This is a genomic window from Sorangium sp. So ce145, assembly GCF_051525985.1.
GTDB lineage: Bacteria > Myxococcota_A > Polyangia > Polyangiales > Polyangiaceae > Sorangium > Sorangium cellulosum_B.
Genome location: NZ_CP150315.1, coordinates 8,704,727 through 8,820,069 on the forward strand (window position 1 = coordinate 8,704,727; position 115,343 = coordinate 8,820,069).

83 protein-coding genes, 1 tRNA gene and 3 pseudogenes (2 of these 87 running past the window's edge) are annotated in these 115,343 nt (G+C 69.6%); 42 read left to right on the forward strand and 45 right to left on the reverse strand.

The window, feature by feature from the left end; all coding sequences use genetic code 11:
* Nucleotides 1-459, forward strand: partial view of a hypothetical protein gene (locus WMF34_RS32215; RefSeq protein WP_437990212.1) — the final stretch only. It extends 1,551 nt beyond the left edge of the window; 459 of the gene's 2,010 nt are visible here — the last part of the coding sequence; its start codon lies off the left edge, out of view; the stop codon is at nt 457-459.
* Nucleotides 460-603: 144 nt separating this feature from the next.
* Here the strand turns inward: WMF34_RS32215 and WMF34_RS32220 are convergent, their stop codons facing one another.
* The 3 genes and pseudogenes from WMF34_RS32220 to WMF34_RS32230 all read right to left on the reverse strand — a co-directional run.
* Nucleotides 604-1,074: a hypothetical protein gene (locus WMF34_RS32220; protein ID WP_437990213.1), complete on the reverse strand. Its 471-nt coding sequence runs from the start codon at nt 1,072-1,074 to the stop codon at nt 604-606.
* 151 nt (nt 1,075-1,225) lie between these two features.
* Nucleotides 1,226-1,522, reverse strand: a complete 297-nt coding sequence (locus WMF34_RS32225) for a hypothetical protein (protein ID WP_437836020.1) — start codon at nt 1,520-1,522, stop codon at nt 1,226-1,228.
* 165 nt (nt 1,523-1,687) lie between these two features.
* Nucleotides 1,688-1,951 (reverse strand): annotated as a pseudogene (locus tag WMF34_RS32230) (transposase); the annotation flags it as partial.
* A gap of 582 nt (nt 1,952-2,533) precedes the next feature.
* On the opposite strand from WMF34_RS32230, the gene WMF34_RS32235 reads away from it, so the two are divergent.
* Nucleotides 2,534-2,914 carry a hypothetical protein gene (locus WMF34_RS32235; protein ID WP_437990214.1) on the forward strand — a complete coding sequence of 127 codons (381 nt, stop codon included), beginning with the start codon at nt 2,534-2,536 and terminating at the stop codon, nt 2,912-2,914.
* 149 nt (nt 2,915-3,063) lie between these two features.
* Here WMF34_RS32235 and WMF34_RS32240 read toward each other — a convergent pair whose 3' ends face one another.
* The 3 genes from WMF34_RS32240 to WMF34_RS32250 form a co-directional block, all read right to left on the reverse strand.
* Nucleotides 3,064-3,591 carry a hypothetical protein gene (locus WMF34_RS32240; RefSeq protein WP_157907049.1) on the reverse strand — a complete coding sequence of 176 codons (528 nt, stop codon included), beginning with the start codon at nt 3,589-3,591 and terminating at the stop codon, nt 3,064-3,066.
* Nucleotides 3,592-3,796: 205 nt separating this feature from the next.
* A complete protein-coding gene (locus tag WMF34_RS32245; protein ID WP_044966290.1) occupies nt 3,797-5,008 on the reverse strand; it encodes an IS91 family transposase in 1,212 nt (403 codons plus the stop codon).
* Between the two features lie 478 nt (nt 5,009-5,486).
* Nucleotides 5,487-5,654, reverse strand: coding sequence for a hypothetical protein (locus WMF34_RS32250; protein ID WP_437990215.1), 168 nt, complete (start codon nt 5,652-5,654; stop codon nt 5,487-5,489).
* 997 nt (nt 5,655-6,651) lie between these two features.
* Between WMF34_RS32250 and WMF34_RS32255 the strand changes: the two genes are divergently transcribed.
* Together WMF34_RS32255 and WMF34_RS32260 are read left to right on the forward strand one after the other, a co-directional pair.
* Nucleotides 6,652-8,187 carry a tetratricopeptide repeat protein gene (locus tag WMF34_RS32255; RefSeq protein ID WP_012238916.1) on the forward strand — a complete coding sequence of 512 codons (1,536 nt, stop codon included), beginning with the start codon at nt 6,652-6,654 and terminating at the stop codon, nt 8,185-8,187.
* A gap of 2,466 nt (nt 8,188-10,653) precedes the next feature.
* Nucleotides 10,654-11,811: a hypothetical protein gene (locus tag WMF34_RS32260; protein WP_437990216.1), complete on the forward strand. Its 1,158-nt coding sequence runs from the start codon at nt 10,654-10,656 to the stop codon at nt 11,809-11,811.
* 135 nt (nt 11,812-11,946) lie between these two features.
* On the opposite strand, the gene WMF34_RS32265 is transcribed toward WMF34_RS32260, so the two are convergent.
* Entirely contained in the window at nt 11,947-12,939 is a 993-nt protein-coding gene (locus tag WMF34_RS32265) for a GlxA family transcriptional regulator (protein ID WP_044969606.1), read from the reverse strand.
* A 301-nt stretch (nt 12,940-13,240) separates the two neighbouring features.
* Here WMF34_RS32265 and WMF34_RS32270 point away from each other — a divergent pair, with 301 nt between their 5' ends.
* From WMF34_RS32270 to WMF34_RS32280, 3 genes are all read left to right on the forward strand, one after another.
* The gene (locus WMF34_RS32270; RefSeq protein ID WP_437990217.1) at nt 13,241-13,609 is read left to right on the forward strand and encodes a hypothetical protein; all 369 of its coding nucleotides are present in this window, start codon (nt 13,241-13,243) and stop codon (nt 13,607-13,609) included.
* Nucleotides 13,606-13,920, forward strand: a complete 315-nt coding sequence (locus WMF34_RS32275) for a DUF3817 domain-containing protein (protein WP_012238921.1) — start codon at nt 13,606-13,608, stop codon at nt 13,918-13,920. The genes WMF34_RS32270 and WMF34_RS32275 overlap by 4 nt, the downstream gene beginning before the upstream one ends.
* Before the next feature lie 255 nt (nt 13,921-14,175).
* A complete protein-coding gene (locus tag WMF34_RS32280) occupies nt 14,176-15,051 on the forward strand; it encodes a hypothetical protein (RefSeq protein ID WP_437990218.1) in 876 nt (291 codons plus the stop codon).
* A 96-nt stretch (nt 15,052-15,147) separates the two neighbouring features.
* On the opposite strand, the gene WMF34_RS32285 is transcribed toward WMF34_RS32280, so the two are convergent.
* The 3 genes from WMF34_RS32285 to WMF34_RS32295 all read right to left on the reverse strand — a co-directional run bounded on the left by WMF34_RS32285 (nt 15,148) and on the right by WMF34_RS32295 (nt 16,771).
* Nucleotides 15,148-15,552, reverse strand: a complete 405-nt coding sequence (locus WMF34_RS32285; RefSeq protein WP_437990219.1) for a RidA family protein — start codon at nt 15,550-15,552, stop codon at nt 15,148-15,150.
* 210 nt (nt 15,553-15,762) lie between these two features.
* Nucleotides 15,763-15,990, reverse strand: a complete 228-nt coding sequence (locus WMF34_RS32290) for a hypothetical protein (RefSeq protein ID WP_437990220.1) — start codon at nt 15,988-15,990, stop codon at nt 15,763-15,765.
* A gap of 133 nt (nt 15,991-16,123) precedes the next feature.
* Entirely contained in the window at nt 16,124-16,771 is a 648-nt protein-coding gene (locus WMF34_RS32295; RefSeq protein ID WP_437990221.1) for an acyl-CoA-like ligand-binding transcription factor, read from the reverse strand.
* Between the two features lie 243 nt (nt 16,772-17,014).
* Between WMF34_RS32295 and WMF34_RS32300 the strand changes: the two are divergent.
* From WMF34_RS32300 to WMF34_RS32330, 7 genes and pseudogenes are all read left to right on the forward strand, one after another.
* Nucleotides 17,015-17,154 (forward strand): annotated as a pseudogene (locus WMF34_RS32300) (serine hydrolase); the annotation flags it as partial.
* Nucleotides 17,155-17,199: 45 nt separating this feature from the next.
* Nucleotides 17,200-17,823, forward strand: a complete 624-nt coding sequence (locus WMF34_RS32305; RefSeq protein ID WP_437994678.1) for a serine hydrolase — start codon at nt 17,200-17,202, stop codon at nt 17,821-17,823.
* A 130-nt stretch (nt 17,824-17,953) separates the two neighbouring features.
* Nucleotides 17,954-18,355 carry a VOC family protein gene (locus tag WMF34_RS32310; RefSeq protein WP_437990222.1) on the forward strand — a complete coding sequence of 134 codons (402 nt, stop codon included), beginning with the start codon at nt 17,954-17,956 and terminating at the stop codon, nt 18,353-18,355.
* Between the two features lie 166 nt (nt 18,356-18,521).
* On the forward strand, nt 18,522-18,851 hold the full coding sequence (locus WMF34_RS32315) for an ArsR/SmtB family transcription factor (protein ID WP_044966304.1): 330 nt from the start codon (nt 18,522-18,524) through the stop codon (nt 18,849-18,851).
* Nucleotides 18,848-19,288 (forward strand): SRPBCC family protein, encoded by a 441-nt coding sequence (locus WMF34_RS32320; protein WP_012238930.1) that lies wholly within the window; start codon nt 18,848-18,850, stop codon nt 19,286-19,288. The genes WMF34_RS32315 and WMF34_RS32320 overlap by 4 nt, the downstream gene beginning before the upstream one ends.
* Nucleotides 19,285-19,704: a DoxX family protein gene (locus WMF34_RS32325; RefSeq protein WP_437990223.1), complete on the forward strand. Its 420-nt coding sequence runs from the start codon at nt 19,285-19,287 to the stop codon at nt 19,702-19,704. Before WMF34_RS32320 ends, WMF34_RS32325 begins: the two co-directional genes overlap by 4 nt.
* 8 nt (nt 19,705-19,712) lie before the next feature.
* Entirely contained in the window at nt 19,713-22,130 is a 2,418-nt protein-coding gene (locus WMF34_RS32330; protein WP_437990224.1) for an ATP-binding cassette domain-containing protein, read from the forward strand.
* Between the two features lie 75 nt (nt 22,131-22,205).
* Here the strand turns inward: WMF34_RS32330 and WMF34_RS32335 are convergent, their stop codons facing one another.
* Complete coding sequence (locus tag WMF34_RS32335) at nt 22,206-22,691, reverse strand: hypothetical protein (RefSeq protein WP_012238933.1); 486 nt, start codon at nt 22,689-22,691, stop codon at nt 22,206-22,208.
* Complete coding sequence (locus tag WMF34_RS32340; RefSeq protein WP_437990225.1) at nt 22,655-24,844, reverse strand: serine/threonine-protein kinase; 2,190 nt, start codon at nt 24,842-24,844, stop codon at nt 22,655-22,657. The genes WMF34_RS32335 and WMF34_RS32340 overlap by 37 nt, the downstream gene beginning before the upstream one ends.
* 349 nt (nt 24,845-25,193) lie before the next feature.
* On the opposite strand from WMF34_RS32340, the gene WMF34_RS32345 reads away from it, so the two are divergent.
* The gene (locus WMF34_RS32345) at nt 25,194-26,246 is read left to right on the forward strand and encodes a M20/M25/M40 family metallo-hydrolase (RefSeq protein ID WP_437990226.1); all 1,053 of its coding nucleotides are present in this window, start codon (nt 25,194-25,196) and stop codon (nt 26,244-26,246) included.
* Nucleotides 26,247-26,402: 156 nt separating this feature from the next.
* Here the strand turns inward: WMF34_RS32345 and WMF34_RS32350 are convergent, their stop codons facing one another.
* From WMF34_RS32350 to WMF34_RS32365, 4 genes are all read right to left on the reverse strand, one after another.
* Nucleotides 26,403-27,191 carry an ATP-grasp domain-containing protein gene (locus tag WMF34_RS32350; protein WP_437990227.1) on the reverse strand — a complete coding sequence of 263 codons (789 nt, stop codon included), beginning with the start codon at nt 27,189-27,191 and terminating at the stop codon, nt 26,403-26,405.
* A gap of 75 nt (nt 27,192-27,266) precedes the next feature.
* Nucleotides 27,267-28,286 (reverse strand): STAS domain-containing protein, encoded by a 1,020-nt coding sequence (locus WMF34_RS32355; RefSeq protein ID WP_437990228.1) that lies wholly within the window; start codon nt 28,284-28,286, stop codon nt 27,267-27,269.
* A gap of 371 nt (nt 28,287-28,657) precedes the next feature.
* Nucleotides 28,658-29,911: a hypothetical protein gene (locus tag WMF34_RS32360; protein WP_437990229.1), complete on the reverse strand. Its 1,254-nt coding sequence runs from the start codon at nt 29,909-29,911 to the stop codon at nt 28,658-28,660.
* 54 nt (nt 29,912-29,965) lie between these two features.
* Nucleotides 29,966-31,138: a cytochrome P450 gene (locus tag WMF34_RS32365; RefSeq protein WP_437990230.1), complete on the reverse strand. Its 1,173-nt coding sequence runs from the start codon at nt 31,136-31,138 to the stop codon at nt 29,966-29,968.
* Between the two features lie 151 nt (nt 31,139-31,289).
* Between WMF34_RS32365 and WMF34_RS32370 the strand changes: the two genes are divergently transcribed.
* Together WMF34_RS32370 and WMF34_RS32375 are read left to right on the forward strand one after the other, a co-directional pair.
* Nucleotides 31,290-32,927, forward strand: a complete 1,638-nt coding sequence (locus WMF34_RS32370) for a sigma 54-interacting transcriptional regulator (protein WP_437990231.1) — start codon at nt 31,290-31,292, stop codon at nt 32,925-32,927.
* 251 nt (nt 32,928-33,178) lie between these two features.
* A tRNA-Gly gene (locus WMF34_RS32375) sits at nt 33,179-33,253 on the forward strand.
* Between the two features lie 187 nt (nt 33,254-33,440).
* Here WMF34_RS32375 and WMF34_RS32380 read toward each other — a convergent pair.
* Genes WMF34_RS32380 through WMF34_RS32390 form a run of 3 tightly spaced genes read right to left on the reverse strand, consistent with a single transcriptional unit; the run spans nt 33,441 to nt 36,118 of the window.
* Nucleotides 33,441-34,460, reverse strand: coding sequence for a DUF2891 domain-containing protein (locus WMF34_RS32380; protein WP_437990232.1), 1,020 nt, complete (start codon nt 34,458-34,460; stop codon nt 33,441-33,443).
* Nucleotides 34,461-34,472: 12 nt separating this feature from the next.
* Nucleotides 34,473-35,429 (reverse strand): DUF979 domain-containing protein, encoded by a 957-nt coding sequence (locus tag WMF34_RS32385; RefSeq protein WP_012238942.1) that lies wholly within the window; start codon nt 35,427-35,429, stop codon nt 34,473-34,475.
* Nucleotides 35,426-36,118, reverse strand: coding sequence for a DUF969 domain-containing protein (locus tag WMF34_RS32390; RefSeq protein ID WP_012238944.1), 693 nt, complete (start codon nt 36,116-36,118; stop codon nt 35,426-35,428). Before WMF34_RS32390 ends, WMF34_RS32385 begins: the two co-directional genes overlap by 4 nt.
* 205 nt (nt 36,119-36,323) lie before the next feature.
* Between WMF34_RS32390 and WMF34_RS32395 the strand changes: the two genes are divergently transcribed.
* Nucleotides 36,324-36,761 (forward strand): GNAT family N-acetyltransferase, encoded by a 438-nt coding sequence (locus tag WMF34_RS32395; RefSeq protein WP_044966307.1) that lies wholly within the window; start codon nt 36,324-36,326, stop codon nt 36,759-36,761.
* A gap of 52 nt (nt 36,762-36,813) precedes the next feature.
* On the opposite strand, the gene WMF34_RS32400 is transcribed toward WMF34_RS32395, so the two are convergent.
* Together WMF34_RS32400 and WMF34_RS32405 are read right to left on the reverse strand one after the other, a co-directional pair.
* A complete protein-coding gene (locus WMF34_RS32400) occupies nt 36,814-36,948 on the reverse strand; it encodes a hypothetical protein (protein ID WP_275935414.1) in 135 nt (44 codons plus the stop codon).
* 50 nt (nt 36,949-36,998) lie between these two features.
* A pseudogene (locus WMF34_RS32405) lies at nt 36,999-37,640 on the reverse strand (molybdopterin cofactor-binding domain-containing protein); the annotation flags it as partial.
* Between the two features lie 1,934 nt (nt 37,641-39,574).
* On the opposite strand from WMF34_RS32405, the gene WMF34_RS32410 reads away from it, so the two are divergent.
* Nucleotides 39,575-40,054: a hypothetical protein gene (locus WMF34_RS32410; RefSeq protein ID WP_157907053.1), complete on the forward strand. Its 480-nt coding sequence runs from the start codon at nt 39,575-39,577 to the stop codon at nt 40,052-40,054.
* A gap of 974 nt (nt 40,055-41,028) precedes the next feature.
* Here WMF34_RS32410 and WMF34_RS32415 read toward each other — a convergent pair.
* From WMF34_RS32415 to WMF34_RS32425, 3 genes are read right to left on the reverse strand one after another with little or no spacing between them, the layout of a single operon-like run.
* Nucleotides 41,029-43,317 (reverse strand): molybdopterin cofactor-binding domain-containing protein, encoded by a 2,289-nt coding sequence (locus WMF34_RS32415; RefSeq protein ID WP_437990233.1) that lies wholly within the window; start codon nt 43,315-43,317, stop codon nt 41,029-41,031.
* Nucleotides 43,318-43,319: 2 nt separating this feature from the next.
* Entirely contained in the window at nt 43,320-43,778 is a 459-nt protein-coding gene (locus tag WMF34_RS32420) for a (2Fe-2S)-binding protein (protein WP_012238950.1), read from the reverse strand.
* Nucleotides 43,775-44,425: a hypothetical protein gene (locus WMF34_RS32425; RefSeq protein ID WP_012238951.1), complete on the reverse strand. Its 651-nt coding sequence runs from the start codon at nt 44,423-44,425 to the stop codon at nt 43,775-43,777. The genes WMF34_RS32420 and WMF34_RS32425 overlap by 4 nt, the downstream gene beginning before the upstream one ends.
* A 445-nt stretch (nt 44,426-44,870) precedes the next feature.
* Between WMF34_RS32425 and WMF34_RS32430 the strand changes: the two genes are divergently transcribed.
* The 3 genes from WMF34_RS32430 to WMF34_RS32440 are packed head-to-tail and all read left to right on the forward strand — an operon-like array spanning nt 44,871 to nt 47,950.
* Nucleotides 44,871-46,325, forward strand: coding sequence for a serine/threonine-protein kinase (locus tag WMF34_RS32430; RefSeq protein ID WP_437990234.1), 1,455 nt, complete (start codon nt 44,871-44,873; stop codon nt 46,323-46,325).
* Nucleotides 46,326-46,340: 15 nt separating this feature from the next.
* A complete protein-coding gene (locus WMF34_RS32435) occupies nt 46,341-47,276 on the forward strand; it encodes a PEGA domain-containing protein (RefSeq protein WP_437990235.1) in 936 nt (311 codons plus the stop codon).
* Nucleotides 47,277-47,299: 23 nt separating this feature from the next.
* Nucleotides 47,300-47,950 (forward strand): hypothetical protein, encoded by a 651-nt coding sequence (locus tag WMF34_RS32440; RefSeq protein ID WP_437990236.1) that lies wholly within the window; start codon nt 47,300-47,302, stop codon nt 47,948-47,950.
* Nucleotides 47,951-48,182: 232 nt separating this feature from the next.
* Here WMF34_RS32440 and WMF34_RS32445 read toward each other — a convergent pair whose 3' ends face one another.
* From WMF34_RS32445 to WMF34_RS32460, 4 genes are all read right to left on the reverse strand, one after another.
* Nucleotides 48,183-48,563 (reverse strand): hypothetical protein, encoded by a 381-nt coding sequence (locus WMF34_RS32445; RefSeq protein WP_437990237.1) that lies wholly within the window; start codon nt 48,561-48,563, stop codon nt 48,183-48,185.
* Between the two features lie 1,192 nt (nt 48,564-49,755).
* Nucleotides 49,756-51,303 (reverse strand): DUF4041 domain-containing protein, encoded by a 1,548-nt coding sequence (locus tag WMF34_RS32450; RefSeq protein WP_437990238.1) that lies wholly within the window; start codon nt 51,301-51,303, stop codon nt 49,756-49,758.
* Nucleotides 51,304-51,649: 346 nt separating this feature from the next.
* Nucleotides 51,650-52,621: a hypothetical protein gene (locus WMF34_RS32455; protein WP_437990239.1), complete on the reverse strand. Its 972-nt coding sequence runs from the start codon at nt 52,619-52,621 to the stop codon at nt 51,650-51,652.
* A 999-nt stretch (nt 52,622-53,620) separates the two neighbouring features.
* Nucleotides 53,621-54,733 (reverse strand): RNA polymerase sigma factor, encoded by a 1,113-nt coding sequence (locus WMF34_RS32460; protein WP_437990240.1) that lies wholly within the window; start codon nt 54,731-54,733, stop codon nt 53,621-53,623.
* 215 nt (nt 54,734-54,948) lie between these two features.
* Here WMF34_RS32460 and WMF34_RS32465 point away from each other — a divergent pair, with 215 nt between their 5' ends.
* The 5 genes from WMF34_RS32465 to WMF34_RS32485 all read left to right on the forward strand — a co-directional run bounded on the left by WMF34_RS32465 (nt 54,949) and on the right by WMF34_RS32485 (nt 63,113).
* A complete protein-coding gene (locus WMF34_RS32465; RefSeq protein WP_437990241.1) occupies nt 54,949-56,025 on the forward strand; it encodes a PEGA domain-containing protein in 1,077 nt (358 codons plus the stop codon).
* Between the two features lie 17 nt (nt 56,026-56,042).
* The gene (locus tag WMF34_RS32470) at nt 56,043-57,632 is read left to right on the forward strand and encodes a hypothetical protein (RefSeq protein WP_437990242.1); all 1,590 of its coding nucleotides are present in this window, start codon (nt 56,043-56,045) and stop codon (nt 57,630-57,632) included.
* Nucleotides 57,633-57,670: 38 nt separating this feature from the next.
* A complete protein-coding gene (locus WMF34_RS32475; RefSeq protein WP_012238961.1) occupies nt 57,671-59,230 on the forward strand; it encodes a hypothetical protein in 1,560 nt (519 codons plus the stop codon).
* A gap of 659 nt (nt 59,231-59,889) precedes the next feature.
* Nucleotides 59,890-60,954, forward strand: coding sequence for a DUF1835 domain-containing protein (locus WMF34_RS32480; protein WP_437990243.1), 1,065 nt, complete (start codon nt 59,890-59,892; stop codon nt 60,952-60,954).
* 518 nt (nt 60,955-61,472) lie between these two features.
* Complete coding sequence (locus WMF34_RS32485) at nt 61,473-63,113, forward strand: mechanosensitive ion channel family protein (RefSeq protein WP_049876438.1); 1,641 nt, start codon at nt 61,473-61,475, stop codon at nt 63,111-63,113.
* A 201-nt stretch (nt 63,114-63,314) separates the two neighbouring features.
* On the opposite strand, the gene WMF34_RS32490 is transcribed toward WMF34_RS32485, so the two are convergent.
* Nucleotides 63,315-63,914, reverse strand: coding sequence for a hypothetical protein (locus WMF34_RS32490; protein ID WP_012238964.1), 600 nt, complete (start codon nt 63,912-63,914; stop codon nt 63,315-63,317).
* Nucleotides 63,915-64,405: 491 nt separating this feature from the next.
* On the opposite strand from WMF34_RS32490, the gene WMF34_RS32495 reads away from it, so the two are divergent.
* Entirely contained in the window at nt 64,406-64,537 is a 132-nt protein-coding gene (locus tag WMF34_RS32495; RefSeq protein ID WP_269454200.1) for a hypothetical protein, read from the forward strand.
* A 222-nt stretch (nt 64,538-64,759) separates the two neighbouring features.
* The gene (locus WMF34_RS32500; RefSeq protein WP_437990244.1) at nt 64,760-65,500 is read left to right on the forward strand and encodes a hypothetical protein; all 741 of its coding nucleotides are present in this window, start codon (nt 64,760-64,762) and stop codon (nt 65,498-65,500) included.
* 104 nt (nt 65,501-65,604) lie between these two features.
* On the opposite strand, the gene WMF34_RS32505 is transcribed toward WMF34_RS32500, so the two are convergent.
* The 3 genes from WMF34_RS32505 to WMF34_RS32515 form a co-directional block, all read right to left on the reverse strand.
* Entirely contained in the window at nt 65,605-70,632 is a 5,028-nt protein-coding gene (locus tag WMF34_RS32505) for an AAA family ATPase (protein ID WP_437990245.1), read from the reverse strand.
* A gap of 360 nt (nt 70,633-70,992) precedes the next feature.
* Nucleotides 70,993-71,565: a CAP domain-containing protein gene (locus tag WMF34_RS32510; protein ID WP_437990246.1), complete on the reverse strand. Its 573-nt coding sequence runs from the start codon at nt 71,563-71,565 to the stop codon at nt 70,993-70,995.
* A gap of 251 nt (nt 71,566-71,816) precedes the next feature.
* The gene (locus tag WMF34_RS32515) at nt 71,817-72,800 is read right to left on the reverse strand and encodes an AraC family transcriptional regulator (RefSeq protein WP_437990247.1); all 984 of its coding nucleotides are present in this window, start codon (nt 72,798-72,800) and stop codon (nt 71,817-71,819) included.
* 138 nt (nt 72,801-72,938) lie between these two features.
* Between WMF34_RS32515 and WMF34_RS32520 the strand changes: the two genes are divergently transcribed.
* On the forward strand, nt 72,939-73,706 hold the full coding sequence (locus WMF34_RS32520; RefSeq protein WP_437990248.1) for an SDR family oxidoreductase: 768 nt from the start codon (nt 72,939-72,941) through the stop codon (nt 73,704-73,706).
* Between the two features lie 191 nt (nt 73,707-73,897).
* Here WMF34_RS32520 and WMF34_RS32525 read toward each other — a convergent pair whose 3' ends face one another.
* The gene (locus WMF34_RS32525; RefSeq protein ID WP_437990249.1) at nt 73,898-77,023 is read right to left on the reverse strand and encodes a CARDB domain-containing protein; all 3,126 of its coding nucleotides are present in this window, start codon (nt 77,021-77,023) and stop codon (nt 73,898-73,900) included.
* A gap of 691 nt (nt 77,024-77,714) precedes the next feature.
* Between WMF34_RS32525 and WMF34_RS32530 the strand changes: the two genes are divergently transcribed.
* A complete protein-coding gene (locus tag WMF34_RS32530) occupies nt 77,715-79,916 on the forward strand; it encodes a hypothetical protein (RefSeq protein WP_437990250.1) in 2,202 nt (733 codons plus the stop codon).
* A 61-nt stretch (nt 79,917-79,977) separates the two neighbouring features.
* Here WMF34_RS32530 and WMF34_RS32535 read toward each other — a convergent pair whose 3' ends face one another.
* Complete coding sequence (locus WMF34_RS32535; RefSeq protein WP_437990251.1) at nt 79,978-80,763, reverse strand: hypothetical protein; 786 nt, start codon at nt 80,761-80,763, stop codon at nt 79,978-79,980.
* 595 nt (nt 80,764-81,358) lie between these two features.
* Here WMF34_RS32535 and WMF34_RS32540 point away from each other — a divergent pair.
* The 3 genes from WMF34_RS32540 (at nt 81,359) to WMF34_RS32550 (ending at nt 85,332) form a co-directional block, all read left to right on the forward strand.
* Entirely contained in the window at nt 81,359-82,381 is a 1,023-nt protein-coding gene (locus tag WMF34_RS32540; protein WP_437990252.1) for an alpha/beta hydrolase family protein, read from the forward strand.
* A 532-nt stretch (nt 82,382-82,913) separates the two neighbouring features.
* The gene (locus WMF34_RS32545; RefSeq protein ID WP_157907060.1) at nt 82,914-83,942 is read left to right on the forward strand and encodes a terpene synthase family protein; all 1,029 of its coding nucleotides are present in this window, start codon (nt 82,914-82,916) and stop codon (nt 83,940-83,942) included.
* 334 nt (nt 83,943-84,276) lie between these two features.
* Nucleotides 84,277-85,332, forward strand: coding sequence for a Kelch repeat-containing protein (locus tag WMF34_RS32550; RefSeq protein WP_437990253.1), 1,056 nt, complete (start codon nt 84,277-84,279; stop codon nt 85,330-85,332).
* Here WMF34_RS32550 and WMF34_RS32555 read toward each other — a convergent pair.
* Nucleotides 85,268-85,861: a helix-turn-helix transcriptional regulator gene (locus WMF34_RS32555; RefSeq protein WP_012238987.1), complete on the reverse strand. Its 594-nt coding sequence runs from the start codon at nt 85,859-85,861 to the stop codon at nt 85,268-85,270. The genes WMF34_RS32550 and WMF34_RS32555 overlap by 65 nt on opposite strands.
* Before the next feature lie 883 nt (nt 85,862-86,744).
* Here WMF34_RS32555 and WMF34_RS32560 point away from each other — a divergent pair.
* Together WMF34_RS32560 and WMF34_RS32565 are read left to right on the forward strand one after the other, a co-directional pair.
* Nucleotides 86,745-87,761, forward strand: coding sequence for a GlxA family transcriptional regulator (locus tag WMF34_RS32560; protein ID WP_012238988.1), 1,017 nt, complete (start codon nt 86,745-86,747; stop codon nt 87,759-87,761).
* Between the two features lie 149 nt (nt 87,762-87,910).
* Nucleotides 87,911-89,677 (forward strand): enoyl-CoA hydratase-related protein, encoded by a 1,767-nt coding sequence (locus WMF34_RS32565; protein ID WP_437990254.1) that lies wholly within the window; start codon nt 87,911-87,913, stop codon nt 89,675-89,677.
* 243 nt (nt 89,678-89,920) lie between these two features.
* Here the strand turns inward: WMF34_RS32565 and WMF34_RS32570 are convergent, their stop codons facing one another.
* Nucleotides 89,921-90,829, reverse strand: coding sequence for an alpha/beta hydrolase (locus WMF34_RS32570; protein ID WP_231864363.1), 909 nt, complete (start codon nt 90,827-90,829; stop codon nt 89,921-89,923).
* Nucleotides 90,830-91,215: 386 nt separating this feature from the next.
* Here WMF34_RS32570 and WMF34_RS32575 point away from each other — a divergent pair, with 386 nt between their 5' ends.
* The 3 genes from WMF34_RS32575 (at nt 91,216) to WMF34_RS32585 (ending at nt 95,586) form a co-directional block, all read left to right on the forward strand.
* Complete coding sequence (locus WMF34_RS32575; protein WP_437990255.1) at nt 91,216-92,271, forward strand: Kelch repeat-containing protein; 1,056 nt, start codon at nt 91,216-91,218, stop codon at nt 92,269-92,271.
* 606 nt (nt 92,272-92,877) lie between these two features.
* Nucleotides 92,878-94,686: a glycoside hydrolase family 28 protein gene (locus WMF34_RS32580; RefSeq protein WP_437990256.1), complete on the forward strand. Its 1,809-nt coding sequence runs from the start codon at nt 92,878-92,880 to the stop codon at nt 94,684-94,686.
* Between the two features lie 372 nt (nt 94,687-95,058).
* On the forward strand, nt 95,059-95,586 hold the full coding sequence (locus tag WMF34_RS32585; RefSeq protein ID WP_437990257.1) for a hypothetical protein: 528 nt from the start codon (nt 95,059-95,061) through the stop codon (nt 95,584-95,586).
* A gap of 144 nt (nt 95,587-95,730) precedes the next feature.
* Here WMF34_RS32585 and WMF34_RS32590 read toward each other — a convergent pair whose 3' ends face one another.
* From WMF34_RS32590 to WMF34_RS32605, 4 genes are all read right to left on the reverse strand, one after another.
* Nucleotides 95,731-96,288 carry a hypothetical protein gene (locus WMF34_RS32590; protein ID WP_157907062.1) on the reverse strand — a complete coding sequence of 186 codons (558 nt, stop codon included), beginning with the start codon at nt 96,286-96,288 and terminating at the stop codon, nt 95,731-95,733.
* 174 nt (nt 96,289-96,462) lie between these two features.
* Entirely contained in the window at nt 96,463-98,031 is a 1,569-nt protein-coding gene (locus WMF34_RS32595; protein WP_437990258.1) for a hypothetical protein, read from the reverse strand.
* A gap of 900 nt (nt 98,032-98,931) precedes the next feature.
* A complete protein-coding gene (locus WMF34_RS32600; RefSeq protein ID WP_437990259.1) occupies nt 98,932-100,023 on the reverse strand; it encodes a DUF1566 domain-containing protein in 1,092 nt (363 codons plus the stop codon).
* A 562-nt stretch (nt 100,024-100,585) separates the two neighbouring features.
* Nucleotides 100,586-101,548, reverse strand: a complete 963-nt coding sequence (locus tag WMF34_RS32605; RefSeq protein WP_437990260.1) for an NAD(P)H-binding protein — start codon at nt 101,546-101,548, stop codon at nt 100,586-100,588.
* An 85-nt stretch (nt 101,549-101,633) separates the two neighbouring features.
* Here WMF34_RS32605 and WMF34_RS32610 point away from each other — a divergent pair, with 85 nt between their 5' ends.
* Nucleotides 101,634-102,551 (forward strand): LysR family transcriptional regulator, encoded by a 918-nt coding sequence (locus WMF34_RS32610; RefSeq protein WP_437990261.1) that lies wholly within the window; start codon nt 101,634-101,636, stop codon nt 102,549-102,551.
* Nucleotides 102,552-102,609: 58 nt separating this feature from the next.
* Nucleotides 102,610-106,389, forward strand: a complete 3,780-nt coding sequence (hrpA, locus tag WMF34_RS32615) for an ATP-dependent RNA helicase HrpA (RefSeq protein WP_437990262.1) — start codon at nt 102,610-102,612, stop codon at nt 106,387-106,389.
* A gap of 146 nt (nt 106,390-106,535) precedes the next feature.
* On the opposite strand, the gene WMF34_RS32620 is transcribed toward hrpA, so the two are convergent.
* A complete protein-coding gene (locus WMF34_RS32620) occupies nt 106,536-106,868 on the reverse strand; it encodes an AraC family transcriptional regulator (RefSeq protein WP_044966347.1) in 333 nt (110 codons plus the stop codon).
* A 568-nt stretch (nt 106,869-107,436) separates the two neighbouring features.
* Here WMF34_RS32620 and WMF34_RS32625 point away from each other — a divergent pair.
* On the forward strand, nt 107,437-110,838 hold the full coding sequence (locus tag WMF34_RS32625; RefSeq protein WP_162144026.1) for a M4 family metallopeptidase: 3,402 nt from the start codon (nt 107,437-107,439) through the stop codon (nt 110,836-110,838).
* Here WMF34_RS32625 and WMF34_RS32630 read toward each other — a convergent pair.
* The 4 genes from WMF34_RS32630 to WMF34_RS32645 all read right to left on the reverse strand — a co-directional run.
* Nucleotides 110,800-111,510 (reverse strand): hypothetical protein, encoded by a 711-nt coding sequence (locus WMF34_RS32630; protein ID WP_437990263.1) that lies wholly within the window; start codon nt 111,508-111,510, stop codon nt 110,800-110,802. The genes WMF34_RS32625 and WMF34_RS32630 overlap by 39 nt on opposite strands.
* A gap of 279 nt (nt 111,511-111,789) precedes the next feature.
* Nucleotides 111,790-112,986: a TIGR03118 family protein gene (locus WMF34_RS32635; protein ID WP_437990264.1), complete on the reverse strand. Its 1,197-nt coding sequence runs from the start codon at nt 112,984-112,986 to the stop codon at nt 111,790-111,792.
* Nucleotides 112,987-113,375: 389 nt separating this feature from the next.
* On the reverse strand, nt 113,376-113,957 hold the full coding sequence (locus WMF34_RS32640; RefSeq protein ID WP_437990265.1) for a metallophosphoesterase family protein: 582 nt from the start codon (nt 113,955-113,957) through the stop codon (nt 113,376-113,378).
* A gap of 77 nt (nt 113,958-114,034) precedes the next feature.
* Nucleotides 114,035-115,343, reverse strand: the 3' portion of a protein-coding gene (locus tag WMF34_RS32645) for an FAD-dependent oxidoreductase (RefSeq protein ID WP_012239005.1). The gene runs 206 nt beyond the window's last position; 1,309 of the gene's 1,515 nt are visible here — the last part of the coding sequence; its start codon lies off the right edge, out of view; it ends in the stop codon at nt 114,035-114,037.

Below are 115,343 nucleotides of genomic sequence, written 5' to 3' on the forward strand. Positions count from 1 at the left end.
CTCGAGCGGATGCGGCACGCGAGCGCCCCGCAGCGCGAGCCGCTGCAGGCGCTCGTGCGCAGCCCGCTGCCGCTGGGCGCGCCGCAGGCGTGGCGGCGCGTCGTGGTGCCGGACGGCGTCGCGGCGATGCCGGCTCCGGGCGGCGCGGCGCTCCTCGCGAGCTCGCCCGCGGCCTCGGCGGGCGGGCGCCTCGATGTGTCGCTGGATCGCCCGGGTCACCCGGTGCTCGCCCTGGCGCGCGGGGTCGAGGTGTCCCAGAATCTGATGCGGATCGAGGTGCACGACGGTCGCGTGCGGGTCGGCGTGCGTCCGAAGCCTGCGCCAGAGCTCCGGGGCGAGCCCTGGTACACGCGGGACGAGCGCTGGCATGTGCTGACCCACGGCGGCGAGCTCGTCCCGGAGGCGCCGCCGCCGGGGACGCCGGCCGACGCGCGCCGGTTCGGCCCCGCGGGGCGGTAGGGAGGGCGCGCGTCCCCGCGGTCTCGCTCGGGGCGCCGCGGGCCTACGGCGCGTTGACGAACGGGTCGATGAAGTCGACGTAGCGGTCGACCGGTGTGTGCCAGCCGCTCGTGCACGGGTATCCCTCGCTCCCGCCGTACGACGTCACACCGACGATCGCTGCTTGGCGATATCGATGATCGCGGCGCGCACGAAGGCGCACGCGTCGTCTCCGTCGAGCGCGGCGGGCCAGAGCAGGTCCATGCCGCCGGCGGGGTGCGCGAAGGGAAAGAGCGCGCTGCGAAGGTGCGGCCGCTGCCGCACGAGCTGCGCCGCGAAGACGTCGGGCAAGGTCGCCACGAGCTGGCTGCCGTCGACGATGGCGCCGATCGCACTGAAGCTCGCGACCGAGCAGCGGACACGTCGCTCGACGCCGAGCCTGTCCTCGACCGTGCCGCGGAGGTCGCCGTTGTACGAGACGATGACGTGCTCCTGCGCGAGGTACGTGCGCTTGCTGGGGCGCGCGCCGAGGCGCACGTGGCGCGGGTCGAACAGGCAGACGAAGTGGCCGCGGTTGAGCGGCGTGCGCAGGATGCCCCGGCGGATAGGAAACCATAGAGCTCTCGCCCGTGTCAAGCCCCGCGGGAACGGCGCCGGGCGAGCCGTCTATCGCGCATCAAACACCCGCTCGCCCCGTCGCAGGGCCCGCGCGCCGTGCATTGGGTGCAGCTCTGGCTCGACGACCGCGACGTGCGTTCGCCATGACGGGCTCGGGCCGGGTGCCCACCTACGCCGCGTCGAACCCGAACGCCATCGGTTCCCACGTTGGATCGCGCGCGGGTGCTGCCGTTCGGGGCTGCGAGGGCAAGTTCAGATGATCGAGGATGCGGCGCACCACCGCTGAGTCGGTGATCGTGGAAAGCACGCGCATCCTCCGTTCGCATCTCGGGCAGCGAAGCGCATCGAAGCCGAACGAACGCTTCATGAGCACGGCCCACTCGACGTAGCGCGACGTTGCGAACAACTCCCCTTCGAGCAGCCGCCCCCAGTGCAAGACCGAGATCAGGGTCGGCTCAACTCGCACCGTGGGCTCGGCATGCGCGAGCGACCTCGCTGAGAGCGCCGGCGGAGCGCACGGCGACGCGGGCGCGGCGGGCAGAGGCGCGTGCCCCGCGCACCGCTCAGACTTCGCGGCGCGGGCCGGAGGTTTGGGTGTCACGAGAGAGCGCCACGACGAGCGAGGCGCGACCACGCCATGGTATCGCACAAGCGGGATCTTCGGCGGAGGAATCAAAGCCGCGAGCCGGGCCATGAACTCCATTGGACTCATGACGCGGTGAGTGCGTCCCCGCCGAGGTGTCTTCAGCAAGTACGCTATACGCCCATCGGGCAGGAGCTCGATTCGATCGAGTGCGAAGGCCGGGCGGGAGCAGTACCGCACGAGCCTCTCGCGCGCGGGTCGTCGACCGCCGTCATCCGCTGCGATGCGGCTCGCGCGCCGCCGCCGGTCCATGAGCCGGCCAGCACGCCACGCTCGGGGTAGGTGATCGCTGCGATTGCCTTCTCCCCTGCCCCGCCACCCGCGGGCAGCGGGGCAGGCGGCGTCCTCTCGGGCAAGGCGCCCTCTGCCAGCGCGAACCTCGTCCGGCGGCGCAGGCAGAGGCCGCCTCGCCGGGCCATGAGGGCCCCCGCGGAGCGCTCCCCACCAGCCGGCGTGCTGAGCGCCGACGCGCTTTGAAAGCGTACGACCGGACACGTGATGCCGGCACGACGAGGTCGCCCCGCGTCTGATCCCGATCGTGACATCACGACGTCCGCCGGCGTCTCAGCAGGCCGGAGTGAGCGTTGCGCGATCGTGTCTGTCCTCATGTCACCGCCACCCGCCGATTCACCTCTCACCTCGGCACGATGTTTGCTGAAACCGCGACGACCCGGCCGGGCGGCTGGGGTACCGGCCAGCCCGGACGTGACGCCCGAGAGGGACAGTGGGTCCGCCGTAAAGCAGAGAGGCGATCGAGGTGGCGAGATGAAACACGTTGACACGAGACGACGAGTCGGCCGCCGGATAGCGCTCACGCTCGGTCTCCTCGCGAGCATGGCGTTCGCCGGCTGTGGCGGCCCGAGCGAGCAAACCGCCGAGGGCACGCGGCTCGCGCCCGGCGCCGATGCGCGCATCACCGCCGATGTCGACGCCGACGCCGTGACCACGCGGCTGGCCGTGGACGTCGTGCACCTCGCACCGCCCGAGCGGATCGAGGCCGGCAGCCAGCAGTTCGTCGTTTGGCAGCGTCCAAGCTCCGCGTCCGCGTGGCGGCGGGTCGGAGTGCTCGACTACCATGCTGGCAACCGAAGAGGCAGGCTGACCGAGACGACCGTGCCACATGCCAACTTCGAGCTGCTCATCACCGTCGAGAAGCAGAGCAACCCTCCGTCGCCGTCGTCTGCCGCCATCATCGGGCCGACGTCTGTCGGGTAAGATCGCCCATCCTCCCTGCGCGCTCCTCCAGCGGCGGCGATCGCGGAGGCGGCTGGCTCGGGCGTGACGTTGCGCCCGCTCACGCTGGGGCTGAACGGTCGCGCCCCGCGCGATCTCACCGGCGCCTTTCCGCGCCCGTTCTACAGCGCCTAATATGTTGTCTCGCGCACCGAGCTCGCATCGGGCAGCGGACCGCAGCGAGCTGACATTTCCGAGTATACCGAGTTGAGCGTCAGACGAATACGGTCCAGTCTGGCGGGCGGATACTGTGCGCCTGGATCTCCCGGAGCGGACAGCGTCGAGTCGAACGTAATTAGAGGCGATTGCGTCCCAACACCAGGGTGCAGGTACACTTTGCCACCGGAGTCTCCGCACTCATACGCTATGACGTCGTATGCCGGAAACTCGATACGTCCGGACGTGGGGCGCCACATGGCATCCGATGGCACTATCGTGTGTTGCGTGGCAGTGATGCCCTGCGTCGCCTGCAGAGCCGTCAAGACGCATGCAACAGAGGGCAGGCTGGTGACGCTGACCCGCCGGGAGATGCCAGCCTTCTTCTCATGTCCGTATTCGGCCACCTTGATGTAGACCACAAAATAGACAACCAGGGCAAGGGCACTGAGCGCGACAGTTACGACGTTCCGCCACTTGAGATTTACTGGTTTCGACATCATGCCTGAATTATCGATTTGGCGGATAGGAAACCATAGAGCTCTCGCCCGTGTCAAGCCCCGCGGGAACGGCGCCGGGCGAGCCGTCTATCGCGCATCAAACACCCGCTCGCCCCGTCGCAGGGCCCGCGCGCCGTGCATTGGGTGCAGCTCTGGCTCGACGACCGCGACGTGCGTTCGCCATGACGGGCTCGGGCCGGGTGCCCACCTACGCCGCGTCGAACCCGAACGCCATCGGTTCCCACGTTGGATCGCGCGCGGGTGCTGCCGTTCGGGGCTGCGAGGGCAAGTTCAGATGATCGAGGATGCGGCGCACCACCGCTGAGTCGGTGATCGTGGAAAGCACGCGCATCCTCCGTTCGCATCTCGGGCAGCGGAGCGCATCGAAGCCGAACGAACGCTTCATGAGCACGGCCCACTCGACGTAGCGCGACGTTGCGAACAACTCCCCTTCGAGCAGCCGCCCCCAGTGCAAGACCGAGATCAGGGTCGGCTCAACTCGCACCGTGGGCTCGGCATGCGCGAGCGACCTCGCTGAGAGCGCCGGCGGAGCGCACGGCGACGCGGGCGCGGGCGACGCGGGCGCGGGCGATGCGGGCGCGGGCGCGGGCGCGGCGGGCAGAGGCGCGAACACGCCATGGTATCTCACAAGCGGGATCTTCGGCGGAGGAATCAAAGCCGCGAGCCGGGCCATGAACTCCATTGGACTCATGACGCGGTGAGTGCGTCCCCGCCGAGGTGTCTTCAGCAAGTACGCTATACGCCCATCGGGCAGGAGCTCGATTCGATCGAGTGCGAAGGTCGGGCGGGAGCAGTACCGCACGAGCCTCTCGCGCCCCTGATCGTCATCCGCTGCGATGCGCACCGCGCAATGCACGTCGAACCCGTCGCACGCCGCGGAGAAGCGTCGCTCTCGGCGCTCGAAAGCCGCGTCGGGACTGTCCTTGTGCTCGAAAGGCCGCGCAAGATACGCTCCACCTGCGAGCGCGAGCTGGGTACACGCATCGAGCGCGGAGGGCTCGATGGTCTCGTTGCTGCGCTCCTCGGCCGCGCGCTCGTCGAGGTAGCCGCGGCGCCGTAGCCAAAGAAGCGCACGCTCGCGCACCCGTCGCGCCACCTCGCTGACATCGTCCTTTGAAGGCGGCGGCGCATCGTGGAAGCGCACGCCCATGGCGGTCTTCTCGAAAACGCCGTCGATTGCCAGCGAGTGAAAATGGACGTGAACATTCAAGCTCGAGCCGAATCTCTGAGGGAACCCGACCGAGCCCGTCCGTGCGCCGGCGATGCTCGCGAGCCGCGTGGTCACGCGGGCGATCTCCTCCGCGAAGATGCGCTCCATCGCCGCGAGGACGTCGGACCTTTTGGCCGCAAGCGCACGCAGCTCAAACGGAAGCCGCGAGGTGCTCCTGAACAAGGCCATACAACACGGTCTGATGCGGTTCGCGAGGCGCGTAGGCGTGCGGCGCTGGCCGCGAGGTCCTTGGACGCGCCGACAGCGGCCGAGACTCCGCTTGGGTGAGCATCCCGGCGGCTGCGAGCGAAACACGGGCCGCTCGTGCTCCGCGGGGAATTCAGCGGGACGAAAGCCGGCGGGACCTGGCGGCGCCATGGCGGAGAGGTACGGCGCGACCACGACCGCTGCTGCGGCGAGCGGCGGCTCTCAGCCCGGCAAGAGGCGGCTCTGGGATGTCTGATCCCATGATGCGCGACCAGGCACCGCTTAACACAGAATTGGACCTGACGGCGCTTCGCGCCGCAGGTCAATTCAACGTTAGGCCGCTTACGCGCCGGAGTGCTCGACCTCCTTGTCTCTGCTGCAGCGAGCAGCCGCCCGATGGTCTCGTGGGCGATGCGAGCCGCCTCGATGTCGCCCGCGGGTAGCGCCGCTCTGGCCGGCGCTACCCGCCGCGGCGAACGCGCTCGGCGGCGAGGTCAATGACGCCGGCAGCATCGGCTCCCGGCGCGCCGAGCAGCCGCCCGATGGTCTCGTGGGCGATGCGAGCCGCCTCGACGTCGCCCGCGGCGAGCGCCGCCCCCATGCCTTCCGCGAGCTGGCCGAGCAGCACCGTCCGCGGGTCGGCCGGTTTCGTCCGCGATTCGTCTGCCTGACGCGGTTTCGCGCACTTAGCTGCCATCGACGGCACGGTTGCCGCTCCCGTCGCATGCGGAAACCTACGCGATCCCTGCGGATCCCTACCCTCGGCAGGCGTTTCGATTCCCGGCGCCTCCACCAAGAAGACACGGCGAGAGCCGTGTCTTCTTGCTTTTGTGGGATCTGCGTGTGACCTGAAAGATTTCGGTAAGGGTCTGGGCCGGGCTGGACGGTGTGAGGCAGGGAACCGGCAGCGGGTAGAGCCATAGCCAACAGGCGGAACGGAACGGGGCGGGATGGCCGACTGGGGGGGCCGCGACCGGATCCCGGGTCCGCCCTGCTGGAAACCGGGACCAGTGGAGCAGGACCGGATGTAGGTGGACCTGCGGCGACCCCGATCTCCCTACCCACCCGAGACGAGTCTGCCGAGCGGGCTCTTCTTGACACGGGACGGTATCTCCGCTGACCTCGCAGAGGGAGTTGGCCAAGGGGTGGATCGAGCGGCAAAGCGGACCGGAGAGACGCTCTCTCGGCGCGGACCGCATCCGTCGGCGCGTAGGGTTGTGCCATCGGTTCTTCTGTCAACGAGATGCTCGTCGTCTCGTTGTCAATCTTCGCGAACGTTCTGGACTCCAAGCATGACGACGCCGCCCTCGCCCCAGGTAGCAGGATCTGCGGGGTTGCCGATGCCCCGCCCTCTCCGGGTCTCCGCAGCGGCGGCCTATCTTCGGAGATGCGCAGATAGGTCGCAGAAATCGCTGCCTATTCACGGAAATACGCAGATATGCCATGGAGCGTCGCGACCTATTCGCGGGAATACGGAGGTTGGCCGCGGCGCCTCGCCGCCTACATGCTATAAACCGCCGCTAGGCCCTGCGACGCAACTGATTGCGACGTTAGGCGGGCTGCACCTCGTACACCGCAATGATTCCTATGCATGAACCCACTTCGACCTGACGTGAGAACACCAAATGGCCCGTAGCATTCACGACACCTGGGGGGTCCTGGAGCGGGCGCAGCGAGCCGACTGGTCCGACCCCAAGATCCCGCAGGCGATCGAAGCGGAGATGACGAAGAATTGGCTCCGTCAGCAGGCGATCCGCGAGAGCGAGCGGCGCTTGCGTCGAGGAGGCGCGCTGCCGCCGCAGCCGGTTCACCCCGATCATGTCCCCATCTTCATCGACGAGGCTCCGTATGTCTTTCATCCGGCCGGCGAGGAAGACGTGCGGGCCGTCCTGCACCGCCTCCCGCCGGGCTCGCTCGACGGTCTCCAGGCGATAAGGCTGTGCGTCGACCACTCGAACGCGCGCCGCGAGCCGCGGGTACGCGACCCGTTCACCGGCCGCCTCCGGCACGAGCTCATCCCCGGCGTGTTCGTGTCGTCCACGGCCGGCGATTATGACCGGCAGACCGCGATCATCCGGCTGTTCGCGTTCCTGTGCGACCCTGCCACGCTCGGGCCGATCGCGCTATATCTCAAGATGGATGTGCTCCGGACCCTCGTGCACGAGGCGGCGCACCACTTCGACGCCACCTTCCGCAAGAAGCGCAGCCGCTGGGATCTCCGCGACAAGAACGAGCTCTGGGCAAAGCGGATCGAGGCCGAGCAGGCAAGCCAAATCGTGGCATCCTATGTCGGCGAGCGATATTCATCGGAGTGCAGGGAGCTCCGATCCTGGATCAAGGATCATGGCGGCGCGGCGCTGTCACCGCTCGTCCTCCTCCGCGACGATGATGACCTTCATTGCACGTCGCGGGACGCATTCCTCGCGCTGGTGCGAGCGGTGCTTGGGGGCCGCGATCACGACGAGGCGCGGATCGAGTTCGCCCGCGATCTGCATCGCAGCGGCGAGAACGACGGTGCGCGACAGGCGGTGAAGAGGGTGCTCACCAAACGTCCGGACGCGCCCGCCGCGCTCGCGGTGAGCGCGTGCATCTCCCAGTGCGCCGAGGAGGATTACAAGACTGCAGAGGCGCTCTGTCGGCGAGCGATCGCCTCCGATCCGATGTGCCTGGATGCGTGGAACGTCCTGGCGCGCTGCTACGTGATCCAGAAGAGGTGGCAGGACGCCGCGCCCACCTGCGAGGGCGCCCTCTCGCGCGCACGGGCGGGAGACGAAGGGAGCTGGTACTTCGTCAAGACCCTCGCGGAGTCGCACCTCCACCTGGGCGACTGGTCCGCCGTGGATTCGGACGTCGCGCGGATGCGGGCCTGGGGTACGGAGCACGGTGTCCGGTGCTCTGACGTCTACCTTGCCATCGCGCGCTGCTGGAGCGAGCGATGGGAGGAGGCCCTCCTCCTCGCCTCTCGGCTGCTCTTGGCCGGAGAGTACGAGCCCTGGCAGCTCTGGCTCGCGGCTGTGCGGTTCGAGTCTGCTCATCGGCTCGGCCGGCCACACCAAGGCGGAGCCTTCCACAGCGCCGACATGATCGAGCTGGAGGGCAGCGAGTTCGCCAAGGCCTGGGCCAGACGAATTCGAGAACACATCGAGATGGATGCGCGATGATCGATACGCTCCCGTCCGCGTGTTGCTGCGGAGACTCCCGATACCCTGCGTTCCGGAGCGCTGCTGCCCAACTCGTCGCTGCACCCGGCGGGCCGCCCAGCCTCGCTCCGCTCTGCAGGGCGCCCGCGGGTGAGCGCTAGATCGTTGGGCCGCTTACGCGCCGGAGCGCTCGACCTCCTCGTCTCTGCTGCAGCGACCCCCCGGGTCCGCGCCTGTGATGCCGGACCCTCCAACGAGGCTGAGCAAACGGACGCCGATCGTTGTCCGTCCAGGTTTAAATGCGCTGAGTAGCCTTCGGCTCGCCGGACCGACCGCTAAATCGCCCGCCCAGACCACTGCGCCAGGTAGGATGGCGACATGACACAGCGCGACATCGCGCATGCACTCAGCCTCGCCCTCGGCGGGGAGGTCCTTGTCTGCCGGCCACGCCCTAATACCTCTGCAAGGCCGAGGTGGGTGAGGAGCTCTCGATCGCCGCTGATGCCGGCGGCCTGGTGGCTCCAGTGGTTCAGCTCGGTGAGGTTCGAGGTTGGTGCTCGCAAGGACGCGCTCCCGCGCTGCCGCGGGCCCGCGGAGATCCCCAACCCCAGGCGACGCGACGCAGGCCGGTCCCCTGCCGAAGGCTAGCCCTCACAGCCGATCGAGCCGGCCGCCTTCGAGCAGCACCCAGGGAGCCGAAGCCGAGTACGCCTCGGTCCCGGCTATGGGCAGGCGTGGCGCACCTGTGAGTCGATTATTGGCCCTCCTTCATCCGCGGCTCGATAGGCGGATCGAGCGCATCACCATGGACCCCGCGCAATACGATCGCGGCGTGCTGGGCTCCGTTTTCAACCGCATCGAGAGGGTCTACCCCGTATGTAGTAGATGGGCGCCCATCGATGTCAACAGTGACAGCCCAAGGCCACTTTTTCCCCGGAGGGTTTCGCGTCGGCTCGTGGATGCGAACCACGATGTCGCGCGGCTCGCCCTCTTCTGGGGTCAGCTTAAAGGTCAGCTCGAGCATCACTTACATCTCCTGTCGCAGTCTTTGAGGCATCGACTATATTCATCAGTACACCGTTTTAGGCAGGTCGTGTCGCCCCTTGGGCAAAGGCGCGGCCGCCTGGTGCAACCCCCACCACGCAGTTACAGATCACGATATTGCATACCGGCATCGAGTAGATCGCCAGGGACGGCCCGAGGCTGACGGTCGTTGTCTTCGTGGCGTACCCAAGGGTGACGGCCGTTCGGTCGTAGAACCCGACACCATCGCCTGGAACGATGCTGAGCATGTTATGGGCTTCGAGCCTGAAGTCCCCCCTCGCTGCGCCAGAGCCACCCGGCGAAGGGGCTCACGGCCAGCCTGGGCTCGATCCCGATCTGGATCCCGCCCACGCTGACGCCGCCGCTGAACTCGAGTGCGTGTGCCGGCACCGGAACACTACTGGCGAGCGCGCAGGCACAGCCGCACAGCACGAGCACGCGCCTTTGCCTTCAGCCCGTGCCCCATGCCCTCCCCCGATCCCGGATACTTCTCCTAACGGAAGGCGGCGTCAACAGGTGACCTAGGCCACATTACATCCAAACGGTCCTTGCTGACGAGGGTCAGAGCGCCATCGGCAACGTGGATGGTCAAGGTGTGCGTCAGCGAGTTCGGCACCGTCCCGTTCACCCGCGCGTTCACTACGTCTGAGGCCGATTGCTCGACGGCTCTCCGTCCCGTTACTGGCGTCGGCTGGGCTTGTTTGCCGCCCCTCAAAAAATGCGCTCAGGATGGCGCCCGGGGGCCACCATCTTCTTGGCGCTGCTCACCGACGCGGGTCGGCGCCGGCGCGGAAAGGACACGCGCCTGGCTCGGCCGCTCCGGACGCGACCCGCCGCTGGATCAATCGGGGAGTGCGGCGGTCAGGTCCAGCTCGACCAGCTGACCGGGCGGGTTGATCTTAACCAGGCGCATTGAGCGGGGGGCGAGCGGGCGCGAGAGGGACCTGATCCTCCAGGCGCGCAAGGCCATCGAAGCCTACAACGCCAGGGCTGACGTCGAGGCGCGACGCCTGCTCGACATGCACGCCATGGAGTTCCCTCGGGGTCAGCTGGCCCGGGAGCGCGAGGCGCTGCTGCTGCAACTTCGCTGAATCGGCGGCGGCCCTGGCGACAGATAGCCAGGGGTGGAGACGGCGGCGTCCTTGAGCGACGCCAGGCCGAGATCCGCCCTGCACCAGGCCAGGAGAACGAGCACGTTTATGACACGCAAGGAAGCCGTGGCGGAGCAGAGGCACACGTCACGGGTATCGCCGGCGGTCACCCCGCGGGGCGGCGCCGGGAGCGGCCTTCTCGGGTGCCTCGATCGCCCGGGAGCGAGCGCGACGCACGGCGTCGAATGAATCGCTCTCGCGACCGTCGAACGCCGCGCCAGCGCGACCCCCGGCGACGAAAACGTGCGCCGGCGGGCGCGTACAGGTCGGCAGATCGGAACAGGAGAGTTGTATGCGGCTGAATTGGTTCGGGAGCACCGTCGTGGTGATGTCGATGATCGTTGGTTGTGGAGGCGACGACAAGGGCGCTGGGGGGCAAGCGCAAGGGGCTGGGGGGCAGGCGCAAGGGGGCGAGGGCGGGGCCGGCGGGAGCACGGGCAGCGGGGCCGGCGGGAGCGCGGGCAGCGAGACCGGCGGGGGCGGACAGGGGCCCGCCGACTGCCCAGAAGCGCAGGTGTCCTGCAATGGCGCGTGCCTCCCCGTGGGCGTGTCGGCCGGCGGCTGCACGGTGCTCGCGCACGCCGGGAAGCACGTGTCCATCGATCACGGCATCGCGGTCGACGCGTCGCACGTGTACTGGGTCGAGCAGCTCACACACACCGCCGTCGCGCGCGTGGCGAAGGCGGGGGGAGGGCGCGAGGAGATCTACGATTCACCCTATGTCCCCCTGTCCGTCGCGGTGGACGAGAAGAACGTGTATTGGGCCGAAAACTCGGTCTCGCACTGGCTCCGCGCGATGCCGAAATCGGGCGGTGCCGTGTTCGATCTGGTGACGTTGGTCGACGACTTTGGCGGCATCGAGGATGTCGTGACCGATGGCGAGCGCGTGTTCTTCACCCAGCAAGTGCGCTCGGGGCCGCTCGACGTCAGGAGCGTCGGGCTCGACGCCGGGGACGAGGTCGTGCATGGTCCAGCCGGCGACATCTTCAGCACGACGCTGGCCCTGGATTCCGGGTTCGTCTACTGGAAATCCGTCGAGTCCTTCGACAAGGACGAGATCCTGCGCTCCCCCCGGACCGGCGGCGAGCCGCAGGTGACCGTGACCGTGGGCGGTGGCACCCTCCAGGGCTTCGCGATCAGCGGCGAGTTCATTTATTACATGAGCCCCGGCGCGATCTGGCGCGTGCCCGTATCCGGCGGCGATCCGACCGAGGTGCTCTCGTCCCCCGACGTGGAGGGCACCTTCTTCGTCGCCCACGCACAGGCGCTCTACTGGGCCTCGTCCGGAGCGCTGTGGCGCGTCGGCGTGGACGGCAAGAATCCCACCCAGCTCGTCAAGACCGACGATTCCATTTCCCACATCGCGGCCGACACGAGCGGCGTCTACCTGGCCATCAACAAACGACCGGGATCGACGTCGGACGGGTTCATCGTCAGGGCCGAAGACTGAGGGCGGATCGCGCCGATCGTGCCGCCGGGAGACGCGACGATCGTCGGGGTGAAGGGGGCGAGAGAGCGGCTGCAGCGGCTCGGGTGGAAGGGCGCCTGACCGGGACGGCGCGGGGCGCCTCGCCCGATCCAGCGCTCACGAAGCGCTCGACTTCACGCTCGCCCCCCGGCGTCCGTTCGCCTTGATCGGCGCGGCGCGGAAGGCGCGGCGGTACGCCTGCGGGCTCGTGGTCACGAGCCGCTGGAAGTGCTCGCGAAAGGCGGTCGGCGAGCCGAACCCGACCCTCGCCGCGATCGACTCCACCGAGTGCCCCGTCGTTTCGAGCAGCTGCTGCGCGCGGCGCACGCGGGCCCGGAGCAGCCACTGGAGCGGCGTGGTGCCGGTCTGCTCGCGGAAGCGGCGGCTCAGCGTGCGCACGCTGAGGGCCGCGCGCCGCGCGATGTCCTCGAGCGTGAGCGGCTTGTCGAGGCTCTCCTCGATCCACCGCAGCAGCGGCTCGAGCGACGAGCCGTCCGGCGCGGGCGGCTCGTGGAGGATGAACTGCGACTGCCCCCCATCGCGCTCGAGCGGCATCACCGAGAGCCGCGCCGTGTCCGCGGCCACGGCCGAGCCGTAGTCGAGCCGCACCATGTGGAGGCAGAGGTCGAGCGCCGCCGCGGCGCCCGCCGACGTCAGAAACTGCCCCTCATCCACGTAGAGCACCTTCGGGTCGACACGAATGGCCGGGTGGCGGCGCGCGAGCTCGTCCGTCGCGAGCCAGTGGGTCGTGGCGCGGCGCCCGTCGAGCAGCCCGGTCGCGGCGAGGATGAACGCCCCGGTGCAGATGGAGGCGACGCGGGCGCCCGAGGCCGCCGCGGCGCGGACCGCGTGCAAGAGCGCCTCCGGGACCACGGCGCTCGCCTCGGCGACGCCCGGAAGGATGATGGTGTCCGCTCGCGTCAGCTCGTCGAGGCCGCAGCGCACCCGGAGATCGAACGCTCCGGCGCTCACCTCGCGCGTCACCCCGCAAACACGGACTTGATACCCGGCCCGACCCCCGGGCAGCCGGACATGCCCGAACACCTCGCAGGGCGTCGACAGGTCGAAGGGGATGACCCCGTCCATCACGACCACAGCCACGACGTGCATGGCCGAAAGATGCTTGATGTTCCACTTCATGCCAACGGTTTTATGATCCGGCGCCGGTCCGGGACGTCGGACTGGCCAGAAGCCGTCGAAGATTGGCACGAACGCCCCTCGTGGGACCGTCCCGGCTGTGCCATATCCCGGCTGTGTCAACTGCCGAGCGATGACGGCTCGATGCCACGGGCATCCGGGGCACCGCCTCGTTTGCGAGCCCCTCCGACCGCCTCACGTCGAGGAGCTGTCGAGGTCATCCCGAGAAGGCGAACCGTGAAGAGCGCCTCGCACCGCGCCGTGGAGCCCCCTCATGCCCGCTTACCAGATTCTACGGTTGATCAAGTTCTTGGGCGTCATCCTGTACGCGGGCGGCCTCATTGGCAGCTTCGTCGCCACGGTGCACGCCGATCGCAAGCGCGCCGTCCACGCCGTGGCCTCCCCAGGGCTGGTCGTCACGTGGATCGCGGGATACCTGATGACCACGCAGCAGCAGATTCCTTTGATGGAGCTCTGGGTCATCGCAGGGCTCGTCCTGTCGCTGATCTCGCAGCTCGCCCTCGTTCACAGCGTCGCGCGCGACCGGCGCACGCTCGGCGCGTTCGTCTCGACCTTTGCCCCTCTCTTCGTGGTGCTGCTGATGATGGTCTTTCGGCCCACCTGGTCTGACGTCCGATCATGAGCGCGCTTCGCACTCTGCGCGTCGTCGGCTTCCTGGAAGGGCTGTCGTTCCTGGTCCTCCTCACCGTCGCGATGCCGCTCAAATACATCTTCGGCCTGCCGATCGCGGTCCGGATCGCCGGCAGCGCCCACGGGCTCTTCTTTCTCCTCTTCATCTCCGCGCTGTTTCGCGCGGCCACCGAGCGCGACTGGCCGCGTCGCCGTTCGCTCATGGCGCTCCTCGCGTCGCTCGTACCGGGCGGGACCTTCGCGCTGGATCGGACGTTGAAGCGCGAGATCGAGGGCGACGCGGGGACCGCGCCCCATGGCTGACGCCACGGCATCGGGCCTTTCGACGATGGCCACGGCAGCGCGCTCTCCTCGACGAGCGCCCGCCGCGAAGGCGGCCTTGGCGCTAGCTTGAGCTCACGCCGGTCTACCGGACCGTGGTAAGCGGCCGAGGTGTGACGCCCCGTTCACGCGTCGCGTCTCGCGCTGCGATTTGGACGGAAAATCCGCATGGATCGGGGAGGTACGAGCTTTGCTCCTGCCGCCGTCATGAGGAACTGCTTTCGTTCGCTGGTTCTCGTGGGGGCTCCTTTCATCTTCGTCGCGGGCTGCGGCGGATCGGACGGCGACATCGCCGAGCCCACCGAGGCGCCGGCAACCCCGTCGACCCCGGCGGAGGTAGACACCACCTATGAACAGATCGGGCGCGGCTGCGGCGACGACGGCTTTCTCGTTCGCTCGCTGGCGCACGTCCCCGCGCTCACAACCAACAACCTCTGGATCGCCCCAGACAACGACGCCGCCGGCCTGGCCGCGTCCAAGAACGACAATGGCTGGGGAGCGAGCGTGGGCGTCTACGAGCTCGGGTTCGAGTCGATCGGGGACGACATGGAGAGCCACTCCGCCGAGCAGGCCGCACGATGCGACGCGGTCCGCGAGATCTTCAACCCCGCCGGGGACGGCGCGCGGGACCGCTTCCTCAACATCCTCGTCTACGCCGGCGATCACCCGCACGCCGAGGCGATGCCCGCCGAGGGTCTCCCCGCCGCGATCGAGGCGCCGGTCCGCCTGAAGGGCTATCTGAACGTGGCCGAGGGCACGCGCGAGGAGATCAGCGATGGCGTCGTGTACCGGGACGCGCAGCACCAGTACCTGCCCATCTACGTTCGCTGCGAGAAGCCCATGAAGATCACCTACGAGGAGCGCCTGTTTTCGCGCGAGGAGGTCGAGGCGCTGAAGATCGACCCCCGCATCTGTCGCCCCGTCGCCGAGGACGGCTACGGCTGCCTCTCCGAGCGCCCGCAGCCGATCGAGGGGGCGTGCACGTTCGTGGCGGCCGACGCGAAGTACGTGGCCACGAGCGGCGAGGAGCACAACATATCGCTCGGTGGCCGCATCGAGCGCGGCGAACAACTCAGCTACAAGATCACGGTCGACCGCTTCGCCTTCCGTTGAACGAGGGACCTCGGTCGGGGAGCGTGACGTCGGAGCGCGTGCACGTGCACCGGAATGCGCTCGAGGGAGCACCGAGCAGCCTCGGCCGCCGCTGGATCAATCGGGGAGTGCGGCGGTCAGGTCCAGCTCGACCAGCTGACCGGGGAAGCCGAGCGAAGCGACCCCGAGCAGGGTGCTGGCCGCTTCGAAGGCCGGGCCGAGCGCCGAGTCGTTCAGTCGCTGCCACACCGCACCCAGCACCTGGTCGTCGTCGCTGACCACGTAAATCACCGAGCGCACCACGTCGGCGGGCTGCGCCCCGGCCGCGTTCAGGACGGTCAGCGCGTTCGCTGCCACCTGGTCGGCCTGCGCGAGGTAGTCGCCCGCGCCGACCACATTGCCGTCGATGTCGAGTGGGCACTGGCCGGCGAGGAAGGCCAGCCTGCCGGCCTCGACGATCGTGACGTGGTGATAACCGGGAGTTCGGTGGACGTCGGGCGGGTTGATCTTCACCAGGCGCATTGAGGGGGAAGGAAGAGCAAACCAATTCGAGGATGTCAAGGGCCGTGCGCGCTATTGGCTGTGAAGGCGCACGAGGAGCTCGGGGTAACCGATCACGCAGGTTCCACGTCGAGCCCCAGATCGCCGAGCGGCATACGCGGCCGCGGAGAGGAGGAGAAGGACGCCGAGGACGACGGCAGCGCGTGTCGGAGGCGATGCATTTCGCGCGATCTACGACGCTGACCCGAGCCCGAGCGTCTGCTGGATCATCGCTTCGACGGCCTCGAATGGCTGCGCGCGGCGAGCGGCCGCCACGGCCTGCGCGTCGGCGCCGACAGGCTGCTGGAACGGCGTCTCCGGTTCGTGCACCGCGCGCCAGATGGCCTCGACCACGAGATTGGCATCCGGGACCGGTGCGGCCTTCTGGAACGAGCTCATCGCCGACGCGAAGGCGTCCATGTGGACTTGGTAAGGAGATCCGAAGTGACGCGCCGATCCCAGAGCCTTGCGCAAGATCTCCGTCGTTGGAAAGGCGCCGGGCTCCACGACCCGCACGCGGGCGCGCCTCAGGCGGGAACGACCGAGCCGGCGCTCATTGCGGCGAGGTGCCGCTCCCACCGCGGCCGAACTCGCGCGCGAGCGTCCGGAAGGCCTCGTCCACGAGCTCCGGCAGGTCCTCGGTGGCCCCGCGCGCGATCCACGCGTCCATCGCGGATTGCACGACCGCCATCGCGCAGCTCGCCAGCACGCGCGGCGCGAGATCGTCCCGCGCGTCCAGGCCCATGCGCTCGGCCAGCGGCTCGCAGATCTCCTCCCCGCAGTGTCCCAGCCGCTCGCGCTGCCTCGCGCGGATCGCCGGCGTCCGCGCGACGAACTGCTGGATCAGGGCGAAGCGGGGCAGATCCCCCTCGTGGAACTTCACGATCGTCTTGACGGCGTTCCGCAGCGCCACGACGGGCGGCTCGCTCCGCGGGCGCGCCCGCACCGCCTCGCGCGCCGCCTCGATGAACTGGTCCATCCACGCGATCACGAGGTCTTCCTTCGACTCGAAGTAGCGGAAGAACGTCCTCCGGGAGACCTCGACCACCCCGAGCACGTCATCGAGGGTCGTCTGCTCGTAGCCGTTCTTCAGGAAGAGCTCGATCGCGGTCTCGATGATCTGCGCGCGCGTGCGCTCCTTCTTGCGTTCCCTGAGCCCCGAGGGGCCGGCCTCCTTCATGCGGGCCAAGGTACCACGCACACGCTCCGGGTGCTCCTCCCTGAAGGCCACGGAGCGTCGCAACCGTGGTCGCGGGAATACGGAGGCTGGCCGCGGTGCGTCGCCGTCCACATGCTATAACCCGCCGCCAGGCCCTGCGACGCAGCTGATCGCGACGTCGACCGGACATGGAACGAATCGAGGGGACGAATGAACGAAAGAGACCCGATCGCGCGGGCCGTCGGAGCGATCGTGGACTCCGGCGCGCTCGCCAACGCAGCAACGATGGTCTGGCGGCACGGCGAGGTGGTTCAGCGCGCGTCTGTCGGGTGGCGAGACCTGGAGGCCAGGCTGCCCCTCGAGCATGACAGCCTGTTTCGCATCGCGTCGATGACGAAGCCGATCACCTCCACGGCGGCGCGCATGCTGTTCGAGGAGGGGCGCTTCACGCTGACCGATCCGATCTCCCGCTGGGCACCGGAGTTCAGCGACATGCGCGTCCTGCGCTCTCCCACGGGCCCGCTCGACGAGACCGACCCGGCAGAAAGAACTACGGGTTCGATGGTTCGGGCCGCCTCTCCGCGCGCCTCACCTGTCCAGGCGACTCGACGGTCCCCGAACGGCCCGATGACATGGACTATGTCTCCGGCGGCCAGGGGCTGTGGTCGACGCTGGACGACTATCTCGCGTTCGCGCGCATCTTCCTGGGAGCAGGCGCCGTGGATGGCGTGCGAATCTTGCGGCCCGAAACCCTCGCCTCGATGACCTCCAATTGTCTCACGGAGCAGCAGCTCGCCACGGCTGAAGTGGGAGGCATGCCGCTCTTCCGGGGCGGTCACGGGTTCGGGATGGGCGTCGCCGTGGTGCTCGATCCGAAGAAGGCCGAGCCCACGGTGTGCGGGGGCCGCGAGGGCGCGGTCGGCTGGCCAGGCGGCTTCGGAGGCTGGTGGCGCGCGGACGCCGACGACGACTCGGTGCTGATCTTTCTGGCACACAACATGGTCGAGCGGGACCAGCTCAGCAGAGGCATCGGCCTGGGAGTCTACGAGGCCATCACCCGGTTCCAGGCCCTGGCGTCGGCCGACGACCGCTGACGACCTTGCTCGGCGAGCGGCGCAAGGCCTCGCCCCTGGAGCGGCCGGAGCAGGGCGCGAAGAATTTTTCCGAGCGACCGATGATTTCTCCGCGGGCCGGGGGTCCATGGAGCCGAAGGAGGACCATTTCATGTCCCACAAGCTCTTCGTCAGCCTGCCCAGCAAGAACCTCGATCGCACCGTGGCGTTCTTCAAGGCCCTCGGCTTCACCTTCAACCCGAAGGTCACGGGCGAGCAGGCCGCCTGCATGTTCATCGGCGAGCACGCCTACGCGATGCTGCTCGTCGAGCCGTTCTTCAAGACGTTCACCAAGAAGGAGCTCTGCGACACCGCCACGCACGTGGAGGGGGCCTTCGGGCTCTCGTGCGAGAGCCGTGCCGAGGTAGACGCGATGGTGGCGAAGGCGCTCGCCGGCGGCGGCAAGGAGGCGGGGCCGCCGGAGGACCACGGGTTCATGTACAGCCGGAGCTTCGAGGATCTCGACGGGCACCACTGGGAGGTGGTGTGGATGGATCCGAAGGCCGGGCAGTAAGCCGCACGGATCTCGGCGGAGGAGAAGACTCTCCCCGCGTTCGTGCGCCCCTTCACGTACCAGGAGAGCTGGCTGCTTCGCAGAACCATGCCTCACCGCTCCGACGCGCCCAGACAACCGGATCCGCGCGCTTGACAATCAATAAGCCGCGACTTATAAGTCGTGGATGCAGAGCGCGGCCGTGATCGAAGACAAGATCTTCCAGGCGCTGGCGGACCCCAGCCGCCGGGCGATCTTCGAGTCGCTCACGCGCGGCGAAGCGGCCGTGAAAGACCTCACGGCGCGCTTCGACATCTCGCAGCCGGCGATCTCGCAGCACCTCGCCACGTTGAAAGACGCCGGCCTGGTGAGCGGCCGGCGCGAGGGGCGCTGTGTCTACTACCGGGTGGAGCCGCGCGGGCTGAAGCCGCTCGTCGACTGGATCGCGCACTACCGCGCCTTCTGGACGGAGCGCGTCGATCGCCTCGAACAACTGCTGGAGAAAATGGACGAATGAACCCCACCGACACGACCGCACAATCGCAAACCGAATCCATTTCGTTCGAGTTCGATCTGAAGCACTCGCCGGAGAAGGTGTGGCGCGCGCTCACCGAACCGGCGCTGCTCGCGGAGTGGCTCCTGCCCACCATCGGCCTCCAGCTCGAGCCGGGGGCGGCGTTCACGCTCAAGACGCAGCCGTACCCCGGCTGGGACGGCACCGTGAATTGCCGGTTCGTGGAGATCGAAGCGCATCGGAAGCTCAGCTACACGTGGAGCGTCCCCTTCCTGGAGACCGTCGTGACCTTCACGCTCACGCCCACGGCGTCGGGCACGCGCCTGTCCCTCGTGCAGTCGGGCTTCAAGCCGGACCAGAAGCAGAACTTCGGCGGCGCGCGCTACGGCTGGAAGATGATGGGAGGGAAGCTCGTCGACCTGCTCGAGAGGATCTCATGAGCCGGGCGAGGCTCGTGGCCTACTGGGTGACCACCGGTTGGGTCGCGTTGGGCATGGTCTCGGGCGGCGTGGCCCACGTCCTCCACGCGCCAGCGAGCGTCGACGGCTTCGTGCGCCTCGGCTATCCGCTGCACTTCGTCACGCTCCTCGGCATCTGGAAGATCCTCGGCGCGCTCGCGCTGATGGCGCCGAGATTCCCGCGCTTGAAGGAGTGGGCGTACGCGGGCATCGTGTTCGACCTGACCGGCGCGGCCTTCGCCTGGGCCGTCGTCGGCGCCAGCGACTCCGTCAGCAACGCCGGCCACATCCTCGCGCCGCTCGTGGGCCTCGCGCTGGCGGTGACCTCGTGGGCGCTGCGGCCGGACTCGCGCAGGTTGCCGGAACCTCTTCACAGACCGTCGGTGTTGATGACATGATCGCGAACATGGCCTCCTCCAAGCAGCAAGCCGCAGACAGACAGCATGCCGCAGACAGCCACGATTGGATCCGGGTCCAGGGCGCCCGGGAGAACAACCTCAAGGACGTCAGCGTCGAGATCCCCAAGCGGCGGCTGACGGTGTTCACCGGCGTCTCGGGATCGGGCAAGTCGTCGCTGGTGTTCGGCACCATCGCGGCCGAGTCGCAGCGGCTGATCAACGAGACCTACAGCGCGTTCGTGCAGGGGTTCATGCCGACGCTGGCCCGGCCCGAGGTCGACGTGCTGGAAGGGCTGACGACCGCGATCATCGTCGACCAGGAGCGGATGGGTGCCAACTCCCGCTCGACGGTCGGCACCGCGACCGACGCCAACGCGATGCTGCGGGTGCTGTGGAGCCGCCTCGGCAAGCCGCACATCGGCTCATCCAACGCCTTCTCCTTCAACGTCCCGTCGGTCCGCGGGGTCGGGGCGATCTCGATCGAGAAGGCCGGCGGGAAGAAGACCGAGAAGCGGGAGTTCGTGGTCAACGGAGGCATGTGCCCGAAATGCGAGGGCATGGGCTCCGTCTCCGACTTCGACCTGTCCCAGCTCTACGATGACAGCAAGTCGCTCAACGAGGGTGCGCTCACCATCCCCGGTTACTCGATGGATGGATGGTATGGGCGCATCTTCAACGGGTGCGGCTTCTTCGACGCGAACAAGCCGATCCGCAAGTTCACGAAGAAGGAGCTCCACGACCTGCTCCACAAGGAGCCGACCAAGATCAAGGTCGAGGGCATCAACCTGACCTACGAAGGGCTGATCCCGAAGATCCAGAAGTCGATGCTGTCCAAGGACGTCGACGCGATGCAGCCGCACATCCGGGCGTTCGTGGAGCGCGCTATCAAGTTCTCCACCTGTCCCGAGTGCGGCGGCACGCGGCTCAGCGAGGCTGCCCGGTCCTCCAAGATCAAGGGGATCAACATCGCCGACGCCTGCGCGATGCAGATCAACGACCTGGCCAAGTGGGTGCGTGATCTGAACGAGCCGTCCGTCAAGCCGCTGCTGGCGACGCTGCGGCACACGCTCGACTCGTTCGTCGAGATCGGGCTGGGCTACCTCAGCCTCGACCGGCCGTCGGGCACGCTGTCGGGCGGCGAGGCGCAGCGCACCAAGATGATCGGCCACCTCGGGTCGTCGCTCACCGACGTCACCTACGTCTTCGACGAGCCGACGGTCGGGCTGCACCCCCACGACATCCAGCGGATGAACGAGCTGCTGCTGCGGCTGCGCGACAAGGGGAATACCGTCCTCGTGGTCGAGCACAAGCCGGAGACGATCGCGATCGCCGACCATGTCGTCGACCTGGGCCCCGGCGCCGGCACCGCCGGCGGCGAGGTGGTCTTCACGGGCACCGTCGAGGGGCTGCGGGCGAGCGGCACGCTCACCGGGCGTCACCTGAGCGACCGGGCCTCCCTGAAGCGGTCGGTGCGGAAGCCGTCGGGTGTGATGAAGGTGCGCGGCGCGCGCGCGCACAACCTGAAGAACGTCGACGTCGACATCCCGCTCGGCGTGCTGGTGGTGGTGACCGGCGTGGCGGGGTCGGGCAAGAGCTCGCTGATCCACGGCTCGGTGTCCGGCCGTGACGGGGTGGTGTCGGTCGACCAGACGCCGATCCGCGGCTCGCGGCGGAGCAACCCGGCGACGTACACCGATCTGCTGGAGCCGATCCGTAAGGCGTTCGCGAAGGCCAACGGCGTGAAGCCCGCGCTGTTCAGCGCCAACTCCGAGGGTGCCTGTCCGACCTGCAACGGCGCCGGGGTGATCTACACCGATCTCGCGATGATGGCCGGCGTCACCACGGTGTGCGAGGACTGCGAGGGCCGGCGGTTCCAGGCATCTGTCCTGGAGTACCGCCTCGGCAAGCTCAACATCGCCGAGGTGCTCGATCTGTCGGTCGCGGAGGCGGTCGGCTTCTTCGGCGCTGGCAAGGGGCACACGCCGGCCGCGCACGCGATCCTGCAGCGCATGGCCGACGTGGGGCTCGGCTACCTGCGGCTCGGCCAGCCGCTCACCACGCTGTCGGGCGGCGAGCGGCAGCGGCTCAAGCTCGCGACGCACATGGGCGCCGACGGCGGCGTCTACGTGCTCGACGAGCCGACCACCGGGCTGCACCTGGCCGACCTCGAGCAGCTGCTCGGGCTGCTGGACCGGCTCGTCGACTCCGGCAAGTCGGTCATCGTGATCGAGCACCACCAGGCGGTGATGGCGCACGCCGACTGGATCATCGACCTCGGGCCGGGCGCGGGCCACGACGGCGGGCGGATCGTGTTCGAAGGCACCCCGGCCGACCTGGTGGCCGCGAAGTCGACGCTGACCGGCGAGCACCTGGCGGCGTTCGTCGGAAGCCAGCCGAAGGCTGCCGCGTCTCGCCAGGCTCGCTGAGCGAGCCGCTCGCGGCGTCCGCGAAGGCCTGCTGGTGCACGATACGCAGGAGCTCGTCCACCAGGTGATGGTGGCCTAATAGCGCTGGCGCAGCAGCGCGGCCTCGGCCTCCGCCTTGGCCCTTTGCGCCTCCTCGGTGGCCTTCATCTCAGCCTGGCGTGCTTCCGCCTCGGACCTCCGCGCCATGTCTCGCGCCCGCCGAGCCTCGCCCGCCGCGATGCGGGCCCTCTCCGCCTCGGCCTCGGCGCGATTCCGGGCCTCGTCAGCCTCCCGCTGCAGCCGTTCGGCACGCCCCCGCTGCGCCTCGCTGTCTTGCCGCGCCGCCTCGCTGTCCTGCCGCGCCGCCTCGCTGTCTTGCCGCGCCGCCTCGCTGTCTTGCCGCGCCTTCTCCGCCGCGCTCCGGGCCGCTTCCTCGCTCGCGAGCGCCTTCTTCAGCGTATCCTCGGCGCTCTGGATCTCGTGGAGCTGCGCCGTGATGACCCGGTTTTGACGGACCACCTTCACGATCCCCGCGCCCGCCGCGATCACCAGGACCGACAGCGCCGCGATGATCCCGGACACCAGGCGTCGCCTCCCGCGCTGCTGCTGATCGGCGAACCGGAGCACCTCGTCCAGATAGAGCCTCTCCCGCTCTGGCAGCTCCCTGCCAGCACCGTATCGGCGTGGCTCGCCAGCGCGCCCGCCACGCCCCCGAGCGCCTCGTAGCTCGCCCGCGTGAGCAGCCGGCGCCCCCGATCGCGCATCTCCCACAGCCGGGCCGCGGTGAACTGCAAGAGCGGCAGCGCGCCGCGCGTCGTCGCCAGCGCGTCGAGGAAGCCCTCGATGATCGCGGGATCCTCGATCTCGTGCCGCGCCGCCTCGATCGGCCGCATCAGCGCCTCACGAAGCCCCTCGCGCCCCATCGGCCGGAGGAACACGAGGCCGCGCGTCATGATGGCCACGAACCGCTCGTGCTCGGCCAGCCGCTCCAGGAAGTCCGCTCGCACGGCCAGGACCACCCGGAGCGGTGAGGAGGCGTCGTCGGCGACCCCCGCGAGGCACGCGAGGAACGCCTCACGCTCGCCAGCCGGCGTGCCGAGCGTGAAGAGCTCCTCGAACTGATCGATGAACAGCAAGAGGCGTCGCTGCGCGCCGTCCGACCACGCGCGCAGCGACGCTCCGAGGAGCCCCGGCTCAGCGCGCAGCCGCCGCTCGACCAGGGCCGTGTCTGCCCCCGCGCTGCCCTGCGGAGCAGCCGCCAGCGGGGCTGCGCTCGGCGTCGCCGCAGCGCGGTTGAACAGGTGCGCGAGCGCTTCCATCGGCTCGCGCCCCGGACGCAGGACGAGCGCCTCCCAGCCCTCCCCGGAGCGCTTGAGCGCGGGGATCACCCCGGCCCGCACGAACGACGACTTCCCCACGCCCGACGCGCCCGCGATCGCGAGCAGCGGCTGGCTCCGGAGGCGCGCCGCCACGCCCGCGAGATCCTGCGCGCGGCCGAAGAAGCGGTCGGCGTCGGCCTCCTGGAACGACGACAGGCCAGCGAACGGGCTGTCGTCGCTGCCGAGGAGGATCTCCCGGCGCCCAGGCAGGAGGGGCAAGAGCTCGGTCAAGAGCTCCTGCGCGGAGGCGAACCGCTCGGATTTCCGCTTGCAGAGGCAGCGATCGATGATCGCGCCAATCGCGCCGAGCTCGGGGTGGTGCGCACCGACAGAGGGCATCGGCTCGTCGAGGAGCGCCACGCCAAAGAGCTTCGCATGGTTCAACGGCGCGAGCGGGTGCGCGCCGATCACGAGCTCGTGGAGCATGATGCCGACCGCCCAGATATCGCTGGACTGGTCGATGTCCTTTCCCTTCCACTGCTCAGGGGACATATAAGGCATCGTGCCGACGACCGCGCCTTCGCCGGTCACGCGCGGCTCCCCGGCGGCCGAGCGCTCCATCGCGAGGGCGAGGCTCGTCTCATCCTCGCGCAGCTTGGCGATGCCGAAATCGACCACCTTGATCGCCCCCGACGCCTCCAGCATGATGTTCTCGGGCTTGAGGTCGCGGTGGATGATGCCGGACGCATGTGCGCCCGAGAGCGCGCGCACGACGGGAACCATCATGTCGACGGCCAGGCTGGGCGGCACCGGCGCCGTCGACGCCTCCTCGCCGGCATTCGCGGGCCTGCGCTGGTTCATCCATGCGCGGAGGCTCTGCCCCTCGATGTACTCGAGCACCATGTACGGATATCCGTCATGCTCGTTCACGTCGTGGATCGTCACGATATGCTCGTGCTTGCAGCGCGCGGTGGCTTGCGCCTCGATCAGGAAGCGCTGTAGACCGCGCCTGCTCAGCCTCGTGAGGAGCTTGATCGCGACGAGACGAGCGAGGCGGGTGTCGCGCGCCAGAAAGACGGTGCCCATGCCGCCCCGTCCGAGCTCGCGCAAGAGCTCGTAGTGGCCGATGCATGCGCCCGCCGAAGGCAGCGGGTCGACCCGGGAGAGCGAGGACGGAGCGCTCGCGCTCATCACCGTGTCGCGGATCATCCCGTGAACGCCGGCCGAAGGGACCTCAACCTTCTCCGAGGCGGCGGCCAGCGCGGCTGCCGGGAGCGCTGCGCCAGCGAGGTCCGTGCTGCCGCGGGCCGTGTCCGCGAACGTGTCGATGCTGGTGCCGGAGCGTCCCGCAGGATCGAGCGGCGCCGCGTCGGACGCTGGACCGATCGCCGCCGGGGAGCTCAGCTCGGTCGACAACTTCCACCGTCCTCACAAAAATGACATTACCATCGGAATATGACGACCACGGCGGCGACCGCACGGACGAGAGCATAGGCGTCCAAGGCGGCCGTGTACATGCGGACCTGTCATGAGATCACTTCCCAGAGGACATGTGCGAGCATACCCTCGTAACCGGCGCCGCACGGACCATCACGATGCCTTCGGCCAGGCGGTCACGTACTTCTTGCGCGCGCGCGAGGTGTGCTGCACGGTTCGCGGCCAGCGGGTCGACGCTGAGCGACTCGACCTCTGGCGCACACGCTGCGTCCAGACCGAGGAGCGCCGAGGGGCCAGCGCGCATCGTTTCTTCTGATCGGAGGTCTACGTGGAGCTGCTCGAGAATTTGCTGTGGCTGTGCAAGATCCCCTCGCCGTCGGGTGAGGAGCGCAACTTGGCCGACGAGCTGGCTCAACGTCTCGCGGCGCTCCCCTCGGCCTCACCGCCGCGCCGTTACGGGGACTCCTTGGTCGCGCCGCTGACGCGAGGGTCGGGAGGCCCCAAGATTCTGCTCGTCGGGCAGCTCGACGTGGCGAACGCAGGGCAACGGGGCGAAGCGCGGACCGAGAACAACCGCGCGCTCGGCGCTGGAGCCGCGGAGAAGAGCGGCCTCTGCCTGATGCTCGATCTGGCCGAGCGCCGGCCGCAGGTGCACGCCGATATCACCCTCGTGTTTCACGCGCGCGGAGCGTGCGGCTTCGACGCGAGCGAGCTCAGGGTGGTCATGAAGCAGGACGCCGAGCTCCGGGGGGCCGACTTCGCCCTGGTGCTCAGGCCCACGGACAACAAGCTCCAGCTCGGCTCGGGAGGCTCGACGCACGCGACGCTGGCGTTTGCAGGCCGCATGGGGCACAGCGGGCTGCCCGGCGCCGGCGTGAACGCGATTCACAAGTTCGCGCGCGTGCTCTCTCAGCTGGCCGCGTTCGAGCCCGTACCCGACGTCGTCGACGGCCTCACCTGGTACGAGATGATGAACGCCACCTCGGCGCACGGGGGCCGCTCCGGCAGCGTCGTGCCGGACCACCTGGAAGTGAACGTGCACCACACGTACGGTCCGAGCACGAGCTCCCATACCTCGCAAGAGCGGCTGATGGCGCTCGTTGACCGCGTGGGGGCCGTCCGGTTCGAGGAGCTCTCCCGTCCGGCGCCGCCGAACCGGAACCACGCGCTCATCGCAGCTCTCGAACAAAGCGGAGTTCAAGGCGTCGAGGCCCGGCAAACCTGGTCGGAAGTGGCAAGCTTCACGACGCTCGGGATCCCGGCGGCGAATTTCGGACCGGGCGCGGAGCGGACGATGCACGCTCTCAACGAGGTGACGGAGCTTTCGGAGCTCGCGCGGGCGCAAACCATCCTCGAGCGCTGGTTCGCCAAGATGACGTGAATTTCGCTGACAGTGTTAGCAAAAAAAAGATTGAACAGGGAGGCGGGGAGGCGGGGAGGAAGAAGAAATGAATTTCTCCCTCTTGCCGTCTCTCGCTCCCCGCCTCCCCGCCTCCCTGTGAACTTCCCGGAAATTCGAGGGGACGCTTCAGATCCCTCACCCGACGCGCCGCAGCCAGCGCAGCTCTTCCTCCGAGACCATCCTGCGCGGCACGGTTGCCCGCTGCAGCACGGGGAGCACCCTTGCCGGGTCGCACCCGCAGATCCCCGAGGCCCAAGCGGGATTCGCCTCGACGACACCCCAGCCCCGCCCTGCCATGCGCCCGACGTCCACGACCACCGCGGGAGGGAGCTCCACGTCGGCGTCGGCGAGCACCGCGCGGATGGACGCGGACGCCGCCTCGACCTCCTCTGAATCCGCCTCCCAGTCGCCCGCCGCGGTGCGCGCGATCTCCCCGCCGCGGATGTAGGGCGAGAGCGCCGCCACCTCGCGCTCCAGCACGAAGCATCGGAACTCCACCTCGAACACCACAGGCTCGCTCACGAGGACGGGCAGATCCAGCGGCAGCCGCGGGTCCGGATCCATCGCGGCGCCGTCCGCGTACACGCGCGCGGGGAACAGCTTCTCATCCGTTGGCTTGATGAACGCAGGCTCACGGAGCGCCAGCGCATCCTCGAGGGTCGTGAGGCGCACGTCGCGAAGGCGGTGGCGCTGGGGCAGGCGGGGCAGCCAGTCGGCGGTCGGCTCGAGCAGCGCGACCTCGAGGTCGTCCATGATGGCGTCGGCGAGAATGGTCTCGCCGTAGAACACCGGGTCGCGCGCCGCGAGGCCCTCGGGGCAGCGGAACGAACGAAGTCGCTCGATGTCCCAGCCGACCGCGAGGGCAGCGCCGAACAGCGCGTTCGAGTCAGGGCTATAGCGCTGCGAGAGGACGAGCGTCGGCACGCGCTCGGATGTAGCACGATCCCCGGCAGCGCGAGCATCGAACGCCCGCTGCCGCTCCTCCGGGCCGGCTGAACTTCAGCGCTCTCGCGGCTCGTCGCGGGGCGCGGGATCCCGCCTCTGGGCGCCGGCGGCGACGGCGCCAGCAACGCTCATGGCGCGATCGCCGTTGCGGCTGGACAACAAGCGCCGGAGCCCGTCCTGGAGACTCGCGACGATGGGGACGCCATCGAAGCCGAGATCGCAGTCGATCAGCAATCTCGCCATGGCCGGCGAGATGCCCGCGATGACACACTGCGCCCCGAGCAACGAGGAAGCGCGCACCGTGTCGCGGAGGTGGCGTGCCCCTTCCGCGTCCATGAACGGCACGCCAGTGACGTCGATGATCACATGCTCCGCCTGGGTGTCCACGATGGCCTGCAGCAGCACCTCGAGGATGCGGGCGGCGCGCTCGGCGTCGATCTGGCCGATGAGCGGCAGCGCGAGGATGCCGTCCCAGAGCCTGAGCACGGGCGTGGACAGCACGGCAATGGCGCGCTTCTGCTCCTCGCTCACGCGGAGCTGCTCCTCGAGCCGCTGGGTCCGCTCGGCGATCGCGGCCTCGAGCTGCGCCGTCTGAGCCCGCAGCTCGTCCTCCGACTGCTTGAGCTCGCCGACGTCCACGTGAATCTGCAGCACTTCGGCCACGTTGCCCTCAGCGTCGCTGATGGGATGGAGCGAGGAGGCGACCCAGCGGGCCATTCCCTTCTGGAGCGTGTCTGCCTGGACCGGATCGTAGCGAATGGTGGGCAACGCCGTGGCCTCGCCCCGCAAGAACGCCCGCTCGACGAGGGGCATCGACCCATTCGCGGATACCTGCTCGTCCTTCAGCAACCGCCACCCGGCGACATCCCGGAGACTCAAGCTCCAGAGCTGCTCCCACCGACGATTCACCTCGAGCACGCGGCTCTCGCCATCGTAGATCATCATGCTCACGATGCCCCCGTCGAGCAGGGCCTTGTAGCGGCGCGCAGGGGCCTCCAGCTCGGCGACGCGTCGGCGCAGCGCATCGATCTCACGCTCGAGCTCGGTGATCGTCGGAGTTGTCTTCTGTTCCATGTTCTTTCGGTCCGCGTGCTCCGTGACGAGCATCCTCCCCGGAAAAGACGGCCTCGGTGTGGGCTGGGTCGCGTCCGACGAGCGCGCCGCGGGCGCGCGTTGATGACGTGACGGCCCACGCCGACAGGAGGCCCGCTGCGTTGTATCTCCGGTCGCGGCGAGCTTCAACCCGGCGGACGTCTGCTGGATGAGGAGCTCACTTGCATCGCTGATCACGACGGCGCGGCGGATCCAACTGTCCAGCTCGGCAAAGTCCGGCCAGGTTCCCGGGCTCGTCACACCATGGGATTACCGAGGATGCCTCAACCCGCGTCGGGTTGTCGGTTGTCGCCTCAACCCGCGTCGAGCTCACAGACCCGATCGGGTCCGGCTCAGGGCGACCCCTGCTTCGCGCACGGGTCTGCCGCCGCGGCCGCGCTGCGGCCCTCCCAGAGACGAGCGAGCGGGCTCCTCGGTTCGAGCGCGCCCGCGCCGGCGAGCGCGGCCCACGTCAGGATGGGGCCGTCGCCCTCGAGCACCCGCAGCGGCGGCGGATATCCGGTCGCGGCGAGCTTCAGCCCGGCGGGCGTCGGCAGGAGGAGCAGATCCGGGTTGTCGAGGCTCACGCGCTCCCGCAGCAGCTCGAGCACGAACGCGTCGCCGTCGGCAAACGGCGCGAGGCAGCGCTCCAGCAAGGGCCGCAGGGCCTTCTTCGACGCGGCGGACCGGTCGAGCAGCTGGGTCACGGGCGCGCCCGTGCGCACGTCGAGCACCTGCCAGCGCTCGGGCCCTGGATCCCAGGGGTGCGTGCTGCCCTCGTACCGCATCGCATCGTGGGAGCGGACCGCGAGCAGCCCCTTCTCGTTGAGGGAGATCTCGAAGGTGCGCGATGCGGCCATTCGCTCGCCCGTCTTGCACGCGCGCAAACTCGCCTCGTCCCCCTGCCCGAACACCCACGCGCCGCTCTCGAGCGCGCGGTTGAGGGCCGCCTCGCTCTTCGCCGTCGCGGCGCCGAAGATCTCGGGCCAGGCGAGCTCCTCGCCGCACGCCTCGCCGGGCTCGAAGGGGATCCCGAGCCCGTCGGATGGGCCATCGGGGTTCGGCCGCGGCGGGAAGCGGCGCGCCCTCTTCTTCGTGGCCACGAGCAGCACATCGCGCGCGCCGACCGAGGCGAGGTCGAACGGCAGCGAGGCGCCCCGCGGGCTCGTCCACGTCCCGATGAGGTGGCCGTCTGCCCGGCAGGTGCCCGCGAACTGGCCCGTCGGGCGCGCCGGGTTGCCCTCGACGAGCGCGAGCTCACCGGCGTCGGTGACAGACCCGGCCAGCGGGATGTCGACGCCGACGTGGGCATAGAAGTAACGGCCCCGCACGGTACCTCCGTCGCGCTCGATCCGCGCAAAGACCTCGAGCTTCGGCCCGATCGTGCCGTGGAAGCCGCGCTCCAGCGCACAGGCGCTCTGCGGCGCCGGCGCGGCGCTCGCGGCAGGCGCTGGCGCGACGCCCACGGCCGGCGCCGGCGGAGACGGCGCCGCGGGGGCCGCCGCCTTGGCCACGGCGGGAGAAGCGTTCGCGGCAGGCGAGGGCGCGGCCGCCGGGCCGCACGCCGGGAGAGCGAACACCAGCGGCAGGAACGCTCGATATCGCATGGACAGCCATTGTGCAGAACAGGACCTGACAAGTCCCCTCATTTCGTTGGCATGTCAGGCCGGCCTGAAGCGGAGCGGGAGCGACACGGGGCCACGCACGGTGAGCGTGCGGTTGTAGGGGATCTCGCCGGGCGCGCGGGTCACCTCGCCGATCCTCGGGACCAGGACCTCGAGCGCGACCTTCGCTTCCATCCGCGCCAGCGCCGCGCCAAGGCAGAAGTGCGCGCCGTGCCCGAAGGTCAGGCTCGGCTGCCCGCGGTGCAGATCGAACCGATCGGGATCCGTGAAGCGCAGCTCGTCGCGGTTCGCCGAGCCGACAAGGGCCAGCACGAGCGAGCCCGCGGGGATCGTCACGCCGGCCAGCGCGACGTCCGACGTCGTGAGCCGGGGGACGGACTGGGTCGGGCCGTCATAACGCATCATCTCCTCGATGAACCTCGGGATGAGCTGCGGCGAGGCGCGCAGCCGCTCGAGCTCCGCGGGGCGCTCCGCGAGCAGGAGCATCGAGCTGCCGAGGAAGTGGGTCGTGGTCTCGAGGCCGCCGCCGAGGATGCTGACGAGCAGATCGATGATCTCGCGGTCCCCGAGGAGCTCGCCGGCGCGGGCGAGCTCGCTCACGAGGTCGTCGGAGGGCGATCGCCTGCGGGCCGCGATGACGTCGGCCATGTACCGGTCGAGCTCCGCGATCGTGGCGCGGACGCGGGCGGCGTGCTCGGCGCTCGCCGGCTCGGGCGTCACGGACAGGAGGTCGTCCATCCACCGCTTGAAGTGCGGCTCGAGCGCGTGATCCAGGCCGAGCAGCTCGCTGATCACGAACGCCGGCAGCGGCGCCGCGGCCGCGGCGATGAAGTCGACCTCGCCGTCGAGGCGGCCCGCGAGCCGCTCGCACAGATCCCGGGCCCGCTGCTCGATGCGCGCGATCGCCGGCGCCCCGAACGCCCGGCTCACCAGGCCGCGGAGCCGCGCGTGATCCGGGCCATCCATCGCCAGGATCGAGCTCGCGAGCGGGTTGTGCCCCACCCACGCCGGCTGCCAGGCGGCCCGGAACCCCTGGGACGAGAACCGCTCCGGGCTCCGGAGGACCGTGGCGACATCGGCGTACCGGCTCACAGCCCACATCCCGCCAGGATCCACCTGGCAGACCGGCGCCTCGCGGCGCATCGCCGCGTACGGCGTATAAGGATCCGCCCGGAAGGCGGGTGTCATGATGTCCACGCGTTCGCTCATGCGAAGAGACCTCCCGCGACGGCCCCGAGCACACGCCGGGCCCGCGCGGGAGAGGCCGCTTTCCACGGGAGATCCGCGGCTCGTCCGTGGCGCTTCGCGAGCCCGCCGGTCAGGGTGACCGGTCACTCCTGTCGCCTTGAAAGGTCGTCCCATGCGCGCAGCCGATCTCGACATCCGGAAGCTGCTCGACGTCGACGCGCGTGGCGGCGTCGTCCGCTTCGCCGGGGAGCGCGCGGTCATCCTCGACGCCGGGGCGCTCGGGACGCTGCGCGAGGAGCTCGTCCGGCTCGCGGGGTACGCGGGGGCGCGCGCCGTGCTCACGCGCTTCGGCGTCGAGCACGGCGCCCGGATGGCGGAGGCGATGGTGTCCCGGCTCCCCTGGGACAGCGAGGCCGAGCTGCACGGCGCGGGGGCCCTGCTCCACACGCTGCAGGGCTTCATCCGGCTCGCGCCCGGGGACACGACGCCCCTCGCCTCGCGCGGCGCCACGCTGCTCTCGTCGTACGAGGCCGAACAGCACCTCCTGCACCTCGGCCGCGCGGATGAGCCGGTCTGCTGGATGCTCGCCGGCATCGCGAGCGGCTACATGACCCGGGCGACGGGCGAGGCGGTCTACGTCATCGAGGATCGGTGCATCGGCCGGGGCGACGACGTCTGCCACTTCCAGGGCCGGACGCGCGCCGCGTGGGGCGCCGCGCTCGCGGAGCACCTGCCGTTCTTCCGCGAGAGCGCGCTCGACCCGTGGCTCGGCCAGCCCACGCAGCCCGCGCCGCCCCGGAGGGTGACGGGGCGCGCGCTCGGCGCGAAGGCGAGCGCCCTGCCCTTCGCCGCGCCGCGGGGCGAGCCGCCGACCCCGCTCGTCGCGGAGAGCCCGGCGATGCGGCGGGCCCTCGACCGCGCGCGGCGGGTCGCGCCGGTGGACTCGACGATCCTGCTCACGGGCGAGAGCGGCGCCGGGAAAGAGCGGGTGGCGCGGCTCATCCACGGCGCGTCGGCGCGCGCCGCGGGCCCGTTCGTCGCCGTCAACTGCGCGGCGATCACCGAGACGCTGCTGGAGAGCGAGCTCTTCGGGCACGCGCGCGGCTCGTTCACCGGCGCGACCCACGACCGCGCCGGGCTGTTCGAGGCGGCGCGCGGGGGCACGCTGCTGCTCGACGAGGTCGGCGAGGCCCCGCCCGGGGTGCAGGCGAAGCTCCTCCGCGCGCTCCAGGAGCGGCAGGTGCGCCGCGTCGGCGAGAACACGAGCCGCCCCGTCGACGCCCGGATCCTCGCGGCGACGAACCGCGATCTCGCGGCCGACGCCGCGGCGGGCCGCTTCCGGCGGGACCTCTACTACCGGCTGCGGGTCATCGAGATACGCCTTCCGCCGCTCCGCGAGCGCCGGGAGGACGTCCTGCCGCTCGCGCGGGCGCTGCTCGGGGCGGCGGCACGCAGGCTCGACCGGCCTGTCGCGCGCTTCACGCCGGAGGCCGAAGGCGCGCTGGAGCGCCACGGGTGGCCCGGCAACGTGCGCGAGCTGGAGAACGCCGTGGAGCACGCGGTCGCCCTGGCGCGGGGCGGCTCCGCCGATCTGGAGGACCTTCCGGACGACGTCCGCGGCGCCGCGCCGACCGGCGGCGAGGCGGGCGAGGCGCCGGCCGCGTGGACGCTGGAGGGCGTCGAGCGGCGCGCGATCCTCGCGGCGCTCGAGCGGCACGGCGGCAACCAGGCCCGCGCCGCCGCGGAGCTCGGGATCGGCGCGTCGACGCTCTACCGGAAGCTCAGGAGGTACGCCCGCGGCGCGGGGTAGAGGCGTGCGAGGTGTCCCCTCGACGACAACCGGGCCCCGCCGGTGCCGGAACCCGGAAAACCATGGGGCCCAGCTCCCCGTTCCCGAGAAGCTCCACGACCACGCACATCGGTGCTTGACTAGGGCGACGTCGGTTGGTACTCCTCCGCGCCCATCGACGGAAACGACCTCCTCGGAGGTCCCGGCGCGCTCAGCCTCATCGCTGTTCACGCCGCACGAGAGTGGTTTCCTGAGCGTTGGGATCTCCGTTTGCGGGAGTAACTCAGTGGTAGAGTGCAACCTTGCCAAGGTTGACGTCGCGGGTTCAAATCCCGTCTCCCGCTCCACGACATAGACGCTGCAACACCGGCCGCCGCTGAGCACCGCTCCGCGTCCTTGTAGCGGGGTGCAGATTCGTGTGATACGCGCTCAGCCGCTAGGCAGGCGAGTGAGGCGTACGAAAGTACGCCGCAGCGAGCCGAACGACGCGGATGAGCCCGTAGCGCACGAAGATGCGCCCCGCTTCGCGGCGCGTCAATCGACGCCCTCGCCCAGCGCGAGGAGGGCGAAGGTCGCCAGCCAGTGCTCGCCCATGTAATCGCCGGCGAGGTGCGGCAGGCTGGCGTCGAGGTGCCGCTCCGCCGCGTCGAGGGCGCGGGCGCGGACCGCGTCCCCTTCGGGCAGCGCCGCGGCGAGCGAGCGCCAGCACCAGGCGCGGCTCAGGTTGAGCCCGTCGAGGTGGGCGATCTTGCCGTCGCTGCGATCGCTGACCGTCGCGGGCTCGAACAGGGTCGCGGGCTCGCCGCGCGCGGCCCGCGGCAGGAACCGCGCGAACCAGCCGCGGAACTCCGGTCCGGGCAGGGCCCGGCGCATGCACTCGGCCTCCACGAGGGCGGGCGAGAGGAAGTCGTCCTGCGAGGGCTCCCACGCCTGGCAGTCCGCGTCGCGGCCGTACCAGGCGCGGGCGGCCTCGGCGCAGCGCAGCGACAGCCGCTCGTCGCCCTTCACGGCGGCGTACTCCTGCGCGAGCGCGAGCGCGAAGGCGCTGTTCGTGTGCGCGCCGGCGCGGACCGGATACGTGGCCCTGGGCAGGTACTCGAGGAGCCGCCGGGCGAACGCGTCGCCGAGCGGGGCCAGCGCGGCCGACCAGCGCCGCCCCTCCTCGGTCTCGTACCGCGAGAGCTCTGCCGCCAGCATCAGCAGCCACGCCCACCCATAAGGCCTCTCGAAGCCGCGGCTCGACGGCCGCTGCAGATAGGCCAGCTCGCCGGCGACCTTCTCGCCCGTGAGCTGCGCGTCGAGCAGCCCGCGGACCGGCGCGGCGCCGGGCACGCCGGGGAAGAGGCGGTGGATCCGCGCGAGGAGCCAGTGGCCGTGAACGCACGAGTGCCAGTCGAAGCTGCCGTAGAAGATGGGATGCAGATCGCGCGGGCCCTTCACGTCCTCGGGGCCGGCCATGACGTGATCGAGCTTGTTCGGATACTCCCGCGTCACGTGCCCGAGCGCGATGGCGGCGAGACGCGAGGCGATGTCCGGTGTCAGGGCGTGCGTCATGCGATGGCGACCTCAGCGCCGGAAGGCGAGCAGGTACATGAGGAGCGTGTTCCCGATCAGCAGGAGCAGCGCGGTGGGGAGCTGGACCTTGATCACGCCGTCGCGATCGGGCAATCCGAGCAGGGCCGCCGGGACGATGTTGAAGTTCGCGGCCATGGGGGTCATCAGCGTCCCGCAGAAGCCGGACAGCATGCCGATGGCGCTCATGATCGCCGGGTCGCCGCCGAGCCGGCGCACGATCAGAGGGAGCCCCACGGCCGCCGTCATGACGGGAAACGCCGCGAAGGCGTTCCCCATGATCACCGTGAACATCGCCATGCCCACGGTATACGCCGCTACCGCGGCGAGGCGGTCGCCGCTCGGGAGCGCGCTCCCGGCCAGCTCGCCGACCACGTCCCCCACGCCCGCGGCCGCGAACACGACCCCGAGCGCGGCCAAGAGCTGGGGCAAGATCGCCGCCCAGCCCACGATGTCGAGCAGGCGCCGGCCTTCCTGCAGAGGCGCGAGCGGCGGCGGGCGCAACCAGGCCACGGAGACCACGAGCGCCAGCACCACGCCGAGGGCGAGCGAGATCAGCGTCGCCTGCTTCGGGTCGAGCAAGTGCGCTCCGCGGATCTCGACCCGCTTGAGGACCAGCGCGCCCAGGAGGGCGGTCGTCGGGATGATCAGCGCCGGGACGAAAAGAAGATCGCCGCGCCGCTCGGCGCTGGCGCGCCGCTCCTCGGGTGTCGTGGTGGCGGGGCGCCCCTGGCCCAGGCCCCGGACGCCCGCGAGGAGCACGAGCGAGATCACGAGCGCCCCGTTGCCGAGATCCCCGAGGCGCGAGCCGAAGAGGAAGCTCATCGCCAGGAGACCCCAGAACAGGGTGTTCTTCCATCGCCTCGAGTTCTCGCGGTCGACCGCGCTCAGGACGGCCGACGCCGCGAAGAACAGCCCTCCCACGACGTAGACGACATCGAGCGTGATCATTCGGCCGCCTTCCCCGCGCCCGCGCGGGCGAGTTCGCGGTGGAGCCGCCGGTCGAGCAGGAGGAGCCGGGTCCCGTGGATCAGGAGCGCCAGCACGGCCGTGGGGATGGCCCAGACCGACAGCTGGAGCGGCTCCACGAAGATGCCGTTTTGCTCGAGGAATGCCTTGATCAGCAGGATGGACGCGATGGCGAGGAAGATGTCCTCTCCGAAGAACAGCGCCACGTTGTCGGCCGCCGCCGCCGAGGCGCGGATCAGCCAGCGCGTCCTGTCCGGCAGCGGTCCGTACCGGTTCTCCGCCACCGCCTCGGCCATGGGCGCGATCAGCGGGCGGACCATCTGCGCGTGGCCGCCGAGCGAGGTCAGGCCGAGCGCCGCGCTGAGCTGCCGCACCGCGAAGTACACGAGCAGGATGCGCCCGGTCGTGGCCGTCTTCACCCGCGAGATCAGCGCGCGCGCTCGCTCCTGGAGGCCCGATCGCTCGAGGAGGCCGATGACCGGCAGGACGAGCCAGACGAGGCTCACATAGCGGTTGTCGTTGAACGCCTTGCCCAGGACGGAGATCCCCGCGACGAGTCCCATCCCCGCGGAGAGGCTGGTCACGATGGCGGCCGCCGCGACGACCAGGAGCGGATGGATCCGGGCGATAAAGCCGACGACCACGACCGCGACCCCGAGGAACGTGAGCATGCTTCTTCCCCCGTGTTCGCAGCCACCCTGGCACGCCGGCGACGGCATCGCCCATGAGCGCGCGCAGCGCAGCGCGGCCGGCCGCCTCTCCTTGACGCCGGCCGGCGCCTCGGATGGCCTGCCTCGAGGCGACGGACACAGCGGTCGCCGGCAAGGCCACGAGGGCTCGGCCCCGCAGCCTGCAGCTCAATGGAGGATCGCCAGCGTGGACCACCAGACCAACGAAGAACTCGTCATCTCGTCGGACAAATCGCGTCTCGACCTCGATCTGATCCACACCGTCCTCGCCTCTGCCTACTGGAGCAAGGGCATTCCTCGGGCGGTGGTCGAGAGGGCGATCGAGGCATCGCTCTGCTTCGGCGTCTACAAGGCGGGCGCGCAGATCGGGTTCGCCCGGGTGATCACCGACCAGGCGACGTTCGCGTACCTGGACGACGTGTTCATCGTCCAGGCGGAGCAACGAAAGGGGTACGGGAAAGCGCTGATCGCCCACGTCACCGAGGCGCTCGGCCGGCTCCGGTTGCGGCGGACGTTGCTCGCCACCGCGGACGCGCACGGGCTCTACCGGCAGTTCGGCTTCACGCCCCTCGCGAAGCCGGACAACTTCATGGAGATCAACATCAAGGACATCTATCAACAGTAGGGCAAAAGGGGGACATCGTGAGCAGCGGCGCGCTGCCCGGCCCGAAGCTCCGTCACAACCCCAGGCGCCGCAGCGGGAGCTCCCGGGCGCGCGTCTTCGTCAAGGCGAACACCGCTTTCGCGATCGCGGGCGCCACCGGCGGCACCCCGGGCTCCCCGACACCCCCGGGCGGGGCGTCGCTCTTCACGATCTCCACATGGATCCGCGCCGGCACCTCCGTGCTCCGCACCACCCCCGCAGCTCGGCGGGCGTGGCCTTGCGGGCAGGGCCGAGCACCTCGAGCAGCACCTCGCGCGGATCCGCCTGCCGCGCGTGCGCGATCTCGTCGATGAAGCTCTGCACCGCGAAGGCGTGGAAGATGTTGCAGACCGACCTGAGCCACCCGATCCGCACGTGCGCCGGCGCGTCGCACGCCTCGGCGCGGACGTTCGGGGCCGAGAGCGCGAGATCGAACACGCCGAGGCCGAGCGCGTTCTCGCTCGGGGTCTTCACCTTCGCGTCGAACGTCGACGGGATCGGCGGGAACGCCGTCCGGTGCAGCCACGCCGTCACCTTGCCGCTCGCGTCGAGCCCCGCCGTGAGGTGCTGCGCGCTGACGGCATGGAAGTAGCCGTTTTGCACGTCGTCCTCGCGGGTCCACTGCACGCGCACCGGCGCGCCCAGCTCGCGCGCGAGCAGCGCCGCCTCGGCGTCGTAGTCCGGCTTGGACTTCCGGCCGAAGCCGCCGCCGAGGAACGTCACGTGCACGGTGACCTTGCCCTCGTCGACGCCGAGCGCCCGCGCCACCTCGGTCCGCGCCGCCTGCGGGTTCTGCGTCGGCGCCCACACCTCGCAGCCGCCCGCGTCGACCTTCGCCACCGCCGAGGGCGGCTCCATGGCCGGCGGATAGGACAAGCAATCGCGTTCCGCAAAGTCAAGATTCTCGGAGCCGCTCCTGACGCGTGCAGTCCGACGGTACGAGCTCATTGACAGAACGGACCTTGCGATCAGGCAGGTCTTCCACGCCTGAAACGCCTGGGATTACCGCGACGTAGCACCAAGCGGAAGGCATCCTACCGTATAGCTGTACCCTACTGGCGCCCGGGACGGCCTTCTTATCGACGAGCCAAAATTCTCAACTTTTCTTTGACGCCCGAATCACACCCGGAAAAACTGTTAGCGACCCCACGCGGCGCGTGTCGGGGCTCGGTCGGGGGACCTTCACCACCATGTCGATGCGCTCACAAGGCAACGTCTGCCTGCTTTGCGCATGTGCGCTCGTCCTTGTTCCGGCGTCGGCGCAGGCACTCGAGTTCAGCAGTGGTGTGAGCGTGGGCGGGATCCAGATCGGGACCGAACCCAAGCTGGCCGTGAGCCCCTTCGCCGGCTGGCTCTGGCGAAAAGAGAGGGACTTCCGGATCGAAGTTCACAACATGCTCAGCGTCATTCCGGGGACACGCGTAGGGGTCTACGATCGAACGGCGGTTACCGTTGGGTACGTCACAAAAACGGGCAACGTCAGCCTTGGTCCATCCCTGTCGCTCTACTCGATGCCTGTATGCGGTGCCGTGATCTGTGACCGCGTGATGGGGCTTGCTCCAGGCGGGCGCGCACAGTCCGACTGGTACTTCGCTGGGCGCCTGGGGGCATCTACGAGCCTCAACGTGGACTGGGCTGGCGGGAGCAGTCGTGTTCTTCCTGGCAGCGTGGTCGTGATGGTAACTGCTGGGCCTATCTGGAGATTCGGGGGAGATTCTAAATGAGCAAGCTGTTGGCTGTTCTATGCTTCGGTCTAGCTGGGTGCAACTTTGATGTCGGTGATTGCTACCTCAGGAGTGAGGGAGAAAGCGGCGCCGGCGGCATCATCATCACCGCAACAGGGGCCGGCGGTTACGGGTTCGGCCCGACAGGGTCGGGAGGCTTCGGGCCTGTATTGGAGCCGCAGGGCATCGAACCACCTCCTCCAGAGTGCAACATCGCGACCCAGAGCCCATGCCACGAGAAGTGCCAGGCGGACCACGATGCGGCTTCTGTTGCGTGTGGCAAATCTGACAGCGAAGCCCAGCGAAGTGCATGCAGTGATAGCGCTTACGCGAATTATCGTAGCTGTCGGGAGAGCTGTCAGCGCGCGGAAAACAAGGATTGTGACGATAAGTACCAGGATTGTGTCGATAACGGGCCGACGTCATGCCGAAGGAAGAGCGCCGGCAAGACGGTGTGTCAGCGTTGTTGGGAGCGGTGTAACGCCGGAGATTCTCCATCGGACGTATGCCGCGGCTGCAAATTCTGAGGTTCCGAAGATGATTCATATTGCTACATCTGCGGAAATTGGGAAGGCGGTCCGGCGCGGGCTTCGCGTCCCTGTGGCGTTCGTGCCCGACAACTTGCTGGTAGGGCCATGCGCCTCGGATCCCGAGGTCCACTGTCAGCGGCGCTATGATTTCTGGGGATTTCGTGGGCGGGAAGGAACGCGATTTCGTGCATCGTTTCGTGAGATGCTCGGGGCGGTCCAGTCGCGCAAGCGGGTAGTCGCTTGGACGTCGCGGTTGTGGAGCGACGCGGTGGCGCTGTGGGGTCTCTGCGCGTGGAGACTTCACCAACGGCCCGGGCAACCGGATATAGAGATCGTCATCCTGGGCGACGCGACGGAGGCCGGGTTTGGGTGTGGAAGCATCCGCCTGACGCCGGCCGACGCGCGCCGATGTCAGGACGACGCGCGCGCGCTCTCTCTGACGCGCGCCCAGGAGATGGCGCGCTGTTGGCGAAAGGTGTCCGGTCGATCTCCTGTTCTGTCGGCCGTGGGGGGGCGCGCCGGTCGATGGAGTAAGGACCTCGTGGAGCTGAGCACCTATCAGGCGGGATTCTTTCCTCGGATGGACGGGCGCGCACTGGCTCTATCTCGGTTCGATGAGCTGCTGTTCTCATGTCTCGACAAACAGTGGTCGACGCCCGTGAACGTGTTTGTTCGACGTTCATCGGCTGGCGACGAGTTGCGTAAGTGGTTAACCCACACCGGCGACGTCTTCCTTGCCATGCGGCTGCGCCAGTGGGCCGGGCACCGTGGGGACAAGGCCGCCCTGGAGAGCGAGCCCTGTCAGCCTGAAAACTTCATGAAAGAGGCCCGCTACAGATTGTCGGACGCTGGCGACGAAATCCAGCGAGCTGGTCTTGCAGAAATTGGCCAAGGAGCACCGCTGCCGGTTTGGGGTGTCACGGCGTACGATCCGCTGGCTCCTTGGGTCGCGGTGGACGACGACACAGATCATCAGCGCATCCAGCGACTTGAAGAGCGCGCCGCGCAGGGCGTGGAGTGATGCGCTAACGCGTACGTGGGCCCAGACCCATGGGCGGATAGGACAAGCAAACGCGTTCCGCAAAGTCAAGATTCTCGGAGCCGTTCCTGACTCGTGCAGTCCGACGGTACGAGCTCATTGACAGAACGGGCCTTGCGATCAGGCAGGTCTTCCACGCCTGAAACGCCTGGGATTACCGCGACGTAGCACCAAGCGGAAGGCATCCTACCGTATAGCTGTACCCTACTGACCTCGTCCAAGCGGCCGCCGTCGCGGTTCGCGGCGCGTCGTGATGGCCGGCGCACGCACCTCAGGGCAGACCTCCCCCGGCCACGTCGTCGAGCAGCGTCCCTCCCTGTCGGTTTCGTCACGCGGGGTCCGCCGGGTACCGCGCGCGGCACTCCAGCGGCTCGGCGAACAGACCGAGGTGGCTCAAGATCTTCCTCGCCGTCGCCTTGTCCGTGATCGCGGCCATGAGTCGCATCCGTCCGCTCCATCGCGGGCACGCGAGAACATCTACGGCGTAAGTCCGCCGCAAAAGCTTCGCCCATTCGACGCGAGGCGACGTCGCCAGAAGGAGCCCATCCAGCAGCCGATCAAGGTGCCGGACCGAGATCCCCTCCGACACGAATTCAACATCAGCCCACGGCAGCACAGCGCCCAGCGCAGTCGACCCCCGCTCGCGCTCGACCGCGCCATGCACCATCGTCAGCAGCGCCCCAACCGCCACGTCCCGAGCTCCTCGCTCCGACACTGCCGACGGCGCCGCCTCGCCTCGCTCGTCTCCTCTGCGCGACGGCTTCTCCATGCCTCTCGCCGGCCCCTTCGGCGCCTGCCTCGTCGGCATGGGCGTGTTCGTCGTCTTCTTGTCATCGCTGCCCGCGCTATCAGCTCCGGCGCGCTGCTCGCCCTTACACGCCTTCCCCGTCGCCTTCTGCACCACGAGGTTGGCTCGCGGCCGCCTCACGAGAAGGGGCCCGCCGCGCCCGCCCCCGTCACAGCCCCAGGCGCCGCAGCGGGAGCTCCCGGGCGCGCGTCTTCGTCAAGGCGAACACCGCGTTCGCGATCGCGGGCGCCACCGGCGGCACCCCGGGCTCCCCGACACCCCCGGGCGGGGCGTCGCTCTTCACGATCTCCACGTGGATCCGCGCCGGCACCTCCGGGCTCCGCACCACCGGGTAGTCGCGGAAGTTCGTCTGCTCGACCGCGCCGCCCTTCATCGTGATGGCGCCGTGGAGCGCGATGCTCATCCCGAAGACCACCGCGCCTTCCATCTGCGCGTGCACGCGGTCCAGGTTGACGACCGTGCCGGGGTCCGCGACGAGCCACACCTCGTCGACCTTCACCTTGCCGAGCGCGTCCTTCGAGACGGCGGCGACGACCGCCACGTACGTGAGGAAGCTCCGGTGCGCGGCGAGGCCCAGCGCGCGGCCCGCCTTGCGCGCGGCGTCCCACCCCGAGAGCTCCGTCACCCGCTCGATGACGTGCCGGAGGCGGCCCACGTCGACCGGGTGCTGCTCGATCGAGGCCCCGTAGTTCGGGACCTTGTCGACCCCCAGCTCGGCGGGCGTCGCCTTCCGGGCAGGGCCGAGCACCTCGAGCAGCACCTCGCGCGGATCCGCCTGCCGCGCGTGCGCGATCTCGTCGATGAAGCTCTGCACCGCGAAGGCGTGGAAGATGTTGCAGACCGACCTGAGCCACCCGATCCGCACGTGCGCCGGCGCGTCGCACGCCTCGGCGCGGACGTTCGGGGCCGAGAGCGCGAGATCGAGCACGCCGAGGCCGAGCTCGTTCTCGCTCGGGGTCTTCACCTTCGCGTCGAACGTCGACGGGATCGGCGGGAACGCGGTCCGGTGCAGCCACGCCGTCACCTTGCCGCTCGCGTCGAGCCCCGCCGTGAGGTGCTGCGCGCTGACGCTGTGGAAGTAGCCGCTCTGCACGTCGTCCTCGCGGGTCCACTGCACGCGCACCGGCGCGCCCAGCTCGCGCGCGAGCAGCGCCGCCTCGGCGACGTAGTCCGGCTTGGACTTCCGGCCGAAGCCGCCGCCGAGGAACGTCACGTGCACGGTGACCTTGCCCTCGTCGACGCCGAGCGCCCGCGCCACCTCGGTCCGCGCCGCCTGCGGGTTCTGCGTCGGCGCCCAGACCACGCAGCCGCCCGCGTCGACCTTCGCCACCGCCGAGGGCGGCTCCATGGCCACATGCGCGAGGTGAGGCACGTAGTACTCGGCCTCGACCGTGCGCGCCGCCGCCTTGAGCGCCCCGTCGACATCGCCGACCTTCCGCACGACCTTGCCCGGCGCGCGCACCGCGCGCGAGAGGGCCTCGCGGTAGCTCGCCGAGTCGTACGACGCGTTCTCGCCGTGATCCCACACGATCTCCAGCGCCGCGCGGCCGCGCATCGCGGCCCACGTCGTGTCCGCCACGACCGCCACGCCCCCGAGCGGCTGGAACCCCACCCCGACGCCTTTCGGAGCCGGCAGCTCCACGAGCCTCTTCACGCCCGGGACCGCCAGCGCGCGCGCCCCGTCGTACCGCACGACCCTGCCCCCGACGACCGGCGGGTGCGCGATGACCGCGGTGAGCATGCCGGGCAGGCGCACGTCCGCGCCGAACTGGGCCGCGCCCGTGACGATGGCCGGGCCGTCGAGCAGCGGGAGCGGGCCGCCGACGCGCTTGAGCTCCGAGGCGGGCCGGAGCGCGACCGCCTCCGCGCCGGGCACGGGGAGCTTCGCCGCGTCGGCCACGAGCTCGCGGAAGTCCAGCGAGCGCTTCGACTTCGCGTGGTGGACCGCGTGCTGCTGGGCGACGCACTCCGCGGCGGGGACGCGCCACCTCCTGGCCGCGGCCGCGACGAGCATCGCGCGCGCGGTCGCGCCCACGCGCCGCATCGGCTCGTAGCCGCCGCGCACGCTGCGCGAGCCGTCGGTGTTCTGATCGCCGTAGACCTTGTCGCCGTCGGCTTGCACGATCTTCACCCGCGCCATGTCCGCGCCGAGCTCGTCGGCGACGAGGACCGGCAGCGAGCTGCGGATCCCCTGCCCCATCTCGGACCGGTGGCAGACGATCGACACCGTCCCGTCGGGCGCGATGTGGAGGAACACCCCGGTCCGGAGCCCCGGCTGCGCCTTCGCGCCGCCGGGCGTGGGCGGCGCAGGCGGCGGCCGGTTCACGTCGCGCGCGGGCGGCGCGGCCTCGGCGACCCCGAGCGCGAGCCCGCCCACCGCGAGCCCGAGCCCCGCGAGGAAGGAGCGGCGGAGGAGGACGACCCGTTGCTGTTCCATCTTCACTCCGTGGGAAGGCCGGCGGCCTTGCGGACCGCCGCGCGGATGCGCGTGTACGTGCCGCACCGGCAGATGTTGCCGGCGAGCGACCTGTCGATGTCGTCGTTCGAGGGCCGCGGGTTCTTCCGCAGGAGCGCGGCCGCGCTCATGATCTGCCCCGCCTGGCAGAAGCCGCACTGCGGGACGCCGAGCTCCACCCACGCGCGCTGGAGCGGGTGATCGCCTGTGGGGCTGAGCCCCTCGATCGTCGTCACCGAGCCGCCCGCGGCGCGCTTCACCGGCGTCACGCAGGCGCGCACCGTCTCGCCGTCGAGGTGCACCACACACGCCCCGCAGAGCGCCTGGCCGCAGCCGTACTTCGTCCCCGTGAGGCCGAGCACGTCGCGTAGCACCCAGAGGAGCGGCATGTCCGGATCCACCTCGAGCTTCTGCTCCGCGCCGTTCACCTTCAGGATGATCATGGTCGGGACTCCTCGGGCGGGCACGCCGCGCCCGCCTTCACCCACGCGTCGACGAGCGCGCCGAAGGCCGCCTGCGAGCCGGGCGCCTTCGTGCGGCCGTGGCCGGGCGCCCACCCCCACGCCACGAGCTCGTCGCGGTTGGAGTGCTCGACGATCTGCGCGAGCGTCTTCTTGCCGTTGCGCGCCGGATCCTTGATCTGCGCGCAGATCGCCGCCGGCGACCGCCCGAGCCACGCCATCTCCGCAGGCGCGAGGTGCCAGCCCGGCGCCCCGGGGACGCGGGCGAGCTCGAGGTTCTGCGCCTGATGGCACGACGTGCACTCCATCGCCGCCACCCCGCGATCGTTCGGACCGCGCTCGGCCGGCGGGCTGTGGCGCTCGCCGGCGTCGCCCTGGCGCGGGACGCCGTCGTGAGGATGGCAGTTCACGCAGCGCGGGTGGAGCAGCACCTTGCTCGCCTCGAGGAAGAGCGAGGCCGCGCGCGCGTCGTCGTCCCGGATCGCCGCGAACGCCTCCGGACTGCGGAGCTCGCCCGGGGCGACGGGCGGAAGGACGACCGGCCTGGGCGCCTCCGCGGGAGGCGAGTCGCACGCCGCGGCGAGGAGGCCGACGCCAGCCAGCAGGGAACAGAGGAGGAGAGGCTGCATCGCCCGGCCTACCCTGGTGACTCCGCGCGCGGACGACAAGCCCCGATTCGACCTGCGCCCCGGCGCGTCCCCCGTCGCGTCCACTGACAGCGCAGCTCGTGTTGCGTCACGGTTTCCGGCGACAGGGCGGCGCGCGGAGCGCGCGATGGCGGCGGCCGTGAAACGTCCGTGAGCCGGTATCGACAGCGCGCAGCGCAGCCGCTGCCGCGCCTGTAGCGAACTGTCACGAGCGCGCCATGCAGCGCGGCTCCACGCCACGACGGGACACCTCGACTCCGGCGCATGTCCTGGCAACCCCTCCACCGGAGCGATGGCTCGCGGCGTGCAAGCCAGCTCCGGCATGAGCAAGACGCTAGGAATAGGCGAGGCCACCCAGCCATCGCCCTGCCTGATCGCCCCAGCTGAGGCAGGCTGCCACACCGCGTCGAGCTCGGAGCGCGGGCCGATGCCCGGAATGCACGTGGGCTCCCAGCTCCGGCTCATCCGCGCGCTCGGCCAGGGAGGGATGGGAAGCGTCTGGCTCGCCGAGCACGTCGCGCTCAGGACCCATGTCGCGGTGAAGTTCCTCCGCGACATGTACATGGACCACCCGCTGGCCGTCGTGCGACTCCACCGGGAGGCCGAGGCCGCGGCCCGCATCCAGAGCCCGCACGTGGTGCGCGTGTTCGATGTGAGCTTCACCGACCAGGGGGTCCCCTACATCGTGATGGAGCACCTGGAAGGGCAGACGCTGCAAGATCGGGTCGAGCGCCGCCGGCGGCTCTCGCTCGAGGAGACCGTGTCCATCCTCCGCCAGCTCTGCGCCGCGCTGGCCAGGGCGCACGAGGCGGGGATCGTTCACCGCGACATCAAGCCCGAGAACATCTTCCTCGTGGAGGGCGAAGGCGAGCCCTTCGTGAAGGTGCTCGACTTCGGCATCGCCAAGAACACCGCCGACGAGGCCGAGCGGCTCACCGTCACGGGCGCCATCCTGGGGACGCCGCACTTCATGTCGCCCGAGCAGATGGCGGGCGGCGCGCGCGTCGGACCGCACAGCGATCTCTGGGCTGTCGGCGTCGTGGCCTACTTCTGCTTGACCGGGCAGATCCCCTTCGGCGGCGCCACCGTCGCCGCGGTGGCCGTGGCGATCGACCGCGGGCCGCCCCCGCCGCCGTCCCGGCTCGCCCCGGATGTGCCGCCCGCGATCGACGCCTGGGTCCTCTCGCTGCTCGAGCCCGACCCGGCGCGCCGCGCCCGGAGCGCCCGCGCCGTCCTCGAGGCGCTGGACGCCGCCGTCGCTGCCCCGCGCGCCGCGCGGCCCGCCCGGACCGAGCTCATGCCCCCGCGCGAGGCCCTCGGCTCGGGCGAAGGCTTCTCGTCCCTCGTGACCACGCTCATGCCGTTCGGCACGCTGGGCGCGAGCTCGCCCCGGCAGCGGGCGCGGGCGCGGACCTGGGCCCTGGCCGCGGGCGCCGTCATGGGCCTCAGCACCCTGGCGTGGGCGGGGGCCTCCGGTGTCGCCTCCGGCGTCACCCGGACCGCGCCGGCAGCGCAGACCGCGTCGCTCGCGATGGTTGCCGGCGGGGCGCCCGGGCGCGCCGCCCCCGCCGTCGAGCCCGCGGCCCAGTGCGAGACGAGGAGCCCGCTGCCCGAGGCGCGGGCCGCGGCGCCGCAGGTCGAGGCGCGAGCGGCGGCCACGGCGCAGGACGACGCCGGGCCGCACCAGGCCGAGGCGCGGGCTGCGGCCACGGCGCAGCTTGCGGCCACGGCGCAGCCTGCGACCCGGGCGGCCGCCGACGCCAGGGTGCCGGTCGTGTCTGGCGCCCGGGGCGCCCTGCCGGCAGCGCTCGCCGCGCCGTCCGCGACGCCGGTCAAGACGGTCGCGACGCGCACGCGCTGGCGCCGCGATCTCGGCTTCTGACAGGAGAGGAGATCCATGCGCCCCCGGCCCAGCACGCTGCTGATGATCACCAGCCTGATCCTCGCGTCGCCGCCGGCGCTCGCCGGCGACGCGGCGGACACCGCCGCCGGCGCCGCGGACGAGAAGGCGCGGCGCGACGCCCGGGAGCTCGTGTACCTGGGCGACGAGCTCTTCATCCTGAGGCGGTACGCGGAGGCGCTCCGCGCCTACCAGCGCGCCGAGCAGCTCGTCCGCGTGCCCTCGACCTCCATCGAGGTGGCGAAGGCGCTCGCCGCGATCGGCCGGCTCAGCGAGGCGCGCGAGCTCGCGGCCACGATCGCCTCGTCGCGCGCGCTCCCCGGGGAGCCCTGGCCGTTCATGCAGGCGCGGCGCCGCGCCGACGCCCTGCGCGACGAGCTCGACGACCGCATCCCTCGGCTGAAGGTGCGGCTCGTGCCGAGCCCCGCCGGGGCCAGGCTCCGGATCGACGGCCAGGAGGTGAAGGCCTCCTCGGAGGGGGCCCTGATCGATCCCGGCAACCACTGGGTCGAGGTCGAGGCCGACGGCTACGCCGGCGCCCGGCAGCGGGTCTATGTCCCGGAGCGGGAGATCACGGCGATCGACGTCACGCTCACCCCGGAGCCCCGCCCGGACGGCGTCTCTCCGTGGGCCATCGGCGGGTTCGTGGCCTCGGGCGCGGGGCTGGCGGTGGGGCTCGGCGTGGGCGCGGCCTACCTGAGCGCGAGGAGCGACCTCGCCGAGGCGTGCCGGCAGGGCGCCTCGGGTTGCTCCGCCGATGCGCGAGGCGACGCGAACGCCCTGGGTTGGGTCTCGAACGTGGGGTTCGGCCTCGCCATCGCCGGCGCGGCCGTCGGCGGCATCACCCTGGGCCTGGAGCGCTCGAAGACCCCGGCCTCGAGCGTCACCTGGGCGGTCGGTCCGGGCTACATCAGCATGCGAGGGACGCTGTGAGGGCGCGCCGCGCTGCCGCCTGCATGTTCGCCGCGTGGGTCGCCGGGTGTCAGGTCGTCGCCCCGCTGCCCGACGCCGAGGACGGCGAGACCTCGGCCGCGGGCGACGGCATCGACAGCGGCGCCGCCGCGGGCGACGCCGGCGATGGGAGCCCGGCGAGCTGGGTTCCGCCCGCGCAGGAGGCCGGCCCGTGCGAGATCGCCGCGTGCTCGGCGCACTGCGCCCGGTCGATGGATCTCTGCGAGCTCACGCCGCAGTACCCGTCCGTCGAGGCGTGCTGCACCGTCTGCGAGGCGATGCCGTCGCCCGAGGGGTATGCCGGGTGCCGCGCGACGGAGACCGGCGATCCCGCCGGCTGCACGGCGGCCGGGCCGCTCGGCCCGGAGGGCGGCGCCGGCTGCGTCGGGCGGTGCGAGGCGATGTGCACGCTCTACGCGGCCGTGTGCCCCCTCGAGCTCGCGGACATCGCGGCCTGCGAGGCCCTCTGCGCGGCCTTGCCGGCGCCGCAGGTGTTCGACGCGTGCGGCTCGCACGCGGTCGAGGGCTCGCTCGGGTGCAGCACGCAGCAGATCTACGCCGCGCTCGGAGCGGTCGACAAGAAGGCGCGCGACAAGGTGTGCCGCGACATCCTGGAAGGCCGCTGCCCGAAGCCGGCGTGCGCGGCCGGCGACTAGCTCGATCCCGCCTCGCGAACGGCAGGCCGCGTGGGACGACCGCTCTGTGCGGCGTGTCGCTGCACGCTACGCGCTCGCGGCGATGAGCGAACGAGAGCCGGTAACAACCTGGATCATTGACGATACGGGCTGTCCAACCTGATCGATGTCGAGGTGCGGCTGTAGTACTAGCGCCCCTTGCGGTTTCTCTTCGCTTCTGTTGATTCCTCGAGATTCCTACGTGATCGGTGCGCTAGAATTCGTCCGCCTCCAGATCAGCGAGGTCGACGTCGGGCCAGCCGTAACGCGCGATCAGCTCTCGCAGCTCGAACGTGCGGTCCTGCGGGTCCATCAGCGCGCACAGCCAGCGATCGACGTCGCCGAGCAGCGTCGTGAGCTTGGCCCCTATCCGGAGCTGCTCCACGAGCATTCCGCGCAGCACGGGGTCGCCGCACATCATCCACCCGCGAGTCGCGCGAACGACACGCTCCGCTTCGATACGATACCGAATGAGGTGCGAGAACAAGAGGGGCGCGGAACGGCTTGGCACCGGCAACTTGTCGAAAGCGGTCTTTCCCGCCAGCGCCAGCTCATCGAGGACGCGCTGTCGTCCCGCGTCGACGCTGCCTTCCAAGAACCCGCCTCTCAGGAGGCTCGAGGGCTCACCCAACCCGAGAGCGCGCGCCAGCGCTGCCACGCGCCGGTAGCGAACCCGAGCCGAGCCCTCGGACGGCTCCGCCCACTCCCTTCCCTCGAACACGAACGACGCCCCGAGGAGCTCCGTCAGGAGCGCGCGCCCCCCCCAACCTGGGCTCCAGCCAAGGCGGGCCGCCGAGACGGACGTGCTCGAGGGCCCCGCTCCGATCGTGCCAGGCAATCTCGAGCCTCCGCGCCGGGTAATGGTGAATGCGGCAACCGAGCGAGCGCTCGTGGTCCACGGCTGGTCCGAACAGCCGCGCGATGTCGTCTTCCTTCGTGATCTTCAACGTCGTGAGCGAAGGCCCGCGCACGAAGATCCGCTCCGCCATGCCATCTCGAACGCTCACCGCGATCTGCCCGCAATGAAGCCATCCACCTCGACGCAGGACCGCATCGACCCGCTCTTCGAGCGGCACCTCCACGAGCTGCCCGTCCGCGCCCCTCCGGTAGACGGTCCCATTCGCGTACCAGCGGGCCTCAGCCGGCGCGTTCTCCTCAGCGCCCGTCAGGAGCGCGCGATCGATCTGCGCCGCGGGCTCACCTGCTCGGAGACCCGCGACGCGGATCGCTCCGCCATCCGCGCCGTGCAACAGGGGCGACAAGTCGAGCAGCACGCACCCAGCTTCGCACGCGCGCTCGCGCGCCACCACCACCGAACGTTCTCGTCGCTCACGAGCGTGTCGTCGCGCGTGCGCCACCGGTCGATGGAGAACAGATACGGCGCCTCGCCCACGGCGCCGACGTGCCAGCGAAGGAAACAAAGACATACGCTCCCGAGGACGCGTTGCGCGAGAGGTCCTCACAGTACACCGGATCCGGCTACCGGCCATGGGCCGGGCTTCTGCGCCGCAGGTTGGCGCTCGATGTCCTCGAGCGCCCCGCCTGCAAGGGCAGGATGAAGCTCGTCGCCATGATCACCGAGCCAAGTAACATCGCCCGCTTCCTCACCGCACTCGGCGAGCCGACCGACGTTCCAGGCCGCTCCCCCAGCACCGACGCCGCGGCCGCCGACCTGGGGATTCGGAGGAGCATGGGCATCTGCTGTGGCACATCAGGGCTCAAGGGACCGCTTCCTTATCACCGGAAGCGCGCCGACTGCTTCGGCCAGAATCCGTTGAGCGACGAGATCAGGCGGTCGCTTCAGCGAGATCGCGCTCGACGGTGGATGCGGCTTCGGCCTTCGCCTGCGCTTCCAGCCAGGCGGCTTCGTCGAACGTCTTGTTCGCCATCGCGCGCTCGACGGCCTGCGTCTCTCGAAATTCCCGCGCTTCGGCGGCCAATGTCCACATCACCTCCACAGCCATCCCCTCGATCTCCTGACGGATCTCGTGAAGCGGGACACGGAAGAACTCCTTGCGGGGGTTCACCTTGTTCACCTGGTTCCGCACGAACCGCTGGTGGAGGGCGCGTTCGAGCGCCGGAGCATCCCCGCTCGGGATCATCGCGTGCACGTCGAACTCGAACGGCACGCTCGCATCACCAAGCTCCCGGACGCGGTCCAGGGGCTCGAGCCGCCGTGTCATACCGATCTTGTAGACGTGCTCCCCGAACGAACCGACGTTCGAGATGATGTATACGTGCCCGGCCTTGGTCTGCTGCGCCATCGAGAGGGCGCGCTGGTTCTTGTCCTCCGCCACGCGGAGCCGCTCGGAGAGCTCGAGGAGCTTCTGCTCGTACTTGGCGCGCTCTTCGTCGTTCGATTTCTCCACGTCCCGGCGCGCTTTTTCCATTGCCTTCCGGAGCGTCTCCTCCTCCTTCTCGGCCTCCTTCCTTGCTTTCTCAAATTCGCGCTGGGCTCGCTCTTCCTCCCGAATACGCTCCTTGAGCTGCTTCTGCTCCTCGCGCTCTTTCACTTTGAGCTCCTGCGCGACCACTGCCCATCGGAGCTCCTCGAGCCGCGCCTCGAGGTAGTCGGGCAGGATGCGCGCGTCACGGAAAGCGCGTCCGCCCTGGTTCACGAGCACGAACGAATCTCGAATCTTCTGCTGCAATGTCCCGAAGTTGTCGTGCCGAACGTCAGAGAGGATCGTGTCGACCTTGCCGTTGAACGCGTCGAGCACGAAGGAGATCGCCGTGGTGCGTCGGTTGACCTCTGCGTAGTCGCATGTCGCCGCGGTGCCGTCGCGGATCATGTCGCGGCTCTTCCCACGAGCAGCCTTGAGACGCTGTCCTGCCTCGGCGAACCCGAACTCCTCGGCGAGCTCGTCGAGAAGCCCAGCGGTCGGCATCACATAGCGATCACCGTAGCCCTCGATCACGTTCTTCATCGCCTGTGCGGTCTGCTCGAGGCGCTTCGCGTCCCGCTGCGCGGTGAGCGCTGCGCCGGCGATCTCCTCGGCGCGTCGGTTCGCATCGGCGACGACGCGCTCCGCTTCCCGCTGGGCGCTGGCAGAGACCTCGGCCGCGGCCGCTTCGGCGTCGGCGATCGCCTGGTAGCGGCTCAGGCGCTGGAGCGACGCCTCCGCTTGCCGGAGCGAGCTCTCTACTTGCCGGAACGAGCTCTCTACTTGCCGGAGCGAGCCGCTGGCCTTGTGCGCTTTGGACGCGAAGAACGCCGCAGCCGCAAGCGCAACCACGACGACGAGAATGAGAACGAGCTCCACGATGCTCCCCTGCGGCCGGCTGGGCGCCGCGCCTCCAGGGTACTTCGCCCCGCGCGGCGCGTCCCAGCTCAAATTCGATCTTGGATGCGCCGACGGCGGAGCCATCTCTCGGTATTCATCGCCATAGGGTCGCCTGCCATCGCGTCCTCGCGCACCAGGCCATACGCAAGCGCACACCGCTTCGGGGCGGCGCTCGCGCAGGCAATGCCGTCGCCCGAGGGCTATGCGGGGTGCCGTGCGGTGGAGACCGGCGATCCTGCCGGCTGCACCGCGGCCGGGCCGCTCGGCCGGAGGGCGACGCCGGGTGCGCGAACGGCACCGCAAGCGGGGGAGTCTGCCTGTTCTCCGCCGGTGCGTTCGCCTGGGCAGCCGATCCTTGGGAGCGGGAAGCGCTCGCCGCGGAGGCGAGCGGCGATGTCTAGCCGGTAGGCGCCGTGCCGTTCGGTGCGGCGCCGGGCACCGCGGGCGCCGCCGTGCCGTTCAGCGCAGCAGGCGCCGCCGTGCCGTTCAGCGCAGCAGGCGCCGCCGTGCCGTTCGGCGCCGCGGGGGTCGCAGCGCCGGGCGCCGCCGGTTCAGCCGGCGACTCGTCGCCCGGGGCGGCGACGGTGTCGCTGTGCGCCGTCGCGCGGCCAGTGCGGCCCTTGTAGAGAGAGGGAGCGATCGTATCGGCGTCCTCCTCGTCCCAGCGCAGGTACGCGACGGCGCGGCGGGTCTGGTCGTAGGCGTGGACGAGCAGCGAGAACGCCCGCGCCCTCCTGTCCGCGGCCTCGGTCGGCCCGGGGCCTTTGCCGTGCTCCCGCACGCCGAGGGCCGCGAGCAGCTGCGGCCCGATCTCCCCGGCGCGCCTCACCTCCTCCTCGGTCGCCGCCGTCTTGCTGGCGACCTCCGCCCAGCTCGCAGTGAACAGCGCCGAGAGCGCGACCAGGTCGTTCGCCATGTCGATGTGCCCCAGCCCCGCGCGGATCTCCGCGACCGTGTCCGCGTCGAGCAGGCCGCGCCGGGCCAGCGCCTCGGCGTCGCTCAGCAGGTTCTCGCGCAGCGGGGCCGCCTCCGCGAGCAGCGGCTTCAGCGCGTTCTCGGCGCCTCCGCTCGACAGCCACGCGAGGTGCGCGTACCACGCGGCCAGCGCGTAGGTCTCGAGCCGGTCGAGCAACGCGACATCGTGCGTCGGCACGTGCTCCGCGATGGCGGAGCGCAGCGCGAGGAGGCCGGGCAGCACGCCCAGCACCTGGGAGACGACCCGGGGAATATCGAGGTTGATGGCGATCAGCCGATCCGGGCTCAGCGCCTCGATCTCGGGCAGGATCTTGTCGAACGCCGCCGCCGCCTGGGGCGGGGCCGCGGGCTTCTTGGGAGCGGGCTTCTTCTTGAGCGGAGAAGGCTTCGTCATGAGGGGATGACCTCTCGTTGTTCGTCGTCGCGGAGCAGCGGAGAACAGGTACGACGCGCTCCACCCCTGCGCGCTGGACGTGTTGAGAACGTCAGGCGCACGCCGGACGTTCCGGGCAGGGATAATCACCCCCGCGCACCCGTCAATCGACATGCCGGCTGATTTTCTGACGGCGTGCCGCCGGGTGGTGGTCAACTTTGCCCAGAGAGAGTCCACATGAAGGCAGGAAGGCGGGAAGATCATTCATGTTTTCTTCCCGCCTTCCCGCCTTCGTGTTCCAATTGGATCACGACCTGCCGCCGCTCGTCGTGATCTTGCGTCATGGACTGGGCCCCGCGAGGCTCGCGAGAAGTCGCCTGAAGGTGTCCTGTGCCCGGCGCGCGGCGGGGCGGCGTCGAGTGTGTTGCTCTCGTCACGGCGTATGGTAGCTGTCAGCACGCATGTCGGCACGCACCGTGCTATCCACGTGTGGCGGTTCGCGGCCGACTGTTTCCGTTGCCGGCAGGGCTGCCCAGCAGCCTCCACCAGACCGTTTCCGTTACCGGCTGGGCTGCCGGCTGCCTCCACCAGACCGTTTCCGTTACCGGCTGGGCTGCCCAGCAGCCTCCACCAGACCGTTTCCGTTACCGGCTGGGCTGCCGGCTGCCTCCCCCAGACCACTTCCGTTGCCGGCAGGGCTGCCCAGCAGCCTCCACCAGACCGTTTCCGTTACCGGCTGGGCTGCCGGCTGCCTCCCCCAGACCACTTCCGTTGCCGGCAGGGCTGCCCAGCAGCCTCCCCCAGACCGTTTCCGTTGCCGGCTGGGCTGCCGGCTGCCTCCCCCAGACCGCTTCCGTTGCCGGCAGGGCTGCCCAGCAGCCTCCCCCAGACCGTTTCCGTTGCCGGCAGGGCTGCCGGCAGCCTCCCCCCAGACGCGACCGATCCGCCAATCGACAGGCCCTTGAAGCGGCCGGCGATCGGGTTGCCCAGCTCTTCGATCTCGAGAGACGCGCGACGCGATCACCTCTGCGCCCCGATCGACCCGTGGCGCTCGCAGCGAACCCGCCGGAGGAGCGCGTCGCGCTCCGCGGCGTGCTCTCCGCGACCACGACGCTCGCGGTGCTCGTGCAGGAGACGGCACGCCGAGAGCTGTCCCTCGGTGGTCCCGAGCTCGAGCATCGCTCGCGCGCGCTCGATCCTCGGATCGATCCGAGCATGCGCCGCGCCGGTGTGCTCCCGGAACGACATCTTGCCCGCGGCGGAGACCGCGCGGGCCGTCGTGGTGCTGCCCTGATGGGCGGGCACGGCGGAGGCCGTGACGGCCTCTCGCCGGATCGCGTTCTCGGGTCGACCTGGCCCCACGCCGCGCTGGTCAGCAGGCGCGGCCGGCATCTCGAGCGCGGGCTGCACGCGCCCCGAGGCCGCGAGCAGGGGCGCTTCGGCAAAGCCAGCCGCTGGGCCGGGCCAGGCAGCGCCCGCCCCGAGCACGAGCCCCGCCGCCGCCGTCCCATGCAGCCTGAACCGGCGAAGCCCGCGCAAGGCGTCGCGAAGCCACGCACCGGAGAAGAAGGGCACGAAGCACGGCACCGCGGGCTGCCTGCGCCGGCGCTGCGCCGCCTGCCAGCGCCCTGCCTCCTGCTCGATCTTGTCCCAGGCGGCAGCGAGCCGTGACTTGACGGTGTTCTCCGGGAGCGCGTGCGCCCCGGCGATCTCGGCGAGCGTCCGGCCCAGGAGCTCGTGCTCGATGAAGACCGTGCGACGTGCGTCGTCGAGCTTGTCGATGAAGCGCCAGAGGACGGAAGCCCGCTGGCGGGCGATCAAGGAGGCTTCCGGGCCCGGCCGCTCGTCCGCAGGATCCTCGTCCTGGAGGAGTGCGATCACCTCGTGCCGGCGGCGCGATCGCCGCCGGCTGTTGCGCACCACGTTTCTGACGAGCTGGTCCACATACGCCGCGGCGTCTCTCACCAGGCCGATACGCGCGCGGTTCTCCAGGATGCGAAGCCACGCGTCCTGGATAATGTCGTCGACGTCCTGAGCCGGCACACGCATGGCGCGCGCGAGCCGGCGGAAGCGGTCGGAAGCAAGCGGGCCAGGGGCTGCGACGGCCGGGCTCGCCGAGGTGCTCACATCCATGCACGTCCAGATGCTTCAGGCGCGAAAAGAGGTGACCCAATCGACCGGTGCGACGAAGAACGGTGCGCGAAGGTGCGTTCGCAGGGGGATAACGAGAAGGCCACGGCTCCGTGGAATCATTGCGCAGGCGACGTCAGATTTATCATGCAAAACCGCAGCGCTCGGTATCCACACGCGCTTGCTGGGCCGACAGCCTCGTTGATAACGTGGGCCGCATGACGCTCTTGCGCTCCGCCCTGTCCGGGGTTTGCCTTCTCGGCGTGCTGGGCAGCGGCATCGGGCTCGCGCGCGCGACACCTGCGCTGGCGACCGAGAGCGCGGCAGCGATGAAGGCGCGCCAGAAGGCCCGGATTGCCTTCGGCGCACGGAAGTGGACCGAGGCGGAAGCGAGCTTCGAAGCCGTCCTGGCGGCGCCCGACGCCGCCGGAATGACCGCGGCGCAGCGGGCCGAGGTGCTCGGCTATCTCGGGCTTTGCGAGCTGGAGCAGGGCAAGCACCGGGAGGCCGCCGAGCACCTGGGGAAGAGCCTCGAGCAGGACGCCGCGCTGAGTCGCGCGCTCCTCGACAGGTTCACGCGTGCGTTCGACAGGGCGATCGATCACGTCGGCAGGATCTACGTGGCGGCCTCCCCGCCCGACGCCGAGATCCTCCTCGACGGGGAGCCCGTCGGCACGGGCGCCACGGTCCACGAGCTGTTCGTCGCGCCGGGGACGTACACGCTCCGGGCCCGGCTGTCGGGGCACGGGGAGGGCTCGCAGCGGGTCGAGGTCGATGCGGGGAAGACGGTCAGCGCGACGCTGCAGCTCGTGCGCGCGGCCGACGCGCCCGCGCGCGCGCCGGATCCGGGCGCGGCGCGGAGCGAGCCGGTCAAGCCGCAGGCCCCGGGGCCGGTGGCATCGTGGCTCGGGCCGGCGCGTGTCGCCGGCATCGGTCTGACCACGGCGACGGCCTCCCTCGGCGCCCTGTTCATGGTCCGCGCGAGCGCTTCCAACGGCGATCTCAAGGAGCGCAACAGCAAGCTGGACGCGCTCGGGTTCACGCCGTGGGCGTGCCGCGAACCGTCGCCGCCTTCAGCGTGCAACGATCTGGCGGTCCTCCGGCGAGAGCGAGATCAGTTCGCCGCCCTCGGCACGGCGATGGTGGTGGCGAGCGGCGTGGTCGGCGCCATGACGGTCGCCTCGTTCTTCACGGATTTCTCCTTTCTGGAGTCCGAGCCCACGGGAGCCCGCGTCGCGTTCTCGCCGGCCGCAACGCCGGGGCAGATCGGCCTCGTGGCGCACGGGGTGTGGTGATCCGAGGAGCCAGGGACATGCACTTTCTCCAGGGACGACACGTGCGGCGGCTGTGCGCCGTCGCCGCCTTCTCGACGAGCGGCGCGGGAGGGCTCTCCGGCTGCACGTACGCAGAGGACTGCGGTGAGGAGCGGATGTGCCTCGCCCCCCCGCCGTCTCCGTGCGAGGTGAACGAGCCGGGGATGGGGCCCGTGATGGACGAGTGCGGGGTGTTCGCCAGCGCCAGCGCTCCAGCGGAGGGCGCGCGCGCGGGCACGCGGCTCGAGCCGCTCGGCTCGCTGCAAGCCGCGATCGTGGAGGCGCAAGCGCGGGGCTTGCGCCACGTCTATGCGTGCGGCGAGATGTTCGAGGAAGAGGTCACCCTGGTCTCGGGGATCCACCTCTGGGGCGGCCGTAGCTGCGAGGACGGCGCGTGGTCGTTCGATGGCGCCAACCACCCGACGATCATCGCCCCGCCTTCGGGGATCCCGCTGCGGGTCGTGGGGGACGAGGGCGCGACGTCGGTGATCTATGGCGTGCGCGTCGTGGCGGCGGACGCCTCCGCGCGCGACGGCAGGTCGTCGATCGCCATGATCTTGAGCGCGGGGGCCGGGGCGATCGTGCGATCGAGCGCGATCGTCGCGCGCGACGCCAAGGACGGGGAGCCGGGGAAGGACGCGGACAGCGAGCGGGCAGCGGACGGGGTGGAGGGGAACGACGGCGCGAGCGCCTGCACGGACGACTCCCCGACAGGTGCCCTTCCGGTCGTGACGGCGTGCGACGACGGCACCGAGTCCACCGGAGGCTACGGAGGCGACGGCGGGCTCGACGCGGGGGGCGACGGCGCGCCGGGGGAGCCGAGGCCGGCGAGCCAGGACCCGGAGAAGACGGGTCTCGGGGGCCACGGTGCGGATGCCCTCACGAGATGTAAGGAAGGGGCCCCTGGCCCCGACGGCGCCAACGCCGGTCGCGCTGACGGCGCGGTGGGCATGGGCTACCTCACCGAGGACGGATGGGTCGGCACTCGCGGTAAGGACGGGGAGAGGGGTGGCGTCGGCCATGGGGGGGGCGGCGGGGGCGGCAGCAAGGGGCGAGGCGACATGGTCGCGTGCCGAGCGGGCAGGCCTCGGGGCGGCGCAGCTGGTGGCTCGGGTGGGAGCGGCGGCTGTGGTGGCCTGGGAGGCAAGGGCGGAGGCTATGGCGGGGCGAGCATCGGCGTGGTCGCGTTGCCAGGGAGCTCGGTGACCCTCGAGGCGACCACCGTGACCGCGGGCAAGGGCGGCGTCGGTGGGGTCGGCGGAACGGGCCAGCCGGGCGGCGTCGGACGACCCGGTGGGTACGGTGGACAGGGATTCGATGGCCTGTGGGCGGCGTGCCCCGGCGGCCGTGGCGGCTGGGGCGGCCGCGGGGGCGATGCCGGCGGCGGCCTCGGGGGGCCCTCTTACGGCGTCGCCTCCGTCGGCGCCTACGTTCACTTCGGTCCGGACGCGCCCCTCCGCCCTGGAAGCGCCGGCATTGGCGGTTCCGGAGGGAATGCGGCGCCCGATGACCCTGTGGGCAAGGGACAGTCGGGCTACTCGTTACCCTACGTTCAGTTCGATGCGCCCGAGCCGGAACCGCCCCGCTGAAGGGCCGGGAGCACGCGGCGTCACATCGAGGGAGAGCCATGCGAATCACAGGAGCGATCACCCTGTCCTCCGCGGTACTGCTCGTCGCGGCCGGCTGCGGCACCGCGCCGGGCCCGAGTGACGCCGGCGGAGCGGTGTGCAACGGCGCGTCGTCGTGTCCAGGCGACGCGCCGCCGGAGTCGGTCTGTCTGGAGCGCCTCGCCGCCGGTGTGCTGGAGGATGGCTGCGGGGTGTTCGTCGCGGGGATGTTCGGCGACGGGGACGACGCGGACCCCGGCACGAGGGACAAGCCGGTGCGCACGCTGCAGCGCGGCGTCGAGCTCGCGCGCACCGGACGAGGGCGCGTCTTCGCGTGCAACGACGGGTTCTTCGGCCCCCTCGCGCTGCCGTCCGGCGTCGATCTCATCGGCGGATACCACTGCTTGGGCTTTGCGCGTGAGGCTGGCGGGCGCCCGACACTTCAGATCGTCGATACGTTCGAGCCTGTCCTGACCGTCGTGCCCGCGAGCCCCGGAGACACCGGAGCCGCGGACGGGGTATCGACGCTCGTCGACATGCGGTTCTTTTCAAACGGCCCGATCGGGATGCTCGTCCAGTCCGGCACGGCCGTGGAACTCCTCCGGGGCCGGATCAGCGCTGCCTGGGGCTGGGCGGGCCACAACGGCGAGAAATGGCCCTATCCGAACGAGGCAACGCAGGGGCCCGATGGGCAGTACGGGGGCGACGCCTGCTCGGCGGCCGTCGTCCCTGGCGCCCCTGCGGCGGTGAACGCGTGCGATGGTGGGATCCCGAGCGTCGGTGGGAAGGGAGGGGACGGGCTCCCCGACGGCGCTGGCGACGGCGAGGACGGGCTGCCGTTCGATGCATCCAGCCCGACGTACGGGCGGGGGGGAGACGGGGACGTGCCGAGCACCGGGTGCGAAAATGGACAGGTGGCGCTCCACGGCGCGCACGGTTTCATCGGTGCAGCCGGCACGGGCAGGGGGCGCATCACCGAGACAGGATGGGAAGGAGACAAAGCCGAGGACGGGAGCAGGGGTATGCCAGGCCAGGGCGGCGGCGGCGGTGGCGGCCGTCGGGGAGGGCTCTCCGCGTGCGGTGCCGCGTCGAGGGGAGGCGCCGGCGGCGGCTCCGGCGGCGCCGGCGGCTGTGGCGGTCGAGGCGGCCAAGGGGGCGAGAACGGCTGGCCCTCGATCGGCATCGTCGCCCTTCACGCCAAGCTGACCCTGCGCGATAGCGAGATCGTGACGTCCTGGGGCGGGGAGGGCGGCGACGGCGGGCCCCCCGAGCGAGGCGGTCTAGGCGGCCGAGGCGCTCCGGGAGGCGCCTTGGGGAACGGCATGTGGTCCTGTCACGGCGCCAACGGGGGCGAGGGGGGCTACGGCGGCTACGGCGGCCCCGGGCGCGGCGGCGACTCGATCGGCATCGCCTACCTCGACGAGGACAAGCTCACGCTGGAGGCCGTCACCTATGAACTCGGACTGCCCGGCAAGGGCGGCGTGAGCTGGGATATCTGGTCCGGCGACGAGGTCACGGGGGAGGAGGGCATCGCCGCCGAGACGTTTCGGTTTCCTGACGAGTCGAGATCTTCTCGGTAAGGACGCCGCGGTCCGTAGACGATCCGCGGAGGCAGACGAGCCCAGGGCAACGCTCGTAAGGTCCGGTTAGAGGCGTCATAAGATCCGCGCGGGACGTACTTGCCCAGTGGACGGATGGCGACGGTGCCGAGCCTGGCGACGCTCGACGCAACCCGCCGAGCCCATCCGCCGGGCGCATAACCGCAGGGCAGGATTGCAGATCGCCGGTTGACGCCGACTTTCCGGTAGGGGATCGATGCGCGCATTCGAAACGGGAAATGCATGGAACATGGGTCGGTGATGAAGGCGAGCACGCTCGTGCTGTGCGGCGGGCTCGCAGCGATGCTCGTGTCGGCATGCGATTTATCCTACACTTGCGACACAGTGGAGACGGGAAGCGCGGGCGCTGGATACCCGACAGAATCCGCAGGGGCAGGAGATTTTCCAAGTAACGGCGAAGAAGACGAAGGCGGAAACGAAGACGTGGGCAGCGACTCGTCCGCGTTAATGGCAGGCTGCACGCCAGTTCACGAATGCACCGAGATGTACGAAAAGTGCAGGGACATGGGGCGACCGTGCACGCGTCCGATCGGCCATCGGAGCCTTTGTGATTACTGTCGCGAGGATTATCAGGATAAGCGCCCATACAAGTACAGTGAATGCTACAGCTGTGAATTCGAATGAACACGATGGACCTGCCTGCCCTTCTCGATGCGACGCATGTTGCCTTTGACCCGCCAACAGCAGACCGCCTGGTGCAACTCGGCGCGGCCAACGTCGTGCGTTCGTCAGATTGCCTTATTGTCGGGCCGAACCGCCTCGATGCCCTGGAACATGTCCGGACGCGTGAGGCCTGGTGCTCATTGTCTGAGAAGCGCTCGACTGCAGACGAATCGGGCCAAAAGTGGGATCAGCTCTATTCGCAGGATGTTCGCTGGGAGCTGCCCGTTGTCTTGTGGGCATCAGTGAGCCTCCATGAACGAGTGAACCTATGGAGGGCCTGTAGCTGGCTGCGGCACATCGGGATCGCGTGCAGTGACGTCCTCATCGTCGAGCTCGAGCGTGTCCACGGCACAATGAATAGGTTCCGCGAGCCACCGAGCGTGCCGCGGTTCAACTGCTCCGCGTCGGTCGCCGACCATCTCGACAACGTTCTTGTGGATCGTCTCGCCAAGTCGTGCCCTTGGCCAGTGGAACGCTACGATCGTGCCGTTCGCCTCTGGGAAAGCTTCGCCGATGAGGATCCTTTGCCCTTCATCGAAAGCTGCATGGCTGGTGTCGAAGGATTTCCGGAACTTGCTCCCTTGTGGGGACTTCTGTCATCTTTCTTTCCTAGGAAGACTACGGAAGGTACCCTGCGCCTCAGCCAACTCGATGAACTCATCCTGACCATCCTCTCGGCAGGCGAGTACCAAACTGACGTGTCCGTGTTCTGCCACAAGTCGCAGTCTGGATTGGAACTGCGGGAGCTCCTCTCCTGTACAGGCGACCTGTTCCTGGAAGATCGTCTGGCCCAATGGGCGAGGCACGCTTCGAACGAGTTCGTAGAGCGCGCACCCGACGTGAGGCCTGACGTTGCGATGAAGTCGTGGGTGTACCGCCTCACCGAACGTGGCGCGCAGCTCCGAGACAGGGGACTTGATCAGCTCGCGGACGCGCCGCGCCTTCCCGTAGCGGGAACCGAGGCGTACTCACCTGTGGCCCCCTGGGTGCTGCTCGAAGACGGACGGCTCGCTCGCCTGTGAGGGCTAGCCTAAACTCGCGTGCCCGGCCTGCAAGGGCAGGATGAAGCTCGTCGCCGTGATCACCGAGCCGAGCAACATCGCCCGCTTCCTCACCGCGCTGGGTGAGCCGACCGACGTTCCAGGCCGCTCACCCAGCGCCGACGCGGCGGGTGCCGACCTGGGGGTTCGGGGCGCAGGGCGCCGCAGGCGGCCCGGAGCCCCGAGCGTTGAAGAGCACCGTCCTGCGCCGCAAGGCGCTCGGGGTGACCGTCGTGCAACGCACGTCCGGCGACCTGCGGCTCAATCCACATCTGCACGCTGTCTTTCTCGACGGGGCTACCACGAAGACGGCGCAGAGCTCGCGTGGAACGAGCTCGAGGGGCGCGGCCGCCGTCCCGCCGGACCGGCGCCGGCGCGCGCCGCGCTCGAGTTTGTTTGACTTCAAAGCAATTTGCGCGAAGCATCCCGGCCGGCTGGGCCCGGGACGAGCGCGTGTCCCGCCGCCGTGTGCTCGGTACCAGATCCCGGAGATTGATGAAGTGAAGCGAACCCGATCGGGGATCGCGGCGGCGGCGCTGCTCGCGCTGCTGACCGCGATGCTCATGTTCTCGACGCGCGCGGTCGCGGGGCCGCAGGACGGCCTGCCGCCCGCGGACGCGGACCGCTCGACGCCCCGGCGCGCCCTGCGGCTGCTCATCGACGCCTCGCGCGAGGGGCGCCACGACGTCGCGGCGTACGCGCTCGACCTGTCCGCCATCCCGCGCGCCGCGCAGGCGGAGCGCGGGCCCGAGCTCGCCGCGCAGCTCACGTTCGTGCTCGAACAGCGGCTCTGGAACGCGTGGGAGGAGCTCTCGGACGAGCCCGAGGGCAACCCGGCCGACGGGCCCGGCCGCGACGAGGTCGGGCGCATCCCGCTCGGGGACACCGCGATCCCGATCGTCCTGAGCCGCGCGGCCGGCCCGGGCGGCGCGCCGATCTGGCTCGTCTCGCGGTCGACGATCGCGGCCGTGCCCGAGCTGCACGAGGCGTTCGGTCCGGGGCCGATCGCCGAGCGGCTGCCGGCGGTGCTCTCCCGGGTGCGCTTCCTGGGGCTCGCCGCCTGGCAGTGGCTCGGCCTCGTGGCGGCGATCGCCGCGTCGTCGCTCGGCGGCCTGCTGCTCGGCCGCCTCGTCTCCGTCGCCGCCGGCAGGCTCGTGCGGCGGACGGAGGTGCAATGGGACGACCGGCTCCTCGACGGGCTCCGGACGCCGCTGCGCGCGCTCTTGACGCTGGCGCTCGCGAGCGGCCTTGTCAGGCCGCTGCGCCTGGCCGCCCCCGCGCAGGAGATCGTCGACACGCTCCTCCAGACCCTCCTCATCACCGCCGCGGCGTGGCTCACGACGTGCCTCGTGCGCTTCGCCGGCGACACGGTGACCGAGCGCGTGACCGCGAGCGTCACGGACATGGCGCTCGCGCGGGGCAGCAAGACCCGCGTCGCCATGCTGCGGCGCATCGCCAACGCCCTCGTGGGCGTGGTGGCCGTCGCGCTCGTGCTCCTCCAGTTCGACGTGGTCCGGAAGGTCGGGGTCTCGCTGCTCGCCTCCGCCGGCATCGCCGGCGTGGTCGTCGGCTTCGCGGCGCAGAAGTCGATCGCCACGCTGCTCGCCGGCCTGCAGCTCTCCTTCTCGCAGCCGATCCGCATCGGCGACACCGTGATCGTCGAGGGGGAGTGGGGCTGGATCGAGGAGATCACGCTGACGTTCGTGGTCGTGAAGGTCTGGGATCTGCGCCGGCTCGTCGTGCCGATCACCTACTTCCTCGAGAAGCCGTTCCAGAACTGGACGAAGGAATCGCCGGATCTGCTCGGCACGGTCTTTGTCCACGCCGACTACACGGTCCCGATCGACGAGATGCGCGCGGAGGTCGCGCGGCTGTGCGCGGCCAACGCGAACTGGGACGGGAAGGTCGCGGGCCTCGTCGTGGTCGACGCGACGGCGCAGACCATAGCGCTCCGGGCGCTGGTCTCGGCCGCCGAGTCGGGCAAGCTCTGGGACCTGCGCTGCGCGGTGCGCGAGGGGCTCATCAAGCGGCTGACGTCGCTGGAGGGCGGGCGGTACCTGCCGCGGGCGCGCGTGGCGCTCGAGGGAGAGGGCGAGCCGCGGGGCGCCTCGGGCCCGACGGGGGGCATCGCGTCGGTGTGAGCCGGCGGCGCGCCGTCGGCGCCCTGCGCGGGCCTACGTCTCCACCGGCTGCGGCTCCTTGCGGAACGTCCCGGCGAGGATCCGCTCCGCCGCGTCGGCCAGGATGTCGCGCGAGAGCCGGGTCTCCTCGTCGAACTCCGCCACATGGAGGGGGTATCTGAGGTTGAGCGGGTTTGGTCCGCGTCGCCCCGCTCGCTGCGCTCAACCGAGCGACTGCAAGATCGAGCTGAATCCGTGCTGGCCGTGGCGGCTGCCCTGCGGGGACAGCCACGCTTCGTAGGTGTCGCCGCTCGGCGAACGGAGCTGGATGAACTCGAGGCTCACGAGAGGGTTGAAGGGGTTGCCGGGGCGGGGGCCGATGTCTTGGCCGGGATACGCCGCGTCTTGGTTGAAGGCGCGGGTGCCCTGATCGAAGGCGGCGAGGTGCTTGTAGTTGCCGCGTTTGCCGAAGTCGCTGTACTCGCGAGAGACGAGGACGCGGCCGTGGTTGGTGAGGCCGACGTGAACGTTGGGAACGTAGGTGGAGACGCCGATCACGGCGGCAGATGCGGCGTTGAGGACTCCGCCGGCGATGCGGCGGGCCGCGCCGGCGGGCGCCTGGTACTCGACTCCGCTCCAGTTGCCGATGATGCGCTCGCCGGGCTGGAGCTCGTAATACGGGGCGTAGAACTCGCTGAATTTTTGCTCGATCTGCTCCGGGGTCATGTTGGCGGCCTCGGCCATGGCCTTCTTGCGGACGTGCATCGAGTACGCGAAAGCGGCCGCGATGAACACGAGCGGGATCAAGTAATACATTTGCATGACCATCTCCTCCAAGACAACCCACGCTCCACGCTGGAGCCACCGAAGGCGATGGTTACGCGGCGGCGCACGCCAGGTCAAGGGGGCGCACTTCGAGTGATCGACCAGCGATCGGATAACCGTCGATACGCAAACGCCCCGTCAACGGCCGTGGCGCCCTCCCGGGCAGCCCCGACGTCCCTCCTGCGCAGCTACTTCGGTGTCCTTTGTGACAGTCGCACGGGTCCAGCGCCGCTGGCGGCGTCCTCCTGCACCCCCTCGCGCGTGTCCTGCGCAGCAACACGTTGATTCCTGTGCCGCCGCGGCGTCTTCCTGCGCCCTTGTCGAGAGAGGCCACGTTGCCTCCGCCGAAGGGCGTGATGACCATGCCCTCGGCGCCCGCCGCCGTCACGGCCTCTTCTATCTGTCGATGCTGGAGCTCCATGGATTTCCGTTGATCACCCGGAATCTCCTTGGTCCCGATCACGTTCCCCGTGCCCCGGAGCTCACCCGTGACGCGGGTCGCGCCTGTCGCGATCGGCGCGAAGAGCAAGCGGGGCGCCTACCGGGCGGTCGGCGACCCGGAGCCCCGAGCGTTGAAGAGCACCGTCCTGCGCGGCAAGGCGCTCGGGGACGCCGCGTAGCCCCAACAGCATCCCGGGCCAGACCAACTCCCGGAGGGCGACGTGTGCCCGCGGCACGCCGATGCGCCTCCGTCGATCCCGACGCGCCCCGAAATCGTCCAAGCGCGGGAGCGGCTGCTCGCAAGCTACCAGGCCAACGTCGACGTGGTAAATCGCGTCGAATCCCTCGAGAACGCCTCGTTCTTCGGAGCCTCAGAGGCCTTCCGGAACATGGCGCGCGACATGCGAGCGGCGGCGCAGAGCAACCTGACCAGGATCGAGGCCGGCGTCACTCTCTGCTTCGATCGACTTTCGAATCCGGTCACGGACGTCGAGACGACTACGTGTGTAGACGCGTCCAATGTCAAGTTGATCCCGGTCGATATCACCGCGCTCTCGGTGAAGCCGCCCATGATGCCCGGTCCGACCGGCGCCGATGCTCCCCGCGCCGACTGGGTGGCCAACGCCTACCCGGGCGACGGTTACTGGGGAGATTACTTGCCCTGGACGATGTGCCCGCCAGGTCAGTACGCCTACGGTTACGAGATGCTCGTCGAGGCCGACAGCGGCAGCACAAAGGTCGACGACACCGCTGTCGACTGGTTGCGCATGTTCTGCGGCAACTTCGACCGTACCGTCAGGACCACCATCGAGCCGCCGCACGCCGAGCGCTACGGCCTCTGGGGATCTTGGCGCGGGCAGAAGAGCTGCTCGATAGGTCCGATGCACGGCATGACGATATGGATCGAGGTGCCCCAGGGGGATGGAGACGACACGGCCGCGGACGACCTCTCCGCGACGTGTGTCTCCGGTGAGTCGATTCAGGCGCCCGGCGGCATCAGGTGGCCGTCCGCCAGGCCTTCCACGGATACCTGTCCAGGCGGCACCGCGATCTGCGGCTTCCTCATTCGCGTCGAGCCGCCGCAGGGTCGCGGCGACGACACCGGGATGAATGGGATCCGGCTCGCCTGCTGCGCGCTCTAGCACCAAACGCCCTCATAGCCCTCTCCGCTGCCAGAACGCACTTCCGCAGTACTTGGCAGCACAGGCCGTGCGTCCGGCGGCGAACGGCCCCTGGCGCCGGCGCCTCAGCCGCGGCCGCGGGTATGGGCGAGCGCGTAGGCCATGCCGCTCTGCAGCGTGCCGAGCGTCAGCAGGCCGTCGAGCCCGGCGGCGTCGCGGACGAGCAGCTGGGCCGCCGCGGGCCGCACCCCGGTGAGGATCGCCTGGGCGCCGACCAGGCGCAGCGCGCTCGCGGCCCGGACGAGGATCGCCGCCGGGGCGGCATCGAGCTGGCGCACGCCGGTGATGTCGAGGATCACCACCCGCGCGCGCGTGCGGACCGAGCCCTCGAGGGCCGTCGCCAGCACCTGCGACGCGCGGGCGTCGTCGAGCACCCCGATCAGCGGCATCACCACGATGCTCTCCGTGATCGGCAGCAGCGGCGCCGCCATGTCCGCCAGGCGCTCCTCCTGGACGCGCAAGATCTCCGCCTGCGCCGCCGACCGCTCGCGCTCGGCCCGCTCGCGCTCGCCGATCTCGCGGCGCGTCTGCGCGTGGGCCTCGCGCAGCGCCTCGCCCTTTCGCACCAGGTCGGCGTTGACCGCCTGGAGCTGCTCGAGCGCGGTCTGCAGCTCGTGTGTGCGCGCCTCGACCTGCTGCTCGAGCTGCTCGCGGGCCTGCTGCACGCTGGCGTACAGCCGGGCGTTCTCGATCGCCACCGCCGCCTGCGCCGACAGCAGCTGCAGCAGCTCGACGCGCTCGGGCGCGAAGGCGTCGCGGGTCGCGTTGTTCTCGACGTAGAGGATCCCCGACAGCCGGCCCTGGAGGAGCAGCGGCAGGCACAGCACCGAGCGCGGGCGCTGGCTGGCGACGTAGGGGTCGCGGGCGAAGCGGGGCTCGGCGCCGGCGTCGCCGAGCAGCACGCCCTCGCGGCTGCGGGCGACGAAGCGGACCACCGAGGTCGCCAGGGCGGCGTCGTCGCGCATCGGCTGGTCGAGGCCGACGCGGACCTCGTCGGGCGCGGTGCGCATCTCGGCGGCGATCGACAGGTCCTCGCCCTGCGGCACGAGCAGGAAGCCGCGCTGGGCGCCGGCGCGGAGCATGACGATCCGCATCAGGCGGTCGAGCAGCCGGTCGAGCACCAGCTCGCCGGCGACCGCCTGGGCGGCGTGCATCAGGCCCTCGAGGTCGAGCGAGCCGCCGCCGTGCCTGCGGGAGGTGGTCGTCGAGCGGCCCGTGCTGTGCCCGGCGCGCGCGGGCGCGGGCGGGGCGAGCAGGTCGGCGCGGGTGAGCAGCAGCTGGCTCGCCTTGGCGGCCGCGCCCCAGCGGGCGAAGCCGACGTGGGCGTCCTGCAGGTAGGCGCCGGCCAGCGCGCGACGGTTGCGGCGCAGGTGCAGCCGCGCCGCGCACTCGCTCGCCAGCGCCGCGTGGAGCACGAACCCGCGCGCCTGCGCCTCGGCGATCGCCTGCTCGTAGCCCGCGATCGCCTCGGCGTCGCGGCCGGCCAGGCGCGCCGCCTCGGCGTCGAGCAGGTGCTGGAGCGCCACGAACTGCGATGGGTTGCTCGTCGACCACGGCCGCAGGGCCGCGCGCTCGCGCTCGAGCTGCTGCGCCAGCGCCTCGCGCTCCGCCTCGCCGACCGCGTCCCAGCGGGCCGCGGCGACCAGGCCCGAATAGGAGTACTGCTCGGGCGAGTACATGTGCCCGGCCCCGGCGCCGCTCTCGTGCAGCTCGCGGGCGCGGGCGGCGAGCTCGAGCCCGCGCTCGTACTCGCCGTACAGGTAGGCGAGGCGCAGCTTGCTGACCGCGTAGAGCCACGGGACGAGCCCCCCGGGCGGCATGTGGGCGACGAACGCGTCCTCGTCGAAGCCGTCGCCGCCGAGGGCGCTCGTCGCCGGCTCGCCCATCAAGTTGACGACCACGCGGCGCATGAACTCGACAACCGCCGTCGACGCGACGTCGCGGGTCTTCCGCAGGAGCGCCGTGACGTCGGCGATGCGGGCCTCGGCGCCGCGGATGTCGGCGTCGGCGATCAGCGCCAGCGCGGCCGATTGCAAGCAGTAGAACGACACGTAGGCGAAGTTGCCGACCTCGAGCGCGACGCGCCGCGCCGAATCGCGGTACTCCTCGCCGGCCGCGTACGGCTGGCGGTAGAACACGACCGACGTGCCGAACAAGAAGTGCACCATGCAGCGGGTGCGCAGGTTGCCGGTGCGCTCGTTGAGCTTGACCCCGAGCTCGCCGAACTCGTAGGCCTTGCCGAGCTCGCCGGTGACGCCGGCGAGCAGGATGCTGTACACCGCGTAGCTGTAGTCCGACCCGTCGACGTTGCCGTGGCGCAGCGACAGGTTGACCATGTGCAGCACGATCAGGGGGAACAGCGCCGGCCTGCCGACGAACACCGGCCCCGACATCGACGCCAGGAGCCGCATCACGACCTCGACGTCCGGGTCGCGCGCCGGCGGGGCGTCGAGCAGGGCGCCGATCCGCCGCTCGCCGAGGTGCTCGTGGGCCGCCGCGAACGCGGCCGCGACGGCCTCCTGCAGCGCCGGGCCCTCATCGGGCAGGCCGATGCCGTACATCGCCAGCGCCGCGCGCCCGGCCGCGACCACCGCCGCGAAGTCGCCCATCGCCGCGTGCAAGAGGACGCGGAGGTCGTAGACCTGCACCCGCTCCTCGCGCGAGCGCGCCCGCGCGAGCGCCTCCTCGAACAGCGCGTCGGCCTCGGCGAACGCCCCGCACAGGTACGCGCACTCGGCCAGCTCGACGCGCAGCGCGAACCCGAGCTCGAACCAGCGCGCCCACGGGTCGGCGCCGAGGCACTCGCAGCCGGCCTGGAAGTACTGCCGCGCCGCGTGGTAGGCCGTCGCCGCGCGCGCCCGCCGGCCAGCGCGGAGGTTGAGTCGCGAAAGCTCGAGCCGCTCGTCGCCGTCGATCCGCGGCAGCGCCACGTCGAGGTGGCCGACGACCTCGAACAGCGCCTCGTCGGGCACGCCCGCCGGGTACGCGTCGCGCAGCAGCCGGCCGACGCGCAGGTGCGTCGCCTCCCGCACCTCGCTCGCCAGCAGCGAGTCGGCGGCCTGCTGCACGCGGTCGTGGAGGAAGCGGTGGAGATCGTCGCCCTCGCCGCCGGCGAGCGGCACGACCAGGCCCTCGCGGACCAGCTCGCCGAGCGCCGCGGTCGCGTCGTCGCCGTCGTCGCTGCCGACGGCCGCGAGCACGCGCCACGAGAAGCGATAGCCGACGCACGCGGCCCGCTGCAGGAGCCGCTGGGCCGCGGGGGTCAGGCGGCGGATCTTGCTGGTGACGAGGGTGACGACGTTGTCGGTGACGTCGCGCGCCTGCACCTGCGCGTCGTCCCACGCCCACCGGCACGCGGCGGGGTCCCAGCGCAGGAGGCCGTCCTCGACGAGCAGCAGCAGGAACTGGCCGATGAAGAACGGGTTGCAGTGGGTCTTCTCGCCGACGATCCGCGCCAGCGCGGCGACCTGCGGCCGCTCCATCACCAGCGTGTCCGCCAGCAGCTCCTCGACGTCGGCGAGCGCCAGCGGACCGAGCGGCACGTCGCCGACCTCGACCCCCGCCGCGCGCAGATCGGCAAGCGCGGCCGGCAGCGGGTGCCCGGGGCCGACGTCGTCGTCGCGGTAGGTGCCGAGCACCAGCAGGTACCTGCATTCGGCGTCGAGCAGCATCTCTTGCAAGAGGCGCAGCGACGCCGGGTCGACCCACTGCAGATCGTCAAACACGAGCACGAGCGGGTGCTCGGCGGCGGCGAAGACCCGCAGCAGGGCGGTGAAGATCAGGTTGAAGCGGTTCTGCGACTCGGCCGGGCCGAGCCGCGGGACCTCGGGCTGCGGGCCGACGATGAGCTCGAGCTCGGGGATCAGATCGGTGAGGAGCTTGCCGCTGCTGCCGAGGGCAGACGCGAGGGCGCGCCGCCACGCCTCGAGGACCTCGGGCGCGGCCGTCAGCAGGGTGCGGCACAGCTCGCGCAGCGCCGTGGCGATCGGGGCGTACGGCGCGCCGCGGTCGTACTGATCGCACTTGGCGGCGACGAAGAACCCGCCGCCGCGGGCGACCGGCGCCGCCAGCGTCTGGACCAGCGCCGACTTGCCGGCGCCGCCGGGTCCGCTCACGAGCAGCAGCGTGCGCGCGCCGTCGGCGACGCGGGCGGAGGTCGCGAGCAGGACGTCGATCTCCCGCTGCCGTCCGTACAGGCGCGGCGGGATCCGCGGGGTCGACGGCCGGTCGGCGCTGCCGAGCGCGAACGGCTCGATCGTCCCCGTCGCCGCCCACGCGGCCGCGCAGCGCTGCAGGTCGGCCCGCAGCCCGGCCGCGCTCTGGTAGCGATCCTCGGCCGCCTTGGCGAGCAGCTTCATGATGATGTCCGACAGCACCGGCGGCACCTTCGGCATCAGCGCCGCCGGGGCGACCGGCACGCGCGCGAGCTGGCTGTGGACCAGCGCCATCGCGTCGGCGGCCTCGAACGGCAGCACCCCGGTCACGAGCTCGTAGAGCGTCACGCCAAGCGAGTACAGGTCCGAGCGCGCGTCGACCGGCCGGTTCATCCGCCCGGTCTGCTCGGGCGACATGTACGCCAGGGTGCCCGCCATCCCCGCGCCCGCATCGCCGCGCGACGCCTCGTCCTCGCCGCCGGCGATCGCCAGGCTGAAGTCGATCAGCTTCACCTGCCCGGTCGCCGGGTTGTAGACGATGTTGTGCGGCTTGACGTCGCGGTGCAGCAGCGGATAGCGGTGCAGCAGGTCGAGCGTGCCCGCCACCTCGACGCCGATCGCCAGCACCGCCGCGAGGTCGAGGGCGCCGGCGTGGAACAGCACGTCGAGCGAGCGACCGTCGCAGTCCTCGAGCACCAGCGCGAGCTCGTCGCCGATCGTGTCGAGCGCGTGCGCCTTGATCACGCCCGGCAGGTCGAGCGATCGCAGCACCGCGAACTCCCGCCGAAGCGCGCCGTGGATCGCCGGCGCGAGCGGCCCGCCCTTGCCGATCTTGACGACCACGCGGGCGCCGTCGCGGGCCCGGACGGCCCGATGGATCACCACGCCCGCGCCCTCGTGCAGCTTCGCGGTGAACGTGTACGCGCCCTGTTCTGCCATGATTGTGCCTCGTGACCCGTCGATCGTCGCGCCCGGCCGCCGCGCGAGTCATCGATCGCGCACCGCTTCCGAGCGTACGTGACGGCGCGCGACCGGGTAAAGCCTCCGCGTCAGCGCATCGCCACCCCGCCGGCCGTCTCGCCGATGGAAATCACGGACTCCCGTGGCGGCGCAGACCAGCCCAGGATGGCGCGCTCTTCGGCGCGCCGGGCCCGCTCTTTCGATCCATGAACAACGCGTCGCGACGCGCGGTCCCGCCACTTCGGTTCGCCACGCCACACTTCTTCACGCAGCGATCCGGCTTCTTTTACCGACGCGCGGGCGCGGCGCGGCCGGCTCGGGGCGCGCTGCGCGCTCGGCTCAGTAGGGGCGCTGGCCGACGAAGTTGCCGGGAGGATCGTAAGTGCACACCCAGAACTGCCACGCGCTGACCCCTTCGAACGGTGAGCCGTCCGCACAGCTGGCGATCCCGCAGCCGAGTTGCAGGGAGTCGGCCCAGACCACCTGGGTGTAATGGCCGCACGTGGCGGCGCTGCAGGCGTTGCTCGCGAGGTCGTAGCTGCCCGCCTCGCTGATCCACGAGCCGACGACATCCTCCGGGGCGGGCGAGGCGCCGCTCGACGTCGCGAAGAGGTTCTCTCCGTAGCCGTTCGCGCTGTGGCGGAACACACACTTATCGGCATGGGCCTGAGCCACCGCGGCGAGCTCGGACGACCACGAGAGCGGGGGCAGCGGCGGATCGGCGGGCGGGTCGACCGCGGCGCGCGCCGCGTTGTGGGCCGCCGTCATCCCGACCATCCGCGGCGGCTCGTCGTCGCCCTCGCCGCTCGCCGGGGCATCGGCGTCGTCGGACGAGCTGCCGCACCCGGCAGCGAGGGCGAGCATCAGGGAGAACAGCGCGAACCCGTGGAGACGTGAGCCGAGCGTATTCACGGAACAATTGTCCTACAGCTCGGCCGCGCGCCGCAACAATCCATTCGATGATGGGCTATGCCAACTCACGACAGGCCTTGTGCCGATAAGCCCTGCAGCCGTGTGGACGGCGGCGTCCGGGCACGGCGCCGGACGTCAGTTCACCTGCGTGCTCGACGCGCGTACCGCTCCGCCCAGCGACAGGTCTTCTTTCACTTCGCCCAGCAACAGGGCTTCCTTCACGTACGCGCCCGAGCGCTGGTACGACGCCTTCAAGCACGGAGGGCTCGACGCCCTCCGTCCGAAGCCGCGCTTGGATCGCTCGACTTGAGGTGCCGCCGCCACGCGCCGGGGGCCATGCCGGCCCACTGCCGGAACGCGTGACTGAACGAGGCCTCGGACGAGTAGCCGGTGAGGCGCGAGACCTTCGCGAGCGGCGCGCCCTCGCGGAGGAGAACCGCAGCCTTCTGCATGCGGAGCCGCGTGAGGTAGCCGAGCGGCGGCTCGCCGACGAGCGCGGCGAAGCGCGCCGCGAAGACCGAGCGCGAGAGGCCCACTTCCTTCGCGAGCGAGGCCACCGTCCACGGCTCCTCGGCGCGCCGGTGCATCGCGCCGAGCGCCGCGGCGGTGCTCGGATCGCGGAGCGCGCCGAGGAAGCCGCCGCCGTCCTCGGGCAAGCGCGCGAGGTACGCGCGGAGGATCTGGATGAACATGACATCCGCCATCCGGAGGAGGACGATCTCGGACCCGGGCCGGTTCGTCTCGATCTCGCGCGTGATGAACTGGATGTTCTCGAGGAACGACGGCACCGCCTGCTCCGTGTCGGGAGTCATCCGGATGAGCGGTGGCAGTGTCGCGAGGATCGGTGTCGCGAGCGGATCGTCGAGTACGAAGCCGCCCGTGATGAAGGTCGTCTCCGGGCCTTTCGTGCCGAGGTCGATGTGGATGACGTCATGGGTCGGGTTGGGGGCGCATCGCACGAGCTCGGCGAAGCTCCGGGGAGGGCTCCGCGGATGGTCGCGCAGCGCATGGGCGTGGCCGAGCGGAAGTACCGCGAGATCGCCACCGGAGAGCGCGACGCGCGGCTCGTCCGTCTTGTCGACGCTGAGCCAGGCGCTGCCGCGCACCACGTAGTGGAACCGGATGCAGCTCTTGACCATCGGCAGGGCGACGCCCCACGGCGCGCGCCCGACGGTGGAGACCCAGCGTGTCCGCCGCAGTCGAACCGGGGCAAGCACCGCGCTCAAGGCATCCATCGCTCGACAGCGTAATGGGCGCGGGCCGCGGCGTCCAAGCCGTACGGACGATTTCGCAACTTTCCCAGACGACTTCGCATGGTTCGTGCGGATCGCGAGCCGTATGAAGGACGCGTCGTTCTCGACGAAAGGAACATCATGTCCAGCAAGCTCGATCTCTCGAAGGAGTTCATCGGTCGCCGTGCCCTCGTCACCGGAGGCTCGCGCGGCATCGGCGCGGCGATCGCGCGGCGCCTTCTCGATGCCGGCGCCAAGGTCGTGGTCGCCGCGCGCTCGCGCAGCGACGTCACACCCGCGGCGGCGACGTTCATCTCAGGCGACGTCCGCACGAGCGAAGGGGTGAAGGCGATCGCCGCGGAGGCGCTCGCGGCCCTCGGCGGCCTCGACATCCTCGTGAACAACGCGGGCGGGTCGCGCGGGTTTCTGGGAGGCTCCCCGACGATCCCCGACGAGGAGTGGCAAGACACCCTCGCGCTCAACCTCCTCGCCGCGGTTCGCCTCACGAACGCGGTCCTGCCGGCGCTCCGCGCCTCGAAGGCCGCCGCGGTCGTGAACATCTCGTCGACGGCAGCGACGATTCCCTACGGCCCGTTCGCGCATTACTGCGCCGCGAAGGCGGCGCTCGACACCTACTCCCGCACGCTCGCCGTGGAGCTCGCGTCGAGCGGCGTCCGCGTGAACGTCGTGACGCCGGGGCCGGTGGCGACACCGAGCGCCGACGAGCTGCGGAAGACGTTCACCGACGGGATGGGCATTCCGGCCGACGCGTTTGTCCAGCAGGTGCCGCTCGGACGCCTCGGCACCACCGACGACGTCGTGGAGGTCGTCGCGCTCCTCGCGTCGGATCGCGGGAGGTGGCTGACCGGCGGGAACTACCGCGTCGACGGCGGAATGACGGCGCGCTGACGGTCAGGCCTTCATCGGGCGGTCGGGTCGCTCAACCCGGGTCGGGTCGCCATCCGTACCAGCGTCGCAGAACTTCGGGCTCACGACGGTGCGGCAGCTCGCGCAGCGCCTCGGCGGCTTCGGGGGGCTCGCGTTCGTCGGCACGCCCGGGACCATCGCGGACCCGATGGAAGAGCGAATGGCAGCGGGAGCTACTGCCCGACGAGATCAGAGACCTCGTGCTTGACGACCAGAGGCCGCGAAACGCGCTCTGTCGGAGCGAGTTCGTCGACTGAGACGGCGGCGGTGCCCTGCTTCCGCAGCGCGACGCGGAGCTCGTGCCGGCCGAGCGCCGTGCGCCCGCGCCAGTACTCGAGGTTGAAGTCCGTCGCCTCGATGAACCCGTATCCCACCCGGTCGCCCGACTGCACGCGGACGATGGCGACCCCGTTCGAGTGGTTGTTCGTGTGGATGATGCCCCCGGTCGCGGAGAACGGGCACCTGCCGAGCAGCACCTTGCCCGCCGCGTCGGCGGTCAAGCTCATGTCCGCCGTGTTGTCGTAGACCTTCGCGTACCACCCCACCCCGGGCCCGGCGCGGTAGATCTTGACGCTCGCGCCCGGCAGCGCGGCGCCGCTCGCGTCCCTCACCGTGAGCTCGTTCTGCGCCGGGAGGTCGTTCAGGTAGGCGCCGAGGTTCCCCGGTGCATTGTAGTTGCCGAGCGTGGCGCGGCGACCGCGGATCAGGTTCAGCGCCACCGCGCTGTGGCGGTCGACCGTCGGGCCATTGCCGTTCATCAGCCCGGTGTACGGCGTGTAGCGGACCGCATCGCGCCAGCTGTTCACGTACGGCATGTACGGTGTGCCCACGATGGGGGCGCCGTTCTCGAGGATGTCTATCCGGTTACCCGCCGAGACGTGAACGTTGAACCCGTAGACGTCGACGAGGTAACGCGCGTGGCCGAGCTCGTGGAGCAGCGACGCCTCGTAGTAGAACGGGTTGCTCGAGCTCCGCGTCGCGTGGTCCCCGTAGAACGTCCCGATCGATGCGTCGTTCGGGAACCCCCATTGCAGGTCGACCGTCCGGTCGTTCAGGTTCGGGTTGTTGGTCGGGTACCCTCCCGCGAGCGGCAGGGCGTCGTCGGGGACGACGACGACCTTGTCGAGCCGGATCCGGTCCAGCACGCCGCTCGGCGCCTCGGGGTAGATCGACGCGGCGAACATCTCGTTCCACATCCGCACCTGGCGCTGGGCCCAGTCCTCCCACGAGTTCGAGCCGGCCCCGAGCTCGCGCTGGTGGTCGTCGAAGTAGTCGTGGACGCTCTGCTCCACCCAGAGCCCGACGCTGATCGCGTCGGAGTCGACGGCGATCCGGTTGTTGATCTCGTGCGTCTCGCTCACCACGTCGTCGGGGTCGATCGAGAACGCGATCTCGCGCCGCGAGGACGTCCAGGTCCAGGGGAGTTCAACGGTGGCCATGCCGTTGGCCGGCACATTCACCGTGCCTGTCGCGGCGACCGCGCCGTCGATCGACCAGCGGTACGGGACGGCGGTCGCCGCCGCGCTCGACCGGTTGCGGACGTGGGCCCTCCAGGTCACGGACGACCCCGCCGCGGGCCACCCCTCGACCGCGGGGTTCGCGCTGCCCCAGACGTAGTCGAGCGCCGGCGCGCGGCTGATCCAGCCGGCGATGAGGTCCTGCGTGGCGCGCGCCCCGGCGGCGAGCGGCGTCCCGTCGAGCAGCACCACCGGCGCGTCCGCCGTGGTGCCTTGCCGGAGGACGACGCGGTCCAGCCCGAGGACGGGCGCCGACGCGTTGATCTCGACCCACCCGATCGAGCGATGGTTCAGCGCGTCCGTCTCCGTCGCGCCGGTCCAGCCCGGGTCATTCGACGCGTTCCACCATCCCTTCGCGGGGATCGTCCTCGTGAACGATGCCAGGGAGCCGGACCCATCGACTCTCCGGATCCGGACCGTGATCGTCACCGGGTAGGCGCTCGGGTTGTTGACGACGGCCGAGCTCCACTGGGTCACGCCGGCGCTGGCGGGCCAGTTCTTGAGGTAGAGCGAGCTGAAGAGGCTGTTCTCCGTCGCCTGGACGAGCGGCTCCTCGTCGAGCAGCGCGACGGGCGCGCTCGGCGCGCTCCCGTCGCGGAGAACGACCCTGTTGGTCCCGAAGACAGGGTTGCTCGCGTGGATCTCCACCCAGCCGATGGAGCGGCCCGGCGTGCTGTCCGGGATGCCGTTCCAGCCCGGGTCGCCGTAGGCGTTCCACGCCCCCATCGCCGGGATCGTCCTCGTGAACGACCCGAGATCAGGCCCGCCGTCGGTCCGGTGCACGGTGACCACGACGTCCGTCGGCGTCGGGCTCGGGTTGTTGACGACGAGGTTCGACCACTGGGTCAGCGTCCCTGTCGCGGGGACGTTCCTCAGGAAGAAGCTCCCGGCAAGGTCGGTCGACGTCGAAGGCGTGAACGCCAGGTCGTCGAGGAGGAACAGGGGCGCGTCGTACGTGGCGCCCGTCCGCACGGAGATCCGGTTGCTCGCGACGACGGGCTGGTCAGACGTCACCTCGACCCACCCGTACGCTCCGGTGTTCGCGGCGTCGGTGTTCGGGATCGCGAGCCAGCCGGCGTCGCCGTACGAGCCCCACGCCCCCGTGGCCGGCACGGTGCGCGAGAGCGTCGCGAGCACGCCGCTCCCGTCGTTCCTGTGGACCTTGACCGTGATGTGGGCGGCCACGGGTCCTGGGTTGACGACGTGGATGTTGGACCACTGGGTCTTGTTGCCCGACGCGGGCCAGTTCTTCAGGAAGTAGCTCGACAGCAGACGGGTGGACGGGCTCTTGATGAACGGCTCGTCCTCGAAGAGGCGCGCGGGCGCGTCGTACGTGCTCCCGTCGCGGATGGTGATCCGGTGCGAAGCGACGACGGGCGCGCTGGACTGTAGCTCGATCCACCCGAGCGAGCGGTGATTCGCCGGGTCGCTCTCGGCGATGCCGTTCCAGGCGGGGTCGCCGTACGCGTTGTACGTCGCGAAGCCCGCGATCGTCTTCGAGACGACGCCGAGGCGCGGGCCTCCGTCGGTCGGGTGGACCACGAGCGTCACCGAGACTGGCTGGGCGCTCGGGTTGACGATGACGACGTTCGACCACTGGGTACGTCCGTCGGTCGTGGGCCAGTTCTTGACGTACACCGGGGAATGCTGGCGCTCCCCCGCATCGACGGCCGGCTGCGCCACCGACGCGAGCGGCTCGTCGTCCTGCGGGGCCACGCAGCCAGACGCGGCCACGGCCGCCGAGGTGATGCTCACGAGGGCGAGAGGGGAAATGAGTCTCAAGGGATGCCTCCTGTCTCTGCGTTCGTCGCTGAGCGCAGCCACCGCGGGGGCGCCGCCGCCCTTACCGGATGGCGGGGCCGCGGCGCTGCGGCAACGCTGGCCAGTGCGCCTGAGCAGACGCCGTGCCACCGGGCGGAACGCCCCGCTCGACAGCGCTCCTACGCCCTCGCCCCGCGCTCGCCCCGGTCGCAGGTCGACGGTGACACAGCAAGCCTTGCGCAAGGCGCTCCGGGGGGACAGCAAGTCTTGCCTCGTCAGCAAGTTTTGCTGACGTCATGGCCAGCCCGCTCCGACGGGCGCGGCCTGGAAGCGGGCGAGGGCCGTGGCGAGCGATCCTGCCTCTCGTGGCCGACCGACGCCGTGGCGACCCGGAGGACGCACTGCCCTCATGGTGCTGGCCCAGGCCAGCTGTAGCTCGCACAGGATGTAACCGCCCTCCGCGCCGCTGGCCCAGGCCGGTGACGCAGGGCGCGGGGACGGAGGACCTCCGAGGAGCGACGGTGCCAGCAGCGGCACAGCCAGCGGGCTCGGAGAGCGCGGGCTCGGTCGATCCAGAAATCGACCGAGCCCGTGTCGGGTTTTCCTCTCCGTTTACGGAAAAGGGTTGAAGCGCGTGGAGCGAGGGGCATCGGCGCCCCCAGCGCCCGCGCGTCCGACCTCACCCTGCAACGAATGTTCCGGGAGGACCCCCATGCGACAATTCACCTTTCTGGCTCGCCTCTCTCCCCTGGCCCTCACCCTCCTGGCCGTCGCGGGCTGCGGGGGCCTTGCCCCAGAGACCCAGGCGGATCCTTTCATTGACCCCGAGCCGGGCGCCGAGGAGCCCAGCGACCCCGCCGCGAAGCCCGCCGCTGGCACGACGGGCCCTGTCGTCGCTCTCACGTCCATTCGACGCGAAAAGGCCCCTCTGCTCGCGGAGCTCATGGACGGCGCCCCTTCGAGGTTCCGGGCGGACCTCATCGCGGATCCGAGCCCCGCGAGCCGCGTGGCAGAGGCGTCCGCCGTGCTCATCGACGCCGAGGCCGCGAGCGCCGACGACATCCGCTCCTACGGGTCCGTGCTCCGGGCAGCGCGCCTCGCGGGGGTGCCTGTGATCCTCGAGAACGCGCGCGACGCCGAGAAGGTCGCGCTGGCGCTGGGCATCGGGATGTCCGCGCAAGTCGTCTACGCGGCGCCCAGCCCAGGCGGCCAGCGCTTCGACGTGCGCGTCTTTGGCGACGTCACCGGCGAGGAGACCGAGGAGCACAGCTCGGTGCGCTTGCCGGCCTCCGCGAAGGCGAGGTACGCCCGGATGACCGCGGACGAGCGGGCCGAGCTCCGAAAGAAGCTCGAAAGGAGCGAGGCCGAGCTCGACGCGCTGTTCGACGCGGCGCCCGAGGCCGAGCCCATCACCATCGACGCAAAGCCCCGGATCGCCTCCCGGTCCGAGGTCGCGCAGGCGGCGCTACCTTCCCGGGGCGAGCTCCTCGCCGAGATCAAGGGCCTGCTCGCGGACCACAAGGCCCACGCGCTCGCCCAGCTCGTGACCGAGCCTCTGCCCGAGGGCACCTACCGCTCGTACAACGTGACGCCCACCTCCATCAGCTGGGAGTGCGGCGGCGACGGCCAGCGCTCCGTCATCGACCGCAACTTCACGGTGACGCTCCTCGCCTCCAACGCGCCGGAGGGCAAATACGTCGTCTTCGCGGGCAATGGCACCCAGTACAACCCCGGCGGGCTCAAGTGGAACTCGGGGAACAACCGCGGCTACTTCCAGGAGACCCTCCAGCACTCGATTCGCCCCCTGTCGGGGGGGCTCTCGCCCTACGCCCACAGGCCCCACTCGGCCAACGAGTCCTCGACGTTCACCACGTCGAACGGGTTCTCGGTCGGCGGGGGCGTGGGCGTCGAGGGGCCGTCCACGAGCTTCAGCTTCGATGTAAGCGAGCAGGCCTCTCAGTCCTTGAACGACTTCGACGTGATCGATTTCTCCTCGGGCTCGATCTTCGGCTGGCAATACAAGCTGGCCTCGGTGAGCGGGCATTCTTACAAGAAATGGGAGGACCTTCACAACGACACCTGGGGCGGCCTCTACGGCCTGCCCAACCTCGCCAAGAGCACGCTCACGGAAGAATACGAGGGTATCTACGCGGCGAGCCTCCAGGATCAGTCGCTTTACCCGGTGGAGAACGTCAACCTGCAGTCGGTGCGGCACACCTGGGTCTCCCACGATTACGTCCTCTGGGAGGAGATCAAGACCACCTCATGCGGGAAGGCGGCCGCCTCCGTCGTCACCGTGGACCTGAGCTCGGTCAACGTGGCCAAGCTGGGCACCATCCCGTTCAAAGAGACGTTCGATCAAGGCGTCGCGCCGGGCGTCTGGACCGTGATCAACGAGGGCATCACCGACAGCTCGCCGAGCTGGAGGGGGGCAGGCGGAGCGGCGACCGAGACGGGCAGCGCGTTCGATTACCCCCAGACCGCGGCCGACGGAGCTGTCGACATGCGCGGGACCTACCTCGTCGCGCCCCGCACGGCCTTCGGGCAGGGAGCGCTCTCGGCGAAGATCTACGCGGGCGACCCCGACGGCTTCGGCCTCATGTACGCCATCAACGACGCCGGATCGAGCTACTACCGGGTGATGTTCGACGCGAGCTTGAGCGTCGCGCGCCTGGTCCGGGTGGACAACGGCGTCTTCACCGAGCTCGCGGTCAACACGAGCTATGTGCCGCCGCAGAACGCATGGATGACGGTGCGGGTCGAGCGCGAGGGGACGACGCACCGGATCAAGGTCAATGATCAGGTGGTGCTGGCGGTGCCGAGCGAGGTGACGTACACGTGGGGTTCGGTCGCCCTGTTCTCGTGGGCGATGAGCGACGTGCGCTTCGACGACGTGACGATCACGACCCTTTGACGCGATCCTGAGACGCCTGGGCGAAGGACCGCCGTCCCCGTAGGGGCGATCTCACGAGCGCTCAGGCGCCTGCGAGGAGCCCCGGGCACTTCAGTTTGACGGCCGCGCACGCCGCGGGTTGCGGCGAGAAGTCCTCGATGGGCGAATCACACGTGATCGCCTCGAAGGCGTCGCCCGTGGCGATCATGCAGGCCTTGAGCTCCGCGACCGTGGCGGTGCACCCCGCGAAGCCGGCCGTGTCGCACGAGCCGGCCGGCTCGGGCGCCTCCGGAGCGCTGATGCAATCCGCCCTGGCGGTCTCGCAGTCCGTTCCATCCACGACGCTGGCGAGCACCCCGGTGAGGTCGCACAGGTCCTCCTTCGAGAGCTCGAGTGACCCGGCGACGTCGTCGCACACCTGCTGGGCCTCTGCGTCCGTCAGCTCGCCGAGCTGCTCGCCGTCGAGAGCATCCCCGCCGCCGGTGTCGGTCCCGCCACCGGTGTCGCTTCCGCCGCCGGTATCGGTCCCGCCACCGGTGTCGCTTCCGCCGCCGGTATCGGTCCCGCCCCCGGTGTCGCTTCCGCCGCCGGTATCGGTCCCGCCGCCGGTATCGGTCCCGCCACCGGTGTCGCTTCCGCCGCCGCTGTCGCTTCCGCCGCCGCTGTCGCTTCCGCCGCCGCTGTCGGTCCCGCCGCCGCTGTCGGTCCCGCCGCCGCTGTCGGTCCCGCCGCCAGTGTCGCTTCCGCCGCCGGTGTCGGTCCCGCCCCCGGTGTCGTCGTCGGCTTTGCCCCCATTGCTCCCCTCGCCATCGCCGCATGCCACGAGCGAGAGCGAGAGGCCGGCCATCAACAATCCCAAAATCTTCATCCGTATCATCGGGCCCCCATCAACGAGAATGTTCACCTGCGTGTCCACGCGGCGCTCGAGGACGGCTCCGCCGAAGGATGCGAGCGGAGCTGCATCGTCGATCGGGCAGGCGCGCAATGCGTGAACCTATCACAAACAGGATTGAATTCTCCTTCCCCCCTCGGCAAATTGGTCGCACTGGCCGGCGAGGACGGGCGCCTCGTCGAGGCGTTCGGTCTGGGACGACGTAATGGCGTCTCCAGCGCTCCATGCCATTCGACCGGTGTGGATGCAGCTGGTCCTCGCACAGGACGGATACCGGAGGGCAAGCCTTGCACCTCGGCGCCAGCCCTCTTCGATGTACAGACTCGCCAGCATCTGGATGACAAGGAAAGGCTTTGATGAAAGCCCGCTCCGCCCGTCCGCCTGGCTCCTTCCTGTCACGCGATCCTCGTGGTTCCTGCGGTTGTCCCGATTGACGCATTCATCTCATATGCGGCATACGAGGCCTTCGCCCGGGACGGCGCCGCGCGTGTGGGCACAGGTGCGCCCACAGGACGCCTCGTCTGAGGGGCTGCCACGAACCACCATGGTTGATATAGATCATGGCTTGGACATGCCCCTCATCACGCGCCCTCGGCTTCGACCCATCATCGCGCTCGCGGCGCTCACGGCGCTCACGGCGCTCGCCTGCCAGGAGGTGCCACGCGCTGCCCCAGGAGCTCGCGGGCCCACCGCGCCAGCTGGCACCGAGCCGGCGCCGGCCGCGCCGATCGCGGCGGAAACCGCCGAGCCGGCGCCGGAGCCCGCGCCGCTGCCCCCGGTCTCCCCAGGGCTCGAGCTGCAGGACGAGCCTTATGCAGAGGCGCGCGCGAAGTTCAAGACCAAGCTCATCTCCACGGATCCGGCACCTCAGAGCTACCAGAACGTCCCGCCGCCCCCGGGCGCGCGCGAGATATCGTATCTCTCCGGCGGCCTCAAGCTCAAGGCATGGGTCAGCGAGCCCCCGGCCGACGGACGCCGCCTGCCCGCGGTCCTGTTCCTGCATGGTGGGTTCGCCTTCGCCCTCGATGACTGGGAGATGGCAGCGCCCTATCGCGACGCGGGCTTCGTCGTCCTCATGCCCATGCTCCGAGGAGAGAACGGCCTCCCCGGCGGGTTCTCGATGTTCTTCCACGAGGTCGACGACGTGCTCGCCGCCGCCGACGCCCTGGCCAAGCTGCCCCATGTGCAACCCGATCGCCTCCATGTCGCAGGCCATAGCGTGGGAGGGACACTCACCCTCCTCGCAGCGATGGGATCCGACCGGTTTCGCGCCGCCGCGTCGTTCTCCGGGTCGCCCAACCAGATCGACTGGTCCTCGGGTCAAACCAGGCTCATCCCTTTCAGCCCGTACGACATACGGGAGTTCCAGATCCGCTCGCCGGTTGCCTATGCGACGAGCTTTCGGTGCCCGGTGCGGCTTTACCACGGGCTGTCCGGCGGGGAGCGATTCTTCGGCCCCGCGAGCCAGCGGCTCGCCCTCCTGGCGCAGCGCAGCGGGCTCGACGTCAAGGTGGTGCCGGTCGCAGGGGATCATTTCACCTCCGTCCCGGAGGCGATGAGGCAAAGCATCGAGTTCTTTCGCGAGCAGCGGTGACCGCCCGCCCCGCCTCGGCCGTCGCGGCGGCCCGGCAGTACCCCGGGGGTGGCTGCGCTTCGCCTCGCTGAGGCCCGTCCCCGTGCTGGCCGGCAGCGCCGTGCTCCTGGCGTTCGACCTGGCCTTCGCGATCCACCCCCGGATCTCGGCCGCGCCATACTTCTTCACGCAGCGATCCGGCTTCTTTTGCCTACGCGCGGACGCCGCGCTCGAAATGGGTGACTTCCCGGCGGGCCCAGGCGACGCCCAGTCAAGGTTCTCGGAGCCGTTCCTGGCTCGTGCAGTCCGACTGTACGAGCTCATTGACAGAGCGCGCCTTCTGCGGCCAGGCAGGTCTTCCACGCATAAAACTCATGCAATTACCGATGTTTATAACCAATCGGAGGGCATCCTACCGTACAGCTGTACCCTGCTGGTGTCGTTCACTGACGTCGGCTCCGCGGAGACCTGCGTAGGATTGCCTCGGCGCTGGGCGGCATGGTAATTCATTCAATATGCCTGCAACCTGCTGCGGTCGGAAGCGGTTCGTGGTATGAGCGTCTCTCGGAGTGGGAGCGCCAACGGTTTCAGCGCATGGGCCAAGCAGCTTCCAATCCGTGTCGAGGAGGAAGCTGTGCACAGAGCTCTACTTTGTCCTTTTCCCGCCACGACGCCCCACCCGCAGGCGGCACAGCTGGCGAACGATTGCCTCGAATGGACTCGCAAGTGCGGCCTGCTCCCCGATGAATCGCCACGAACGCTCGACAAGGTGCGCAGCTACTCGGCGCTCGCCGCGCACTGTTACCCCGATGCGCATTTCGAGCGGCTTCGGGCGATCTGCGACTACTACAGCTGGCTCTTCTTCTTCGATGACGTGTGCGAGAATACGTCACTGAACGGCGCCGAACCGAAGGTTGTCTCGAGCCTGCTGTTCGATGTATACGGGGTGCTGCGAGGGCCCACGGCTGCCGTTGGGCATGCGCCATTTGCCCAAGCATTGGCGGACATCTGGCGACGCATCGGCGATGGTTGTCCTGGGTTCTGGCGGCGGCGCCTCATCCGCCACGTCGAAAACTACATCGATGGCTGTGTCTGGGAAGCGCAAAACCGCCAGCTCGACCGCGTACCCAGTCGCGCGGTGTTCGAGGGTATGCGCATGCACACGTCCACCATGTACGAGTTTTGGGACTTCATCGAGTATGCCGGCGACCTGTTCTTGCCGGATGAGGTCGTAGAACATCCCTTGGTGGCGGAGGTGCGTCGCGCCGGCAACGCCATCGCGTCTTTTGCCAATGACATTTACTCGTTGCGCAAAGAGACGAGCAACCGCGACGTGCACAATTTGGTTGTCGTGCTCATGCACGAAGAGCGCATCGAGCTCGAAGCAGCGTACGCGCGCGCCGCTGGTATCCACGATGCTCAAGTCGAGCACTTCCTGGATCTGGTGAAGCACCTGCCTACGTTTTCTGCGACCATCGATCGGAACCTGGCGCGTTACGTGGAGGGCATACGCATCTGGATCCGCGCCAACCACGATTGGTCGATTGTCACGCCCCGTTACAATGAGCCCGATGCGCGATGAAGCGCTACCTCGTGCCATCCACCCGATACCGCGCCAGATCAACGTGGAGGTGGTCGCGGTGCAGTTTGTGGCCCGAAGCATGCCCCGCGCAGGCCGCACGACACCCTCGGCACGTGTCATGCTAGCGTCCTGCGTGCGCGCAGTTCGAGTCGTTTCCTGGTGCGCTGTGTCCGCTCTCGTGGGGCTTCCTGCGTGCGGTCAGCCACGCGCGTTCGAGCGGCCGGTGCCTCCCCCAGCGGAGGCCGCGCCCTCGATCGACGCTCGGCCCACAGCGTCGGCAACCGCACCGGCTCCGACGAGCTTGCCCCCTGCCGAGCTCCCGCCCCTCGTCTCGGTGCGCGGCACGTATCGACTCGCCGTCGAGATCAAACCCTATCGAGCTGCCCCTGCAATCGCTTTGCTCGACGACGGGCGCGCGCTCATCACCGGCGGCCATATCTCGGATGCGCATTGGAACCAGGTCACCTCGGAGTCGGCCTTGATCGTGGACGAAGATCTGCAGTCGGCGCATCCCGCGACTTCCATGCACCAGGCGCGCGCCGAGCACACCGCCACCACGCTCTCCGACGGCCGAGTGCTGGTCGCAGGCGGCACGCGTGTGGAACGCGTGACGGCCGATCCGCCGGCCCTCGCCGGAGTCGAGATCTTCGACCCGAAGACCGGGACCTGGACGGAGGCGGCGCCGATGCACGAGGCCCGCCGGCGTCACGAGGCGATCCTGCTCCGCGACGGTCGCGTGCTCGTCGCAGGTGGAAGGGACCGGGGCAACGTCGCGCGTGGCGCCGAGGTCTACGACCCGCGCGCCGATCGCTGGTCGGCGCTCACCGACTTGTCTCGGGCAAGGTTCTACTCGGCGCTGGTCGAGCTACGCGACGGCCGCGCGATCCTCATTGGCGGCGATGTCTATGGCGCTGGAGCGATCGACAACGTCGACATCTTCGACCCATCGCGCACGGCTTGGAAGGCAGTCACCCCCCTGCCAAAGCCGCGATCGGCACACCAGGCCGTTCTTCTCCGCGACGGTCGGGTGCTCGTGGCGAACGGGGCCCATTGGTTGGGCGACGCCACGCGCTGCGATATCTACGATCCGGAGCGCGACCGATGGACCACGACAGACCAGCCGGACGTTCGCACGGCTTCGTTTTTGGTCACCCTGGGCGACGGGCGCGTGCTCTACACCGGCGGGATGAAGCCCGCGTTCCAGGACGCGAGCGGAACCATTCACCCTGCCGAAGCGCTCACGAATGGATTCGCCTACGATCCCGTCAAAGACGCTTGGTCACCGTTCACGCCGCTCCCGCAGGCGCTCAAGTATGGAACGCCGATCATCCGGCGGGACCGATCCCTCGCCTTCTTGAGGCCGGGGAGTCAAACGCTCGTCCTCGAGTGATCCGTGGACGCGGACTGACGCGCCTCGCCGATCGAACAGCGCGCCGGGCCTGGTCTGGCGTGGTTCCAGTCCATGCTCGGAAGGCGCGGTAGAACGAGTTCGGCTCCGAGAAGCCGAGCAGGAAGGAGATATCTGCGACAGGCAGCGGAGTCTCCTCCAGGTAGTGGCGCGCGAGCGCTTCGCGCGTCTCCTTCAAGATCTGCTGGAAGCTCGTCCCCTCGTCCTCGATCCGCCGTTGCAGCGTCCGTTTGCTGAGCCCGAGGCGCCGCGCGATCGTCTCCATCGTAACGAGGCCGCTTGGGAGCCCTTCGAGCAGCGCGGCGCTCACGCGCTCCGAGGTGGGCGCCGACGACTCGAGGTCGGCGAGGCGCTGGCGCAACGCCGGTTCGAACGTGCGCCACCGGCTGTCGTCCGAGGTCAGAAAATGCCGGTGCGCATCGGCAGCCGTGAACGACACGCGGTGCTTGGTGCCCCTCCTCATGCGCGCGCCGAGGAACTGCTCGTAGGCCGCGATCGGCGACGGCAGCACCGTAGTCGTCACCTCGAACGGCGCAGCACGTTCGCCGGCGAGACGCCGAGATCCTTTAGCAAGGCGCGCCAGGTCGTGTCGAGGGCGTAGGATTGCGCGTGCATGACCACCATCGCTCGGAGTGTGCCACGCGGCGCTCCGATCGCGCCACAATGGCCTGGTTTACCTACGCGCTCGCGCTCTCGGCATTGCGACGCGCAGCCCCCTTCGACGTGCCACCACCTTCGATCTCGTCCCCGGGCGGAAAGGTCTATGCACACTGGACTTTTCATGCCGATCCGTCTCAGGCATGTAGTCCCAGGAATGCGAGACCATTCCTGCTCGCCAAGGCACCTGGGAGCGGTAACGATCTTGCTCTGCCGCGTCACGCCCAGCACGATGCGGACCTTGTCGCCGGCCGATCGTACCGGTCCGGCGAGCTGCTTGAGGTCGTTGGGCGTTCCTCCCTGCGGCATGACTGCTTGAGAGAGAGCATGCCACTTTGACCAGGTCGGCTGCGGGATCTTGACCTCACGAGCGAGCTCCGTTGCCGTCACCTGTTGGGGCCGGTCATTCGCTGGATCATCTTGGCTCGAAATGCTGCTGAATACGGTCGTCGAATGCGGGCTCCATGTCCACCCTATCCAGGTCCTTCTACCCTTGCTAGATCCAGGAAAGCGACAACTGGCCTGACACCCAGGGATCGCCCGGCGCGCGGCCTCTTTCAGGTGCGGCTACCGCCCGCGTCGGTCAGGCAGGACAAGAGCGTGCGATACGAATCCCGGCGCCGAGGCTGGTCGTTGGCAGAAGAGGTGGGATCTTTGACATTGCCGACAGGCTCAAGCCGCCGCACCATCCAGCCCAGGCCCCAATCGGCGCGGAATCCCAGTCCGAGGAGGTGGCCGTGACCGACATCACCCCGACGACCTCACCGAGAACCCGCCACATTGCCATGCTGGCTTTCCCCGACTGCCAGATCCTGGACGTGTGCGGTCCACTGGAAGTCTTCTCCTTCGTCAACTGCTGGCTCCACCTCACCTGCAATCCCGATTGGACGGCGTACCGATTTTCGGTGATCGCCGAGCGGGCGGGACCCATCAGGACCATGTCAGGGCTCCAGATCATTGCGGACCATGACCTTGTCGATGTGGGGGACGACATCGACACCTTGCTGGTGACGGGCGGCATCGGGGTCGACCGGGCCCGCAGCAATCCGGTCCTGGTCGATTGGATCCGGAGCATGGACCAGCGGGTGCGGCGGATCGGCTCGGTCTGCACCGGCGCCTTTCTGTTGGCCGAGGCCGGGCTGCTGAACGGCCGCCGCGCCACCACCCATTGGCACTGGTGCCAGCAACTGGCAGAGGAATACCCGGACATCCGGGTGGAACCCGATCGTCTCGCCATCCGTGACGGCTCCCGCTACAGCTCGGGTGGCGTCACGGCGGGCATGGACCTCGCCCTCTGCATGATCGAGGAGGATTTCGGGCCGGAGGCGACCGCCATGGTGGGGCGCTGGCTGCTGGTCTTCCCCAACCGACCCGGTGGGCAGTCCCAGTTCAACGTGGCCCTGCACAACAGCTCCGGCGCCCGGCGGGATTTCCGGGAGCTGCAGAGCTGGATCGACGCCCATCCCGAGGCCAACCTGAGCGTCGACGCCCTGGCGCGGCGCATGCACATGAGCCCCCGCAACTTCGCTCGCCTGTTCGAGCGCGAAGTGAGGCTGACCCCCGCCAGGTTCGTCGAGCAGAGCCGCCTGGAGAAGGCCAGGGCATGGCTTGAAACTAGTCTGTCGCCGGTGGAGATGATCGCGGAAAAGTGTGGATTTGGTGGCGCAGAAGCGATGCGTCGCTGTTTTCAGAGGAACTTCAAGGTGAGCCCCCTGGTCTACCGGTCGCGCTTCAGAAGGGCAGGTGTTCTGTAATCCGGTCATGCGGCAACGGTCAGACCCCCGCCATTCCGACGGTACTTTCCATGGCAATAAATCCTGGTGAAGCCCATCAACCGTCCGGAGCAACCATGCGACTACTATTGCTATCCAGCAGCTTCAACAGCCTGACCCAGCAGGCGTACGTGCTCTTCAAGGATCGCCATCAGGTGGGTGTTGCCGCGGCGACGACCGCGGGAGCGATGCGCGAAGTGGTCGCGCAGTTCAGGCCCGATCTGATCCTCTGCCCCATGCTGGCCCATGTCATTCCGCGTGACATCTGGAGCCGGACGCCCTGCCTGATCGTCCACCCGGGCATCGTCGGCGACCGTGGTCCCAGTTCCCTGGACTGGGCCATTTACAACGGGGAGACCGCGTGGGGCGTGACCGTCGTGGAGGCGGTCGAGCACATGGATTCCGGCCCCATCTGGGCCACCTACCGCTGCGCCATGCGCGAGGGCAGCAAGAGCAGCCTCTATCGTGACGAGATCACCCGCTGCGCGGTGAAGGCCATGGAGGTGGCGGTGCAGCGCTTCGAGAGCCGGATGTTCGTGCCGGCGCCCCTGGACTACTCGCGGGCCGAGCCCCTGGGCCATTTCCGGCCTGCGCTGAAGCAGGCCCAGCGCCGCGTCGACTGGGAGTCGGACCGGGTGGCGGACATCCTCCGCAAGGTGCGGACCGGGGACGGCGCACCGGGGGTGCTGGACGAGATCGCCGGCCAAGAGGTCTATCTCTTCGGTGCCCACGAGGAGAGCGCGCTGGTGGGCAAGCCGGGGGACATCATCGCCCAGCGCCATGGCGCCATCTGTCGGGCAGCGGTGGACGGGGCCGTGTGGATTTCCCACCTGAAGCCGAAGAACGGTCCGGAGGAGCGGCGGTTCAAGCTGCCTGCGGCCATGGTGCTGGGTCCCGATGCGATGCAGGAGGCGCCGGAGCTGCCGCTCTTCATCGACGCCCCCACCCGGGGCAAGACCTTCCGCGACATCTGGTACGAGGAGAAGAACAGCGTCGGCTACGTGAATTTCCGCTTCTACAACGGCGCCATGGGCACCGACCACTGCCGGCGCCTGGAGCAGGCTGTAGTGTTCGCCCGCCGCCGCCCCACCCGGGTCATCGTCCTGCAGGGCGGGCGGGATTTCTGGTCCAACGGCATCCACCTCAACCTGATCGAGGCCGCCGCCGACCCGGCCCAGGAGTCCTGGAACAACATCAATGCCATGGATGACCTCTGCAAGGCCATCCTGACCGCATCCGACCAGATCGTGATCGCCGCCATGTACGGCAGCGCCGGGGCCGGCGGGGTGATGATGGCCCTGGCCGCCGACCGGGTGCTCGCCCGCGACGGCATCGTCCTCAACCCGCATTACAAGGGCATGGGGGGGCTCTACGGCTCCGAATACTGGACCTATTCCCTGCCGAAGCGGGTGGGCCTGGCCAAGGCCGTGGAGCTCACCGAGCGCTGCGTGCCGCTCGGCATCCGCGAGGCCAAGGCGATCGGCCTGGTGGATGACATCATCGTGCAGGACGACCTGGGCGGCAGCCATTTCTCCCAGTTTCGCGAGCAGATCGGCCGCATCGCCGAGCGGCTGGCCAGCAGCGGCCATCATCGCGCCTGGCTGGAGGGCAAGCGGGCCGAACGGGCCGCCGACGAGCGGCGGAAACCGCTGGCGGCTTACCGGGAAGAGGAGCTGGCGGAGATGCGCCGGAATATCTGGGGCGAGGCCCCGGCCTACCACCTGGCCCGCAGCGCTTTCGTCCGGAAAGTGCCCAAGGTCGGCCTGCTGAAATGCGTGACGAACCTGGATGCGGCCCGCGGCAACGCCCATTGCGCCGATGCGCCCGGGCTGGGCCGGAACCGCCGTTCCTTCGCGTCCATCGGCTGGGAAGCCGCTGCCCTCGCCGCGACACCGTGATGGGCTCGCGCCCGTGAGCGAAGACCCCCGGGCATGCGCCATTTGCCCGAGCATTGGCGGACATCTGGCGACGCATCGGCGATAGTTGTCCTGGGTTCTGGCGGCGGCGCCTCCCGCCACGTCGGAAACTACATCGATGGCTGTGTCTGGGAAGCGCAAAACCGCCAGCTCGATCGCGTGCCCAGCCGCGCTGTGTTCGAGGGCATGCGCATGCACACCTCCACCATGTACGAGTTTGGGACTTTATCGAGTATGCCGGCGATCTGTTCTTGCCGGATGAGGTCGTAGAACATTGAGGGCGTCGGCGGCCCGCCCGATCCGCTCCAAGATCTCGCCCATTTCCTCGTCGGAGGTGTCGTGCTCGACCCCGACGTACTCGCGCAGCTCCGCTGTGTACCCGGCGCGCCGCAGCTCGGCGATCGAGGCGCGCGCGCCTTGGGTCGGCACCGCCAAGTCGGAGGCGCCGTGGAAGGCCGTGACCGGCGGAAGCGTCGCCGGGCGCGGCTCCGAGGTGAGCGCCGCCGACGGGTAGAGCGACGGCGGGAGCAGGCCGCTGATGGGGAAGGCGGCCGCCAGCGCCTCGGGGTGGGTGACCGCCAGGGCGAAGGTCATGATGCCGCCCTGCGAGAAGCCGGTGACGAGGGGCTTGCCGACAGTGGGGCGGGCGGCAACCAGGGCGGCGAGCGCGGCGGCGATCCGATCGGCTTCCCGTGTGACCAGGGGGGCTGCGACGTCCTCGCGGACCGAGTCGTACCAGATGTACATCCCGCCGCTCGGGTGGCCGTACGGGAGGATGAGCCGGGCGCGGCGGCTGTAGCGCCGGAGCATCTGTAGGAAGTCCGCGGGGTCCCCGCCCATGGGGTGCAGCGCGACGATCATCGGCACCCGCTCGTCGGGTCGCGCCCCGCCCGTCATGTGCTCGAGGTAGCGCACGCCCGCGATCTCGCCCCGGGTGGTGCTCCCCGGCGCTCCCGCCGGCGGCGGAGGCGCGACCGGCCCCGCTGACGGCGTCTCCGACGACGGACGCGCGGCCGCCGACCCCGCTGGGGGCGCCGGGGCCTGCTCGCGGCTGCACCCAGCCCCCGCCAGGAGGACAACGCCGATGGAGAGGAGCAGGCGCAAGCGAAGGGGATCGGCCGGCGGGTGGCGCATCGGGACAACAGTACTCCGATCGCGGGGGCGACGCCGCGCGCAGAGCGACGCACGGCCTCTCGCGTTCGTCCGCAGAGTCGACTGCGCTGCAGGGCTCCACTGGCGGGGCTCGTTCATGGGGAATGACGAACTCACGCCTCGCAGGCCGCACGACACCCTCGGCACGTGTTATGCTGGCGTCCTGCATGCGCGCAGTTCGAGTCGTTTCCTGGTGCGCTGTATCCGCTCTCGCGGGGCTCCCTGCGTGCGGTCAGCCACGCGCGTTCGAGCGGCCGATACCTCCCCCAGCGGAGGCCGCGCCCTCGAGCGACGCTCGGCCCACAGCGTCGGCACCCGCACCGGCCCCGACGAGCCTGCCCCCTGCCGAGCGCCCGCGCCTCGTCTCGGTGCGCGGCACGTATCGGCTCGCCGGCGAGATCAAACCCTATCGAGCCAAGCCTGCAATCGCTCTGCTCGACGACGGGCGCGCGCTCATCACCGGCGGCCATGTCTCGGATGCGCATTGGAGCCAGGTCACCTCGGAGTCGGCCTTGATCGTGGACGAAGATCTGCAGTCGGCGCATCCCGCGACCTCCATGCACCAGGCGCGCGCCGAGCACACCGCCACCAGGCTCTCCGACGGCCGAGTGCTGGTCGCAGGCGGCACGCGTGTGGAACGCCTGACGGCCGATCCGCCGGCCCTCGCCGGAGTCGAGATCTTCGACCCGAAGACCGGGACCTGGACGGAGGCGGCGCCGATGCACGAGGCCCGCCGGCGTCACGAGGCGATCCTGCTCCGTGACGGTCGCGTGCTCGTCGCAGGTGGAAGGGACCGGGGCGACGTCGCGCGTGGCGCCGAGGTCTACGACCCGCGCGCCAATCGCTGGTCGGCGCTCACCGACTTGTCTCGGGCAAGGTTCTACTCGGCGCTGGTCGAGCTGCGCGACGGCCGCGCGATCCTCATTGGCGGAAATGTCTATGGCGCTGGCGCCATCGACAACGTCGACATCTTCGACCCATCGCGCACGGCTTGGAAGGCAGTCACCCCCATGCCAAAGCCGCGATGGGAACACCGGGCCGTTCTTCTCCGCGACGGCCGGGTGCTCGTGGCGAGCGGGGCCCATTGGTTGGGCGACGCCACGCGCTGCGATATCTACGATCCGGAGCGCGACCAATGGACCACGACAGACCAGCCGGACGTCCGCACGGAGCCGTTCTTGGTCTCCCTGGGCGACGGGCGCGTGCTCTACACCGGCGGAATGAAGCCCGCGTTCCAGGACGCGAGCGGGACCATTCACCCTGCCGAGGCGCTCACGAATGGATTCGCCTACGATCCCGTCAAAAACGCTTGGTCACCGTTCACGCCGCTCCCGGAGGCGCTCAAGTATGGAACGCCGATCATCCGGCGGGACCGATCCCTCGCCTTCTTCAGGCCGGGGAGTCGAACGCTCGTCCTCGAGTGATCCGTGGACGCGGACTATCATCCAGGCCGCGGCGGTGACGACCCGGAACCCGGGCGCGGTCTCGTCAGCCGACGGCGAGATCGCGTCCGGAACCCGCGGACCGTGATGGCCGTCTACAGCGAGGGACGTGCGCGAGGAGATGGGGCGGCTGAAGACGCTGATCGAGGCAGAGCACCTCGTGCGCCCGGCGCAGCGCGCGTCCCCGATGAACGATGCGAAGCCGGCTCTTTGACCGCAGGGCTTCACGAACGAGAAGCTCGGAGGCCCGTGTCCACACCGCAACGGTTGCGTGCGCCGGCCGTCGCGACGCGCCGCGAACCGCGACGGCCACCGTTTGGACGAGCTCAGTAGGGTACAGCTATACGGTAGGTTGCCTTCCGCTTGGTGCTATGTCGCGGTGATCCCAGGCGTTTCAGGCGTGGAAGACCTGCCTCATCGCATAAGGCCCGTCCTGCCAATGAATTCATACAGTCGAACTGCACGAGTCAGGAGCGGCCATGTGAACGTTGACATTGTCGAGCCGAGTTTGCTTGTCCTATCCGTTTGCGTCACTGCAATCTCGACGCGCGAGCGCCAAGGTGGCCGCTGCGGTTCGGAGGAGCAAAGATGAACCTTTCTCACATTTGGGTGATGGGCGTCGCACTGGGCGTCTCGCTGGCTTTCGGAGCAGGCTGCTCCGGAACCGGCGATGACGGCGGAGCCGGAACGAGCAGCAGCGGCGCGGTCAGTCCTCCAGGTTCGGGCGGCGTCACATCCGGCGGAGGAGCGGGCACCGGCGGAGGAGCAGGCACCGGCGGAGGTGAGGTCGGCGGCAATGGCGCAGGCGGAAGCGGCAGCGCAACCAGCGCGGGCGGCAGCGCCGCGGAGGGCGGGGCTACCTCGGGTTCGGGCGGTGAGGCGGGTGAAGGCTCCGGCGGGGCCGCGCCCATCGATTGCGATTCCGATGGGGCAGTGATCACCTACCCTGCCCTCCCCGGCGCCCCTGAGAGCCCGCTCTATACGGTGACGGCCAACGGGGCGCCGCAATTCGTCGAAAAGATGACCAAGTTTGGCCAGGAGATGCAGGTGCACTACGCCCACTTCGGCGTGGCGAGCGGCTGCAAGGCGACCGTCGCCGTCACGGTGAACGGCGGCTTCAACTCCTACACCTTGAGCCCGAAGAGCCGTATGCTGTCGGCGACCAAGAGCGGCGACACGCTCACCTTCGACAGCGGGCCCAACTACTTGATCCTGCAGATCGCCTCCAAGGAATTGCTGTTCGTCCTCATCGACGACCAGGAGGTCGATCCGCCGAAGCTGGGCGATGCCGACGTGAAGAACCTCGCAGACTACGACGTGGACAACACGGGCGCTGCGCTCGTCACCTCCAAGGTGCAGTCCGCCATCGACGCCGCCGCCGGATCCGCGCAGAACATCCTGTACGTGCCTCCCGGCCGCTACAAGACCGGGGAGCTGTGGCTGAAGAGCGACATGATATTGTATCTGGCGGCCGGCGCCATCCTGGACGGCTCGACCAGCACGGGCGACTACAATCGCACGGGCGCGCCGGCCGTCGAAAATACTTCCCACGGCGTGGTTCACATGAACAAGGTGAGCAACACGAAGATCCTCGGTCGGGGAGTGATCGACGGCAACGGTTCGAGGATCCGTGGCACCGACAACGATACACCCTCTTTCAAGATCAACACCCTCCGGATCGACGACAGCACGGACGTGCTGGTCGACGGCATCGTCGTGCGCGATCCAGTCTTCTGGAACACGCTGATCTTCGACAGCGACAGGGTGACCATCCAGAACCTCAAGGTGATCAATCGCCGTCCCACCACGACAGCCTACAACCAGACCGACGGAGTCGATTTCGACTGCTCCACGAACGGCAAGCTCTACAACGCCTTCATCTACAGCGGCGACGACAGCATGTCGCCGAAGCGCGAGCAAGAAGGCAAGCTGGACACCAAGGGCATCCTCTATGAGAAGGTGGTCGCCTACAGCAACTCAGCGGCGACGAAGATCGGGACCAAGACCTACGGTCAGGTGATGGAGGATATCACCTTCAAGGACATCGATGTCGTCAAGGCCGGCCGGGCCCTCGGGATCAACGCGGACGACACCGCTGTCATCCAGAACATCACCTGGCAGGACGTCAGGATTGAGACGGTGGACGACAAGATCATCGACTTCGAAGAAGATGCGACGGCGACCTGGCGCAACGCTCCCAACCGGGCCACGGTCAAGGAAGTGTTCATCAACAATGTTGCCTCTGCCGTGAACAAACAGATCTACATTCACGGCAAGTCGAGCACCGTGAACATCAATGGGATTCACTTCGACAATTTCACCATCCAGGGCAACAAGGTCACGAGCCGAAACGGCTGGAACGTGAACCAGTACGTGTCCAACATCACGTTCAAGTGACAAACGCCGAAAGCCAGCTCCTCCTGGGTTGGCTTTCCCAGACGCTCGTTGCGTGGGCAGGCAGCGCCTGTTGCTCGCGCGGGCCAGGTGCTCGGGGACGCCGCGTGGCCGCAAGAACATCCCGGGCCAGACCAACTCCCGGAGGGCGATGTGTGCCCGCAGCACGCCGATGCGCCCCTTTGCACGCTCTGCGCCGCACGGGGCTCGCTGTTTCGACCCATCCATGGGCACGCCGAAGGACCGTCGTGCCCGTAGGGGCGATCTCGCGCAATGCGTGAATCATCTGAAGGGCTGCCACGAACTACCAATACAGCATGCAGGTCGCCGGACGCGTACCGAACTACGATGGTTGATATAGATCATGGCTTGGACATGCCCCTCACCACGCGCCCTCGGCTTCGACCCATCATCGCGCTCGCGGCGCTCGCCTGTCAGGAGGTGCCGCGCGCTGCCCCAGGAGCTCGCGGGCCCACCGCGCCAGCTGGCACCGAGCCGGCGCCGGCCGCGCCGATCGCGGCGGAGACCGCCGAGCCGGCGCCGGAGCCCGCGCCGCTGCCCCCGGTCTCCCCAGGGCTCGAGCTGCAGGACGAGCCTTATGCAGAGGCGCGCGCGAAGTTCAAGACCAAGCTCATCTCCACGGATCCGGCACCTCAGAGCTACCAGAACGTCCCGCCGCCCCCGGGCGCGCGCGAGATATCGTATCTCTCCGGCGGCCTCAAGCTCAAGGCATGGGTCAGCGAGCCCCCGGCCGACGGACGCCGCCTGCCCGCGGTCCTGTTCCTGCATGGTGGGTTCGCCTTCGCCGGGAAGCCGTTGCCCTCGCCGCGACACCGTGATGGGCTCGCGCCCGTGAGCGAAGAACCCCACGCTCGCCCGGCGGATGAAGACCTATTTCAATAGAGATCTCCCCCCCTCGACAAGCTCCGGGTGCGGCTGCGCATCCGGGCATGGATCACTTTACGTGTAAGTTATTCATTCCCCATGAACGAACCCCGTCAATGGATCCCAGCAGCGCAGTCGAGGTGGCCGCCGCGACGTCGTGTCTCACTTCGCCGATCGGGCGAGGAACGCTTCCAGGTCGCGCAATGCCTGTTCTTCCCGGCGCCCCATCTGGTTTCGATCGGCCCGAACCTCGCTGATGAGGCGCCGGGCCTCCGCGCTCGCCGCCTCAGCCTCTGGCCCGAGGTGATGGGCGATGCCGCCGTGCAGCCACGCGCGACTGGCCTGCAGCATCCTGACCTGCGCCATCGACGCGAGCCCCTCGCCGCTCCCCGTCGCGCAGGACCCGAGCTGCCATTGCCACTCCTCGGCCCGACCCAGATGGATGATGGCCTGCTCGAGGCGCGCCCGCTCGATCCCCTGCCGTACGCGGCGCTGCACCTCCCGCGTCAAGTCGTCGGCGCCAGCATCGACGCCCACCAGATGACGAGCCCAGAGCTCCTCCACGCTGCGCAAGCCAAACACGCTGTCCCAGTACGTCTGTCCCGTACACTTCGTAGTCAGCTCAGCGACCTCCCGACGAAACGCGGCCTCGATCGGATCGTCCTGCGGCTCGATCCCCGGCGGGCCAGAGCCTTCGAGCCGCTGCAGCGGCGCCTGCACGGAGGGCTCGATGGTGAGCTGCCGATCCTCGTGGACCTCACGCGCCAGCGCCTGAGCCTGAGCGGAGCTGTCGAGCGCCTCTGAGAGCTGCCCATTACCATCTCGTTCAACCATGGGTAGATCCTACTTTCTCGTTTCGTCCCCGATTCCAGCCATGCGCCGGCGGCGCGACGCTCAGTCGTCCGCGCCCCTGCCGCGCAGCACGCGGGCGACGAGCGATCGCAGCGTCCCTATCCCGAGGAGGCGGACGAAGCCGAGCGTCCCGGCCACCGCCGAGAGGACGAGGAGCCACAGCGGCCCATGGAAGAGGCACGCTCTCCAGAGTGGCCACGCCCCCGGCATCGCGAGCCGCGCGAGCTCGAAATCGAAGGCGGGCAGCGTCCCCCGCTCAAAGATCCCGATCACCAGGCCGACCGGCGTGAGGACCAGCGTCAAGAACGCGAGCACCTGGTTCAGGAGCTCCGCCCGCCGGTCCGAGAGGTACTCGTCGATCTCGGTGATCTCCGCCTTCACCTCGTCGAAGAGACCCCCGATGTCGAGCGCCGCCCGCAGGCCGCAGTAGAACCGATCGTGCCGCTCCTCCGAGCTGATGTGGCCGACGCTGAACCTCGCGGTGTACTGGAGCAGCGACAGCCGCATCCGACCGAAGACGCGCGCGTCGGGACGGCTCGAGAGGCGGGCGCACTGGCTCGACAGGTTCAAGAGGAAGAGCCGCTCGTGCTCGACCAGGATCCATTTGTACACATATCGTTCGAGCACGGCCATGTCGAACTGCCCGAGCTGTCCCGGCGGGTCGAGCGGCCAGAGCAGCCATGTCACCCCGATGGGCGAGAACAGGCAGAGCTCCCGCGCGGAGGGCTCCCACATCGCCTTGTGCCCCTCGATGCGGCAGTCCTCCTGCGAGGGCTCGATCGGCTGATCGCTGCCGTGCGAGAGCCGCAGGCGGTAGCGATCCGCCGGGCCCGGCATCGCCTCCGTGAAGAGGACGTTCACCGCCATGGGGTTTGGCCAGCTGCCGATCGGCGCCTCGACGGGCAGGCCTGGCACGAGCAGCGTGAGCCAGTCCCGCAGCGTCGTGCCCTTGATCGCGGCCTTCTCCGCCATGGCGACGAGCGGGTGCGGGCGCGTCTCGCCGTCTCGCCCCGCCTTCCGCCGGGGCATGCGCTCCGGCAAGAGGTGGTTGTACCCCCGCCGCACGACCGCCGTGTAGAAGTCCTGGAACGCGCCCAGCGTGAGCGTCGTCGGGCGCACGCCGAGCACCACGAAGACGTGGCCTGTCTCGATCACGTAGAGCCGCGGTGGGACCACGACCTTGAACGGCATGCCCGGATCTCTGCCCCTCTCGGACGGCTTCTTCTGGACCGGAGCCCTCGATTCGTCCCCGTCCGCTTCGTCCGCCGAGGCAGGCGCGGCGGCCCGCTGCGGCTTCGGCGGGCGCTCGAAGACCCAGCGCGCGCGCGGGTCGAACAGGTTGCCGAGCGTGGCCGTGGGCTCGTAAGCGCGGAGGAGGCGACCGGCCTGCACCTGGACGTTCAGGTGCGGGAGCAGCGTGGGATCGTCGATGCGCTTCGGGCGAAAGTTGCCTTCTGCGAGGAGTCGGCGCTCGAACGCCTCGAGATCGAAGGCGCCCTGCTCGCTGTCGGGGTGCCGGTAGGAGACGATGAGGAACAGCGTCGACCGCTGTCCGATGGGAGCCTCGCCGGCGGTGAGGGGCGCCTCGTCGAGCGGCTCAGCGGGGAGCATGGCCCTTCGCCAGGACACGGCGCATCGCGCCGGATCCCGCCGGACGCCCCTCGCGATCGGGCACACCGATCCACGCGCGGCACGCGGAAGATGGAACCGCGCGCGGGGTTCGGGCGCACGTGGACATGAAAGCCTTCATTCGAGGCGAATACTACGTGCCGTTGGCCTGCGGAGCACAGATTTCGGCTGGCCGACGTGTTCTACCACAGGACCCTCCCTCACCCGCGGATGACCCTGTACCAGGAACAGCCCGGGAGCGACAGACAGGTTGAACCTGGCGGCGCCGGACGCTTTGCCGCCGCTGCCATGAGCGGAGGGCGCCAGGGCGAGGGTTTCCGGCAGACGACGAGCCAGGTGACGTTCCAGGCCGCTCACCCAGCGCCGACGCGGCGGCCGCCGTACTGGGGTTCGGGGCGCAGGGCGCCGGAGGCGACCCGGCGCGCTGGAGACCACCGCGCTCGTGGCTCGGCTCGAGCCGACGTCCGAGCAGCGCACACCCCTCTCTGCCCTCGCCGCGTCCCGGTGAGCAGGTTCTACCTCCCGCGGCGGCCTCGAAGGCGCAGGTGGCGCAGCTCTTGAGGTGAGCGCCTGCCAGCGCCTTGACCACCTGCCGATCGGCGGCCGATAACAAGCCCACGATCATATCCACGTCTTGCTCTACGGCTGCATCCAGCAGCCAGAGCAAGACGCTGGTTGTCGGGCAGAAGGCTGCCCATCGCTTCTCCTTGCTGCCCAGGATCAGACGCTCCCGCAATGACTTCCCATGCAGCGTCACAGCTGTCTGTTGCCCTGAGACGGAGTTTCAGCTCACGCGCGAGCGGGTCCATCGTTTCATCTACCTTCCACAGGCGAACCAGGGTCAGGTTGCCCCAACCACGGGGTCGCCGCCTGCGTTATGCGCTACGGCCGCGAGCGGACGCAGAGGACGTGCAGCGTGCTCTCCAGAGTAAAAGTTGCCGTGACTGAGGTCGCCTCGGCGGTGCCGGTGGCAAAGTCGAGCATCCAAGCCGAATTCGAGTCGGTGGCCTCGAGCGACGAGGTCCAGAAAATGATATGCCCGGATACCGCTGCTGGAAAGCTGGGAAAGGCGCTTTGGTCGATCCATGGACCATTTGGCTTTGAGTCGAAGATGAGAGTATGCAGCTCCTTCAAACTGGGAACTCGAAAACCACCCCCATCCAATTGCAACCCTGCACACATCGAAGCGGCATCAGCGTAAGTTTGCTTGCTCGTTGCTCGCGTCCAAGTGAGGCCGGTGCCCAAGTCCCGCGCCAAGTCAGGTGTGAGCTCGTAGCGACTGCCGTCGCTGTCGGGGACCCCTCCCCCGCGAACGCACCGCACCCTGTCCGGGCCCGCGCTGGTGGGCGATCGCACACGAAGGCCTCCATCACTGCCAAGGCGAAAGAGCCGCTCAGGGTTTCCCGACCAAAGTACAAGTTCACCGTCTATATCCGGAAAGGCCCCTGGGTCGAAGGAAGGAGGCTTTCTCTGTAGTTCGAGCAAACTGACCCCTTCAACTCGGGTGGGCAGTCGCCAATCACAGTGCCCGCCCAGGCTGAGTTCAGCGCAATATTCCGCCGCATCCTCATCTGTGAGTGAAACCGACGCTAGTTGCCGCTGCCAGTCGAGTCCGGTGATCTCGTCGTGGGTGACCTCCTCGTCCACCCGATATTGAACGGAATGGTCTTCCCCGGTCGAGCCGGGCATCGGCCACCGCGCCACCTGGAAGAGAGCAGGATCGGAGGAGGAGCAGTTCTCGGTGCCGTCGTTCTCGGTGCCGTCGTTCTCGGTGCCGTCAGGGCTCTCGGGTGAGGTCGGATCCTGGTCGGTACTGCAATTCTCCCCGCAGATCTTCGGCGAACTCGCCTCAGACGAGTTGTCACAGCCCACGAGTGTGAACCCCAAGAAAAGGAAAGGGGCGAAGATCGACCGCCCCTGCCCTCGCCTTCTCTTCTTCTCATCAACGGATGGCATCAAGGTAGATTGAACCATTGTAAGGCGCATTCAAGTAGAAATCGACGCCGACTTCTCTGGCGGATAGCAAGAGCAAACGCGTTCCGCGAAGTCAAGACTCCCGGAGCCGTTCCTGACTCGTGCAGTCCGACTGTACGAGCTCATCGACAGGACGGGCCTTCTGCGATCAGGCAGGCCTTCCACTCGTGAAGCGCGGCGATCCGACGCGGCGCCTCCGCGACGCGTCGGACGATGCGCTTTTCCCGGCCGAAGCCGACGCCGTCGGTTGGCCAGCCTCGGGTGCGGAGCCGGCGGGATGAAGATGGGGTCTCACCGTCGAGACCATTCCCCGTCGCAGAAATTGCGTGCGGCTGGTAGAAACGAGTGATGGCTGCGCTTCGATCGGATTTTCGAAGAATTGACGTCCGACGAGCAGGAGGCAATTTCCAATCGATTGGCGTGTGCGGTGGGCGAGCGCCTCCTGTCGCGAGACAACCATCCGCTGAAGCACAGAGAGCTGAAGTTCACAGGCGGAGCGTGGGCTGACTTCGAGCTCTTCTCGGTTCGCTGAGTCCAGCCACCTCGGCTGGGGTCGCGTGGGTCAGCTCAGGGCCGCGGTGAGCTTGGCCAGCTGTGCAACGCCCTCCTGGAGCGTGATCGCCCGCGCGCCGAAGCGTCCGGTGTAACTCGAGTCGTCCACGAGGTAAGGTTGTTCCCATTGGGGCAGCATCTCCACGATGCCGCCCGCCGACCTGGAGAACAGGCCTGCCACGCGCAGGAGCCAGCGTTTGGCCACGATCGGGCGCACCGCCACGTGCATGGCATGGGCCACCGCTTGCACGAGCTCGCGCTGGCTCACGTGGATGACCGGCGCATGAAACACCCTGCCCTCCACGTCGTCGCCCGCGAACGCCAGCTTGATGAGGCCGTTCACCACGTCGTCGCGATGCGTGAAGGCGTGCGGCGCGTCGGGGTCGCCGATCAGCATCGGGCGCTTCCCGTTCTTGAGCCCGCGCAGGCCGTCGCGCGTGAGCAGGGCGCTTTTGAGATCGGGCCCCCAGAAGTCGCTGGCGCGGAAGATCACCGCGCGCAAGATGCCCCCGCGCTGCGCTGCCGTGTACAGGTCGGCGATCTGCATGCGGATCTTCCCCTTCTCGGTCTCGGCCGCATGGCGCGTGTCGGGCGAGAGCGGGCCCTCGCGCAAGGTGTACAGGTAGAGCGCGTCGAGCAGCACCAGGCGCACACCGGCACGGCTCGCACCCTCGATCAGGCCACGGTGGAGCGGAGGCAAGGTCTCGGCCCAGACGTCGGCGTCGTAGGTGGCGGGATTGACCGCGGCGATCATGGCGTGCGCACCACGCGCGATCTCCGCGAGCGCCTCGCCATCGCGAGCGTCGACCGAACGGTGCTCCACGCCCATGGGCATGGAAGCGGGCTTCGTGCGGCTGCACCACGTGACCCGGTGGCCATCTGCGGCCAGTTGCTCCACCAGGGGCGTGCCGATCTGGCCAGCGCCGACCACCACGATGTGCCTGGGGCTCTCCGTTTCTCTGCGCTTCGACATGGGGACCTCTCCTCGGTCCTCAACATGTCCTGCCCTCGATCATGCCGACAATCGATTCTCGGCCTATCATGTATGCTTACAAAGCATGGATGCCCCCGTCGACCTCTTGCCTGCCCTGCTCGCCCTGCTCGAGACCGAGAGCGTCACGCTGGCCGCTCGCCGCATGCGCGTCGGCCAGCCCGCCATGAGTCGCACGCTCGAGAAGCTGCGCCAGGCCACGGGCGACGAGCTGCTCGTGCGCACGGGCAGAAAGCTCGTGCGCACCCGGCGGGCCAGCGAGATCTTGCCCGAGGTGCGCTCGCTCCTTTCGGGCGCCCAGCGCGTGCTCGGTCCACCCAGCGCGTTCGTTCCGCACACGGCCCAGGGCGTGGTCACGTTCGCGCTCGGCGACGACATGCAGGCCGTCCTGGCGAGCCATTTGCTCGAGCGCATGCGCGCGGCGGCGCCCGGGCTCGACATCCGCGTGCGTCCGCTGGTGCTCGAGAGCGCGCACGAGGCCGTGCGCGGCGTGGTCGATCTGGCGGTGATGCCCGACCTGCGGGGGCAGGTTCGCATTCCCATGCTCGACGAGCTGGTGCTGAGCGCGCAGTACACGCGCCGCTTCGTCACGGTCACACGCAAGCGTAAGAAGCTCACGCTCGAAGCGTTCCTCGCGGCCGAGCACGCGCTGGTGTCGCCAGGCGGCGAAGAGGGCGGCTACGTCGACGACGCGCTGCGCGCCCTGGGCAAGCGCCGGCGCGTGGCGGTGACGGTGCCGGGCTTTCAGGCAGCCATCACGCTCGTGCGTGAGCTGGATCTGGTCGCCACGCTGCCCGACGACATCGTGCGCGTGCTTGCTCCCCGTCTGCACCGTCAGGCCTGTCCCGTGAGCACGCCCGAGCTGCCCATGTGCGTGGCCTGGGCCCGGCGCTTCAACCAGGACGCGCGTCACCGCTGGCTGCGCGAGCTGGTGAGCGAGGTGGTGCGCGAGCTCGGCCGCGGCTTTCCCGGGCGCGCGGAGTGACGAGCGAGCGGCTTCGAACGGCGCCCCGCGGCGGGAGGTGCTACCCCCTCGCCCCACCGTGAGCCACCGCGTTCCGCAAGAGCAACCCCCCGCCCCGCCCTCCCCCGGCGGCCGGACCTCGTCCCCGCCCGCGTCGGGGGGCCCGGTCCGCTTTCCCGAGGAGCTGCCCATCTCGGCGCGGGTGCGCGACATCGCCCGGGCCATCGAGGCGCACCAGGTCGTGATCGTCGCGGGCGAGACCGGCTCGGGCAAGACCACGCAGCTGCCCAAGATCTGCCTGGCCATGGGCCGCGGCCTCTCCGCGCGGATCGGCGTCACGCAGCCGCGCCGCATCGCCGCCACCAGCGTCGCGGCCCGCGTCGCCAAGGAGCTCGGCGTCGAGCTCGGCAAGGAGGTCGGCTACAAGATCCGCTTCTCGGACAGGACGAGCCCGGCCACCTACGTCAAGTACATGACCGACGGCATCGTCCTCGCCGAGATCCAGGGCGATCCGCGGCTCTCGGGCTACGACACGCTCATCATCGACGAGGCCCACGAGCGCAGCCTCAACATCGACTTCCTGCTCGGCTACCTCAAGCGCCTGCTGCCGAAGCGCCCGGATCTCCGCGTCATCGTCAGCTCCGCGACGCTCGAGACCGACCGGTTCGCGGCCTACTTCGGCGGCGCCCCGGTCATCGAGGTCTCCGGCCGCACGTACCCCGTGGAGGTCATCCACCGCCGCCCGGAGAGCGGAGAGGCCGAGGTCGCCGACGCCGTCGCCGCCACGGTCGAGGAGATCACCTCGATCGATCCGCGCGGGGACATCCTCGTCTTCCTCCCGGGAGAGCGGGAGATCCACGACACCATGGCCGAGCTCACGCGCCACGGCCTGCCGCACACCACGCTGCTGCCGCTCTACGGGCGGCTCCCTCAGGGCGACCAGCAGCGCGTGTTCCAGTCGTTGCCGGGGCGGCGGATCGTGCTCGCGACCAACGTCGCGGAGACGTCGCTCACCATCCCGGGCATCGTGTACGTCATCGACTCCGGGCTCGCCCGCGTCAACCGCTACAGCCCGCGCACGGGCGTCACCCAGCTCCAGATCGAGCCCATCTCGCGCGCGAGCGCCGATCAGCGCAAGGGGCGCGCGGGCCGCGTGCAGAGCGGCGTGTGCTTCCGGCTCTACGACGAGCAGGACGACAGGGCGCGGCCCGCGTACACCGATCCGGAGATCCTGCGCGTCGGCCTCTCGGGCGTCATCCTCCAGATGAAGGCGCTCGGGCTCGGCGCGATCGAGGATTTCCCCTTCCTCGACGCGCCGTCGAAGCGCGCCGTGGACGAGGGCTACCGGGTCCTCGAGGAGCTCGGCGCGCTCGACGACGCGGGCGAGCTCACGGACATCGGCAGGAAGCTCGCGCGGCTGCCGCTCGATCCGCGGCTCGGCCGGATGGTCCTGGGCGGCGAGAGCGAGGGGGCGCTCGCCGAGGTGCTGATCATCGCCGCGGCGCTCGGCGTGCAGGATCCGCGGGAGCGGCCGCTCGCCGCCCAGAAGCAGGCCGACGACGCGCACCGCAAATTCAAGGACGAGGCCTCCGATTTCGTGGGGCTGCTGAAGCTGTGGAGCTTCTACCAGGACGCGCAGGGCCGGCTGACCCAGAACCAGCTCAGGAAGGCCTGCCGCGACCATTTCGTCTCGTACCTCCGCATGCGCGAGTGGGCCGACGTCCACCGGCAGATCAGCCGGATCACGAAGGAGATGGGGTTCTCGCCGAACGACGCGCCCGCGAAGGGCGACGCCATCCACCGCGCGCTCCTGCCCGGCCTGCTCAGCCGCATCGGCATGTGGAACCAGGAGAACAAGGTGTACCTGGGCGCCCGGCAGACGCGCTTCCAGCTCCACCCGTCGTCGGGCCTCGCGAAGAAGCCACCCGCGTGGATCATGGCCGCCGAGCTGGTCGAGACGTCGCAGCTCTTCGCCCGGATGGCGGCGGCCCTCGATCCCGCGTGGATCGAGGCCGCGGCCGGGCCGCTCTGCAAGCGCAGCCACAGCGACCCGCACTGGGCCGCGAAGCCGGCGGCCGTGATGGCCCGGGAGCAGGTGACGCTGTACGGGCTGCCGATCGCGCGGGATCGACGGGTCGACTTCGGGGCGATCGACCCGAAGTCCGCGCGCCAGATCTTCCTCGTCCACGCGCTGGTCCGGCAGGAGTACGCGACGCGCGCGCCGTTCATGGAGGCGAACCGGCGGCTCTTCGAGGAGGTCAGCCGGCTGCGCGACAAGGCGAGGAGGAGCGAGATGCTGGCCGACGAGCACGCGCTCGAGCTCTTCTTCGACCGGCGCGTGCCCGAGGGCGTCTATAGCGGCAAGACGTTCGAGGCGTGGCGGAAGGAGGCCGAGGCGGAGGACCCGCGGGCGCTCCACCTGTCGCTCGCCGACGTCCTGCTCGACGAGGCCGCGGACCTCACACCCGAGCGCTTCCCCGATGCGCTCGACCTCTACGGCGCCGCCGTGCCGCTCTCCTACCGCTTCGATCCGGGCGAGGACGACGACGGCATCTCCCTCTCGCTGCCGCTCGTGCTCCTGCCGCAGGCCGATCCCGACGAGCTCGAGTGGATGATCCCCGGGTGGCACGCCGAGAAGATCGCGCAGCTGCTCGAGTCGCTGCCGAAATCGCTCCGCAAGGCGCTCGTCCCGCTCGCCCCCCTCCGCGAGGTCGCCCGGGAGATCGCGGCGGAGCTACGGCCGTTCCAGGGCCCGCTGCGGCCGGCGCTCGCGCGCGCGGTCGAGGACCGCACCGCCGAGCGCGTGCCCGCCGACGCGTTCCGGCCCCAGGATCTGCCGCCGTACCTGCGCTTTTATTTCCGCGTGCTCGACGAGGACGGCCGTGTGATCGGCGAGGGGCGCGAGCTCCGGGAGCTCAAGGAGCGGCTGTCCGGCCGGGCGCGCGAGGCCTGGGCGAGGGTCGGCAAGGCGGGCCTGGAGCGGGACGGGCTCACGTCGTTCAGCGTCGAGGCGCTGCCCGAGCGCGTCCAGGTCGACGCCGGGCGCCACAAGGTGTTCGGCTACCCGGCGCTGATCGACGGGGAGACGTCCGTGTCGGTGCGCGTGCTCGCCTCGAGGGCCGCGGCGGCCGAGGCGACGCGCGCCGGGCTGCGGCGGCTCCTCTTGCTGCAGCTCGGGGGCAAGATGAGCCAGCTCGAGCAGCCGCTGCGGAGCGCCGTGGCCGTGAGCGGCCTCGGCGCCAAGGTGGCCCCGGGCGAGCCAGGCCTCGCCCGGCAGATCGCGCTGCGCGCGCTCGACGAGGCGTTCCAGCTCGGCGATCCCGGCGCCTTTCCGAGGACGAAGGCCGCGTTCCAGGCGCGCCTGGACAAGGGCCGCGGGTCGCTGCAGGGCGTGCTCGGGAAGCTCGCGGGGCTGGCGCGGGAGATCGGCGTCGAGCTCGACCGCGTGCAGGCGATGCTCCGGTCGATGACGGGCAAGCCGGGCGCGCCCCGGCCGGCGCTCGACGACGTGCGCACGCAGGTCGACTTCCTGCTGCCGGTCGGGCTCTTCTCGCGCGCCCCGATCGACCGGCTCGCGCACCTGCCCCGGTACCTGCGCGCCGCGCAGATCCGGCTCGAGCGGCTGCCCAACGGGCCGCAGAAGGACCAGAGCAAGGCCGCGCAGGTGCTGCCGTTCTGGCAGGACTACCTCAAGCACCAGCAGGGGCTGCGCGACAAGGGGGTGCCCGCGGAAGAGCTGGAGTCGTTCCGCTGGCTGATCGAGGAGCTCAGGGTGTCGCTCTTCGCGCCCGAGCTGAAGGCGGCCGTCCCTGTCTCGCCGCAACGGCTCACGGAGCAGTGGAAGCGGCTGCTGGGATAGCTGCGCGATGAGCTCAAGCGCAAGCATCGGTGATGCGGCAATGCGCGCGGCTCGCGACCCGACCGCGCGCCTCAACCCCACAACGCCATATCGAGAAAATTGATTCAAATATCCAGGCAGTTTCGCCCCGGATCCAGAGAAATCGCTCAGGAATCAAGCGAATCGTGTTGCTCCGAATCGTACCCGCTCGGTGCGCACACGGCCAGGCTCGGCTTCCGGCTGCCGGCCCGTCCGACATCACGCGAATTTCCGTGCCGGTCGCCGGTGTTTTGAGCGCTCGAGGCCCTCAGCAGAGGAGATGTCGCGCCCACCTGCCGAAGCCACTCGAACGTCCGCACGACCGCGGGACGTACGATCGCGTGCGCGTCGCTCGACGCCCGCAACTCCACGGGGGAGCGCCCGAGCTCGTGTCGAAAGGAGCGAGTGAAGCTAGTCTCGCTGGCGAAATGGCTCTCGAGCGCGATGTCGAGGATTCGCATGTGGCGGTGAGCGGGAGAGGTCAAGAGCCCCGTAGGCTGTGGAGTGAACGCGGCCTCATCCTCGGATGCGACGAGGCGCTCACGCACAAGCGGAACAACGTCCGACCGGGGCGAAGGGAGGCGTCCATGCCGAAACGACCTGCACTGACGACGCCGAGCGCCGCCGCTGCCGAGCCGAAGCCGACCAGCCGCGCAAAGAGAGCGCTCAAGCCCTTGACCTCAGGGCTGCCTCATCGTCGATGCATGGATAAGTTGTTGGTATAGCGTCGTTTTTCCAGGAGGGCCGGATCGCATAGAAGAATATTCTGTGAACCCAGGGCAGGTCCAGCAGTTGGGGCTTGACGTCTCCGAAACATTTCGGGCTTCCTTCTCTTGGGGAGATCGGCACATGGCGCGGACAGGGCGGTGGGCATCGGTTCTGGGTTGGCTCGTCTCCTGTGCAGCGGGATGCGCGGAGCCCGTCGTACCTCTCGATGCCAAGCCGCAGCCCACCGCCGATGCCAGCACATCGGCGAGCGATTCCCACACGCTCGAGTCGCTCGAGGGCGCGCTCGCTCCCTACAAGCTCGTGCTCTCGCAGGTCGACACCCGTTTCGACGGCACCGTCCAGGAGAAGTACACGCTCGCGCGCGATGGCATCCCGGTGCGCGGCGCGGGCATTCGAGCCATCCGCGGCACCGACAGCGCCCACGTCGTGCGCTGGCTCGCGCTCTCCGACGACGCGCGTCGCGTGAGCATGGTGCCGGGCATCAATGCGGAGCGCGCGATCGAGCTCGCCGAGAGCACGCCCGTGATCATCCGCGATGTCCCGTCGGGCGCGGTCGACGGCGCGCCGATTCGCGCGGATGTCGCTCCTGCGATCGTCGCGCCGCCTCGACTGCGCGGGGCGCATCCTCGGCTCGCGCTGGAGGCCGAGCTCGACGATCTCGAGGTCACGGGCGACCCGACGTTCGAGCCGCCGCCGCGATCGATCCGTTCGCTGCGGCTCACCTGGCGTGTCGACCTCCTCGAGGGCGACGCTCGCCTTCCCAGCGACATCGCGGTGATCGACGCCCAGACCGGAGAGCGCGTGAGGAACGAGCCCGCAGCGTCGTCCGATCAGGCGGTCGGGCTCGGGTATTTCTCGTCGCCGGTGCCGCTCGAGGTCCAGTCGGTGCAGATCGGCGGCCTGCCCGCGCCCGATGGCAGCCAGTGCCTTGCCGACATCACGCGCACCTCGAGCACACCGAGCAGCGACCCGTGCGGCGCCATCGGACCGGGCATCCACACGTTCATCGAGCTGCCTCCGTACAAGAGGTTCCCGGCATCGATCGTGCGCGTGACCGACACCGACGGGGAGTTCGGCGATCGCACGTTGATCGCGAGCACGGCCGATGCGTTCGGGGAGGCCGGCCGAACCACCGCGGCCGACGCGCACTACTCGATCGGCGCGTCGTACGACTTCTTCCGATACCACTTCGGGCGCACCCGTCTCGGCGTGACCGACTCGATCGAGGTGCGCACCAACTCGATCGAGCCCACGTACATCTGGAATGCGAGGTGGGTGCACGAGTCGAACATCATCGTGATCGGTCAAGCGCGCTTGACCAACCAGGACTCGCGCCCCGCCGCCGATCCCGAGTGGCTCGGGCACGAGTACGGGCACGCGCTGATCGACGCGCAGGTCGGTCCGCCGCTCGAGAACACCGAGCTCAACGCGCTGCACGAGGGGATCAGCGACATCTTCGGCGTGCTCATCGACGCCCACGCGACGCGCGAGCTGAGCGGAGGCGCGGGCGGCTTCGGACACGGGACCTTCTCGAGAGTCGCCGAGCCGGTCGCCTGGATCTGGGGCAATCGCATCTATCCGAATGACTACCGCTACTTCGATCGCCCGAGCCGTCAGCAGTACGCGATCGACGCTTATAGCCCCGCGATCGCGACGGGGATCGAGAACGGATCCATCGGCGCGCACTACGCCGGCGGGATCGTGCGGCGCGCATTCTACTTCGCGGCGTACGGGGTCGCGACCGCGCCCAACCCGTTCGGGCCGCCGGTGTACAACACCAGCTCGTACCTGCCGGACGGCCTCGAAGGCATCGGCCTCGATCCCGCGCTGCGCGTGCTCTACGAGGCTCTCGTCGAGGAGCTCGACCCCGGCGATCGCCTGACGTTCTCCTCGATGCGCGCGGCGATGGTGCGCGCTGCGTCGCGCCGCTACGGGTTCTGCTCCGACGACCAGAAGGCGATTGAGGATGCGTGGGCCGCGGTGAACGTGGGGGACGTCGCCGATCGCGTCCCGCCCGCGACCGGCGTCAGCGTGCGGCAGTCCACCGAGGGCGTCGTGGTTGACGTGACGATCGACGAGGCGCGCGTGTTCCACCCCCCGAGCGCGACGCTCTTCGTCGACGGCGTGGAGCGCGGGACCTTCAGCCCGGAGCTCGTGAGCCTGGGCTCGCAAGGCGCACGATACACCGCGAGCCTCACCCTCGACGCGGAAGAGCTGGGAGACGGGACTCACGCGTTCGAGCTCCGCGCCGACGACGGATGCGAGAACGATACGACGAGCACCGCGCTGTTCGCGGTCGACGCGGCCGGCCCGAGCGGAATCAGCGCGGTCGATCTCCAGAGCTCGCGCACCGCGCGGCGCTCGTTGCGAATCAGCGCGGCCGATCCCCACGGAGTCGTGTCCTACGTCGTCGACGTCGGGCCGCTCTCGAGTGGGACCAGGATTCCTGCGAACTCCGAGTGGCGGCTGATGAGCGATCCGATCTCCGAGCTCGTCGAGTTCGACTTCTCGGCGGTGCCTCACCAGCTCACCGAGATCCGCGTCACGGCGACCGACGGGCTGGGCAATCACTCGGTCACCTCGTTCCCGTATCTGATCGATCGCGCCGCGCCGAATCAGTGCCACGTCACGCCGTGGTTCCGCGCCGAGGCCCCGCGCACGATCGTGGTGCCGTTCACCGCCACCGACAGCCTGGTGCCCGGCTACGGAACGCGCATCCAGCGACTCGTGCTATCCATGGACGGCACCGAGCTGTGGTGGGCCGATCGTGCGGTGAGCGGTGAGCACGCGCTGAGCGTGTACGGTCCGAACGGCGAGTCGGCCGAGATCGGCCGCGAGGTGTCGAACGCCGCCGACGGCACCCACACGTTCGAGGGTCGCTGCCTCGACTCGTGGGGCAACGAAGGACGAGACACCGCGACCTTCACCATGACGACGGTGCCGGTGCTGAGCACGACCTACACGACGACTCGCGCGACGCTCACGTTCCGCCTCGATGCCCGCGCCGAGTCACCGCTCTCGACCATCGAGCGCATCCGCTTCTACGAGGGCGGCGCGCTGCTCGCGGACGGGGCCTGCACCCCCGCGGGGCGCGTCTGCAACGCGTCGTACTCGGGCACCTTGGCCGCGGGCGCGTCGCGCACGATCGAGGTGCGCACCTGGGACGCCGAAGGGCGCGAGCGCATGGCGCAGCGGACCATCACGATGCCGCTCTGTCCCGATTGGAGCACGCTCTGCGGAGGCGTCTGTCGCGATCTCCGTTCCGACGAGAGCCACTGCGGCTCGTGCTCGAACGCGTGCGGCTCGTCGATGGTCTGCGAGAACGGCGCGTGCGTCGGCGACGGGCCGCTGCGCTTCACGATGACGTGGGACCGTCCGGGCGACATGGACCTGCACGTCGTCACGCCGAACGGCTCCGAGATCTACTTCGCGAACCGGTTCGGACAGAACGGGCAGCTCGATCGCGACGATCGCACCGGCACCGGGCCCGAGAACGTGTTCTGGAGCACCACCGCCCCGCGCGGGACGTACCTCGTGTGCGCGACGCCGTACTCGATCAGCGCGTCGACCAGCTACACGATCGGCATCCATCGCACCGGTGCATCGACGAGCACCCGCACCGGGACCCGCACCGCGACGAGCGGGTACGTTCCGTGCTCGCGCTCATCGCCGTATTTCGTCGGAGAGTACGTGGTTCCCTGACACGCGGTGAAGGTAGACGTTGCCCAGCAGCGGCGACAGGACCGAGCCCAGCACCGTCCCGTCCTCCGGCGCAGAAAACTCCGCACCGTCGAGGCCCCCTACATGCAAGCACTTGCCGATCAGCCGCAGCAGCGACTTGTCGGCGACCCGAGCCTGGAGCATCTCGATGTCGGCCTCCAGGATCCATTCCACCCCGCCGAGCAGCGCCGCATCCAATGACTCGAGTGACGGCGTCGCGGCTGGCTCCGACGGCGAAAGCGCAGCTCGAGAGCGAGCGACAGCGAAACCGTCTGGTCCCTGCGCGAGCTCGACCCGGACGGAAACCTCGCCTTCAAACGAGACTTGACCCTGCCGCTCGGGACCGAGCTCGGCTCCACGGGTTGCGCCACGGTCGTCGAAGGTCCCGCTGGCTTCGTCGGACAATGGAACAGCCTCCAAGGCCAGAGCGTCCTCGTGACCTTGAATCGCGATAGCGAGGAGACGAGCCCGCCCGACCTCCTCGAGCTTCCCGAAGGTGCCCCGGGCGCGCTCGTCGGCATCTTGGGTGAGGAGCTCCTTTTTTCCGGCCAGCTGGTGGACCACACCAATGCGATCACGCGCCTCCGGCAGGACGGTGGACCCGGAGGTCCAACCTATCCTCTGCCGAATTGGCCCGCGTCGACGAGGATCCATTTCGAGATGCTCGGCGTCGAAGGCGGGTCCTCGTTCATGGCCTACCCGATCGAAAGCGCTCGCGTCATCGAACGGGTCGACTGTCCGCGAGCCCAAGCCTATCTCCCTGGCCGGCTCGACGTCAGGATGGGCTCTAGCGAACGGATACCGATGCGCTGATCCTGGGATTCACGATGCGGTGTTCGGCGATCACCGATGCGAGGTTGCCCGGGGCCCCTCTCGCCATCCAAGGAGCCCCGTTGGTCACGCGGCGCGGAGCCGCCGCCGTCGTCCTGGCGCTCAGCGTATCTGCCGGAGGCGGCCGACGAGGCCATCCGCCTCGTCGTTCGGCCCCGAGGCGAAGAACAAGCTCGGGTTGGGGCCGGGCGCGGGCGGGAAGGTGAGCCCCCAGAGACCGTCGATGACGAGAGGCTCGCTGCCACCGTCGGTGCAGCGCTGGAGCTGATCGATGAATTCGCCCGAATCGAAGTCGAAGGAGCTGATGTGGCCGTCGCCGAAGTTCCCGACGAGGAGGGTCTCGCTGAAGCGTCCCAGCCTGCGCGGGGCCCTCACCATCGCCCACGGGGCGTTGAGCGGCCCCTCCGAGGCGAAGCGCCGGATGAACCTTCCGGTCAGCGAGAACACGTCGATGAAGCCGTTGTCGGGCTCGTTGTCGATGCCCCCTGGCTCCCGCAGCGCGAAGGACACGTACACTTGACCTTTGATGACCTCGACGTTGAACGGCGCGAACTGGCTGTTCTGCGTGGCTGGCACTCCGGGCGAACAAGGCTCCGTCGTCGAGGAGATGCAATCGTCGGTGAAAGAATCGAGGAACTGGTACCGTCCGTTGTACCGCTCGACTTTCCCGCTGACGAAGTTCGCCAGATAGAGGAAGTCGCGCCCTGTCTGGGCGCTGTGCCCGATGGCGAGGCCCTTGTAGACGGCCGATTTACGGGAGTTGTCGATCACGATCCGGGCCTCGGTCAGATCGACGAACGGGTTCCACGCTGAGACCGCCCCGTCCTCGCTACATGTGAGGAAGAGCGCGGATAAATCGAAATTTCCGGGAACCGCGAAGCTCGATGTCTTGTTCAGGACGAGGCCCGTCGGCGCCGACATGGAGCTCTCCACCGCGGCCGGAATATCGATGATGAGCTGCGGGCTGCCGACCGGCTGACCGTTGGTCTGGTAAACGGTGACCACCCCCGTCCCGTTGTCCGCCACCCAGAGCAAATCCCCCGCCGACGCCTGGATCCCCCAAGAGTTCACAAGATTGGAATCGACGACTTGCGCGTTGAAACCGGTCCGATTCGCGACGAGGTTCCGCTGCCGAAAACAGAGGTCGCTCTCCGTCGCGCCGACGTCCGTCGCGCCGACTTCCGCCGCGGACAACGCCAGTGCCGCGAGGGCGCATCCGCCCACCAAAGCGCTCGCTTTCATGTGTATCCTCCCCAGCTCCGAAAGGTAAACGGCAGAGCGAACGGATAACCGCACCACCGCATGAAAAGCCCCAGGAGCGCTCTACTAAGGCCTCATGAGACTTCTTCGTCAAGCAGGAATCGCCGACGCACCTGCACGCGAATATCGCTTACGACACCGGAATACCAGGAGCGATAGCCGCTTCGACCGCGCAACGCGCGACCGCCCATGACCCGCCGCGGAGCGGCAAGGTGGACGCTCCGTTTCGACTGAGCGGTGAGCCCCGGCGCGAGGTCTACGGGCTCGACGTCGGCGGCTGGGCTAGGGCGGGTCCACGCCTTCCGAGGCGGTGCGACCCGTCGTCACGATCCTCCGGGATCCCGACAAAAATGACGAATCGCGACAGTTCGGCACCGCACTTTCGTCCTCGGGGGACGCGTGATTGGGCGGCGCCTCCACGGTCCCGCTCACCCCCTGCCCACGGCCGGCGGCATCCACGTCTCCCCCGTCTCGCAGTCCACGTGCCGGAGCGCCACGCGCTTGCGATCGATCTCGACCACGCCGAAGACGATCGGCAGCAGAAACCGGCGCGGCCCGATGGATCCCGGGTTGAACGCCGTCAGGCCACGATCGCGGCCCATGAAGGGAACGTGGGAGTGCCCGCACAGGACCAGCGACGCGCCCACCTCGGCAGCCAAGCGGATCACGTCGGCTCGGAGCTTGCCGCCGTAGAGGGCGATGTGGAGGAGCAGGGCGGTGAGCACCGTCTCGTCCCCATCGCGGATGTCGAGCGCGATGGAGTCGGGGATGTCGGGCGCATGGACATCGATGTTGCCGCGCACCGCGGAGAGCGGCGCGATGCTCCGGAGCCCATCGAGGACCGTGAGCGCGCCGATGTCGCCGGCGTGCACGATGTGATCGGGCGTGAGCGCGGCGATCCGCCGGGCGCTCTCGGCGTGCGGGTGGCTGTGGGTGTCCGCCACCGCGACGAGGCGCAGGGACCCATCGCGGAGCTGGATCGTCTCTCGGCGGTGCACGCGCTTGGCCATGCGCGGGTTTGTAGTCGTGAAGGCCGCGCCTGACCAGCTCGTCACGCGGCGCCGGGGGAGCGCTCCCGTCAGCCCGCCTACGCCGGCAGGGAGACCGAGGGGAGGCCGACGCTGGAGAGGTAGGCTTCCAGAGCCGGTGCATGATCGGACGACACGATGGCGCCGATATATCCGTCCGGCCGGACGAGCACCCAGTCGCCGAGCGACACGCCATAAGCATCGCGGAGATGGCCGCCGTCATCGAGAATGTCGCCGTGCGGCCCCACGCCGTGGATGTGAAGTCCGGGGCGCGGCTTGACGGCCGAGAGCCGGTCCAGCCCGTAACCCAGCAAGGTCCAATGCGGACCTTGAAAGAGCTTGAAGAGCCGTGTCGGCATCCCCGCCACGCCGCGGACAGGCGCGTCCGGCGCTCGGTCGCCCGCGCGGAGGCCGCCGCTGCGCTCCGGCTTTCCCATGGCCAGCGACGACTCGGGGTATCCCAGATCGAGCTGATGCACCTCGCGACCGCGGCGCATGGCGCCTCGCTTGGCCGCCTCCAGGAGCTTCGTCGTCAGGCCGAGCGTCTCCGCGGCGATCGGCCGGCGCTCCTCCTCGTAGGTCGCGAGCAGCGTCTCCGGCGCACCTGCCAGAACGGCGGCGAGCTTCCAGCCGAGGTTGTAGGCGTCCTGCAGGCTCGTATTGAGTCCCTGCCCACCCGTCGGCGGGTGGATATGCGCGGCATCGCCGGCGAGGAAGACGCGCCCGTCCCGGTAACGGTCGGCGAGGCGCGCGTTCATGGTGTAGGCGGAGGCCCAGGAGACCGAACGGATCACGATGTCGCCTCGGCCCGTGCGGCCCGTGACCATCGCTGTAAGGCCTTCCGCGGAGAGATCGACATCGCCCTCCAGAGGAATCGGGGCCTGCAACTGGAACATGTCGGTGCCGACGAGCGGGCACAGCGACATCTGCTTTTCCATCGACCCGTTGTTGAAGCGATGCCAGGCGGCCCTGCTGAGCCCATCCAGGATGACGTCGGCGACGACCGCGCGCACCCCCAGGGTCTTGCCGGGAAAGTCGATCGCGAGCGCGTGCCGTACGACGCTGCGGCCGCCGTCCGCTCCGACGAGGTAACGGACGCGGACGGTCTCCTCGCCCGTCGGGCCGGCGATGCGGGCGTTGACGCCCTCGCCATCCTGCTCGAAGCGTTTCAGCTCGCGGCCGAACTCCGGGTGCTTCCCGAGCTCCGCCAGACGCTCGCGCATCGCGGCTTCGGTCAGGAATTGAGGCACAAGGAGCGGCAGATGATAGGGCTCGCCAGGCGTCGGGTCCTGAGGCTCCATGATCTGCGACTCCTCGTAGCCTCCGTCGTCGCGATAGTCCCGCGGGGGTGGGTACAGGCCGCCGGCC

Bases quoted from the DNA above. Each gene is read 5' to 3' on its own strand.
- WMF34_RS32430 (WP_437990234.1), top strand. From the start codon at position 44,871: ATGCCCGGAATGCACGTGGGCTCCCAGCTCCGGCTCATCCGCGCGCTC.
- WMF34_RS32455 (WP_437990239.1), bottom strand. From the start codon at position 52,621: ATGACGAAGCCTTCTCCGCTCAAGAAGAAGCCCGCTCCCAAGAAGCCC.
- WMF34_RS32465 (WP_437990241.1), top strand. From the start codon at position 54,949: ATGACGCTCTTGCGCTCCGCCCTGTCCGGGGTTTGCCTTCTCGGCGTG.
- WMF34_RS32330 (WP_437990224.1), top strand. From the start codon at position 19,713: ATGGCCTCCTCCAAGCAGCAAGCCGCAGACAGACAGCATGCCGCAGAC.
- WMF34_RS32385 (WP_012238942.1), bottom strand. From the start codon at position 35,429: ATGATCACGCTCGATGTCGTCTACGTCGTGGGAGGGCTGTTCTTCGCG.
- WMF34_RS32595 (WP_437990258.1), bottom strand. From the start codon at position 98,031: ATGCTCCCCGCTGAGCCGCTCGACGAGGCGCCCCTCACCGCCGGCGAG.
- WMF34_RS32290 (WP_437990220.1), bottom strand. From the start codon at position 15,990: ATGGACGCCTTCGCGTCGGCGATGAGCTCGTTCCAGAAGGCCGCACCG.
- WMF34_RS32265 (WP_044969606.1), bottom strand. From the start codon at position 12,939: ATGCACGTCGTGGCTGTGGTCGTGATGGACGGGGTCATCCCCTTCGAC.
- WMF34_RS32240 (WP_157907049.1), bottom strand. From the start codon at position 3,591: ATGATGTCGAAACCAGTAAATCTCAAGTGGCGGAACGTCGTAACTGTC.
- WMF34_RS32475 (WP_012238961.1), top strand. From the start codon at position 57,671: ATGCGAATCACAGGAGCGATCACCCTGTCCTCCGCGGTACTGCTCGTC.
- WMF34_RS32260 (WP_437990216.1), top strand. From the start codon at position 10,654: ATGCGGCTGAATTGGTTCGGGAGCACCGTCGTGGTGATGTCGATGATC.
- WMF34_RS32420 (WP_012238950.1), bottom strand. From the start codon at position 43,778: ATGATCATCCTGAAGGTGAACGGCGCGGAGCAGAAGCTCGAGGTGGAT.
- WMF34_RS32480 (WP_437990243.1), top strand. From the start codon at position 59,890: ATGAACACGATGGACCTGCCTGCCCTTCTCGATGCGACGCATGTTGCC.
- WMF34_RS32460 (WP_437990240.1), bottom strand. From the start codon at position 54,733: ATGGATGTGAGCACCTCGGCGAGCCCGGCCGTCGCAGCCCCTGGCCCG.
- WMF34_RS32275 (WP_012238921.1), top strand. From the start codon at position 13,606: ATGAGCGCGCTTCGCACTCTGCGCGTCGTCGGCTTCCTGGAAGGGCTG.
- WMF34_RS32515 (WP_437990247.1), bottom strand. From the start codon at position 72,800: ATGGATGCCTTGAGCGCGGTGCTTGCCCCGGTTCGACTGCGGCGGACA.
- WMF34_RS32500 (WP_437990244.1), top strand. From the start codon at position 64,760: ATGCGAGCGGCGGCGCAGAGCAACCTGACCAGGATCGAGGCCGGCGTC.
- WMF34_RS32535 (WP_437990251.1), bottom strand. From the start codon at position 80,763: ATGAAGATTTTGGGATTGTTGATGGCCGGCCTCTCGCTCTCGCTCGTG.
- WMF34_RS32235 (WP_437990214.1), top strand. From the start codon at position 2,534: ATGGCGTTCGCCGGCTGTGGCGGCCCGAGCGAGCAAACCGCCGAGGGC.
- WMF34_RS32270 (WP_437990217.1), top strand. From the start codon at position 13,241: ATGCCCGCTTACCAGATTCTACGGTTGATCAAGTTCTTGGGCGTCATC.
- WMF34_RS32610 (WP_437990261.1), top strand. From the start codon at position 101,634: ATGGATGCCCCCGTCGACCTCTTGCCTGCCCTGCTCGCCCTGCTCGAG.
- WMF34_RS32505 (WP_437990245.1), bottom strand. From the start codon at position 70,632: ATGGCAGAACAGGGCGCGTACACGTTCACCGCGAAGCTGCACGAGGGC.
- WMF34_RS32390 (WP_012238944.1), bottom strand. From the start codon at position 36,118: ATGCTCACGTTCCTCGGGGTCGCGGTCGTGGTCGTCGGCTTTATCGCC.
- WMF34_RS32585 (WP_437990257.1), top strand. From the start codon at position 95,059: ATGCCCCTCACCACGCGCCCTCGGCTTCGACCCATCATCGCGCTCGCG.
- WMF34_RS32425 (WP_012238951.1), bottom strand. From the start codon at position 44,425: ATGCAGCCTCTCCTCCTCTGTTCCCTGCTGGCTGGCGTCGGCCTCCTC.
- WMF34_RS32530 (WP_437990250.1), top strand. From the start codon at position 77,715: ATGCGACAATTCACCTTTCTGGCTCGCCTCTCTCCCCTGGCCCTCACC.
- WMF34_RS32435 (WP_437990235.1), top strand. From the start codon at position 46,341: ATGCGCCCCCGGCCCAGCACGCTGCTGATGATCACCAGCCTGATCCTC.
- WMF34_RS32630 (WP_437990263.1), bottom strand. From the start codon at position 111,510: ATGGATCCTCGTCGACGCGGGCCAATTCGGCAGAGGATAGGTTGGACC.
- WMF34_RS32490 (WP_012238964.1), bottom strand. From the start codon at position 63,914: ATGCAAATGTATTACTTGATCCCGCTCGTGTTCATCGCGGCCGCTTTC.
- WMF34_RS32320 (WP_012238930.1), top strand. From the start codon at position 18,848: ATGAACCCCACCGACACGACCGCACAATCGCAAACCGAATCCATTTCG.
- WMF34_RS32310 (WP_437990222.1), top strand. From the start codon at position 17,954: ATGTCCCACAAGCTCTTCGTCAGCCTGCCCAGCAAGAACCTCGATCGC.
- WMF34_RS32355 (WP_437990228.1), bottom strand. From the start codon at position 28,286: ATGGAACAGAAGACAACTCCGACGATCACCGAGCTCGAGCGTGAGATC.
- WMF34_RS32415 (WP_437990233.1), bottom strand. From the start codon at position 43,317: ATGGAACAGCAACGGGTCGTCCTCCTCCGCCGCTCCTTCCTCGCGGGG.
- WMF34_RS32540 (WP_437990252.1), top strand. From the start codon at position 81,359: ATGCCCCTCATCACGCGCCCTCGGCTTCGACCCATCATCGCGCTCGCG.
- WMF34_RS32620 (WP_044966347.1), bottom strand. From the start codon at position 106,868: ATGCGAATCCTCGACATCGCGCTCGAGAGCCATTTCGCCAGCGAGACT.
- WMF34_RS32380 (WP_437990232.1), bottom strand. From the start codon at position 34,460: ATGACGCACGCCCTGACACCGGACATCGCCTCGCGTCTCGCCGCCATC.
- WMF34_RS32365 (WP_437990230.1), bottom strand. From the start codon at position 31,138: ATGAGCGAACGCGTGGACATCATGACACCCGCCTTCCGGGCGGATCCT.
- WMF34_RS32470 (WP_437990242.1), top strand. From the start codon at position 56,043: ATGCACTTTCTCCAGGGACGACACGTGCGGCGGCTGTGCGCCGTCGCC.
- WMF34_RS32370 (WP_437990231.1), top strand. From the start codon at position 31,290: ATGCGCGCAGCCGATCTCGACATCCGGAAGCTGCTCGACGTCGACGCG.
- WMF34_RS32640 (WP_437990265.1), bottom strand. From the start codon at position 113,957: ATGGCCAAGCGCGTGCACCGCCGAGAGACGATCCAGCTCCGCGATGGG.
- WMF34_RS32605 (WP_437990260.1), bottom strand. From the start codon at position 101,548: ATGTCGAAGCGCAGAGAAACGGAGAGCCCCAGGCACATCGTGGTGGTC.
- WMF34_RS32285 (WP_437990219.1), bottom strand. From the start codon at position 15,552: ATGCGCCTGGTGAAGATCAACCCGCCCGACGTCCACCGAACTCCCGGT.
- WMF34_RS32325 (WP_437990223.1), top strand. From the start codon at position 19,285: ATGAGCCGGGCGAGGCTCGTGGCCTACTGGGTGACCACCGGTTGGGTC.
- WMF34_RS32600 (WP_437990259.1), bottom strand. From the start codon at position 100,023: ATGGTTCAATCTACCTTGATGCCATCCGTTGATGAGAAGAAGAGAAGG.
- WMF34_RS32360 (WP_437990229.1), bottom strand. From the start codon at position 29,911: ATGCGATATCGAGCGTTCCTGCCGCTGGTGTTCGCTCTCCCGGCGTGC.
- WMF34_RS32520 (WP_437990248.1), top strand. From the start codon at position 72,939: ATGTCCAGCAAGCTCGATCTCTCGAAGGAGTTCATCGGTCGCCGTGCC.
- WMF34_RS32440 (WP_437990236.1), top strand. From the start codon at position 47,300: ATGTTCGCCGCGTGGGTCGCCGGGTGTCAGGTCGTCGCCCCGCTGCCC.
- WMF34_RS32315 (WP_044966304.1), top strand. From the start codon at position 18,522: ATGCAGAGCGCGGCCGTGATCGAAGACAAGATCTTCCAGGCGCTGGCG.
- WMF34_RS32545 (WP_157907060.1), top strand. From the start codon at position 82,914: ATGAGCGTCTCTCGGAGTGGGAGCGCCAACGGTTTCAGCGCATGGGCC.
- WMF34_RS32255 (WP_012238916.1), top strand. From the start codon at position 6,652: ATGGCCCGTAGCATTCACGACACCTGGGGGGTCCTGGAGCGGGCGCAG.
- WMF34_RS32570 (WP_231864363.1), bottom strand. From the start codon at position 90,829: ATGCGCCACCCGCCGGCCGATCCCCTTCGCTTGCGCCTGCTCCTCTCC.
- WMF34_RS32580 (WP_437990256.1), top strand. From the start codon at position 92,878: ATGAACCTTTCTCACATTTGGGTGATGGGCGTCGCACTGGGCGTCTCG.
- WMF34_RS32245 (WP_044966290.1), bottom strand. From the start codon at position 5,008: ATGGCCTTGTTCAGGAGCACCTCGCGGCTTCCGTTTGAGCTGCGTGCG.